The sequence below is a fragment of the Komagataeibacter xylinus genome, from assembly GCF_031081985.1.
GTDB lineage: Bacteria > Pseudomonadota > Alphaproteobacteria > Acetobacterales > Acetobacteraceae > Komagataeibacter > Komagataeibacter xylinus_E.
This window is the reverse complement of sequence record NZ_JARWSK010000004.1, coordinates 344,198-458,292: the sequence shown is the minus strand read 5'-3', so window position 1 is coordinate 458,292 and position 114,095 is coordinate 344,198. Positions and strand designations below refer to the sequence as shown.

108 protein-coding genes, 5 tRNA genes and 2 pseudogenes (2 of these 115 running past the window's edge) are annotated in these 114,095 nt (G+C 63.4%); 29 read left to right on the top strand and 86 right to left on the bottom strand.

What is annotated here, in order from left to right; translation table 11 throughout:
• Together QEG70_RS10350 and QEG70_RS10345 are read right to left on the bottom strand one after the other, a co-directional pair.
• A protein-coding gene (locus tag QEG70_RS10350; protein ID WP_308720564.1) for a lipopolysaccharide biosynthesis protein crosses the window boundary here: on the bottom strand, positions 1-615 show its 5' end (the start). Its footprint begins 753 nt before the window's first position; only the first 615 of its 1,368 coding nucleotides appear in the window; it begins with the start codon at positions 613-615; its stop codon lies beyond the left edge, outside the window.
• Positions 616-784: 169 nt separating this feature from the next.
• A complete protein-coding gene (locus tag QEG70_RS10345; RefSeq protein ID WP_308720563.1) occupies positions 785-2,056 on the bottom strand; it encodes an O-antigen ligase family protein in 1,272 nt (423 codons plus the stop codon).
• A gap of 67 nt (positions 2,057-2,123) precedes the next feature.
• Here QEG70_RS10345 and QEG70_RS10340 point away from each other — a divergent pair, with 67 nt between their 5' ends.
• From QEG70_RS10340 to QEG70_RS10325, 4 genes are all read left to right on the top strand, one after another.
• Positions 2,124-2,339, top strand: coding sequence for a hypothetical protein (locus QEG70_RS10340; RefSeq protein ID WP_308720562.1), 216 nt, complete (start codon positions 2,124-2,126; stop codon positions 2,337-2,339).
• A gap of 186 nt (positions 2,340-2,525) precedes the next feature.
• Positions 2,526-3,503 (top strand): ribonucleotide-diphosphate reductase subunit beta, encoded by a 978-nt coding sequence (locus QEG70_RS10335; RefSeq protein WP_308720561.1) that lies wholly within the window; start codon positions 2,526-2,528, stop codon positions 3,501-3,503.
• A gap of 78 nt (positions 3,504-3,581) precedes the next feature.
• Positions 3,582-3,785 (top strand): TOBE domain-containing protein, encoded by a 204-nt coding sequence (locus QEG70_RS10330; RefSeq protein WP_308720560.1) that lies wholly within the window; start codon positions 3,582-3,584, stop codon positions 3,783-3,785.
• Between the two features lie 76 nt (positions 3,786-3,861).
• Positions 3,862-4,032: a hypothetical protein gene (locus QEG70_RS10325; protein WP_308720559.1), complete on the top strand. Its 171-nt coding sequence runs from the start codon at positions 3,862-3,864 to the stop codon at positions 4,030-4,032.
• A 41-nt stretch (positions 4,033-4,073) separates the two neighbouring features.
• On the opposite strand, the gene QEG70_RS10320 is transcribed toward QEG70_RS10325, so the two are convergent.
• The 3 genes and pseudogenes from QEG70_RS10320 to QEG70_RS10310 all read right to left on the bottom strand — a co-directional run.
• Positions 4,074-4,541 (bottom strand): barstar family protein, encoded by a 468-nt coding sequence (locus tag QEG70_RS10320; RefSeq protein ID WP_308720558.1) that lies wholly within the window; start codon positions 4,539-4,541, stop codon positions 4,074-4,076.
• A gap of 362 nt (positions 4,542-4,903) precedes the next feature.
• Positions 4,904-5,626: a hypothetical protein gene (locus QEG70_RS10315; RefSeq protein WP_308720557.1), complete on the bottom strand. Its 723-nt coding sequence runs from the start codon at positions 5,624-5,626 to the stop codon at positions 4,904-4,906.
• A 79-nt stretch (positions 5,627-5,705) separates the two neighbouring features.
• Positions 5,706-6,193, bottom strand: a pseudogene (locus QEG70_RS10310) (transposase); the annotation flags it as partial.
• Between the two features lie 158 nt (positions 6,194-6,351).
• On the opposite strand from QEG70_RS10310, the gene QEG70_RS10305 reads away from it, so the two are divergent.
• Positions 6,352-6,441: transfer RNA gene (locus tag QEG70_RS10305), tRNA-Ser, on the top strand.
• A 95-nt stretch (positions 6,442-6,536) separates the two neighbouring features.
• Here QEG70_RS10305 and QEG70_RS10300 read toward each other — a convergent pair.
• The 7 genes from QEG70_RS10300 to dnaE form a co-directional block, all read right to left on the bottom strand.
• On the bottom strand, positions 6,537-6,785 hold the full coding sequence (locus QEG70_RS10300) for a transposase (protein WP_308720592.1): 249 nt from the start codon (positions 6,783-6,785) through the stop codon (positions 6,537-6,539).
• Positions 6,786-6,811: 26 nt separating this feature from the next.
• Positions 6,812-11,404, bottom strand: coding sequence for a UDP-forming cellulose synthase catalytic subunit (gene bcsA, locus QEG70_RS10295; RefSeq protein ID WP_308720556.1), 4,593 nt, complete (start codon positions 11,402-11,404; stop codon positions 6,812-6,814).
• A 493-nt stretch (positions 11,405-11,897) separates the two neighbouring features.
• Positions 11,898-13,241: a DEAD/DEAH box helicase gene (locus tag QEG70_RS10290; protein ID WP_061272239.1), complete on the bottom strand. Its 1,344-nt coding sequence runs from the start codon at positions 13,239-13,241 to the stop codon at positions 11,898-11,900.
• A 308-nt stretch (positions 13,242-13,549) separates the two neighbouring features.
• The gene (locus QEG70_RS10285; protein WP_308720555.1) at positions 13,550-14,161 is read right to left on the bottom strand and encodes a nitroreductase family protein; all 612 of its coding nucleotides are present in this window, start codon (positions 14,159-14,161) and stop codon (positions 13,550-13,552) included.
• Between the two features lie 27 nt (positions 14,162-14,188).
• Complete coding sequence (gene metW / locus QEG70_RS10280) at positions 14,189-14,803, bottom strand: methionine biosynthesis protein MetW (protein ID WP_078524387.1); 615 nt, start codon at positions 14,801-14,803, stop codon at positions 14,189-14,191.
• Positions 14,804-14,805: 2 nt separating this feature from the next.
• On the bottom strand, positions 14,806-15,975 hold the full coding sequence (gene metX / locus QEG70_RS10275; RefSeq protein WP_308720554.1) for a homoserine O-acetyltransferase MetX: 1,170 nt from the start codon (positions 15,973-15,975) through the stop codon (positions 14,806-14,808).
• Between the two features lie 158 nt (positions 15,976-16,133).
• Positions 16,134-19,568: a DNA polymerase III subunit alpha gene (gene dnaE, locus QEG70_RS10270; RefSeq protein ID WP_308720553.1), complete on the bottom strand. Its 3,435-nt coding sequence runs from the start codon at positions 19,566-19,568 to the stop codon at positions 16,134-16,136.
• A gap of 138 nt (positions 19,569-19,706) precedes the next feature.
• Here dnaE and QEG70_RS10265 point away from each other — a divergent pair, with 138 nt between their 5' ends.
• The 3 genes from QEG70_RS10265 to QEG70_RS10255 all read left to right on the top strand — a co-directional run bounded on the left by QEG70_RS10265 (position 19,707) and on the right by QEG70_RS10255 (position 20,737).
• Complete coding sequence (locus QEG70_RS10265) at positions 19,707-20,174, top strand: hypothetical protein (RefSeq protein WP_308720552.1); 468 nt, start codon at positions 19,707-19,709, stop codon at positions 20,172-20,174.
• A gap of 45 nt (positions 20,175-20,219) precedes the next feature.
• Entirely contained in the window at positions 20,220-20,378 is a 159-nt protein-coding gene (locus QEG70_RS10260; protein ID WP_308720551.1) for a hypothetical protein, read from the top strand.
• A 101-nt stretch (positions 20,379-20,479) separates the two neighbouring features.
• Complete coding sequence (locus QEG70_RS10255; protein ID WP_308720550.1) at positions 20,480-20,737, top strand: hypothetical protein; 258 nt, start codon at positions 20,480-20,482, stop codon at positions 20,735-20,737.
• 85 nt (positions 20,738-20,822) lie between these two features.
• On the opposite strand, the gene QEG70_RS10250 is transcribed toward QEG70_RS10255, so the two are convergent.
• From QEG70_RS10250 to QEG70_RS10115, 28 genes are all read right to left on the bottom strand, one after another.
• Positions 20,823-21,305, bottom strand: coding sequence for a hypothetical protein (locus tag QEG70_RS10250; RefSeq protein WP_308720549.1), 483 nt, complete (start codon positions 21,303-21,305; stop codon positions 20,823-20,825).
• Between the two features lie 101 nt (positions 21,306-21,406).
• A complete protein-coding gene (locus tag QEG70_RS10245) occupies positions 21,407-22,111 on the bottom strand; it encodes an ABC transporter ATP-binding protein (protein ID WP_308720548.1) in 705 nt (234 codons plus the stop codon).
• Positions 22,104-23,348: a lipoprotein-releasing ABC transporter permease subunit gene (locus QEG70_RS10240; protein ID WP_308720547.1), complete on the bottom strand. Its 1,245-nt coding sequence runs from the start codon at positions 23,346-23,348 to the stop codon at positions 22,104-22,106. The genes QEG70_RS10245 and QEG70_RS10240 overlap by 8 nt, the downstream gene beginning before the upstream one ends.
• Positions 23,349-23,350: 2 nt before the next feature.
• Positions 23,351-24,673, bottom strand: a complete 1,323-nt coding sequence (gene proS / locus QEG70_RS10235) for a proline--tRNA ligase (RefSeq protein WP_308720546.1) — start codon at positions 24,671-24,673, stop codon at positions 23,351-23,353.
• 473 nt (positions 24,674-25,146) lie between these two features.
• The gene (locus tag QEG70_RS10230; protein ID WP_308720545.1) at positions 25,147-26,790 is read right to left on the bottom strand and encodes a ribonuclease J; all 1,644 of its coding nucleotides are present in this window, start codon (positions 26,788-26,790) and stop codon (positions 25,147-25,149) included.
• A 298-nt stretch (positions 26,791-27,088) separates the two neighbouring features.
• Positions 27,089-27,880 (bottom strand): biotin--[acetyl-CoA-carboxylase] ligase, encoded by a 792-nt coding sequence (locus QEG70_RS10225; protein ID WP_308720544.1) that lies wholly within the window; start codon positions 27,878-27,880, stop codon positions 27,089-27,091.
• Between the two features lie 3 nt (positions 27,881-27,883).
• Positions 27,884-29,308 carry an NADH-quinone oxidoreductase subunit NuoN gene (gene nuoN / locus QEG70_RS10220; protein WP_061272211.1) on the bottom strand — a complete coding sequence of 475 codons (1,425 nt, stop codon included), beginning with the start codon at positions 29,306-29,308 and terminating at the stop codon, positions 27,884-27,886.
• 25 nt (positions 29,309-29,333) lie between these two features.
• Positions 29,334-31,271, bottom strand: a complete 1,938-nt coding sequence (gene nuoL, locus QEG70_RS10215; protein WP_308720543.1) for an NADH-quinone oxidoreductase subunit L — start codon at positions 31,269-31,271, stop codon at positions 29,334-29,336.
• 5 nt (positions 31,272-31,276) lie between these two features.
• Complete coding sequence (gene nuoK / locus QEG70_RS10210; protein WP_078524400.1) at positions 31,277-31,600, bottom strand: NADH-quinone oxidoreductase subunit NuoK; 324 nt, start codon at positions 31,598-31,600, stop codon at positions 31,277-31,279.
• Entirely contained in the window at positions 31,593-32,366 is a 774-nt protein-coding gene (locus QEG70_RS10205) for an NADH-quinone oxidoreductase subunit J (RefSeq protein WP_308720542.1), read from the bottom strand. The genes nuoK and QEG70_RS10205 overlap by 8 nt, the downstream gene beginning before the upstream one ends.
• Before the next feature lie 78 nt (positions 32,367-32,444).
• Entirely contained in the window at positions 32,445-32,933 is a 489-nt protein-coding gene (nuoI, locus tag QEG70_RS10200; RefSeq protein ID WP_061272200.1) for an NADH-quinone oxidoreductase subunit NuoI, read from the bottom strand.
• Positions 32,933-33,955: an NADH-quinone oxidoreductase subunit NuoH gene (nuoH, locus tag QEG70_RS10195; RefSeq protein ID WP_061272199.1), complete on the bottom strand. Its 1,023-nt coding sequence runs from the start codon at positions 33,953-33,955 to the stop codon at positions 32,933-32,935. The genes nuoI and nuoH overlap by 1 nt, the downstream gene beginning before the upstream one ends.
• 4 nt (positions 33,956-33,959) lie before the next feature.
• Positions 33,960-36,026 carry an NADH-quinone oxidoreductase subunit NuoG gene (gene nuoG, locus QEG70_RS10190; RefSeq protein ID WP_308720541.1) on the bottom strand — a complete coding sequence of 689 codons (2,067 nt, stop codon included), beginning with the start codon at positions 36,024-36,026 and terminating at the stop codon, positions 33,960-33,962.
• A gap of 5 nt (positions 36,027-36,031) precedes the next feature.
• Positions 36,032-37,357, bottom strand: coding sequence for an NADH-quinone oxidoreductase subunit NuoF (gene nuoF, locus QEG70_RS10185; RefSeq protein WP_308720540.1), 1,326 nt, complete (start codon positions 37,355-37,357; stop codon positions 36,032-36,034).
• A gap of 5 nt (positions 37,358-37,362) precedes the next feature.
• Complete coding sequence (locus QEG70_RS10180; protein ID WP_308720539.1) at positions 37,363-38,013, bottom strand: complex I 24 kDa subunit family protein; 651 nt, start codon at positions 38,011-38,013, stop codon at positions 37,363-37,365.
• Positions 38,014-38,018: 5 nt separating this feature from the next.
• Positions 38,019-39,275, bottom strand: a complete 1,257-nt coding sequence (locus tag QEG70_RS10175; protein ID WP_308720538.1) for an NADH-quinone oxidoreductase subunit D — start codon at positions 39,273-39,275, stop codon at positions 38,019-38,021.
• A 4-nt stretch (positions 39,276-39,279) separates the two neighbouring features.
• Positions 39,280-39,945 carry an NADH-quinone oxidoreductase subunit C gene (locus QEG70_RS10170; RefSeq protein WP_308720537.1) on the bottom strand — a complete coding sequence of 222 codons (666 nt, stop codon included), beginning with the start codon at positions 39,943-39,945 and terminating at the stop codon, positions 39,280-39,282.
• Positions 39,938-40,519 (bottom strand): NuoB/complex I 20 kDa subunit family protein, encoded by a 582-nt coding sequence (locus tag QEG70_RS10165; protein ID WP_061272189.1) that lies wholly within the window; start codon positions 40,517-40,519, stop codon positions 39,938-39,940. Before QEG70_RS10165 ends, QEG70_RS10170 begins: the two co-directional genes overlap by 8 nt.
• Positions 40,520-40,542: 23 nt before the next feature.
• A complete protein-coding gene (locus tag QEG70_RS10160) occupies positions 40,543-40,908 on the bottom strand; it encodes an NADH-quinone oxidoreductase subunit A (protein ID WP_061272187.1) in 366 nt (121 codons plus the stop codon).
• Between the two features lie 290 nt (positions 40,909-41,198).
• A tRNA-Asp gene (locus QEG70_RS10155) sits at positions 41,199-41,275 on the bottom strand.
• Between the two features lie 34 nt (positions 41,276-41,309).
• Positions 41,310-41,384, bottom strand: a tRNA-Val gene (locus tag QEG70_RS10150).
• A gap of 82 nt (positions 41,385-41,466) precedes the next feature.
• Positions 41,467-41,754, bottom strand: a complete 288-nt coding sequence (locus QEG70_RS10145; protein WP_061272185.1) for an HU family DNA-binding protein — start codon at positions 41,752-41,754, stop codon at positions 41,467-41,469.
• Between the two features lie 181 nt (positions 41,755-41,935).
• Positions 41,936-44,431, bottom strand: a complete 2,496-nt coding sequence (gene lon / locus QEG70_RS10140) for an endopeptidase La (protein ID WP_308720536.1) — start codon at positions 44,429-44,431, stop codon at positions 41,936-41,938.
• Positions 44,432-44,591: 160 nt separating this feature from the next.
• Positions 44,592-45,851: an ATP-dependent Clp protease ATP-binding subunit ClpX gene (gene clpX / locus QEG70_RS10135; protein ID WP_061272182.1), complete on the bottom strand. Its 1,260-nt coding sequence runs from the start codon at positions 45,849-45,851 to the stop codon at positions 44,592-44,594.
• Positions 45,852-45,985: 134 nt separating this feature from the next.
• The gene (locus QEG70_RS10130) at positions 45,986-46,621 is read right to left on the bottom strand and encodes an ATP-dependent Clp protease proteolytic subunit (RefSeq protein ID WP_061272180.1); all 636 of its coding nucleotides are present in this window, start codon (positions 46,619-46,621) and stop codon (positions 45,986-45,988) included.
• A gap of 265 nt (positions 46,622-46,886) precedes the next feature.
• Positions 46,887-48,224 carry a trigger factor gene (tig, locus tag QEG70_RS10125; RefSeq protein WP_308720535.1) on the bottom strand — a complete coding sequence of 446 codons (1,338 nt, stop codon included), beginning with the start codon at positions 48,222-48,224 and terminating at the stop codon, positions 46,887-46,889.
• A 97-nt stretch (positions 48,225-48,321) separates the two neighbouring features.
• Positions 48,322-48,406 (bottom strand) — tRNA-Leu (locus QEG70_RS10120).
• 81 nt (positions 48,407-48,487) lie between these two features.
• Positions 48,488-49,951, bottom strand: a complete 1,464-nt coding sequence (locus QEG70_RS10115; RefSeq protein ID WP_308720534.1) for an NAD(P)H-hydrate dehydratase — start codon at positions 49,949-49,951, stop codon at positions 48,488-48,490.
• A gap of 136 nt (positions 49,952-50,087) precedes the next feature.
• On the opposite strand from QEG70_RS10115, the gene QEG70_RS10110 reads away from it, so the two are divergent.
• The 3 genes from QEG70_RS10110 to QEG70_RS10100 all read left to right on the top strand — a co-directional run bounded on the left by QEG70_RS10110 (position 50,088) and on the right by QEG70_RS10100 (position 53,606).
• Positions 50,088-50,540: a CopD family protein gene (locus tag QEG70_RS10110; protein ID WP_308720533.1), complete on the top strand. Its 453-nt coding sequence runs from the start codon at positions 50,088-50,090 to the stop codon at positions 50,538-50,540.
• 214 nt (positions 50,541-50,754) lie between these two features.
• A complete protein-coding gene (locus QEG70_RS10105) occupies positions 50,755-52,320 on the top strand; it encodes a DEAD/DEAH box helicase (protein ID WP_308720532.1) in 1,566 nt (521 codons plus the stop codon).
• A gap of 23 nt (positions 52,321-52,343) precedes the next feature.
• On the top strand, positions 52,344-53,606 hold the full coding sequence (locus QEG70_RS10100) for a class I SAM-dependent RNA methyltransferase (protein ID WP_374762584.1): 1,263 nt from the start codon (positions 52,344-52,346) through the stop codon (positions 53,604-53,606).
• 106 nt (positions 53,607-53,712) lie between these two features.
• Here the strand turns inward: QEG70_RS10100 and QEG70_RS10095 are convergent, their stop codons facing one another.
• The 9 genes from QEG70_RS10095 to QEG70_RS10055 form a co-directional block, all read right to left on the bottom strand.
• Positions 53,713-54,093: a HesB/IscA family protein gene (locus QEG70_RS10095; protein WP_308720530.1), complete on the bottom strand. Its 381-nt coding sequence runs from the start codon at positions 54,091-54,093 to the stop codon at positions 53,713-53,715.
• Positions 54,094-54,113: 20 nt separating this feature from the next.
• Positions 54,114-54,575: an SUF system Fe-S cluster assembly protein gene (locus tag QEG70_RS10090; RefSeq protein WP_374762583.1), complete on the bottom strand. Its 462-nt coding sequence runs from the start codon at positions 54,573-54,575 to the stop codon at positions 54,114-54,116.
• A 7-nt stretch (positions 54,576-54,582) separates the two neighbouring features.
• Positions 54,583-55,011, bottom strand: a complete 429-nt coding sequence (sufU, locus tag QEG70_RS10085; RefSeq protein WP_308720590.1) for a Fe-S cluster assembly sulfur transfer protein SufU — start codon at positions 55,009-55,011, stop codon at positions 54,583-54,585.
• 9 nt (positions 55,012-55,020) lie between these two features.
• Positions 55,021-56,271, bottom strand: coding sequence for an aminotransferase class V-fold PLP-dependent enzyme (locus tag QEG70_RS10080; protein WP_308720529.1), 1,251 nt, complete (start codon positions 56,269-56,271; stop codon positions 55,021-55,023).
• Positions 56,271-57,545, bottom strand: coding sequence for a Fe-S cluster assembly protein SufD (gene sufD, locus QEG70_RS10075; protein ID WP_308720528.1), 1,275 nt, complete (start codon positions 57,543-57,545; stop codon positions 56,271-56,273). Before sufD ends, QEG70_RS10080 begins: the two co-directional genes overlap by 1 nt.
• Positions 57,542-58,315 (bottom strand): Fe-S cluster assembly ATPase SufC, encoded by a 774-nt coding sequence (sufC, locus tag QEG70_RS10070; protein ID WP_061272166.1) that lies wholly within the window; start codon positions 58,313-58,315, stop codon positions 57,542-57,544. Before sufC ends, sufD begins: the two co-directional genes overlap by 4 nt.
• 15 nt (positions 58,316-58,330) lie before the next feature.
• Complete coding sequence (sufB, locus tag QEG70_RS10065) at positions 58,331-59,821, bottom strand: Fe-S cluster assembly protein SufB (RefSeq protein WP_308720527.1); 1,491 nt, start codon at positions 59,819-59,821, stop codon at positions 58,331-58,333.
• A 19-nt stretch (positions 59,822-59,840) separates the two neighbouring features.
• Positions 59,841-60,302 (bottom strand): SUF system Fe-S cluster assembly regulator, encoded by a 462-nt coding sequence (locus QEG70_RS10060; protein WP_308720526.1) that lies wholly within the window; start codon positions 60,300-60,302, stop codon positions 59,841-59,843.
• 121 nt (positions 60,303-60,423) lie between these two features.
• Positions 60,424-61,719 (bottom strand): DUF445 domain-containing protein, encoded by a 1,296-nt coding sequence (locus QEG70_RS10055; protein ID WP_308720525.1) that lies wholly within the window; start codon positions 61,717-61,719, stop codon positions 60,424-60,426.
• 158 nt (positions 61,720-61,877) lie between these two features.
• Here QEG70_RS10055 and QEG70_RS10050 point away from each other — a divergent pair, with 158 nt between their 5' ends.
• Both QEG70_RS10050 and QEG70_RS10045 read left to right on the top strand, forming a co-directional pair.
• Positions 61,878-64,682 carry a phosphoenolpyruvate carboxylase gene (locus tag QEG70_RS10050; protein WP_308720524.1) on the top strand — a complete coding sequence of 935 codons (2,805 nt, stop codon included), beginning with the start codon at positions 61,878-61,880 and terminating at the stop codon, positions 64,680-64,682.
• Positions 64,663-65,529, top strand: a complete 867-nt coding sequence (locus tag QEG70_RS10045) for an MBL fold metallo-hydrolase (RefSeq protein ID WP_308720523.1) — start codon at positions 64,663-64,665, stop codon at positions 65,527-65,529. Before QEG70_RS10050 ends, QEG70_RS10045 begins: the two co-directional genes overlap by 20 nt.
• A gap of 189 nt (positions 65,530-65,718) precedes the next feature.
• Here QEG70_RS10045 and fusA read toward each other — a convergent pair whose 3' ends face one another.
• The 4 genes from fusA to QEG70_RS10025 form a co-directional block, all read right to left on the bottom strand.
• The gene (gene fusA, locus QEG70_RS10040; RefSeq protein WP_159262305.1) at positions 65,719-67,806 is read right to left on the bottom strand and encodes an elongation factor G; all 2,088 of its coding nucleotides are present in this window, start codon (positions 67,804-67,806) and stop codon (positions 65,719-65,721) included.
• 206 nt (positions 67,807-68,012) lie between these two features.
• Positions 68,013-68,312, bottom strand: a complete 300-nt coding sequence (rpmB, locus tag QEG70_RS10035) for a 50S ribosomal protein L28 (RefSeq protein ID WP_061272153.1) — start codon at positions 68,310-68,312, stop codon at positions 68,013-68,015.
• A gap of 179 nt (positions 68,313-68,491) precedes the next feature.
• The gene (locus QEG70_RS10030) at positions 68,492-68,758 is read right to left on the bottom strand and encodes a hypothetical protein (RefSeq protein WP_130730536.1); all 267 of its coding nucleotides are present in this window, start codon (positions 68,756-68,758) and stop codon (positions 68,492-68,494) included.
• 101 nt (positions 68,759-68,859) lie between these two features.
• On the bottom strand, positions 68,860-70,701 hold the full coding sequence (locus tag QEG70_RS10025) for an ABCB family ABC transporter ATP-binding protein/permease (RefSeq protein WP_308720522.1): 1,842 nt from the start codon (positions 70,699-70,701) through the stop codon (positions 68,860-68,862).
• A 111-nt stretch (positions 70,702-70,812) separates the two neighbouring features.
• Between QEG70_RS10025 and QEG70_RS10020 the strand changes: the two genes are divergently transcribed.
• From QEG70_RS10020 to QEG70_RS10010, 3 genes are all read left to right on the top strand, one after another.
• Positions 70,813-71,664, top strand: a complete 852-nt coding sequence (locus tag QEG70_RS10020; RefSeq protein ID WP_308720521.1) for an NUDIX hydrolase — start codon at positions 70,813-70,815, stop codon at positions 71,662-71,664.
• A 25-nt stretch (positions 71,665-71,689) separates the two neighbouring features.
• Positions 71,690-73,774, top strand: coding sequence for a S9 family peptidase (locus QEG70_RS10015; protein ID WP_308720520.1), 2,085 nt, complete (start codon positions 71,690-71,692; stop codon positions 73,772-73,774).
• A gap of 74 nt (positions 73,775-73,848) precedes the next feature.
• Entirely contained in the window at positions 73,849-74,994 is a 1,146-nt protein-coding gene (locus tag QEG70_RS10010) for an AI-2E family transporter (protein WP_308720519.1), read from the top strand.
• 92 nt (positions 74,995-75,086) lie between these two features.
• Here the strand turns inward: QEG70_RS10010 and QEG70_RS10005 are convergent.
• The 7 genes from QEG70_RS10005 to QEG70_RS09975 all read right to left on the bottom strand — a co-directional run bounded on the left by QEG70_RS10005 (position 75,087) and on the right by QEG70_RS09975 (position 79,623).
• A tRNA-Pro gene (locus QEG70_RS10005) sits at positions 75,087-75,160 on the bottom strand.
• Between the two features lie 84 nt (positions 75,161-75,244).
• Complete coding sequence (locus QEG70_RS10000; protein WP_308720518.1) at positions 75,245-75,985, bottom strand: MerR family transcriptional regulator; 741 nt, start codon at positions 75,983-75,985, stop codon at positions 75,245-75,247.
• Entirely contained in the window at positions 75,982-76,305 is a 324-nt protein-coding gene (locus tag QEG70_RS09995; protein WP_308720517.1) for an integration host factor subunit alpha, read from the bottom strand. Before QEG70_RS09995 ends, QEG70_RS10000 begins: the two co-directional genes overlap by 4 nt.
• Positions 76,306-76,404: 99 nt before the next feature.
• Positions 76,405-77,373 (bottom strand): beta-ketoacyl-ACP synthase III, encoded by a 969-nt coding sequence (locus QEG70_RS09990; protein ID WP_308720516.1) that lies wholly within the window; start codon positions 77,371-77,373, stop codon positions 76,405-76,407.
• Between the two features lie 89 nt (positions 77,374-77,462).
• Positions 77,463-78,551, bottom strand: coding sequence for a phosphate acyltransferase PlsX (plsX, locus tag QEG70_RS09985; RefSeq protein WP_308720515.1), 1,089 nt, complete (start codon positions 78,549-78,551; stop codon positions 77,463-77,465).
• A gap of 166 nt (positions 78,552-78,717) precedes the next feature.
• Positions 78,718-78,921 carry a 50S ribosomal protein L32 gene (rpmF, locus tag QEG70_RS09980; RefSeq protein WP_010506434.1) on the bottom strand — a complete coding sequence of 68 codons (204 nt, stop codon included), beginning with the start codon at positions 78,919-78,921 and terminating at the stop codon, positions 78,718-78,720.
• A 171-nt stretch (positions 78,922-79,092) separates the two neighbouring features.
• Positions 79,093-79,623 (bottom strand): YceD family protein, encoded by a 531-nt coding sequence (locus QEG70_RS09975; RefSeq protein WP_308720514.1) that lies wholly within the window; start codon positions 79,621-79,623, stop codon positions 79,093-79,095.
• A gap of 184 nt (positions 79,624-79,807) precedes the next feature.
• Between QEG70_RS09975 and QEG70_RS09970 the strand changes: the two genes are divergently transcribed.
• The gene (locus tag QEG70_RS09970) at positions 79,808-80,377 is read left to right on the top strand and encodes an outer membrane protein assembly factor BamE (protein WP_061272137.1); all 570 of its coding nucleotides are present in this window, start codon (positions 79,808-79,810) and stop codon (positions 80,375-80,377) included.
• Positions 80,378-80,401: 24 nt separating this feature from the next.
• On the opposite strand, the gene QEG70_RS09965 is transcribed toward QEG70_RS09970, so the two are convergent.
• Positions 80,402-81,781: a sensor histidine kinase gene (locus QEG70_RS09965; protein WP_308720513.1), complete on the bottom strand. Its 1,380-nt coding sequence runs from the start codon at positions 81,779-81,781 to the stop codon at positions 80,402-80,404.
• Between the two features lie 89 nt (positions 81,782-81,870).
• Entirely contained in the window at positions 81,871-82,074 is a 204-nt protein-coding gene (gene rpsU / locus QEG70_RS09960) for a 30S ribosomal protein S21 (protein WP_010506446.1), read from the bottom strand.
• 239 nt (positions 82,075-82,313) lie between these two features.
• Between rpsU and def the strand changes: the two genes are divergently transcribed.
• The 4 genes from def to QEG70_RS09940 are packed head-to-tail and all read left to right on the top strand — an operon-like array spanning position 82,314 to position 84,763.
• The gene (def, locus tag QEG70_RS09955) at positions 82,314-82,844 is read left to right on the top strand and encodes a peptide deformylase (RefSeq protein ID WP_308720512.1); all 531 of its coding nucleotides are present in this window, start codon (positions 82,314-82,316) and stop codon (positions 82,842-82,844) included.
• On the top strand, positions 82,841-83,464 hold the full coding sequence (locus QEG70_RS09950; RefSeq protein ID WP_308720511.1) for a COQ9 family protein: 624 nt from the start codon (positions 82,841-82,843) through the stop codon (positions 83,462-83,464). Before def ends, QEG70_RS09950 begins: the two co-directional genes overlap by 4 nt.
• Before the next feature lie 16 nt (positions 83,465-83,480).
• Positions 83,481-84,029: a MarR family winged helix-turn-helix transcriptional regulator gene (locus QEG70_RS09945; RefSeq protein WP_308720510.1), complete on the top strand. Its 549-nt coding sequence runs from the start codon at positions 83,481-83,483 to the stop codon at positions 84,027-84,029.
• The gene (locus tag QEG70_RS09940; protein WP_159262292.1) at positions 84,026-84,763 is read left to right on the top strand and encodes a response regulator; all 738 of its coding nucleotides are present in this window, start codon (positions 84,026-84,028) and stop codon (positions 84,761-84,763) included. Before QEG70_RS09945 ends, QEG70_RS09940 begins: the two co-directional genes overlap by 4 nt.
• Positions 84,764-84,916: 153 nt before the next feature.
• Here QEG70_RS09940 and leuB read toward each other — a convergent pair whose 3' ends face one another.
• From leuB to ispH, 18 genes are all read right to left on the bottom strand, one after another.
• Positions 84,917-86,035 (bottom strand): 3-isopropylmalate dehydrogenase, encoded by a 1,119-nt coding sequence (gene leuB, locus QEG70_RS09935; RefSeq protein ID WP_308720509.1) that lies wholly within the window; start codon positions 86,033-86,035, stop codon positions 84,917-84,919.
• An 81-nt stretch (positions 86,036-86,116) separates the two neighbouring features.
• Positions 86,117-86,740, bottom strand: coding sequence for a 3-isopropylmalate dehydratase small subunit (gene leuD, locus QEG70_RS09930; protein ID WP_308720508.1), 624 nt, complete (start codon positions 86,738-86,740; stop codon positions 86,117-86,119).
• A gap of 2 nt (positions 86,741-86,742) precedes the next feature.
• Positions 86,743-88,146, bottom strand: a complete 1,404-nt coding sequence (gene leuC / locus QEG70_RS09925) for a 3-isopropylmalate dehydratase large subunit (protein WP_308720507.1) — start codon at positions 88,144-88,146, stop codon at positions 86,743-86,745.
• Positions 88,147-88,283: 137 nt separating this feature from the next.
• Complete coding sequence (gene rplS / locus QEG70_RS09920; RefSeq protein WP_130730553.1) at positions 88,284-88,679, bottom strand: 50S ribosomal protein L19; 396 nt, start codon at positions 88,677-88,679, stop codon at positions 88,284-88,286.
• Positions 88,680-88,710: 31 nt separating this feature from the next.
• Positions 88,711-89,457 carry a tRNA (guanosine(37)-N1)-methyltransferase TrmD gene (gene trmD / locus QEG70_RS09915; RefSeq protein ID WP_308720506.1) on the bottom strand — a complete coding sequence of 249 codons (747 nt, stop codon included), beginning with the start codon at positions 89,455-89,457 and terminating at the stop codon, positions 88,711-88,713.
• The gene (gene rimM, locus QEG70_RS09910; RefSeq protein ID WP_308720505.1) at positions 89,454-90,005 is read right to left on the bottom strand and encodes a ribosome maturation factor RimM; all 552 of its coding nucleotides are present in this window, start codon (positions 90,003-90,005) and stop codon (positions 89,454-89,456) included. Before rimM ends, trmD begins: the two co-directional genes overlap by 4 nt.
• A gap of 40 nt (positions 90,006-90,045) precedes the next feature.
• Positions 90,046-90,390: a 30S ribosomal protein S16 gene (gene rpsP / locus QEG70_RS09905; protein ID WP_010506467.1), complete on the bottom strand. Its 345-nt coding sequence runs from the start codon at positions 90,388-90,390 to the stop codon at positions 90,046-90,048.
• 57 nt (positions 90,391-90,447) lie between these two features.
• Positions 90,448-91,842 (bottom strand): signal recognition particle protein, encoded by a 1,395-nt coding sequence (gene ffh / locus QEG70_RS09900; protein WP_308720504.1) that lies wholly within the window; start codon positions 91,840-91,842, stop codon positions 90,448-90,450.
• A gap of 196 nt (positions 91,843-92,038) precedes the next feature.
• Entirely contained in the window at positions 92,039-92,572 is a 534-nt protein-coding gene (locus QEG70_RS09895; protein ID WP_308720503.1) for a Spy/CpxP family protein refolding chaperone, read from the bottom strand.
• A gap of 147 nt (positions 92,573-92,719) precedes the next feature.
• The gene (gene pstB / locus QEG70_RS09890) at positions 92,720-93,505 is read right to left on the bottom strand and encodes a phosphate ABC transporter ATP-binding protein PstB (RefSeq protein WP_308720502.1); all 786 of its coding nucleotides are present in this window, start codon (positions 93,503-93,505) and stop codon (positions 92,720-92,722) included.
• Complete coding sequence (gene pstA, locus QEG70_RS09885) at positions 93,502-94,404, bottom strand: phosphate ABC transporter permease PstA (protein WP_374762587.1); 903 nt, start codon at positions 94,402-94,404, stop codon at positions 93,502-93,504. Before pstA ends, pstB begins: the two co-directional genes overlap by 4 nt.
• Before the next feature lie 7 nt (positions 94,405-94,411).
• Complete coding sequence (pstC, locus tag QEG70_RS09880) at positions 94,412-95,374, bottom strand: phosphate ABC transporter permease subunit PstC (RefSeq protein WP_308720500.1); 963 nt, start codon at positions 95,372-95,374, stop codon at positions 94,412-94,414.
• A gap of 182 nt (positions 95,375-95,556) precedes the next feature.
• Positions 95,557-96,462 carry a nucleoside hydrolase gene (locus QEG70_RS09875; RefSeq protein ID WP_308720499.1) on the bottom strand — a complete coding sequence of 302 codons (906 nt, stop codon included), beginning with the start codon at positions 96,460-96,462 and terminating at the stop codon, positions 95,557-95,559.
• Positions 96,463-96,560: 98 nt separating this feature from the next.
• Complete coding sequence (locus QEG70_RS09870; RefSeq protein ID WP_308720498.1) at positions 96,561-97,340, bottom strand: ABC transporter permease; 780 nt, start codon at positions 97,338-97,340, stop codon at positions 96,561-96,563.
• A gap of 214 nt (positions 97,341-97,554) precedes the next feature.
• A complete protein-coding gene (locus QEG70_RS09865; RefSeq protein ID WP_308720497.1) occupies positions 97,555-98,277 on the bottom strand; it encodes an ABC transporter ATP-binding protein in 723 nt (240 codons plus the stop codon).
• Positions 98,274-98,774, bottom strand: coding sequence for a ribonuclease HI (gene rnhA / locus QEG70_RS09860; protein ID WP_308720496.1), 501 nt, complete (start codon positions 98,772-98,774; stop codon positions 98,274-98,276). The genes QEG70_RS09865 and rnhA overlap by 4 nt, the downstream gene beginning before the upstream one ends.
• Positions 98,771-99,742, bottom strand: coding sequence for a homoserine kinase (locus QEG70_RS09855; RefSeq protein ID WP_308720495.1), 972 nt, complete (start codon positions 99,740-99,742; stop codon positions 98,771-98,773). Before QEG70_RS09855 ends, rnhA begins: the two co-directional genes overlap by 4 nt.
• Before the next feature lie 13 nt (positions 99,743-99,755).
• Complete coding sequence (gene ispH / locus QEG70_RS09850) at positions 99,756-100,754, bottom strand: 4-hydroxy-3-methylbut-2-enyl diphosphate reductase (protein ID WP_308720494.1); 999 nt, start codon at positions 100,752-100,754, stop codon at positions 99,756-99,758.
• 251 nt (positions 100,755-101,005) lie between these two features.
• Between ispH and QEG70_RS09845 the strand changes: the two genes are divergently transcribed.
• From QEG70_RS09845 to QEG70_RS09830, 4 genes are all read left to right on the top strand, one after another.
• A complete protein-coding gene (locus tag QEG70_RS09845; protein WP_308720493.1) occupies positions 101,006-101,584 on the top strand; it encodes a hypothetical protein in 579 nt (192 codons plus the stop codon).
• Between the two features lie 9 nt (positions 101,585-101,593).
• Positions 101,594-103,534: an OPT family oligopeptide transporter gene (locus QEG70_RS09840; RefSeq protein WP_308720492.1), complete on the top strand. Its 1,941-nt coding sequence runs from the start codon at positions 101,594-101,596 to the stop codon at positions 103,532-103,534.
• Between the two features lie 49 nt (positions 103,535-103,583).
• On the top strand, positions 103,584-105,257 hold the full coding sequence (locus QEG70_RS09835; protein ID WP_308720491.1) for a M3 family oligoendopeptidase: 1,674 nt from the start codon (positions 103,584-103,586) through the stop codon (positions 105,255-105,257).
• Between the two features lie 84 nt (positions 105,258-105,341).
• Positions 105,342-105,638 carry a hypothetical protein gene (locus QEG70_RS09830; protein WP_308720490.1) on the top strand — a complete coding sequence of 99 codons (297 nt, stop codon included), beginning with the start codon at positions 105,342-105,344 and terminating at the stop codon, positions 105,636-105,638.
• On the opposite strand, the pseudogene QEG70_RS09825 reads toward QEG70_RS09830, so the two are convergent.
• Positions 105,610-106,563: pseudogene (locus QEG70_RS09825) on the bottom strand (SAM-dependent methyltransferase). The gene QEG70_RS09830 and the pseudogene QEG70_RS09825 overlap by 29 nt on opposite strands.
• Positions 106,560-106,937 (bottom strand): DUF423 domain-containing protein, encoded by a 378-nt coding sequence (locus QEG70_RS09820; protein ID WP_308720489.1) that lies wholly within the window; start codon positions 106,935-106,937, stop codon positions 106,560-106,562. Before QEG70_RS09820 ends, QEG70_RS09825 begins: the two are co-directional and overlap by 4 nt.
• Before the next feature lie 292 nt (positions 106,938-107,229).
• On the opposite strand from QEG70_RS09820, the gene QEG70_RS09815 reads away from it, so the two are divergent.
• Together QEG70_RS09815 and QEG70_RS09810 are read left to right on the top strand one after the other, a co-directional pair.
• Entirely contained in the window at positions 107,230-107,802 is a 573-nt protein-coding gene (locus tag QEG70_RS09815) for a DUF4142 domain-containing protein (protein ID WP_308720488.1), read from the top strand.
• Positions 107,803-107,965: 163 nt separating this feature from the next.
• Positions 107,966-108,538, top strand: a complete 573-nt coding sequence (locus QEG70_RS09810) for a cob(I)yrinic acid a,c-diamide adenosyltransferase (protein ID WP_308720487.1) — start codon at positions 107,966-107,968, stop codon at positions 108,536-108,538.
• 6 nt (positions 108,539-108,544) lie between these two features.
• Here the strand turns inward: QEG70_RS09810 and QEG70_RS09805 are convergent, their stop codons facing one another.
• Positions 108,545-109,120: a gluconokinase gene (locus tag QEG70_RS09805; protein WP_308720486.1), complete on the bottom strand. Its 576-nt coding sequence runs from the start codon at positions 109,118-109,120 to the stop codon at positions 108,545-108,547.
• A gap of 404 nt (positions 109,121-109,524) precedes the next feature.
• On the opposite strand from QEG70_RS09805, the gene QEG70_RS09800 reads away from it, so the two are divergent.
• Positions 109,525-110,175 (top strand): hypothetical protein, encoded by a 651-nt coding sequence (locus tag QEG70_RS09800; RefSeq protein WP_308720485.1) that lies wholly within the window; start codon positions 109,525-109,527, stop codon positions 110,173-110,175.
• 24 nt (positions 110,176-110,199) lie between these two features.
• Positions 110,200-110,682: a hypothetical protein gene (locus tag QEG70_RS09795; protein WP_308720484.1), complete on the top strand. Its 483-nt coding sequence runs from the start codon at positions 110,200-110,202 to the stop codon at positions 110,680-110,682.
• A gap of 123 nt (positions 110,683-110,805) precedes the next feature.
• Here the strand turns inward: QEG70_RS09795 and QEG70_RS09790 are convergent, their stop codons facing one another.
• From QEG70_RS09790 to gluQRS, 3 genes are all read right to left on the bottom strand, one after another.
• Positions 110,806-112,032, bottom strand: coding sequence for a pyridoxal phosphate-dependent aminotransferase (locus QEG70_RS09790; RefSeq protein ID WP_374762582.1), 1,227 nt, complete (start codon positions 112,030-112,032; stop codon positions 110,806-110,808).
• A gap of 13 nt (positions 112,033-112,045) precedes the next feature.
• Positions 112,046-113,248, bottom strand: coding sequence for a pyridoxal phosphate-dependent aminotransferase (locus QEG70_RS09785; protein WP_308720483.1), 1,203 nt, complete (start codon positions 113,246-113,248; stop codon positions 112,046-112,048).
• A 61-nt stretch (positions 113,249-113,309) separates the two neighbouring features.
• Positions 113,310-114,095: the 3' portion of a tRNA glutamyl-Q(34) synthetase GluQRS gene (gluQRS, locus tag QEG70_RS09780; RefSeq protein WP_308720482.1), read on the bottom strand. 93 nt of this gene lie beyond the right edge of the window; the window shows 786 of its 879 coding nt (coding positions 94-879); its start codon lies beyond the right edge, outside the window; the stop codon is at positions 113,310-113,312.

The following is a 114,095-nucleotide window of genomic DNA, read 5'->3' as shown; positions in this document are numbered from 1 at the left end:
GCCCAGAACGGTGCTGGTGGTGAACATGGCCAGTTGCGTCATGCTCCACACCAGCAGGTAATAATCCAGCCCCATATGGTACATGAAGCCCAGCCCCGACCCCACGGTGCGCACCAGCGTGCCCGACAGGTCAACCAGCATGTTCAGCCAGAAGGTATTGCACAGCCGGAACACGCCCGCCGACCAGGAAAAATTCATGAACGCGATGGTGGTCATATACACCATCGCCGCCCCTTGATCAGCCGCAGGCCAGCCCATGGCGGTGCCAAACAGCGCCACGCCCAGCGTGCCCACCAGCCAGCCTACCCCGCCACTGAGGTAGTCGGCCCGCACGCAGAACGCCAGCACGCGCGAGAACTGCGCCCGCCTGCCATTGGTGAAGGGATCGGTGCCATAATGCAGCAGCGGCTGCCATGACTGCAGGTGCGTTGCGGTCGAGATGGCGGTGCCAAACGTGGTGACGAGCATGAGCACGCCAAAGCGCGACAGCCCCAATGCACGCACAGCCCAGGCGATGTAGAGGAAGCTGCATATGGCATTGGTCGCGCGGCCTGCGATCAGGAAGCCCGTATTGCCAAAAATACGCTTGAGCGCATCGCCCGATTCAGTTGCCATGGGTCACCACACGCACAGATACCCGCGCCCGGCGCGAAACCGGACACGTTCCTACAGAACAACAGGGGGAAACGATGGCGCAGGCTCCCTTGATTCAAGAACGGTCGCGGGCCGGAGGGGCATCCGGACCGACCGCGCCGGGCACTCTAGTGCGCCGAGGCTCCGGGGGCTAGTCCCTGCCGCGCATGGATTGCAAATGAGAGGCAGGCGGAACACAGGCCAGCGCCCAGCCGATCGCCATGAACAGCCACCCCGCCGTGGGCTGGGTCAGGAACGAACTCGTTGACTGCAACGGCCACAGTACCACCACGCACGCCACCGCCAGCATCAGCCGTTGCGGATCGCGCGTGGCTGTTGCAGCCCCAAGCCCCCTCCATGCCCGCGCCAGCACGCAGGCGGCAAAGGCTGCAAACAGCACCATGGCCGGCACGCCGCCCATGGTGCCCATGAGCAGGTAGAAATTATGCGGATGCAGGTTGCACCCCACGGCCGCGCCATGCACGCCTTCGCGCACGCCAAGCCAAGGCAGGCCATGAAAATACGCCGGATCGGGGCAGGCATGCCGGAACCCGTCAAACCCCAGCCCGAACCAGGGGTGCCGTTCGATCATCACGCCCGCGCGGATGAACAGCATGCCATACGGGCTATCGGCAAAACCCTGCATATGCGCGACAAAGTTGAGCACCAGCTTATGGTACGCCTGCGGGGCCAGCAGCGGCGACAGGGCCACGGCCCCCGCCCCCAGCACGCCTGTCACCCCCACCACGGCGCGCAGGCGGGGCACCAGTAGGCCACACAGCCCCATGGCCAGCAGCAAGCGCAAAAGCGGCATGCGCTGGGCAATCAGGACCATGGTCACCACCAGCCCCACCAGCAGCGCCCCGGCCATGATCCGCCCCCGCGCGCCCTCGCGCCGCGCGCGGTCAATCGCAAGCGGAAACAGGCCCGGCAGCGCCGTCATGACCAGCGCATGCCCCGCGCGTGGCGCCCATAGCGGGCCGAGCAGCGCGCCATCCGCCCAGCGTCCGTACCCCATGAAATTGCGCCCGCACAGATATTGCTGCCAGCACCCGGCCACCAGCCATATGGCCACGGCCCCATAAGCCCGGACCAGCATCTGGCGCGTGCGGGGATCGGGCAGAACCCAGTGCTGAAGGGCCGCGACAAAGACAAAATACCGCACGAACGCGATCGCCTGCATCACGCCATGCCCGGCAAGGAGGGAGGCCAGCACAATCTGCACCCACAGCAACGCAGCCGCCGCCACCCAGCCCTGCCGCAGCCAGGTCCAGTCGCGCTTCAGCAGGCTGTGGGCCACGAACAGGACGGCCACGGTGGTCATGGCAATTTCCGCAGGGGCAAGGGCATAAAGCAGCAGCAGGGGCATGGGCATGACCAGCCCGGTTGCAATCCTGCGCATCCATTGCTCAACGTGACGCATTCACCCTGCCCATCGTGCCTTGTGTCCGCGCCCGGTGTATCGCACCGGCATGCGGAAACAAAATGGATTGCACGCCCGCCCAAACTTCCGCCTGCCTGCCACGTTCAGCCGGTATTCACCGGAGATCACGATGCGCCTGATCCCCTGCCCCCTCGCCATTCTGCTCCTGCCCCTGCTGCTTGCCGGCTGTTATGGCCCCGAGCCGAGCCACCATAATGATGAGGGCATACAGGGACCGCCCCTGCGCGCCAGCCCCTCGGCCCATGCCGATGAAAGACCATGACCAAAATAAAAAGTTTTTGGGTGCTGCATTTTTTCAAAAAAGCAGCATTCTTCGAAGCTTTTTGAAAAAAGCTTCACCAAAAACTTTTAAAATTTGACAGATGTCTGCTGGCATGGAACGCAACCGCCCTCTAAACCGTAGGCCCAGATAAAATGGCTTCCTGTTTTTGTGGCAAAGGGACGACTCATGAGCAAAGACACACCGAATCTTCTCTCGCCCAGCCCGGTCTACAAGCCTTTCCGCTACCCCTGGGCGTATGAGGCATGGCAGACCCAGCAGCAGTTGCACTGGCTGCCCGAGGAAATTCCGCTGGGCGATGACGTGAAGGACTGGAACAACAACCTGTCCGAAACCGAGCGCTATCTGGTCACCCAGATCTTCCGGCTGTTCACCCAGCAGGATACCGAGGTCGAGAACGCCTATATCGACCTGTACATGCCCCGCTTCAAACCGACCGAAGTGCGCATGATGCTCTCGGCGTTCACCAACATGGAAAGCATCCATCAGGCCGCCTATTCCCACCTGCTCGACACCATCGGCATGCCCGAGACGGAATATGCCGCCTTCCTCGAATATGAGGAAATGGCCGCGAAGCACGAGTTCCTCAAGCGCTTCAACATGAACGACCACTACAACACGGCGCTGTCCATGGCCGTGTTCGCGGGCTTTACCGAAGGGCTTCAGCTTTTCGCCTCGTTCGCCATGCTGCTCAACTTCCCGCGCCATAACCTGATGAAGGGCATGGGCCAGGTCGTGACGTGGTCGGTGCGCGACGAGAGCCTGCACGTTGAATCCGTCACGCGCCTGTTCAAGACCTACATGCAGGAATTCGGCCACCAGATCGACAAGCCCGCCGTGGCTGCCGCCATCCACACCGCCTGCCGCGAGATCGTGACCAACGAGGACCGCTTCATCGACCTCGCCTTCCGCATGGGGCCGGTGCAGGGGCTGAGCGCCGATGAGGTCAAGCAGTATATCCGCTTCATTGCCAACCGCCGCCTGATCGGCCTCGAACTCAGCCCGATCTATGACGTGCCGAGCAATCCGCTGCCGTGGATTGACGAAATGATGAACGCGGTGGAGCACACCAACTTCTTTGAAAACCGCGCCACCGAATACAGCCGGGGTGCGACGCAGGGCACGTGGGATGAAGCCTTCGCCTGACGCGACTGCGGCTGCCATTTGATTGATGCGGCTTATGGGCCTACACCCAGCCGTGACGCCACCAGGGAGACTGACACGATGAAAATCAGCGCACGTAACCAGCTTGCAGGCACGATTACCGGCATTACCAAAGGTGCAACCACGTCGCATGTCACGATTGATGTGGGCGGCAGCACCATTACCGCCTCGATCACGAATGAAGCCGTGGCCGAACTGAACCTTAAGGTTGGTGAAAAGGCGACCGCCATCATCAAGGCATCCGATGTGATGGTGGGCGTCTGACGCCCTTGCATGTTTCCGGGCCATCCGACAGGGTGGCCCGGTTTATTGTGCCTGACCATGCGCGGGAAACGGGCTCATGTCCTATACGCCTGAAGATATTGAACGACTGGCCAGCAAGATCTTTCAGTTACACTACCCGGACCGGCAATGGACCATCGGAACCGATGCCCACGCCGCCACGCTGGAAGAACAGGAACGCTTCCGCACTCTGGCCCATGAACAGTTATCAAACCCGAACCCGTATTAAACTGGTTTGAATGCCTGCGCACTGCCCCTGTTCAGGCCGGATTAAACGGCCCCGATGACAGGAACCGCGCGGGGGAAACAGGATGCGGAAAGTGCCTGAACCTGTAAGATTGAATGAAACGGCATGGCGGGTCGATCCCATGCTTCACCCTTCTTTACGGGCTGGCTCCATTTGCTGCCTACTGCCTCTAATATTTCCAGAAAGCCCTGCAAGGCATTTTCTTGTTCTTTGATCAGTATTTCTTCTGCATTTTGAAAAAAGACGATATATCGGCTTCTGTTTATGAGCCATGACAGGTCTGTCAGGATATCCCTGAGTGCATTGAAATTTTTGCCTGCATAGTCCGGCGCATGGAACTTTTTATAAATTTCATCGTAGAATGCATCAAATGTCTGCATTGATGATCCTGATAAAATGATTGGATCATAGCTATTATAAACATCCACCTGATGGTCTGTTTGAAAAAGCCACGGACCCTCAATATTATTCAATACATCTTTTTCAAACATATTATGTGATATCCAATTATATTAATATAGAAATTATAAATTCAGCATATGCATACTTCAATATTTTACTTCATTATACATGGAAAATAAGGCCGCTTTTAATATAACCAGACCTGTTAATTCTTGATGCATTTTGCTGTCGCTGCGATGAGGATGATGGAGAGAAAGGGCATGACTGTCTTCTCGTATCGGGTTGCGACAGTCCGCCGAAGGCTCCTCAGTGAGGTCTTGCCCTTAGGACGGACTTCTCTCGATCAAAGGCTCCCGGATGGACCATGCAGTGCGTTCTATCATTCAAGATCTAACAGCCCCCGAGTGTGAATATTCCAATTAGGGCCTGTTAGGTTATATCAAAAGCAACTTCAGACCGAAACGTACCCTTTTTCTCGCCATGATTTTTCCATCTGAGGAAGGCACTCTATGATTTTGTCCAGATCATCGGTCTTTTTTGGAAATACAGCCTTGTATTCATCACTTCTATATCGCCTTACAAATTCAAAATCTCCCAGAATACAATGAATTATACATAGCATAACGCCTTGGCTTTGTTCATATTCCCGATAACCGCCAGACGAAGATACCTTGTATTTTGCTGGCAAGAACTCCAACATATTTTTCTCACTTGAGAAATCATAATGCCTCTCAAAAAAAGAAATTCCTTGCATGAGAAATCGCTCAATAACACTTGGAAGTTCAGAAATATCTCTCCAATATGGCTCATCAGGCCCGCCATCGTGTATAAAGCCAACCCTATCCTGAATAAAGCATGGTGTATATTCCGCAAACTCTGGCAACATAGTGAGTTCGCATCTAATTTCTTCAAAAAATACTCCAGATGTATAAATTGGCCGCCCTAATATTTTTTTACACAGAGACATTGTTTTTTTGTTATTTAAATAAACGCTTGGAAAAACAGTAACTTCACCGCGAGAGCCTACGCGACGAAATCCGAGCCCAAGACCTACTATAAGAGTCGTATGTTTCAATGATTTATTTTTGAATTGCTCTGATGAAAATTCCCAATTCTCAAATTTTTTAGCGATCTCTTTACATAACGTAAGAACTTCGCCTTTTAACGTCGCCATTTTTATTCCTCACGGTTTGTAAAATACGAATACCGTAATATGAGGATGCAAGTTCAGTAGTCCTGCTTCTTGCAGGATATTATGCACCTTGTGGAAGTATAACTGCATTCCTGAGCATAAAGCATGCAAACGCAATGACAAGGAGACCTGCGAGTGTTGAAGCGTCACGCTCGTAATCTTTGACGAGTCTGCGGCATCGTGTAACCCATGCGAAAAATCGCTCGACAAGCCATCGGCGCGTTAGCAGGGCAACCTGACGACCTCATGGGCGATCCCCTGGCCCCGTGCTGCCCCGGCTGGTTTCTCGCCGGTATATACCTGATCGACAGAGGCCAGTTCAACGCTCTTGTCCGTCGCATCCTGAATGGCGGCGGCAAGACGTCCCACCTCAACGCAATCATCCCGACTGGCTGGTGTGGCATACAGGGCCGGCAACTGCCCCGGCGTGTCCACGGTCATGTGCAGCTTTGAGCCCTTTTTGCATCTGGCCCCATCATATCCGGCACGGGAACCGCTTTCTGGCGTCGAACGTAATGTCCGGCTGCCGAGAAATGGCTGCCGTTGGCTCCGCCATCCAATCGTTCAAGGTAGGCGCCGACATCTACCGACTGAACTGCATGCTGCCGATCAACACAAAAGACGATACAGATACCCCATGGGTGTAGCAGTTTTTGTGCGGCGCAACCCCTAGACGGCGGCGGAATAGCTGGCTAAACAGACCCTATGGAGAGGTGGCCGAGCGGTTGAAGGCAGCGGTCTTGAAAACCGCCGTGCGTGTGAGCGTACCGTGGGTTCGAATCCCACCCTCTCCGCCATCCTGACTATTCACACCACATCAATCTGTTTCTGGCAGTCAGGCCTTATCATCGGGCACGGCTCTGAAGCCTGATGGCTCTTTTGCGTTCGCGGCCTACTGATACGCATGCAGAATGTCTGTATCAAACATCAGATACTCATTGCCCGGATCGGCAACCAGCATCTCGAAAACTTTTTCCCACACGCCTGCATGGTGCCAGCGGTTAAAGCGGCGATATACCGTCTGCCATTGACCATACCGCTCAGGCAGGTGGCACCAGGACGCGCCACTACGCTTGATCCACAGGCAGCCATTCACGAACTGCCTGGTATCCGCTGCGCCGTACCCCGGATCATTATGAATCTGCCACGCAGACCCAGCCGGGTCTGCTAATGGCCCTCCCCCCGCATGCGGGCTTCTTCATCGGCTTTTTCCTGTTCACGCACCCGGCGCCGCGCCCGCGCGCGCAGCCACATCCATGCGCCCGTGCCCAACATGACCGCCCCCGTTACGCCGCATAGATACATCAACAGCGGATGACGCGAGAGGAACCAGTCCACCCACATCCAGAACGGCAGGTGCCCCACGCTATAGGTGGGCGAGGTGCGGTAGGTCGTGATCTGGCTGCCGTTTTTCAGCACCAGGTCACCCTGTATCTGCGGCAGCACCTTGCTGTCATGCAGACTGGTCACCAGTTCCTCGATCCGGCCGCCATCATCGCCTATCAGCGCCAGAACCGACCGATGTGCCGCATAGGGCGATTCCGCCCCGATCATGAACGCCGCCCCCTTTACGGGGGCATCAAGGTTGGCCGTAACACCATTGCGCAGGCCAGCGCTGTCCCGGTCCTGAAACAGGTACCAGATGCCCTGCAGCCCCATGTTCTGCCCAACGGCCAGATGGCTGTCATCAATATGATAGGCCGAACGCGACAGCAGTGCCGCAGCCCCCCCCATCTGCTGCACCGGTGCAAGCAGGATTACATCGCCCGCAGGTGGTTTCTGCGCGACCTCATCCGTGCTGGCCAGATGCACGCCCGCAACCGGATAGCCCGTCAGCGACCCGAAAAAGCCCATCAGGTCCAGATAAGCGCCAAGCGTATCATGGTCAGGCGAGCGGGGCAGCACCACCGTAGTCTCGCTCAGATCGGCCATGCGCGAGAACGGAAAACCGATTTCGGCAAAATAGGACAGGTTGGGCAGCGTGGTGAAATGCACCCCACGCCGGAAGTCGAGCATGGAATCAGAATCAATCGCCATCTGCACGTCGCCGGGCGTGCGGCGGCAGGCACCAAAGTCCACCGGGCGGGTATTGAAGCTGAACTGAAGGTCATTCTGCCCGAACAGAAGCCAGGGCGGCATGGCGGTGACATGCCCCACGGCACCTGCATGCTGGGTCACCATCCGCTCCGACCAGACCCGCCACAGGCCATTGGGGCGGAGCGAATAGCTCTGGATATAATTATGGTTGAGATGGATATCGAGCCGCGATGAATTGAGGTCCATCACCGCCCCATCCGGCGCACGGAACCAAAGATCCATCAGGAATGGCAACTGGTGCCAGGTATACAGGTCGGGTGGCAGGTGAAAGGGCACATGCAGCGGCGCTCCCACAAAACCTGCGGTCTGCAGGTCGCTTGCGGCAACGAGTTCGCCCAGCCGCACCGGCCGGTCGGTGGGAATGAACGCAGGCGCGTCATATGGCTGGCGCGGGCGCAGGCTGACATCCTGCACCACGATGGATGCAACATCGCCCAGCGTATCGGGCGAGAACACCAGCCTGCGCGCCGCGATCTCGACCTCCTTCGCATTGCGCCCGGTCACGACAAGGATGGTGCCCCATTTGTCGGCGGGGTTGGCGGTTTCCAGCAGGGTTGGCCCTGCGGGCGGGTGGCCCTGGTCATCAACCGGCAGGTTCTCGTCAATCTCGATGGCATTGCCCGTATCCGGCAGGGCGGATGATACGGGAAAGGAAAGCTGGTGCGCGCCTGCCATCCGGCCCAGCCACGAGGCCACCAGCCCCGCCCCGCGCAGCACCTCGGGCGCAGGCGTGGGCGCGGGCAGGACCATGGGCACGCGCATCGCCACCCGCAGAGCGGGGTCAAAGAAAGGCGCGGGCAGACGGGCAAGCGTACGTTCGGGTGCGATGCGGGCCGTGGTGAGGGTAATGGTGGACTGGTCCGATATCTTGGCCCACAGCACATCATTATACAGGTCGTTACAGTCGCGCCGGTATTCACCCGCGAAACGGAAGTTGAGCTTGCTGTCTTCGGTAAAGTAAAGCGGATCTATGGGGAACTCGACCGGCCCGAAACCGGGATGCGTGGGATCGACCCGGATCGTGCCGACATACTGCTCGTTCAGCGTGACGTTGACGGCGGAGGCTTCTGGCAGCAGCGAAGGCGAAATCGCGCCAGACAGGTTCAGCGTTGCATGCGTGACCACCCGGTTGGCCGGCACCACCACGTCAAGCCCCTGCAGCGGGGAGATTCCGGTCAGGCTCAGCGGCCCGTTGACCAGCCCCAGGTCGCGAAAGGTAATAATGCGCGTGACCTCGGTATCGGCTATGCGCCCGGCAGCAGCGGAATCCACCGGCTGCGGCACGGGGGGCAGATCACCGGAATTGCTGTCGCCCCAGGGCGTTGCGGATGATACGCCCGTGCGGTCAAAAACCGTGGGATGCACGGGTTCAGCCGCCATGGCGGGAAAGACCGCCAGCACAAGAGACGCGATCAGCGCACCCGTGGTGCCACGTATGCTGCTGGGATGGGTGGGCGGCACGATCAGGCTCTTCTTTTCCAGCTTTTCTTCCTCTTTCCTGCCTCCGCTTTCCTCCTCTCCCTCGCCATCGCCTGTGGGGCTGATATTCCACAGATATGGCGGCGCAAGCAGCCCCCCGATGCTTTTGATCACCTGGTAGATACTGTTAAGCGGCCGGTCTTCCTTGAAGTCAGCCCAGTTATCCCACGCATTGCTCCGCCCGAATACCATGCTCACAACCTGCCGTTCCTCTTCCAGCGTCTCGATCTTCCATTGCAGGTGCAGCCACGAGCCACGCTGGCCCAGAATGCGGGTGGGCACGGCCACTTCAATGCCATCCTCGGGGTGGGTATAGCGCAATTCGATATCGACGGGCGTTTCAAGCTCGGCGGGCAGGTTGAGCGTAACGCCCGCCCCGCCAAGCGAGATATCGGTGGTATGGGCATGAAAGACATCGCCATTTTCAAAACAGATATCAACCGGCAGCTTGACCCGCACGCGCGGCGCGTGCCGGATCTGCCGGGTCTCGCGCCCCACCGCAATGGAAGCCAGCACCACGATCAGGCTGATGGTGATCCACAGCGTATTGAGCGCGAAGGACTGGAACGCCAGCTTGTCGTGGTAGTCGAACACCATGCCGAACAGGCCGCGCACCATGCCGCCAAACAGGATCAACGCCATGATGACATTGGGGTAAACCGCACTGAAATCAAAATAGCCCCGCGCCAGCAGACCGCCCTTGTCGGTCACGTTGAACTGGCCCTTGTGCGGCTGGAGCAGGGTCACGATGGTGATGCGCACCAGGAACAGCGCAAGCGAGGTCTCGTAAATCTCGCTCCAGAATGAATAGCGCCACCGGCCCTCGATGCGCGAGAGCGTCATGATGGAATGAAAGATATGCGGCAGGGCATAAACCGTAATGCCAAACGGCGAGGCCGCAATGATGTTCTGCCCCAGGAACAGGAACGCCAGCGGCGAGACCAGAAAGGTCACCCTGGGTATGGCGAACAGGAAGTGCGACATGGCCGACAGGTAGCATAATCGCTGCTCCCACCGCAGGCCGCGGCCGAGCATGGGGTTATCAAGCCGCATGATCTGGAGCATGCCGCGCGCCCAGCGCACGCGCTGGCCGATATGCAGGATCAGCCGCTCGGTGGCCAGGCCGCCGGCAAGCGGCTGGCGCAGATAGGCGGTGCCCCACCCCTTGCGCTGCATCTTCAGCGCGGTATGCGCATCCTCCGTCACCGTCTCGGTTGCGAACCCGCCCACGCTGAGCAGCGCCGAGCGGCGGATGGCGGCGCAGGAGCCACAGAAGAAGGTGGCATCCCAGAAATCATTGCCGTCCTGCACCAGGCCATAGAACATGTTGCCCTCTGGCGGCACGTCATAGCCCGCAGCCAGATTGCGCTGGAACGGATCGGGGGAATAGAAGTGATGCGGTGTCTGGAGCAGGGCCAGCTTGGGGTCGGCCACCATCCAGCCAATGGTCTTGAGCAGGAACGAGCGCGTGGGCACATGGTCACAATCGAAAATGACCACGAATTCGCCTTTCGTGATCTTCATCGCATGGTTGAGATTGCCCGCCTTGGCGTGATTGTTCTCGGAGCGGATGATGTAGCCTGCCCCGGATTCCTTGGCGAAGTCATGGAACGCCTTGCGCCGCCCGTCATCGAGAATATAGACGTTGAGCTTGCCCTCGGGCCAGTGCAGGTCCATGGCGCCGAGCACGGTTGAGCGTACCAGTTCCAGATCCTCGTTATAGGAGGGAACGTACACATCGACCATCGGCCAGTCATCAAGATTGTCAGGCAGGCGGTGGGGCCTGCGGTGGAGCGGCCACGACATCTGGAAATAACTCAGGCACAGGGTCGAGAGCGCATACCCCTCCGCCAGCAGGAGTGCGACTGACAGCACGCTCTGGAGCAGGCTGGCAAACTGCACCGTGCTGCCCAGCCGCCAGATCAGGTAGCGGAAGGACACGAACAGCGACAGCATCATGAGAATGCAGGTGATATGGCGCCCCGGCCTGCGGTTGAGCAAAAAGAACAGCCCCACCGTGCCAATGGAAATACAGCCCTGCTGCATGGGCGTGACGCTGACGCCCCCCACCGCGCAGCAGATGAGCGCCCCCCCTGCCATGAGCAGGCAGATCAGCGCCTTCTGCCCGGCAGGCGAGGCCATCAATGCCGCCCCGCCCCACTTCAGCCATAATTCCCTGAACATGATTAACAACCAGATTACCCGAACATAAAGCCCTACAATACGTATATGCATGCCCGGGGGCGCGTCAGCAGAACCCCTGCGGGCAACAGGTTGCCCCCTGCGCTACGGCTGCGCCCTGTTCCCTATAATCGATGGCTCCACAAAAAAAGAATGTGTCTGTTAGGTTTTTCTTAACGAGCCGGAACAGTAAATGAGCATCCCCCATCCCTGCAAGATATTATCTGGCTTTTTCATTTATTTCACAAGCGGATGGCACAGATACGCCGGGCTGTTTATTTTGCCAGTATAAATATTGCAATATGCGGCGGACATGTTTGCATCAGGTATAATTTATCATTTTATTTTATAATATAACAATCATTAATCCAAAATTATACTTTATCCGCCTGCAGCAATCCACGCAAAAAGGCGCCCGACCAGAGGCCAGGCGCCTTTTTTCAATCACACCGGGTGCCGCAGCCCACCTGCGCATGCAGCATGGGCCATGGCCGGGTCAGACCGCGCGGCGGCCACCGCCCCCACCGCCGGAGCGGTTGCCACCGGGGCGACCACCCCGGCCACCACCGGGCGGACGACCGCCACCGGCAGGACGACCGCCGCCACCGGGGCGACCACCACCAGGGCGGCCACCGCCGCCGCCACGGCCCCGACCGCCGCCACCGAGCACGGGCGGGCGCATGGTCGAGTTCTCGGCAGCTTCCGAATGGTACGGATGCTCGGACACCACGGGAATCTTCTTGCCGATATTCTTTTCAATATCACGCAGCCAGGCGCGCTGCTCGGCATCGCACAGCGAGACCGCCCAGCCCTCACGCCCCGCGCGTGCCGTGCGGCCAATGCGGTGCACATAGCTCTCGGGCACGTTGGGCAGGTCGTAGTTGAACACGTGAGTCACGTCATCCACATCGATGCCGCGGGCTGCGATATCGGTCGCCACCAGCACCTTCACATTGCCCGAACGGAAGCCGGACATGGCGCGTTCACGCGCGCCCTGCGACTTGTTGCCGTGAATGGCCTCGGCGGTGATGCCGTGCTCGTTGAGGAAGGTCGCGACCTTGTTGGCCTCGTGCTTCATCAGCGTGAACACCACGGCGCGCTCGACCTTGGGCGAGTCAACGAGCAGCTTCAGCGCCTCGCGCTTGTTGCCGGTATCGACAAACATCACGGCCTGGCGGATGCGGTCCACCGTGCTTGATGGCGGAGTGACCTGCACGGTGGCCGGATCACGCAGCAGGCCATGCGCCAAGTCCGATATGGTCTTGGGCATGGTGGCCGAGAACAGCAGGGTCTGGCGGTCGGTGGGCAGGGCTGCGACAATCTTGCGGATATCGCGCACGAAGCCCATGTCGAGCATGCGGTCGGCTTCATCGAGCACCAGCACTTCAAGGCCGGACAGATCGACATGGCCCTGACCCATCAGGTCAAGCAGGCGACCGGGGGCGGCCACGAGCACGTCCACGCCACGGCGCAGCGCCTCGATCTGGCGGCCCTGCCCCACGCCACCGAACACGACAGCGTGGCTGAAGCGCATGTGGCGGGCATAGGATGCGAAGCTCTCCCCGATCTGGGAGGCCAGCTCACGCGTGGGGGCCAGCACCAGGGCGCGCGCGCCCTTGGGGTGCGCGCGGCCCTTCTCGCGGAAAAGACGGTCAAGGATGGGCAGCGCGAAGGCTGCGGTCTTGCCCGTGCCGGTCTGGGCCAGCCCAAGCAGGTCACGCCCTTCAAGCAGGTAGGGAATGGCGCCGGCCTGGATGGGGGTGGGCGTGGCGTAGCCTTCCTCGTCCAGTGCCCGCAGCAGGGGCTCTGCAAGATGAAGATCGGCAAACGTCGTTGTCATGAATGGCGCCTCCTGGCGCGAAAAAACGGGGCAGCGATCCCCTGGGGGTGCTGCGTGCCCGGGTGGCGAACCGACAGATGAAGCCGAAATCGGCCCCCATGTGCATGGGGACACTCGTTCTGTCGTCGCAAGGATATCATGTAAGGGATAGAAGCCGGTCCAGTCTGCTTATGGTCGTGTCCCCCGCGTCAAGGACACGTGCAATCTAGCCAGCACGGGGAACAGGCGCGGTCCGTTCCCGAGCGTGATGCTCTATCGCGTTGCGGGCACGACCGCAAGCTTTTAATGCGCGTGGCCTGCGCCCGGCTTCAGCGCGGGGGAAAGCGGTCGGTCAGGATGACCTCGCTGTCGGGCAGCTTGCCCACGCGGGGAAGCGCCTCCTGCGTGCCTTTGCCAATGACCACAAACATCGCCACCACATGATTGGGCGGCAGATTGACCAGTTTGCCCACGGCCTCATAATCAAAGCCATCCATCGGGCAGGACTGATAGCCCATGGCGGTGGCGGCGAGCATGAGCGTCTGGGCGGCAAGGCCGCAGCTACGCATGGTCTCGTCCTGCTGCACCCATTCACGGCCTTCGTAATAGCGGGTAATCGTTTCCGCCATCTGCCGCTTCACCGCATCGGGCGCACCATTGAAGTAGCGGGCGGGGTCTTCCTTCCATGCATCACGGTCGGCGCAGAGCACGATCAGCACCGAGGCGTCGGTCACATGCGGCTGGTCCCACGCCACCTTGCGCAGTTCGCGCCGCAGGGCCGGGTCTTTCACCACCACGAAACGGCAATGCTGCACATTGAACGCCGAGGGCGCCATGCGGGCCGCCGCGAGCAGGGTGCGCAGTTCGGCATCGCTGATCCGGTGGTCGGGATCATAGGCGCGGATGGCGCGGCGGGTGCGAATGGCTTCGAGTGTGTCCATGGTCGGGGTCTCCCCATCGTGGCGCATTCAGGGGCGCGGGCCATCCTTGCGCCGCAGCAGGAACAGCGCCTGTTCGCCAAACAGGTTGGCCAGCCGGATCGAGCGCCGCCACGGTGCGCGCTCGCCGTCTTCATCAACGGCCATCCATTGCTGCACACCATACCCCTCATCGCGGCACAGCGTCAAAAAGTCGAGGATGGTGCAGGGGTGGATATTGGGCGTGTCGTACCACGGCCTGCTCCACACGCTGGTCATGGGCATGCGCCCGCGCGTGAGCAGTTGCAGGCGCAGCCGCCAGTGGCCAAAATTGGGGAAGGAGACGATGGCATACCGCCCGATGCGCAGCATCTGGCGCAGCACCTCACGCGGGCGCTCGACGGCCTGGAGCGTGCGCTGCAGCACCACGTAGTCAAAGGCGTTATCGGGGTAATGGGCCAGGTCATGATCCGCATCGCCATGCATGACCGGCAGGCCGTGGGCAACCGAGCGGGTCACCTCCTTCATGTCGATCTCGATGCCGCGCGCATCGCAGCCGCTGTTGCGGAACAGGTAGTCGAGCAATGCGCCATCGCCGCTGCCCACGTCGAGCACGCGGGTGCGGGGGCGGATCATGCCGGCGATGAGTCGCTGGTCAAGGCGCATGGTCAGGCAATCCCGGCATGTTCGGCGGCTCCGCACAGGAAGCCACGGATGGTACGGTCAAAATCCGGCTCATCAAGCAAAAAGGCATCGTGGCCCTTGTCGCTCTCGATCTCGACAAACGACACGTTGGCCGCCACCCGGTTGAGCGCGCGCGCCAGCAGCCGCGATTGCGAGGTGGGGAACAGCCAGTCAGATGAAAACGACACGATGCAAAAGCGCGTGCGCGTGCCCGCAAACGGGTGCGACATGTCGCCATCATGCTCGGCGCCGAGGTCGAAATAATCCATGGCGCGGGTGATGGTGAGGTAGGAGTTGGCGTCAAACCGCCGCACGAAGGTCGAGCCCTGGTGGCGCAGGTAGCTTTCCACCTCGAACATCTCGCCAAACAGCGAGCCCGGCGCCCCTGCCCCGCTTTTACCCGGCTCATGGCGCACGCGGCGGCCGAACTTGCGGGTCAGCGCGGCCTCGGAAAGGTAGGTGATGTGCGCCATCATCCGCGCCACCGCCAGCCCGCGCGCCGGGATCTCGCCGCATTCCCAGTAGCGCCCGCCATGCCATTGCGGGTCAGCGAAGATGGCCTGACGGCTGACCTCGTTGAACGCGATGTTCTGGGCGGAATGGAACGGGCTTGTGGCAATGGGCAGGGCCGCGAACACGCATTCGGGGTAGGTCGCGGCCCATTCGAGCACCTGCATGCCGCCCATCGAGCCGCCAACAACGGCCAGCAGGCGCGTAATGCCCAGGTGCTCGACCAGCAGCTTCTGCGCGCGCACCATGTCGCGGATGGTGATGGGGGGGAAATCGGTGCCCCACGGCTCCTGCGTGCCATCGGGCAGCGTGCGCGGGCTGCGCGGCCCGGTGGTGCCCATGCAGCCGCCCAGCACGTTGCTACAGATGACGAAGAAGCGATCAGTATCAATCGGCAGGCCGGGGCCGACCATACGGCTCCACCAGCCGGGCTTGCCGGTGAGCGGATGCGGGTCGGCCACGTACTGGTCGCCGGTCAGCGCATGACAGACCACGATGGCGTTATCGCGCGCAGGCGAGAGCCTGCCATAGGTGCGGTAGGCCACATCAACAGGGGCGAGATGGAAACCGCAGTCAAGCGGCAGGCCCTCGGCAAAGGTTACGCTCTGGTGCGACAGGCTGGTGGCGGGAATGGCGTTGTCCATTCTGTATCCGGCGTTGCATGAACAGGGATGGTGCGCAAAAGGCAGCCCCTGCGTATGGCACCCCTGCCCTGCCCTTGCAAGGTTCATGCCCTCACGACAAGGCGATGGGCCGCCCCGGAGCATTCTGCATTTATTTATACGTTATCAATAAGTAACATTTAAAACTGCTCTACCTTGCCCACCCCTTCAATGGCCTTGATCATCTGCGCCACGCGCGGGGTCACGCGGTAGCGCTCGGCCAGGGTCAGTTCCACATCCTGCGTTGCAGCGACCGATGGCATCAGGATCACCCGCCCCCGCCCGCTGCCATGGCCGAGCAGCACGTCGCGGATTGGCTCGATCGCCTCGGCCTGGTCGAACCAGATGCGCAGTTCCGCCGCCGCCTCCGCCGCCGCCTGTTCAAGTTCCATCACGTCGGATGCGGTAATGCGCAGCGCCTCGCCTTCCAGCTTGAGGTCAGCCGTGACCACCACGGCATTGCCCGCCACCAGAATTTCGCGCGCGCGCGAGAGCACCTCGGAGAAGAACGTAACCTCGCACCCGCCCGATGCATCTGACAGGCGCACCCATGCCATCTTGTTGCCCGTGCGCGTGGGCCGCTCCTTGCGGTCCACCACGCAGCCCGCGATCTTCACGCGCCCGATCCCGGCCTGAGCGGCCGCCTCCAGCCCCGTGGCCCGGATTGCACCGAGCCTGCGCATGAGCGGGCCGTAGGAATCCAGCGGGTGGCCGGTCAGGTGAAAGCCGATGGCATCGGCCTCCATGTTCAGCCGCTCGAATTCCGGCCAGTCGGCACAGCGCGGCAGGCGCAGCGGCTCTCGCTGGGCGGGTGCCCCACCGCCGCCGCCAAACAGCCCGATCTGCCCGCTTGCCGCCTCCTGCGCGTTGGCCTGCGCCCGGCGCATCACGGTCTCGGCCGCCCCGCAGGCCTGCGCACGGTTGGGCAGGATGGTGTCGAACGCGCCCGCACGGGCCAGGTTTTCAAGCTGCATCTTGTTGACCTGCCTGGGGTCAAGGCGTGCGGCGAGATCCTCAAGGTCGGTAAAGGGTTTGTTGCCGCGCACCGCAACGAGCGACTGCATGGCCCCCAGCCCCACCTTTTTTACGGCCGCCAGCGCGTAGCGGATGCCGTAGGTCTCGCCATCGGGCAGTTTTTCCACCGTAAAATCGGCGCCCGAGGCATTGATGTCAGGCGGAAGGAGCGGAATGCCCAGCCGGTCGGCCTCCTGACGCAGGCCGGCCAGCTTGTCGGTCTTTTCCCGCGCAAGCGACATGCAGGCCGCAATAAAGGCCACGGGGTGGTTCGCCTTCATCCACGCGGTCTGGTACGACACCAGTGCGTAGGCTGCGGCGTGCGATTTATTGAAGCCATAATCGGCAAACTTGGCCATGAGGTCGAACACCTCGGCAGCCTTGTCCTGCTCGATGCCGCGTTTCATCGCCCCTTCGGTAAAGGTCACGCGCTGGCGGTCCATCTCGGCGCGGATCTTCTTGCCCATGGCGCGGCGCAGCAGGTCGGCCCCGCCCAGGCTGTAGCCCGCCATTTTCTGGGCAATCTGCATGACCTGTTCCTGATAGACCATGATGCCGTAGGTCTCTTCAAGGATGTCGCGGATTTCCTCGTGCGGGGGCTCCCATGCCTCGCCATGCTTGCGGCGACAGTAATCGGGGATGTTGGCCATGGGGCCGGGGCGGTACAGGGCCACGGCGGCGATCAGGTCCTCAAGCCGGGTCGGGCGCATCTGCTTGAGCACGTCGCGCATGCCAGCACCTTCAAACTGGAACACGCCCGCCGTATCGCCACGCGCCAGCATGTCATAGGTCAGTTCGTCATCCAGCGGCAGGGCGGACAGGTCAACCTCAATGCCCATGCCATGCAAAAACTGCACCGCGCGTTGCAGGATGGTAAGCGTGGTCAGGCCAAGGAAGTCGAATTTGACCAGCCCCGCCTGCTCCACGAACTTCATGTTATACTGCGTGACCAGCATCTCGCTCTTGGGGTCGCGGTAGAGCGGCACCAGTTCCACAAGCTCGCGGTCACCAATCACAACGCCTGCTGCATGCGTGCTGGCGTGGCGGAACAGGCCCTCGAGCTGCTGGCCAATTTCCAGCAGGCGGCGGATGGCCTCGTCCTCGTCGCGCATTTCCTGCAGGCGCGGCTCGCCCTCGATCGCCTGCTTGAGTGTGACCGGCTGGGCGGGGTTGTTAGGAATGAGTTCGGCCACGCGGTTGACCATGCCGAATGGCAGGCCAAGCACGCGCCCCACGTCGCGCACGGCGGCACGGGCCTGCAATTTACCGAAGGTGATGATCTGGGCCACGCGGTCCGGGCCGTATTCGCTGCGGACGTAGCTGATGACCTCATCACGCCGGTCCTGGCAGAAATCGATATCGAAATCCGGCATCGACACGCGCTCGGGGTTGAGGAAGCGCTCGAACAGCAGGTTGAAGGGAATGGGGTCGATATCGGTAATGGTCAGCGCCCATGCGGCGAGCGAGCCTGCGCCCGAGCCACGCCCCGGCCCTACGGGAATGTCATGCGCCTTGGCCCACTGGATGAAGTCGGCCACGATCATGAAGTAGCCGGGAAATCCCATCTGCGCGATAATATCGAGTTCGAACGCAAGGCGTTCCTCATATTTCGTGCGCGTCTCGTCATCCACGCTCATGCGCGACAGGCGGTTTTTCAGGCCGGTGATGGCCATGTTGCGCAGGGTTTCGTCCTCGGTCTTGCCGGGCTGCACCTTGGGGCACATGGGCAGGAGGGGCTTGCGCGTTTCCACCTGCACTGCGCAGCAGCGCGCGATCTCGAGCGTGTTGTCACAGGCCTCGGGCAGGTCGGCAAAGAGTTCGCGCATGACCTCGGGCGGCTTGAACCAGTGCTCGGGGGTGACGCGCCAGCGCTCGCGCTCGGCCATGGTGCGGCCCTGGGCAATGCATAAAAGCGCGTCATGTGCCTCGTACATGTCGGGCTTAGGGAAGAAGCACTCATTGGTGGCGACAAGCGGCAGGCCCATGCGGTCGGCCATGGCGATCATGCCCGGCTCCACCGCGCGCTCGGCCGCCTGCCCGTGGCGGTGCAGTTCAACCGCCATATGGCTGCCATAGGCCTCATGCAGGCGGTCCATGAATCGGGCGGCTTCTTTCTCCTGCCCTTCGGCCAGCATGTGGAACAGCGGGCCACGGCTGCCGCCGGTGAGCAGGAACAGCCCACCCGCACGTTCGCATAACTGGTCGAGTGTTACGGTTGGCTCGTCCGTCTCGTGCTGCAAAAACCCGGCCGAGGACAGGAACTGCAGGTTGGCCAGCCCCTCCGCGTTGCGGGCCAGCAGCGCCAGTGGCTCGGCGGGCATGCCGGGTTTGTCGCTACGCGAGGGGAGTGCGAGCTGGCAGCCGATGATGGGCTGCACGCCTTTCTTGCCGCAATACTGCGAGAATTCGAGCGCGCCAAACATGTTGCCCGTATCGGTTATGGCAACGGCGGGCATGCGCATGTCATGCGCCAGCGCCACCAGTTCAGGCACGCGGATGGCCCCCTGGCTCAGGGAATAGGCGGAGTGGACGCGCAGATGGACAAAATCGGCATGGGACATGCAGCCATTCTACCCCACTCGGGGCGCGATGTGCACTCCCCGGACACGGCCGTAAGGCAGCAAAGGTGGTGCACGACCAAGGCAGTTGTGGCCATGCGGCAATCCGCTACACAATGCCTTTTGCGGAGAGGTGATATTATGAAAACCGAACTCGTTGATTCCCTGCCCTGTATTGAAAATGTCAATTCAATCATGAATGCAATGGAACCGGGCAGCGCGCAAGACAAGCTGGCCTATATTGTCAGCAATTGCAGCCCTTACACATCACTGGCTTTCTGTGCGCTGCTGTTCCCCTCCATTATCGTGGTGGATGGGTGCTTCCTTCTGGAGTATTATTATACCGAAAGCAATTTTCTGGATGCCCGCAAAAACTATAGGAATGATAAAAGAACAATTGAAGAAAGTATGAACAACACGTTCCTTTACGAAGTGTTTGAATGCTTCAGCGGGGACGTTCCTGATATGGTTTTTGAGGAAATAGGCAAGGTTGTCCGGCTTTCATGGGATATGGTTTTAAGGCAGAAATTTCCTGAGCGGGAATTTGCCGTAAAATATTTCCATGACGAGCAGGATTATGGTCCCGTTATCACATTCTGCCAGAAATAACTCTTTAATATTTCCATTCATGCTCAATACATAAGGAACAGGCACATGAAGATTTGCAAAAATGGTCTTGATGAGAATATTTTGGAATTATTCACCGCTCCTTTCGAAAATCATGATTTTTTCCTGCATGCCACGCATCTTGTCACAGTAGAGCAGGCCCTTGCCACAATCGGCGTGCTAAACCCGGGATTTTTTTTGAAATAGACGGTTATATTTTATGGAAAAATAAAGAAACCATACAATATATAGAAGAAAATATAAAAATAGATGAAGGGAAACCAAGAGAATTCAAGGAAAGGCAGCAGATGGAACATTACCTCAATCTATTTGAAATAGGCAGCCATTTCCAGAAATGGGAAGAATGGCCCCCTTCCCTCACGGATGAAGACGCACGGTATAAAAAAGACATCGAACTGATGGTCATCTTCGCCCACCAGATTGAGAAATACTGGCGCATGGCACTGAACAGGTGTTTTCCTGACAGAAAATTCGAATTTGAAATTTCCGCCGATGGCCTGGAAAATGAACCGGGCGTGTGCCTGACCTTCTGGCAGGCGGAATAGCCTGGCGCGGACCTGCGCACTCTCGTGCCCTGTCATGGTGCTGGCAGGGGCGAAATCAGGGCGGGGCGGGGCGGGCCATGCCCCGTCAGAAAAGCGTTGTAATCCGGTGAATGAAATTCATCATCGAGAGCCTGGCTTTATTCTCGATGGCTTTCTGCTCTTCGCGCTTTTTCTTTTCCTTCATGAATTTTACAATGTGGTTGATATCCAGTCCCGGCTCTTTTGCAAAAGGTGGCGTGCCTTCAAGCCTGAACAGGTTGTGCTGCAGCACATATTCATTTGTGAAAATAAAAAACTGTGCCTGTTCATGCGTTTTCTTCATATGAAGAAACAGGTCATCCACATGCGTGGTGAATGAAAGCGCCGTATGTTGCTGAATGGCCAGGTTGTTATCTTCATACCAGATCGCATGCGCCCGTATGGAACCGTTCCAGTCGATCAGGAAACAGTCATCATAGATGCCCGGCCTGTCCGTATCGTAGCATCTGATCCACTTCAGCGGCAGGTTGTTCTCGTCACGGCCAAACAGTTCGATATGAAGATGTCTGTATCGTTCAAAATAACTCATGCTCTACCCTCAGCTATTTTGATGCCCGGCCCTTGCGCCGTGCACAAGCCTGCCTGCCTGCCTGCCTGCCTGCCTGCCCTATAGGGCCGGGCGCAAACGTGTCACCCTTCCACCGGCACCACCTTTCCATCCCGCAGGGTCACGATGCGGTCCATGCGGCGGGCAAGGTCCATGTTATGGGTCGCGATCAGGGCTGCCACGCCATGCGCCCGCACGGTGACGAGCAGGGCATCGAACACGGCATCGGATGTATTGACATCGAGGTTGCCGGTCGGCTCATCGGCCAGCAGCACATGCGGGCGGTTGGCCAGCGCGCGCGCAATGGCCACGCGCTGCTTCTCCCCGCCCGAAAGCTTGCCCGGCAGGTGGTCCAGCCGGTGTGCCAGCCCGAAATCGGCCAGCAGTTCATCCGCCCGCGCCCGCGCCTGCGCGCGCGCAACACCCGCAATCATCTGCGGGATCATGACATTCTCGCGCGCGGTGAATTCGGCCAGCAGGTGATGGAACTGATAGACAAACCCGATCCGGTCGCGCCGCAGTTCCGTGCGCCCGCCATCTGCCAGCGCGCCCGCATCCTGCCCTGCCAGCAGCACGCAGCCTGCATCGGGTTTTTCCAGCAGGCCCGCCACATGCAGCAAGGTGGACTTGCCGGTGCCCGAGGGGGCCACAAGGGCCACGATCTCGCCACCACGCAGCGTAAGGTCCGCCCCGCTCAGGACTTCGAGCGTTTCCTCACCGCTGATATAGCGGCGCACCACGCCATCAAGATGCAGCGGCGGGGCGGTATTGACGGTGTTGTCATTCATGGCGCAGGGCCTCCACCGGGTCGGTCTTGGCCGCCCGCCATGAGGGGTAGAGTGTGGCCAGCAGCGACAACACAAGCGCCATGGCGATCACCTCGATCACCTGCGACCATACCAGCTTGGCGGGCAGGTGCTCGAGGTAATACACCTCGGCATTGAACAGGTCGGTGCCGGTCATGCGCTGAAGCAGTTGCCGGATCCGCTCGATGTTGAGGCAGAACACGATGCCCAGTCCGGTGCCGACAAACGTGCCCGTCACCCCCACCGAAGCCCCGCACATGAGGAAGATGCGCATGATGGCGCCGCGCGTGGCGCCCAGCGTGCGCAGCACGGCAATATCGGCGCTCTTGTCCTTGACCATCATGATCAGCGAGGAAATGACGTTGAAGGCCGCGACAAGGATGATGAGCGTGAGGATCAGGAACATCACGTTCTGCTCCACCTGCACCGCGCCAAAGAAGGCGTTGTTGCTCTGGGTCCAGTCCATTACGCGCACTTCGCCATCCATCGCCTTTTCAATCGCCGTGCGGATGGGGATGACGTTTTCCGCGTCCTTCGTCATGACCTGCACCTGCGTCACCTGCCCCGGTAGCTGGAAATAGACCTGGGCGGCATGCAGCGGCAGGAACACGTAGCTGGAATTATAGTCGCTCACACCCGCATCAAAAATCGCCACCACGCGGTAGGCGCGCACGCGCGGCATGGTGCCGAATGCGGTGGCTGCCCCCTGTGGCGAGACAAGGGTGAGCCTGCCGCCCACGGTCAGCCCCGCGCGCTCGGCCAGCGTGGTGCCGACAACGATCGTGTCATCGCCACCAAAGTCATCAAGGCTGCCCGCAACAAGGTTGTCACTGACCTCATGCAAGCCCACCAGGTCGGCCCGCGTCATGCCCCGCACAAGGCCACCCGCGTTGTAGCTGCCCGAATTGAGCAGCACCTGCGATTCAACCAGCGGTGCTGCCGAAACTACGCCCGGCACGCCGCGCACGCGGCCTGCCACGGCATCATAATCACTGATGGTGCGGCTCAGGCCATACACGCTCAGGTCGCCATTAAGGCCAAGGATGCGCCCGAGCAGGTCGGCTTTGAACCCGTTCATGACCGACATCACGATAATCAGCGTGGCCACGCCAAGCGCGATCCCGACCAGCGAAAAGATCGCGATGATGGAAACGAACCGCTCCCCCCGCCGGGCCCGCAGGTAGCGCCCGGCGATCATCCGCTCGAAGGGACCGAACATGCTCAGCCCTGCAGTTTCGCGATAAGGGCCAGCGCGCCTTCCAACGTCTCCTCGGTGCGCTCACCGGTGCGGCGGTTCTTGACTTCCACCTTGCCTTCCTTCGCCCCGCGCGGGCCCACGATCAGCTGCCACGGGTGGCCCATCAGGTCGGCATCGGCAAACTTGGCCCCTGCCCGCTCGGCACGATCATCATACAGCAGGGCTCGGGGCGCTGCGCCATAAAGCTGCTCGCACAGCGCATCGCACTGGGCATCACCATTCTTGAGGTTGATGATGACCGCCTTGAAAGGCGCCACGGATTGAGGCCAGATGATGCCGTTTTCATCATGGCTGGCCTCGATGATGGCGGCCACGAGGCGCGAGACGCCAATGCCGTAGGAGCCCATCTCGGGGTAGATCGGCGCGCCATCGGGCCCGCTGACCGCAATATCCATCGACTGGGTGTATTTGCGCCCGAAGTTGAAGATATGCCCCACCTCGATGCCACGCCCCTCGCGCTGGCGGTCGGCGGGCACTTCGGTCCATGCCTTCTCGTCATGCATCTCGTCGGTCGCGGCATAGAACGAGGTCATGCGCGTGAAGAATTTTTCCAGCGAGGCACGGTCATTGGTGTCCACGTCCTCACCCAGCCAGTCCTGATCCTCGAGCGCGCTGTCAAAGAACACGCCGCTCTCGCCCGTGGGGGCAAGGATGAGGAATTCATGGCTCAGCTCGCCGCCAATCGGCCCGGTATCGGCCCGCATGGGGATGGCGCGCACGCCAAGGCGCTGGAAGGTGCGCAGGTAGGCCAGCATCATGCGGCGATAGGTATCCACCGCCGAGGCCGTATCGAGGTCGAAGCTGTAGCCGTCCTTCATGTAGAACTCGCGGCCACGCATCACGCCAAAGCGGGGGCGCACCTCGTCACGGAACTTCCACTGGATCTGGTAGAGAACCTGCGGCAGTTCCTTGTAGGACTTGACCACCTGCCCGAAGATATCGGTAATCATTTCCTCATTGGTCGGGCCGAACAGCATGTCGCGCTCGTGGCGGTCGCGGATGCGCAGCATCTCGGGGCCGTAATCATCATACCGGCCCGAGCGCTTCCACAACTCGGCGGATTGCATGGTGGGCATCAGCACTTCCTGCGCGCCGGCTGCATCCTGCTCCTCGCGCACGATGTTGGCGATGTTCTCCAGCACGCGCAGGCCAGCGGGCAGCCAGGCATAGATGCCAGCCGATGTCTGGCGAATCATGCCCGCGCGCAGCATGAGCCGGTGCGAGGTGATCTGGGCCTCGGCCGGATTTTCCTTGAGGGTCGGCAGAAAACTGCGGGACAGACGCATATCCGTATGAACCTTGACGTATGAGAACCGATAATGCTGCGGACCCTAGACCAATCACAACGCCCGTGGAATGGGGCATGTGCACCCGATGCACGCCCGCATTACACTCAAGCGTGATGCAACCGGCCTGCAGGGCCGTAAACATCCGCGTGAGCAGGCATGGCCACGCGCCTTTTGCGGGCGTATGGTGCCCCCACAAATCGGGTTGCACGAAAGCCGCCGGGTTTAGGGAAAACGTACCAATAAAAAATGGCAGGAAACGGTCCGTCCGTTCCCTGCCATAAATGTTTGCACTGTGCCGCCGGACTTAGGGACTGCCTGAAAAGTCAGCCCGGAAAAACATCCAGAAATCATAAGGAAGTTTTTGGTGAAGCTTTTTTCAAAAAGCTTCAAAGAACACCGCCTTTTTGAAAAAAGGCGGCGCCCAAAAACTTTTGTCATTTTTTATCAATGAGTTGTTTTGAAACAGCTTCTCAGACGCGCAGCAGATGCACATCTACCAGAGGGCGCTTTTGCAGCTTGCGGCCGAGTGCGCGGCGCAGCGCGGTCTTGGCGGCCTCGCGGAAGGTGGCGTCGTTCTCGCGCAGTTCATCGGGAATTTCATCGAGCGCATTGCCGAATTCTTCCGTCACGCGCGCGGTCTCGGGGTCTTCGGCATCAAGCAGGCCGGGGGCGCTCACCTTGGGGTCGCCGATCAGGTAGCCCTCGTCATCGACGGCAAAGCTGCCCAGCACCATGCCGTTGAACAGCATGCGCCGCCGCGCCGACAGCACACCACCATTCATGGGCAGGATGCGGCCGCCATCAAGCACCAGCCGCCCGGTGGGCGCGGTGTCGCCAACTTCCACCCCGTCGCTGCGGATGTCGAGAATATCGCCATCTTCAAGCAGCACCGGCTCGATGTTGAGTTCCTGCGCAATGGCGGCATTGGCGGTCAGGTGACGCCACTCGCCATGCACGGGAATGAGGAAGCGCGGACGCACGAGGTCATACAGCTTGCGCACATCACCGCCCGTGGCATGGCCGGACACATGCACGAGATGATCCTTGTCGGTAATGACATGCACGCCGCGCCGGGTCAGATTGTCCTGCACCTGGATGACGGCCTGCTCGTTACCGGGAATCATGCGGCTGCTGTAGATGACCGTATCCCCCTCGCCAAGCGAGATGTTGGGGTGCGTGTCGGACGCAATGCGCGACAGCGCCGAGCGCGGCTCGCCCTGGCTACCGGTCACGATCAGCATGATCTGGTTGTCAGGCACCGAATTGGCATCCTGCTCGGACAGGAAGTTCGGCACATCGGACAGGTAGCCACATTCCCGCGCTGCAACCTCGAGGTTGCGCAGGCTGCGGCCCACCACGGCCACGCGGCGGCCTGCGGCCTGCGCCGCCTTGGCCAGCGTTTCCACGCGGGCCACGTTGCTGGCAAAGCAGGTGACGGCAATGCGGCCTTCAAGCGATGCGATGAGGCGGATCATCTCGCGCCGCACATCGGCTTCCGATGCGGAAGGCCCTTCGGTGCGCACGTTGGTGCTGTCGCACACCATGGCCAGCACGCCCTCGCGGCCAAGGGCTGCAAAGGTTTCAAGGTCGGTCGGCGGGCCGACCTGCGGGTCGGGGTCGATCTTCCAGTCACCGGTGTGGATGATGATGCCCTGCGGCGTGCGCAGCACCAGCGACTGTGATTCCGGCACCGAATGCGTGACCGAGACAAAACGCAGGTCGAACGGCCCCACGTTGAACGCGCCACCGGGCGCGATCACATGGATGGGCACCTGCTGCACAAGCCCTGCCTCGCCAAGCTTGCGGCGCAGCACGGCTGCGGCAAACGGCGTTACATAGACCGGGCAGCCAAGCTGCGGCCACAGATGGGCGATGGCGCCGAGATGGTCCTCATGCGCATGGGTCACGACCAGACCCGCCAGCGCCTTGCGCCGCTCGGCGATGAATACGGGGTCGGGCAGGATGATCTCGGCCTCGGGCGTGTCGTTGCCGCTGAAGCCGATGCCACAATCCACCGCCAGCCACGTATCGCCCTGGCGGTAGAGGTTGAGGTTCATGCCAATTTCGCCGGTTCCGCCCAGCGGAAGGAAAGAAACGCCTGTCATGTCATTCATTAAAAGGTCCTGTTACAAGATATCATGGGTTGGAAGATGCGTTTGAAGAAAGGGCCCGGAACGCCTGTTCCGTGCCGGTTTGCCTGTCCTGTTGTCAGCCCGATCAGGGCCAAGATCCTGTTCTCTCGCCAGTCGCTGGCAGTGTGCGCGGCCTGAAGCAGGCGGTGGAACCAGCGCATTTCCCGCCCGGAAAATGGCGTTCGACACCGCACCGAAACAAAACGACGCACGATGAATTCCTGCAAGGGATTATCATGTAATCCCCCTGACTTAAATCTCTTTCCGCAATCGGGGCGGATTATTCTTGCCTGCCACCCGCCATCAGCACCTCGCCCGTCACCACCTGCCGGGGGCCTGCGGGGGTGTCGAGCAGCAGGATTCCGTCATCCGCCAGCCCGGCAAACGTGCCACTGAAAGCCTGGTTGCCCGCCACCACACGCAGCCTGGTGCCCGGCGGGTGCGCCCGCGCAAGCCACGCCGCGCGTATAGCGCCAAACCCCTGCGCCGCATGGCATTCCAGCCATGTATCGAGGGCGCGCAAAATGGCGCGCGCCATGTCGGTCGGGCTGACCGCAACGCCACATTCCGCCAGGCAGGCCAGTTCACGGCCTTCTATGCGCGGGGCGGCGGCAAGGTTGGCCCCCATGCCGATCACCTGCCACGGGCCTGCCTCAGCCGCCCCCGTCTCGATGAGGATGCCCGCCATCTTGCGTCCGTGCAGCAGCAGGTCATTGGGCCATTTGAGTTCCAACGCGCCCGGTTCAGGCAGGAAGCCCGCCACGGCATCATATAGCGCAAGCCCTGCAATAAACGGCCACGCCCCCACCGGCACCACCGCCCCCTGCCCCACCAGCATGACCGACAGCGCCAGATTGCCGCCCGGATCACGCCATTCGCGCCCCCGGCTGCCGCGCCCGGCTGTCTGTTCAAGGGCCAGCACCGCAAGCCCGTCCTGCCCGTCGCCTGCCGCCAGCATGTCCTTGCACAGGTCGGATGTGGAGCCGAGCCTGTCATGCACCTGCAACGGCCATGTGCGCCCCCCGCTGCGGGGAATGCTCATGGTGCGGAAAGCTGAGGGGCTATGGGTCATGAACTACCTGAACAATGCAGCAGCCGCCGCCTGTGCCGCCGTAGCAACCGGGCCGAGGGCCACGATGAAGAACACCGTGACCAGCCCCATGCCGACGGACACGAACGAGACCGAAACCGGCGCACGGTCCAGCGCCGGGGCGGCGGCATCGAAAAACATGATCTTGACGATGCGTATATAATAATACGCCCCGATCACGCTACTGATGATACCGATGGCCGCCAGCCCGTAAAGCTGCGCGTTGATCGCGGCATAGAACACCATGAGCTTGCCAAAGAAGCCCGCCAGCGGCGGTGCGCCCGCCATGGAGAACATGAACACCGCCATGGCCAGCGCCATGCCGGGGTCGCTGCGGCCCAGCCCCGCAAGGTCGCTGATGCGGCTGACCGCGCGGCCCTTGCGCCGCATGGCCACGATGCCCGCGAACGCGCCCACGTTCATGAACAGATACGTCACCAGATAGACCAGCGTGCCGCGCGTGCCCTCCGCCGTGCCCGCCGCAAGGCCGATCATGGCGTAGCCCATATGCCCGATGGAGGAATACGCCATGAGCCGCTTGATGTTGCCCTGCGGAATGGCCGCAAGCGCGCCAAACACCATCGACGCCGCCGAGACCACCTCGATCAGCAGTTGCCACTGGTGCGCCATGGAGCCGAACGGCCCCGCCATCACCCGCAGCAGCACGGCGAATGCTGCAATCTTGGGGGCACCCGCCATGTAGGCGGTGACCGAGGTGGGCGCACCCTGGTACACATCGGGCGTCCACATATGGAACGGCACCATGGACAGCTTGAAGCACAGCCCCACCAGCACGAACACGATGCCCACCATAAGCCCCGCCGGCAGCACGGCGCTGCCGCGCACCGCCTGCTGCAACCCGGCATAATCCAGCGTGCCAGCAAAGCCGTAGGCCAGCGAGATGCCATAAAGCAGGATGCCCGAGGCCAGCGAGCCGAGCACGAAGTATTTCAGCCCCGCCTCCGCCGCCGTCACCTGATCACGCGCAAAGGCGCACAGGATGTAGATGGACAGCGAAGAGAGTTCGAGCCCCACGAACAGCGTCATGAGGTTGCCCGATGAGGCCATAATCATGGCGCCAAGGGTCGAGAACAGCACCAGCACGGGAAACTCGAATTTGTCGATTTCCATCTCGCGCGCATAGCCAATACCCAGCACCAGCGAGAGTGCCGCCCCCGCCAGCGCCAGCACCTTCATGAAACGCGCAAAGCCATCATTGATGAAGACATGGCTGTAACCCGTGCCATCGGGCGAGAGCACCACGAGGGCCGCCGTCACCACCAAGGCGAACAGCGTCATCATGGTGCATGAAAAGAAAGCCTGACCGCGCTTTTGCATCACCCCGGCCAGCAGGATGACCAGCCCGGACAGGGCCAGCACGATTTCGGGCAGAGCAAGTGTCCAGTTCATTGGTTTGGCCCTGACATCCTTGGGGTTAGCTGGCGAACAGGATGGTGGTCAGCAGCACCACCAGCCCGATCAGCATGGAAAAGGCATAGACCGCCATCGACCCGGTCTGCACCCGCACGGCCTGGCCTGCGGTGCCTGCGGTCAGCCTGGCCAGCCCTTCGGGTATCGCTTCGACAACGCCTTCGTCAGCGCCCTTCCACAACAGCCGCGCCAGCGCGCGGTAGGGGCGCACGAACACGGCATCGTACACCTCATCAAAGTACCATTTGTTGAGCAGGAACAGGTAAAGCGGGCGCAGGCTGCGCGCCAGCGTGGCCGGAATGCCGGGGCTTGCCATGTAGCACAGATAGGCCACCGCAATGCCCGCAATGGCAGCGAAGGTCGGCACCAGCGCAATCAGGCCCGGGGTCTGCTCAAGGCGCTCCATGATGTCATGCCCCGGCAGGCTGGCAATCGCCTCGCCCCAGAACCCGGCTTGGTTGGCACCCACATAGAACGGCGCCAGCACAACGCCTGCCAGCACGGCGCCGACCGACAGCACCACAAGCGGCACCATCATGGAAGGCGGGCTTTCATGCGCGCCCTCATGCAGGTGCACGTCACGCGGTTTGCCATGAAACACGAGGAAGATCAGCCGCCAGCTATACAGCGCAGTCAGGAACGCGGTGATGCAGCCCATGACCCAGCCATAATGCCCCATGGAGGAACCTGACATCCATGCGGCTTCCAGAATGGCATCTTTCGACCAATACCCCGCAAACGGGAAGATACCGGCCAGTGCGAGGCTGCCGATCCACATGGCGGCGTAGGTATAGGGAATCTTGCGCCACAGCCCGCCCATGCGGAACATGTCCTGCTCGTCATGCACGGCATGGATCACGCAGCCAGCCCCAAGGAACAGAAGCGCCTTGAAGAAGGCATGCGTGGTGAGGTGGAACATCGAGGCCTGATACGCCCCCACGCCAACGGCCACGAACATGTAGCCAAGCTGCGAGCAGGTGGAATAGGCAATGGTGCGCTTGATGTCGGGCTGCACCAGCCCAACGGTTGCGGCAAAGAAACTGGTGGTGCCACCAATCAGGATAATCAGGTCGCGCGTTACGGGTGCGAGTTCCACCAGCGGCGACATGCGCACCATCAGGAACACCCCCGCCGTGACCATGGTGGCCGCGTGGATCAGGGCGGAAACCGGGGTTGGCCCCTCCATCGCATCAGGCAGCCAGGTATGCAGGAACAGTTGCGCCGACTTGCCCATGGCGCCAATGAACAGCAGGGTCGCGATCACCTCCAGCAGCGGATGCGTGCCGAAAAGCTGGAACGTGTCATGCATGTGGTACGGAATGGCGGCAAAGATCGCATCATACGACACGCTGCCCAGCCGGATGTAGATGAGCGAGATGCCGACAAGGAAGAACAGGTCGGCAATGCGGTTGACCACGAACGCCTTGATGGCGGCAGCACATGCCGCAGGGCGGTCATACCAGTAGCCGATCAGCAGGTAGCTCGCGAGCCCCACCCCTTCCCAGCCGAAGAAGAGCTGGAGCAGGTTGTCGGACGTGACCAGCATGAGCATGGCGAAGGTAAACAGCGAGAGATAGGCGAAGAAGCGGCAGACCGCCTGCTTCTCATCCGCCATGTAGCCCACGCTGTACACATGCACCAGCAGCGACACGGTCGTGACCATGGCCACCACGCTGACCGAGAGCATGTCCATGCGTAACTGCCAGTCGGCCGTAAAGCCTGCCGCATGGATCCAGTCGGCAACCGGCACGACAATCGGGTTCACGCCTCCCATCTCGAAGCCCAGCACGCCAATGGCGGACAGCGCCGCGCACAGCATGAGGGCAATGGTGGTGAACCGCGCAGCACTGTCGCCCATCAGGCGGCCAAAGCCACCGGCGATGAGAAACCCGATCAGGGGCGCGAAGACCGCGACTTCAAACAGGAAGGATGCCGCCTGCATGTCCCTTACCCCTTCATCATCGTGATATCGTCGACTTCGATCGAGCCGCGATTACGGAAATACACCGTGACAATGGCCAACCCGATGGCGGATTCCGCCGCCGCGATGGTCAGCACGAACAGGGTCATCACCTGCCCCGACAGGTCGCCGGTCGCAGCCGAGAACGCCACGAAATTGATGTTGGCCGAAAGCAGGATCAGCTCGATCGACATCAGGATGATGATGACGTTCTTGCGGTTGAGAAAAATGCCGAACACGCCAAGCACCAGCAAAATCGCGCCAATGCTGAGGTAGGGTGTCAGGCCAATGGCCTCAATCGGGCTATTCATCGCCCTCTCCTTTCGTGCCAGTCGCAGGCGTCGTCACCACCAGCGCGTTGCCGGCTGCTTCGCGTGCTTCGGCCACGCGCCAGGCCTCGGTGCCATAGGTGCCGGGCACGGCGGCGATGTCGTAGCTCTCATGCGGACGCAGGAAGCCGCCCTGCGCATCAACGCCCGCGCCAAGCGGCACCTGCAGCATTTCAAGTGAATCCGCCACCGTGCGGTCGTGCTGGCGGTCGATGTTCTGCCGCCGTCCTGTAGGCCGCTCGCGCAGGGTGAGCACGATCGCCCCGATCATGGCCACGAGCAGCACCAGCGCGCAGGCCTGGAACAGGAAGATGTAGTGGGTGTAGATCACATCACCCAGCGCCGCCGTGTTGGTGCGCGTGGGTGACGAGGGCACGAGATGCGCGATCTGCCCGATATTGGTTGCCGCGCGCCAGTGCATGAACGCCATGAGCAGTTCAACCAGCAGCACGCCACCCACAACCCCACCAATGGGCGCGTAACGCTGCACGCTTTCACGCATCTGCGTGAAGTTGACATCCAGCATCATGACCACGAACAGGAAAAGGACCGCCACCGCGCCCACATAGACAATGACCAGCGTCATCGCCAGGAACTCGGCCCCTGCAATGAGGAACAGCCCGGCTGCGTTGAAGAAGGCGAGGATCAGGAACAGCACCGAATGCACGGGGTTGCGCGCGCTCACCACCATGGTGGCGGACAGGACCAGAACCGCAGCAAAAACGTAAAAGACAATCTGGGTCATCATGGGTAGGTTTCCTGCCGCATGGATGTTTCCTCCTGCTGGCAAGGCTTTCCCGGCATGGGCCGGGGCGGCCATGCACGTTCAGCGGTACGGGGCATCAAGCTCGAGCCTGCGGGCCAGCACGCTTTCCCAGCGGTCGCCATTGGCCAGCAGCTTGTCCTTGTCGTACATCAGTTCTTCGCGGGTTTCGGTCGCGAACTCATAATTCGGCCCTTCGACAATCGCATCCACCGGGCAGGCTTCCTCGCACAGGCCGCAATAGATGCATTTGGTCATGTCGATGTCGTAGCGCGTGGTGCGGCGCGAGCCGTCATCGCGCGGTTCGGCCTCGATGGTGATCGCCTCGGCGGGGCATGTCGCCTCGCACAGCTTGCACGCAATGCAGCGTTCCTCCCCATTGGGATAGCGGCGCAGCGCATGCTCGCCCCGGAAGCGCGGCGAAAGCACACCTTTTTCGTAGGGGTAGTTGATCGTGGCCTTGGGCTTGAAAAACGCCTTCAGCGTTGCCCCCATGCCTGCCGCAAGCTCGGCGAGCAGCATGGAGCGGGCGGCTTTGGTTAACGCATTCATCAGCCTGCTCCTCCGGGCAGAAGGCCCGTTACCATCAGGAACCCCGCGGTCAGCACCATCCACGCCAGCGAGAACGGCAGGAACACCTTCCAGCCCAGTCGCATCAACTGGTCGTAGCGGTAGCGGGGAAATGTCGCGCGCACCCAGATGAACACGAACAGGCAGAACAGGATCTTGGCGATCAGCCACAAAGGCCCCGGTATCCATGTAAAGGGTGCAATCGCCAGCGGCGGCAGCCAGCCACCCAGGAACAGGATGCTGACCATGCCGGACATGAGGAACATGTTCGCGTATTCACCCAGGAAGAACAGGCCAAAGGCGAGCGCCGAATATTCCACAAAGAAGCCTGCCACCAGTTCGCTCTCGCCCTCGGGCAGGTCAAACGGCGCGCGGTTGGTCTCGGCCAGCGCCGAGATGAAGAACACGATGAACATCGGGAACATGGGCAGGCAGAACCACACATGGCGCTGCGCCAGCACGATGTCGTTGAGGTTGAGGCTGCCCACAGCCAGCAGCACCGACACGATCACCAGCCCGATGGACACCTCATACGACACCATCTGCGCCGCCGAGCGCAGCCCGCCGAGAAAGGCGTATTTGGAGTTCGACGCCCAGCCCGCAATCAGCATGCCGTAGACACCGAGCGACGAGATGGCCAGCAGGTAGAGGATGCCCACATTGATGTTGGCAATGGCCAGCCCGTTGCCGGTGGGAATGACCGCCCACGCGATCATGGCCAGCGAGAAGGTGAGGAAGGGCGCAAACAGGAACAGCATCCGGTTGGCGCCAGACGGGATGACCGTCTCCTTGGTCAGCATCTTGATGGCATCGGCAAAGGCCTGCAGCACGCCGAACGGGCCGTTCACGTTCGGCCCCTTGCGCAACTGCATCGCGGCCATGACCTTGCGCTCGGCCAGCGTAAGGTAGGCCACGCCCAGCAGCAGCGGCACGAGCACCGCAAGGGATTCGAGCACGATCAGCAGAAGCTGGCCAAGCGTGGTGTGAAAGAAGAAATCCGCCATGTCCCTACTCCGCCGCCTCGGTTGCGGGGCGCACGTAAATCCCCGAACAGGTTTCCATGGTCGGGCTTGCGCGGCACACGGCATGGGTCAGGTAATAATCGGCGATGACCGGGTGAAAGGGCGTTGCCGCCACCGTCACGCTGCCGGCCTGGGGAGCGGTCGTATCCGCTGCACCAGGGCGGGCATGCTCCGCCTGCCCGTAGGCCGGGTGTGCCTGTGCCATGCGCGTGCGCAGGGCCTCGATCGTGTCATAGGGCAGCTTGCGGCCCGCCACCTCCGAGAAGGCACGCAGGATGCGCCAGTCCTCACGCGCATCGCCCGGCGGCATGACCGCGCGAAAGGCGCGTTGCACGCGGCCTTCGGTATTGGTGTAGGTGCCCGGCTTTTCGGCATAGAGCACGCCGGGCAGGATCACATCCGCCCGCGCGGCACCGGCATCGCCATGGTGGCCCTGATAGATGACAAACGTGTCCGGCCCGATGTCATGCACCGCGAACTCATCAGCACCCATCAGCCACAGCACGTCCACGCCACCCTTCAGCATGCCCGCCACGTCACGCCCCTGCGGGCCGGGCACGAGGCCAAGGTCAAGGCCCGCCATGCGGCTGGCCGCCGTGTGCAGCACGTTGAAGCCGTGCCAGTCGGGGCGGATGGCGCCCGCCTGCACCGCCAGGTCCCAGCACGCCTTTGCAATGGCCTGCCCGTCGGGGCGGGTCAGTGCGCCGTGGCCCACGATAATCATGGGGTTCTTGGCGTTGGCCAGCACCTCGGCAAAAGGCAGTTCGCCTGCCGCGAGTTTGGCCAGCGTGTCCGGCCCCTCGCCCAGCACGTCTGCCGTGTAGGTCGGATCGGCATTGGGCGCGCCGATCATGGCGATGGAAAATTTGCCGCGTCCCGCATCGACAAACCGCCTGCGGATGCGGGCATTGAGCACCGGGGCTTCCTGCCGGGGGATGGAGCCTACGATCAGCAGCGCATCCGCCTCGTCAATGCCGGCAATACCAGTATTGAAAGTATAGAAGTCACGGCGCGATGTATCGTAACGCGCGCCGTCCTGACGGCAGTCGATATTGGGCGAGCCGAGCATGCCCATCAGGTCTTTCAGCGCCATCAGGCTCTCGGCGTCGCACATGTCACCGGCAATCGCGCCAATGCGGGCACCCGGCACGCCCTTGAGGCGCGTTGCAATGAGCGAGAACGCATCCGCCCAGCTTGCGGGCTGGAGTTTGCCCTCCACCCGCACCCAGGGCCGGTCAAGCCTGCGGCGGCGGAAGCCATCGACCACGAAGCGCCCCTTGTCGGCCAGCCATTCCTCGTTCACTTCATCATTGATGCGCGGCACGATGCGCAGCACCGACGCCCCGCGGGCCTGCATGACGATGTTGGTGCCCACCGCATCGCACACATCAATGGAGTCCGTGCGTTTCAGCTCCCACGGGCGGGCACTGAAGGCGTAGGGCTGCGAGGTCAGCGCGCCAACGGGGCAGATATCAATCAGGTTGCCTGACAGTTCGGATGTCAGCGCCTTCTCGACATAATTGGTGATCTCGAGGTTCTCGCCACGTGATACGCCACCGAGTTCCTGAACACCCGCCACCTCAGTGGAAAAGCGGATGCAGCGCGTGCACTGGATGCAGCGTGTCATCACCGTCTTGACCAGCGGGCCGAGATACTTGTCGGTCACCGCGCGCTTGTTCTCGCGGTAGCGCGAATGATCCGCCCCGTAGCCGAAGGCCTGGTCCTGCAGGTCGCACTCGCCGCCCTGATCGCAGATGGGGCAGTCAAGCGGGTGATTGATGAGCAGGAACTCCATCACCGCCCGGCGGGCGCGGCGCACCACTTCGGTGTCGGTAAATATCTGCATGCCATTGGCGATGGGAAAGCCGCATGAGGCCACCGGCTTGCGCCCGCCGGATACTTCAACAAGGCACATGCGGCAGTTACCCGCGACCGACAGCCGCTCATGGTAGCAAAAGCGCGGTATTTCCTTGCCCGCCGCCTCGCATGCCTGCAGCGCGGAAGAACCGGGGGCTACATCCACCACAATACCGTCAACGGTTACTTTGACCACTGTTCCTACTCCGCCGCTTCAACAAGGCCGGTGGGCACCTGCACCGGTCGGCCGCCGCCATGCGCCGCCTTGTAGGCGTGGATGCGTTCCTCCATCACCGGGCGGAACCGGCGGATCAGCCCCTGTATGGGCCACGCCGCCGCATCGCCCAGCGCGCAGATGGTGTGACCTTCCACCTGGCGGGTGACCTGCTCGAGCATGTCGATTTCCTCGATCTCGGCGCGGCCTTCCACCATGCGTTCCATGATGCGCATCATCCAGCCCGTGCCCTCGCGGCACGGCGTGCACTGGCCACAGCTTTCATGCTTGAAGAATTTCGAGAACCGGGCGATGGCCGCGATGATGTCGGTGGATTTGTCCATCACGATCATGCAGCCCGTGCCAAGGCCGGAGCCTTCGGCACGCAGGCTGTCGTAATCCATCAGCACGCTCTCGCACACATCGCGCGGCAGCATGGGCACCGAGCAGCCACCGGGAATGACGGCCAGCAGGTTGTCCCACCCGCCACGCACGCCACCGCCATGCTTTTCAATGATCTCGCGCATCGGCACGCCCAGCTCTTCTTCAAACACGCACGGCGTGTTGACGTGGCCCGAGATGGCCATGAGCTTGCTGCCCGCGTTATTGGGCCGCCCCAGCCCCGCAAACCATGCCGCCCCGCGCCGCAGGATGGTGGCGGAAACCGCAATGCTCTCCACGTTATTGACCGTGGTGGGGCAGCCATACAGGCCCATGGCGGCGGGGAAAGGTGGCTTCATGCGCGGCTGGCCCTTCTTGCCCTCAAGGCTTTCGAGCAGGGCCGTTTCCTCGCCGCATATATATGCACCCGCGCCGCGATGGATGTAGAAATCGAAATCCCAGCCCGAGCCGCAGGCGTTCCTGCCGATAAGGCCCGCCTCGTACGCCTCGTCAATGGCGTGCTGGAGGTGCATGGCCTCGTTGTAGAACTCGCCACGAATGTAGATATAGGCCGCATGCGCCCCCATGGCGAAGGAGGCGATCAGCGCACTCTCCACCAGCTTGTGCGGATCGTGGCGCAGGATCTCGCGGTCCTTGCAGGTACCGGGTTCGGATTCATCGCCGTTGATGACAAGGTAATGCGGCCGCCCGTCATTCTTGCGCGGCATGAACGACCACTTGACCCCGGTGGGAAAGCCAGCCCCACCCCGCCCGCGCAGGCCGGATGCCTTCATCTCGCCGATGATGGCATCGCGCCCACGGGCGAGAATTTCCGCCGTGCCATCCCAGTCGCCCCGGGCGCGGGCACCGGCCAGCGTCCAGTCACCCTGGCCATACAGGTTGGTGAAGATGCGGTCCTTGTCTTGCAACATGCGCCTTACCCCTGTCCCTGCGGCTTGGCCGCCGTCTCATCCACCAGCACCCTGCGCCCGCCTGCCGGGGCTGAATTGAGGCGGTCGATGGTGGGGCCGGGCGTGGGGCGCTCGCCACGCTTCAGGGCCTCGATCAGCTCAAGCGTGCGCGGGCCGTCGAGATCCTCGTAGTAATCATCATCAACCTGCAAAATCGGCGCATTGGCGCAGGCGCCGAGGCATTCCACCTCCGTCAGGGTAAACAGGCCGTCCGTGCTGGTCTCGCCAAATGCCTTTATGCCCGTGGCCTTCTTGCACGCCGCCGTCACATCATCCGACCCGCGCAGCCAGCACGAGGTGGTAGTGCAGACCTGCAGGTGATAGCGGCCAATCGGCTTCGTGTTGAACATGAGGTAGAAGGTTGCGACCTCATAGACACGGATCGGCGCCATCTCGAGGCGTTCGGCCACCACATCCATGGCGATGCGCGGTATCCACGCGCTGCCGGTCTGGCGGCCCATCTGCTTCTGCACCACGTAAAGCAGCGGCAGCACGCCGCTTGCCTTGCGCTCGGGCGGGTATTTGGCAAGGATGACCGCGATCTGCTGCTCGCTCTCGGCATCGAATGCGAAATGGGTGGGTTCCGCGCCCGTGGGCGCAGTGGGCTGGGTGGACATGTCGGTCACCTGTCAATCTCGCCAAACACCAGGTCGAGCGACCCGATGATGGCCACGGCATCCGCCAGCATGTGGCGGCGCGACATCTCATCAATGGCCTGGAGATGGGAAAAACCCGTGGGCCGGATCTTGCAGCGATACGGGCGGTTGCTGCCATCGGCCACCAGATACACGCCAAACTCACCCTTGGGCGTTTCGGTCACGGTGTAGGTGGCGCCGGGCGGGACGTGATAGCCTTCGGTAAACAGCTTGAAGTGATGGATCAGCGCCTCCATCGAGCGCTTCATCTCGCGCCGGGGCGGTGGTGTGATCTTGTGATCCTGCACCTTCACCGGGCCGGGGCGCATCTGCTCAAGGCACTGGTTGACGATCTTCACGCTCTCACGCATCTCGGCCACGCGCACGAGATAGCGGTCATAACAGTCGCCCTGCCGGCCTACGGGCACGTTGAACTGCACCTTGTCGTAATTATCGTAGGGCTGGCTGCGGCGCAGGTCCCACGGCACGCCGGAGGCGCGCAGGCACGGCCCGCTGAAGCCCCAGGCCAGCGCCTGCTCGGTGGTGAATACGCCAATGCCCACCGTGCGCTGTTTCCAGATGCGGTTGCTGGTCAGCAGGGATTCAAGGTCATCAATCCATTGCGGGAAGGTCTGCGCCCAGTTGGCAATGCGCTCCTCCAGCCCGGCAGGCAGATCGCGTGACACGCCGCCGGGGCGGATGTAGTTGGCATGAAAGCGCGCGCCGGATGCCGCCTCATAGAACTCGATCAGCTTCTCGCGTTCCTCATACCCCCACAGCGCAGGCGTCAACGCGCCACAATCCAGCCCGAAGGAGGTCAGGTTGAGGATATGGTTGAGGATGCGCGTGATCTCGGCAAACATCACCCGGATCCACTTCGCGCGGTCCGGGGCCTCGATGTTGAGCAGCTTTTCCACCGCCAGCGCAAACGCCTGCTCCTCGCACATGGGCGAGACGTAATCGAGCCGGTCGAAATAGGGCAGCGCCTTGGGGTAGGTCTTGTATTCGATCAGCTTTTCCGTGCCACGATGCAGCAGGCCCACATGCGGAATGGCACGGGCCACGACCTCGCCCTCCATCTCCAGCACCAGCCGCAGCACGCCGTGGGCGGAAGGATGCTGGGGGCCGAAGTTCAGCGCGTGGGAATCAATCTCCACCACATGGCGCTTCACCTCGCCATCGGGTTCTTCAGGCAGCAGGCTGTCGGGAATGTCCGTATCGCTACGCAGGGTGACATCGCTCATCGGCTCAGCCCTTTCGCTTGATGTCGTGGCGGTCGGTATGGGCCTTTTCATCGCCCGGCAGGGTCAGGATGCCTTCCCATGGCGATTCAAAGTCGAAATTGCGGAAGTCCTGCACCAGATCGACCGGCTCATAGACCACCTGCCGCCGTTCCTCGTCGTACCGCATCTCGACATAACCGGTCAGCGGGAAGTCCTTGCGCAGCGGATGCCCCTCGAAGCCGTAATCGGTCAGGATGCGGCGCAGGTCCGGCTGGTCGGTGAACAGGATGCCGAACAGGTCATAGGCCTCGCGCTCCCACCATGTGGCGGCGGGCCAGAGCTGGTGCACCGACGGCACGGGATGGGTCTCATCCGTGGTCACGATCACGCGGATGCGGTGGTTATGGGTGACTGACAGCAGGTTATAGACCACCTCGAACCGCTCGGCGCGATCAGGAAAGTCCACGCCACATATGTCCATCACCTGCTGGCAGGCATAAAGCGGGTCGTCGCGCAGCATGGCCATGAGGGGGAGCAGGCGGTCGCGCGTGGTGCGCACCACCAGTTCGCCCTTTTCGATGCCAGCGCAGATGATACCCGGCACGGTGGTGGAAAGCCGGAAGCTGATCGCCCCAAGGCTGCCCGTGACCCCACGCGGCTGGCTTGCGGGAAGGTTTGGTGCATCAGCCACGGCGGATTGTCCCCGTCCTGCGGATTTTTTTCTGCAGCTGCAGGATGCCGTAGATCAGCGCCTCCGCCGTGGGCGGGCAGCCGGGTACGTACACATCCACTGGCACGATCCGGTCGCACCCGCGCACGACGGAGTAGGAATAATGGTAATACCCGCCCCCGTTTGCGCATGACCCCATGGAGATGACCCAGCGCGGCTCGGCCATCTGGTCGTACACCCGGCGCAGGGCCGGGGCCATCTTGTTGGTCAGCGTGCCCGCCACGATCATCACATCTGACTGGCGCGGCGAGCCACGCGGGATGATGCCCATGCGGTCAAGGTCGTAGCGCGGCATGTAGGCGTGGATCATTTCCACCGCGCAGCAGGCCAGCCCGAACGACATGGGCCACAGGCTGCCCGTGCGCCCCCAGTTGACCAGCTTGTCGAGACTGGCGACGACAAAGCCCTTTTCCGTCATTTCACCGGTGATGCCCTTTATCACCGCATCCTGCTCCGGCCCGGGGGGCAGCATCTCGCGGTTCCAGGCAATGCTGTCAGCGGGCCGGCCTGGCCCTGATGTATCGTCGTTGCCCATTGGGGCGCCTCCCCTTGTCATGCTCAATCCCAGTCCAGGGCGCCCTTGCTCCATTCGTAAATGAAGCCGACGACCAGAACGCCGAGGAAACCCATCATGGACGCGAAGCCGAACCAGCCGATGCGCGACAGGCTGAGCGCCCAGGGAAAGAGGAAAGCGACCTCAAGGTCGAAAATGATGAACAGGATCGCCACCAGATAGAACCGCACGTCAAAACGGCGGCGGGCATTGTCAAATGCCTCGAAACCACATTCATAGGCCGACGTTTTCTCGGCATAGGGTTTCTGGTGGCCGAAAAGCAGCGAACTGCCCAGCATGGCCCCCGCGATCACCACAGCAATGCACCCGAATATCAGTACGGGTAAATAATCAGCGATAACGGAATGCATCTTCCGTGTTCCCAACCTGTTAATACGCCGCCCGGTGTCTTTATCGACTTATATGTGGCTGAACGGATGCTAGACCCAACATGGTGGAGGGAACAGTTACTTAACCGTGTGCAGTCATGAACATTACCGTGAAGATGAATACAGTAACGCTTCCGTTAACACCGTCTTTCACGACTATAATGGCACGATTTATTGTTCTCATTTTTCCGTGTGGAAAAACGGGCATAAAAAAACGCCAGTGCGATGCATCTGGCGTGCTGCGGAACATGATGATGGGCTGTGCGCCATAATGGCGCGAGTGACGGGGCTCGAACCCGCGACCTCCGGCGTGACAGGCCGGCGCTCTAACCAACTGAGCTACACCCGCATGGGGCACGTTCCTGTGCGGAAACAGGAAAACATGGTGGGCGATGACGGGATCGAACCGCCGACCCTCTCGGTGTAAACGAGATGCTCTACCGCTAAGCTAATCGCCCGCGCCCCTAGTAAGGGATTACAAAAAAGGGGGCAACCCGGAAAATGGATTGCCCCCTCTTTTTTTCCTGAAAACAGGCGGTCTTACTTGCTGACCGCTTCCTTCAGGTTCTTGCCCGGCTTGAAACGCACGGACGTGGATTCCGGAATGTCCAGCGGTTCACCCGTGCGGGGGTTGCGGCCCTTGGCGGCCTTGCGGGTCGCCGTGACAAACGTGCCGAAACCGACCAGACGGACTTCCTGATTGTTTGCCAGCGCCTTTTCGATCGCACCGAAAACCGCATCAACCACTTCGCCAGCCTTGGCTTTGGCCAGATCGGCTTCCTCGGCTACCGCAGCAACCAGTTCCTGCTTGTTAAGTGGCTTCTCCATTTTACGCCTTTCTTTGTACTGTGCGCTTACGCAATCGTTCAAACATCGCGCCGCATTTCTGCTCGCACTATGCCGCTGTTTTTTCTCACGTCAACCAACAGAATTCGGGGAATGACAGAGAAAACCGTCATTCCCCTCCATCATGACAATTTTGCGACCACGCACCCCTGCCCTACGGCGCTCAATGCGTCAATGCAGGTGTTGCAGTCCCTTCGGTGGAGGAGGCCGCCACCGGCTCCGTCCACTCGATCGGCTCGGGCTTTTCCACCAGTGCCTGGCCAATCACTTCATCCACATGCGAGACCGGCAGGATGGTCAGCGCCTCGGTCACCACCGTAGGGATATCCACCAGGTCCTTCTCGTTATCCTTGGGGATGAAGATGGTGCGCAGCCCCGCGCGGTGGGCGGCCAGCAGCTTCTCCTTCAGGCCGCCAATCGGCAGCACACGGCCACGCAGCGTGATCTCGCCGGTCATGCCCACGTCGCGCCGCACGGGGATGCCCGTCATCACGCTCACAATCGAGGTGGCCATGGCGATACCGGCCGAAGGACCATCCTTGGGCGTAGCGCCCTCAGGCACATGCACGTGCAGGTCGCGCTTTTCAAACAGGTCGGGGGCGATGCCAAAGGTCACCGCACGGCTACGCACGTAGGACAGGGCTGCCGCGACGCTTTCCTTCATCACGTCGCCGAGCTTGCCGGTCAGCTTGACGTTGCCCTTGCCGGGCACCATCACGCTTTCGATGGTCAGGATTTCTCCGCCCACTTCCGTCCAGGCCAGCCCGGTCACGACTCCGACCATGTCTTCCGACTCGGTCTCGCCATGGCGGAATCGCTTCACCCCTGCGTATTTTTCAAGGTTTTCGGCCGTGATCGCCACGGTCTTGGCCTTGCCAGTCACGATCTCGGTCACGGCCTTGCGGGCCAGTGTCGCGATTTCGCGCTCAAGGTTACGCACGCCCGCCTCACGCGTGTAGCTGCGAATCAGCTCGCGCAGGGCATCATCCGACACCGTCCACTCGCCCGGCTTGAGGTTGTTGGCCTCCGTCTGCTTGCCCAGCAGGTGACGCTTGGCAATCTCGACCTTCTCATCCTCCGTATAGCCAGACAGGCGGATGATCTCCATGCGGTCCAGCAGCGGCTGGGGCATGTTCAGGCTGTTGGCGGTGGTGATGAACATCACATCCGACAGGTCATAATCGACCTCGAGATAGTGATCGCCAAAGGTCGAATTCTGCTCGGGGTCCAGCACTTCCAGCAGGGCGGAAGACGGATCACCGCGCCAGTCAGCGCCGAGCTTGTCGATCTCATCAAGCAGGAAGAGCGGATTCGACGTCTTGGCCTTCTTCATGCCCTGGATGATCTTGCCCGGCATGGAGCCGATATAGGTGCGGCGGTGGCCCCGGATCTCGGCCTCATCACGCATGCCACCGAGCGACATGCGCACGTACTGCCGCCCCGTCGCCTTGGCGATGGACTTGGCGAGCGAGGTCTTGCCCACGCCCGGCGGCCCCACGAGGCACAGGATCGGACCCTTGAGCTTCTGGGCGCGACTCTGCACGGCCAGATACTCGATGATGCGTTCCTTGACCTTCTCCAGCCCGTAATGGTCGGTGTCGAGCACCTTCTGGGCCTCGGACAGGTCATGGCGGACCTTCGAGCGCTTCTTCCACGGAATGCCCAGAATCCAGTCGAGATAGTTGCGCACCACCGTCGACTCGGCGGACATCGGGCTCATGCTCCGCAGCTTTTTCAGCTCGGCCAGGGCCTTTTCGCGCGCTTCCTTGCTCAGCTTGGTCTTGGCGATCTTTTCCTCAAGCTCGGCGGTCTCGTCCTTGCCGTCCTCGCCTTCGCCCAGCTCCTTCTGGATCGCTTTGAGCTGCTCGTTGAGGTAGTACTCGCGCTGGGTCTTTTCCATCTGCCGCTTCACGCGGTTGCGGATGCGCTTTTCCACCTGAAGCACGCCGATCTCGGCTTCCATATGCGCGAAAACCCGCTCCAGGCGCGCATTCACGTCCTGGATTTCGAGGATTTCCTGCTTTTCGGGAATCTTCAGGTTCAGATGGCTGGCAATGGTGTCAGCAAGCTTCGACAGGTCATCAATCTGGTTGAGCGAGACCAGCACCTCGGGTGCGATCTTCTTGTTCAGCTTGATGTACTGCTCGAACTGGCCGATCAGCGTGCGGCCAATGGCCTCGGCTTCCTTGCCATCGGTTTCCTGCTCGGGCACGTCCTCGATCTCGGCCTCGAAATGACCATCGACCTCGTGCAGCGCGGTGATGTGGGCGCGCCTGCCGCCCTCGACAAGCACCTTGACCGTGCCATCGGGCAGCTTGAGAAGCTGCAGGATGGTCGAGACCGTGCCGTAGCGATAGATATCCTCGGGCGTGGGGTCATCCTGCGCCGCGTTCTTCTGGGCCACGAGCAGGATCTGCTTGTCGCTGCGCGTCACCGCCTCAAGCGCGCGGACGGATTTCTCACGCCCCACGAACAGCGGCACGATCATGTGCGGGAAGACGACGATATCGCGCAGGGGCAGCACGGCAATCGTGTCACGCGTCATGTCATCTTCAGCTTCCTCCACGCCACGCGTGGCGGCGACGGGGGTGCTGGTGGTGTTGGTATCGGTGGTTTCCGTGCCTTCGGGCACGGGAGTCAGTCTGTCAGTTTCAGACATATTGTTTTTTTGACCTCCTGATGGACGATCCCGGATGGGCACCCAAGCATGTGGCCTGCCCATCCGTTGCGCCGCATATGCGACAACCTCACATCAATGTTGTCACGACGCGCCGCCACCACAAGTGGTGCCGGCAATTCGGCGTAAAGCGGCCAGACCGTCAGGCGGACTGTTCGGCCGGCTGGTTCTTGCCATACACATAGACGGGCTGCGCCTTGCCCTCGGCCACTTCCTTGTTGACCACCACTTCCTCGACATTCTTCAGGCCGGGCAGGTCGAACATGGTCGACAGCAGGATGCTCTCCAGGATCGCACGCAGGCCACGGGCCCCCGTGCGCCGCGCAATCGCGCGCTGGGCCACCTGCCGCAGCGCATCCTCGGTGAAGGTGAGCTGCACGTCTTCCATCTGGAACAGGCGGGCATACTGCTTGACGAGCGCGTTCTTGGGCTTGGTCAGGATCTCGATCAGGGCGGCCTCATCAAGATCCTCGAGCGTGGCGACCACGGGCAGGCGGCCGATGAACTCGGGGATCAGGCCGAATTTCAGCAGATCCTCTGGTTCCACCTCGCGCAGCACGGCCCCCATGCGCCGCTCGTCGGGCGACTGCACATCGGCACCGAAGCCAATGCCCGAACCCTTGCCGCGCGCGCTGATGATCTTGTCGAGCCCCGCGAACGCACCACCACAGATGAACAGCATGTTGGTGGTATCAACCTGCAGGAATTCCTGCTGCGGGTGTTTGCGCCCGCCCTGCGGCGGCACGGAAGCAACCGTGCCTTCCATGATCTTGAGCAGGGCCTGCTGCACGCCCTCGCCGCTCACGTCGCGGGTGATGGAGGGGTTGTCCGACTTGCGCGATATCTTGTCGATCTCGTCAATATAGACAATGCCACGCTGGGCCTTCTCCACATTGTAGTCGGCCGCCTGCAAAAGCTTGAGAATGATGTTCTCCACATCCTCACCCACATAGCCCGCTTCGGTCAGGGTGGTGGCGTCGGCCATGGTGAAGGGCACGTCAAGGATGCGGGCGAGCGTCTGGGCCAGCAGGGTCTTGCCCGTGCCGGTGGGGCCGATGAGCATGATGTTGGATTTTGCAATCTCGACATCATTGTTCTTCTGGGCATGGGCAAGGCGCTTGTAGTGGTTATGCACCGCCACCGACAGCACCTTCTTCGCATGGCTCTGCCCGATGACGTAATCATCGAGAATCTTGGAGATTTCACGCGGCGTAGGCACCCCGTCGCGCGACTTGACCAGATGCGTCTTGTGCTCCTCACGGATGATATCCATGCACAATTCGACGCATTCATCGCAAATGAACACGGTGGGACCGGCGATCAGTTTGCGGACCTCATGCTGCGACTTGCCGCAGAACGAGCAGTAAAGCGTATTTTTGGAATCGCCGGACTTGTTATTCATAACCGCTCCTATTCCCGCTCGGGGGAACTTCTCCATACCTTGCGACCGGGCGATAGACGCTGCCCGGACCGCCGCAGGCAACCCTTCCCCACCGGGGCCGGGAGCGCGCCTGCGAACGCGCCCCCTGATGCAGATTACTCTGCAGGTTTTGATGCAACGTTACGACGGACCACTTCATCCACAATGCCGAATGCCTGCGCCTCTTCGGCGGACATGTAGCTGTCGCGCTCCAGCTTCTGCTCGATCTCCTCGAGCGTGCGGCCGGTGTGCTCCTTGTAGATCTCGTTCAGGCGCTGGCGGATGGTCAGGATTTCCTGCGCCTGGATCTCGATATCGCTGGCCTGGCCCTGTGCCCCGCCCGAAGGCTGGTGCACCATGACGCGTGAATTGGGCAGCGCGAATCGCCGCCCCTTCTCGCCACCTGCCAGCAGCAGCGACCCCATCGAGGCCGCCTGCCCGATGCACACCGTGCTGACGGGGCAGCGGATGTACTGCATGGTGTCGTAGATGGCGAGCCCCGCCGACACCACGCCGCCGGGGCTGTTGATGTAGAACGAGATTTCCTTGCTGGGGTTCACGCTTTCCAGATAAAGCAGCTGCGCGGAAACCAGCGCCGAGACCTGGTCATAGACCGGCCCGGTGAGAAAGATGATCCGTTCCTGCAGAAGGCGGGAATAGATGTCGAATGCCCGTTCCCCACGGGAGGTCTGTTCGACCACCATCGGTACCAGAGCGTTATTGAAGATCTCTACGGGATCCCGATCCCTCATAGCCATATTCCCGATCCTGAAAAGCAAGGGCCCGTTCCACGTTACGCGCCCGGTGCAGGAGGCACGGACAGCGCAGGCGCAGCCGGACCCTTCCCGGTTACTTATGACAAAATAGAGACAAACACGCCAGATACCACCCCATCCCTGTCATTTTGCCAGAAACGGGCCGCACAATCCGCGCGTGCTCCCCTGTTCTACAAACACATACGGCGCGCGGAAGTCCCCTTCCGCGCGCCGCAGGCGTTACCTATGCCGCCAGAGCGGATCAGACGTCAGCTTCCGGCATTTCGGCCAGTTCTTCCGGCGTCACGACCTTATCCTCGACCTTGGCCAGCTCGACGATGTAGTCGATGACCTTGTTCTCGAAGATCGGGCCACGCAGGCCATCGACCGCCTGCGGGTTTTTGCTGAAATATTCGAACACGGCCTGTTCCTGGCCCGGATAGCGCGCGGCTTCGGCCCGGACGGCGTGAACGATTTCTTCCTGCGTCACGGTGATGTTGTTCACACGACCGATTTCGGCAAGCAGCAGGCCAAGCTTCACGCGGCGCTCGGCAATCTTGCGATAGTCGGCGCGCAGGGTGTCCTCGTCCTTGTCCTTGTCTTCCTCATCGAGGCGGCCGGCCTTGCGGTCTTCCTCGATGCGGGCCCAGATCTGACTGAACTCGGCATCCACCATGCCCGGAGGCGCCTGGAAGTCGGTCTTTTCAGCCAGCTTGTCGAGCAGCTCGCGCTTGAGGCGCAGGCGGGAAAGCTGGTCGTATTCCTGCGTCACCTGCTGCGTGATCAGCTCGCGCACCTGCTCAAGCCCCTCGAAGCCGAGCTTCTTGGCCAGCTCGTCGTCGATCTTGGCTTCGACCGGGCGCTTGAGTTCCTTCACCTTGATGTCGAAGGTGGCTTCCTTGCCCGCAAGGTGCTCCGCGCCGTAATCAGCGGGGAACGTGACGGTGATCACTTTTTCTTCACCGACCTTCATGCCCACGATCTGCTCGGCAAAACCGGGGATGAAGCCAGCGCCGCCGAGTTCGACGTTCACATCGTCAGCGGAGCCGCCTTCAAAGGCCGTGCCGTCAACCTTACCCACGAAGTCCACGCTCACCACGTCGCCATCGGCGGCGGGGCGATCTTCCTCGACCTTCTCGAACTCGCGCTGGCGGCTCGCGATTTCCTTGAGCGCCTTGTCCACCGTCTCGGCATTCACCTCGGACTTGAGGCGCACGAGCGACAGGGTGGACAGGTCGGGAATGGTGATCTCGGGCAGGAGCTCGAACTCGACCGTGAACTTCAGGTCTTCCTTGCTGCCCGGCTCGCTGCCGGAAACGAGGTCAACCTTCGGCTGCATGGCAGGACGCAGGCCGCGCTCGTCAAGCAGGGTGCGCGTTGCCTCGCTCACCGCCTGCTCCAGCACCTCACCCTGCACGGATTCGCCAAAGCGCTGCTGCAGGATGCTCATCGGCACCTTGCCCGGGCGGAAACCCGGCAGCTTCATGGACTGTCCAACTTCTTTCAGGCGCGCGGTGCGCTTGCTCTCGATTTCTGCTGCGGGCACCGTAACGGTGAAACCGCGCTTCAGGCCATCGGAAAGCGTTTCAGTAACCTGCATCTGCCAGGCCATCCTCTCGGTCAGAACGTGTCAAAGAACGCAAGAAGCCGGTTGGGGCCACCACGTCTGCTCGCATAACGCGACTTGCCGGGATCATTGGTACGGGCGGAGGGACTTGAACCCCCACGGCTTGCGCCACCAGAACCTAAATCTGGCGTGTCTACCAATTCCACCACGCCCGCACAGTGCCCAGCCTGTAAGCGCACGGCTTTAGCGCACCACAGGCCATGGGGCAAGATGCGAAGGGAAAAGGATTGGGCTTTTCAGCCGAAAACTTTTTTCGCCAGCCCCTCCGCGCGGTGGCGGGCCGTGCCGATATGGCGGTCGAAATCCTCGGCCAGCGGCCATTGCCCCGCGTGCAGCGCCGCATCGCCATGCAGCCAGACCCCGGCGCATGCCGCCGCCCATGCGGGCATGCCGGCGGCGAGCATGGCGGCGATGATGCCGGTCAGCGTATCGCCCGAACCCGCCGTGCCCAGCATGGGGGTGGCATGTTCGTTGATCGCCACCCGGCCATCAGGCGATGCGATGATGGTATCCGGCCCCTTGAGCACCGTCACGGCACCCGTCTCGCAGGCGGCCTTGCGTGCAGCCTCCACCCGGTCGGCACCCGGCTTGCCGAACACGCGCGAGAACTCGCCGATATGCGGCGTGATGATGGCTGCCCCCTTCAGCCGCTCCGGGTGGCCTGCCGCCATGCTGAAGGCCCCGGCATCGGCAATCACCGCACGCCCTGCACCCACCAGGACTGGAAAGACCGCCGCCACTTCCGCTACCGAAAGGCCGGGGCCGCACACCCACACATGGCGGCGCCTGTCTTCCAGCAGAGTTTCCAGCGGGTCGGAATCCACGATCAGGCCCGCGGGCGCGGTCATGCGGTAAACCTCCGCGCTGTCACCCACGGCCAGCCGCACCAGCCCCGCCCCCGCCGCCCGCGCGCCCGCGGCGAAAAGACGGGCCGCGCCCGGCATCTCGCGCCCGCCGCATATGCTGACAACGCCCCGGCTGTATTTATAGGAGTTCACCGTACATGGCGGCGTGCGCCACAGGCCGGGCTCATTGCGCCAGGTGCGAATCGCAACATCGCCAATCGCGGATTCGGGAATGCCGATATCGGCCAGCACCATGCGCCCGCACAGCGTGCGGCCGGGCAGCAGCAGGTGGCCGGGCTTGAGGCGGCAGAAGGTCACGGTCATCTCCGCCTGCGCCGCGCCACCACGCACCGCACCCGTCGCGCCATCCACACCGCTGGGCATATCGATGGCCACGATGCGCCGCGCAGCCCCGAGCACGGCCACCACGTCGGCTGCCACATCGCGGCTCAGCCCCGCGCCGAACACCGCATCGACCACCAGGTCGAAGGCGGCAGCGCTTTCAGGCGTAAACGGCACCATTGGCCCGCGCCACAGGGCAGCGGCGGCCGCCTCATCCCCGCCGGGGCGCGGGGTGGCGAGGCGCGCCACCGAAACCGGCCAGCCCTGCTCGGCCAGCCTGCGGGCAGCCACGTACCCATCGCCGCCATTATTGCCCGGCCCGCACAGCACCAGCACCCGGCACGGGCGCATGTGCTGGCGTATGGCGCGCGCCACCGCGCGGCCCGCGTTTTCCATCAATGTTGACACCGGCACGCTACGGGCGGCGGCGGCGTCGATCCGGCCCATCTGCGCTGGCGTGGGCAGCACGAGGCGCGTGGCTTCGGGGGGTTGCATCTGTTCGTTCGCGGGCATGTTCTTTTCCCTTTCCCGGCAATTGGCTGCCGCACTGGCCTTGCACATGATACAGGAATGAGGAAACAAGCATCCCGTATCCTGCTTTATGGCAGGTGAGCGTTTTCCTTATTCCTTACCCCTGCAAGGAGGCTTCATGTCCCTTTCCATTGTCTGGAGCCTTGTGCTCGCACTCCACATTACAGGCATGGCGGCCTGGGTTGGCGGCATGATGTATGCGGCCTTCGTGCTCAAGCCCAGCCTGAACCTGCTCGATGCAACGCAGCGCGCCTCGGTGCACCTGCAGACGCTGAACCGCTTCTTCCGCATCGTGTGGCACACCATGCCCATGGTGCTGGTGAGTGGCTGGCTCATGATCTGGCACGAGGGCGGGTTCGCCTCACTGCCGTGGCAGATCAACCTCATGCAACTGCTTGGGCTGATCATGGCGGGCATCTTCGCGCGCATCTATTTCGGCCCCTACCAGAAGGCCCGCCGCGCCCTGCGCCCGCAGCCGGGGCAGTTCGACTCGATCCGCTCGCTGGTTCTGCTCAACACCGGCATCGGCATCCTGACCATCATCACCGCCTGCCTGGCCCATCCTTTCTGACAAATATGGGGCGCGACCTCACGCCCCCTTGATTTCCATTGCAAATCTCGATAGGCACAGGGAATGTGGCACTTTGAGGGGTTTCTCCCCGTCGCGTGTCACACTCCCCTTCCCTGCATTGCTGCAGGTACATCAGGGACGGCAGCCTGATACAGCGCGACACGGTGGCAATCGGACGGGGCCATATTCATCTGCTGATACGTTCGAGAGTAATTTGAGCGCCAAAAAAACGTCCCCCGCCCCGACCCGTTCCGCAAAGAAGGCGGCAGCCCCGGCCCCCGCCACCAGCACGGATGCCGCCCTGCCGCCTGACGCGCCAGAACAGGCCCCCCCGGCGCAGGAAGAGGCGCTGCCCCTGTTTTCGGAACTCGGCCTGTCCGAACCCATCCAGCGCGCCATTGATGAAATGGGATACCGTCATCCCACCCCCATCCAGGCGCAGGCCATCCCCTATGTGCTGATGGGCCGCGACGTACTTGGCGTGGCCCAGACCGGCACGGGCAAGACGGCCTCGTTCACGCTGCCCATGCTCGAGATCCTTCAGGGTTCACGCGCCCGGGCACGCATGCCGCGTTCGCTGATCCTCGAGCCCACGCGCGAGCTGGCGCTGCAGGTGGCCGAGAATTTCGTCAATTACGGCAAGCACCTCAAGCTGACCCATGCGCTGCTGATTGGCGGCGAGAGCATGGCCGAGCAGAAGGAAGTGCTCAATCGCGGCGTGGACGTGCTGATTGCAACGCCGGGCCGCCTGATCGACCTGTTCGAGCGCGGCGGCCTGCTGCTGACCCAGACCAAGCTGCTGGTGATCGACGAGGCCGACCGCATGCTCGACATGGGGTTCATCCCCGATATCGAGAAGATCGTGGGCATGCTCTCGCCGCTGCGCCAGACGCTGTTCTTCTCGGCCACCATGGCGCCTGAAATCCGCCGCTTGGCCGATGCGTTCCTCAGCAACCCCAAGGAGATCACGGTCAGCCGCCCCTCCTCCGTGGCGTCCACCATCGAGACCGGGCTTGCCATTGTCGATGCAGCGGACAAGCGCCGCGCGCTGCGCAAGCTCCTGCGTGAGGCGGACATGCAGAACGCCATCGTGTTCTGCAACCGCAAGCGCGATGTGGATGTGCTGTGCAAATCCCTTATCAAGCACGGCTTTTCAGCCGGTGCGCTGCATGGCGACCTGCCGCAGTCGGTGCGGTTCTCCACCCTTGAGGCGTTCAAGTCGGGCGCGCTGAAAATCCTCGTCTGCTCCGACATTGCAGCCCGCGGGATCGACATTGGCGGCCTGTCGCATGTGTTCAACTTCGACCTGCCGTTCCATGCCGAGGACTACGTGCATCGAATCGGCCGTACCGGCCGTGCCGGTCGCACCGGCCACGCCTACAGCCTCGCAACCCCTGACGAAGAGGGGCTGGCCCAGGCTATCGAGAAACTGACGGGCAAACCCATACCCCGAATTGAGGTCAAAGGCGTGGATAACCTGGAATGGTCGGATGAGCCGCGCCCTGCGGGCGGTCGTCGCAAATCCCGCACGGAAGGCGGCTCGCGCCGCAAGAGCAACGCGGCCACCCCTGCCCCCGCACCGGCGGCACCGGTTGAGGAAGCGCCACCTGCGCCCAAGCCTTCGCGCAGCCGCACTGCGTCCGCCACGGGTGCGGGTCGCCGCGACCAGGGCCTGCTTCCGGCGGCGCCTGACCATGCCGTTACCGGGTTTGGCGATGATATGCCCGCCTTCATGCAGTTGCCACGCCGGGAAAAGCCCGTCGTCCCGGCTGACGAATAAACAGGGCCAGCATGGAACAGGACATGGCCGGCGCCACCCGGGTGGTGGCGCTTGGCAATGACGGGGATGGTATAGCCGAGACCCCGGCAGGCCGGATATTCGTACCCGGCGCCGTTCCGGGGGATGACGTGGTGCTCGGCGCCATCCACGGCACCCACGCAGCCCTTGAGCGCATCATCACACCAGGCCCTGACCGGGTCACGCCACCCTGCGCCCTGTTTGGCCAGTGCGGTGGCTGCCGCGTGCAACAGATGGCATTGCCTGCCCTGCTGGCATGGAAAGCCGAGCGCGTAGTTGAAGCACTGCACCGCGCGGGCTTTGATACCATCCCCACGCCTGCCACCGTGCAGGTTGCCCCGCAGGGGCGGCGGCGCGTCGACCTGGCCTTCCGCCGTGAAGGCAGGCACATCGTGCTCGGACTGCATCGCCGTCGGGGTGATGTGGTGGACATGACCGCCTGCACCCTGCTTGACCCCACCCTGTTCGCCCTGCTCGCCCCGCTGCGCGAGATGCTGCATTCGCTGCCTGGCGTGCATGCGGGTGGCGACCTGCAGATCAACCTGCTCGATAGCGGGCCGGACCTGCTGATTACGATGGATGGCAGGCCGGATGCCAATGACCGGCGCATTCTGGCCCAGTTCAGCAAGGCGCATGGCATACCGCGCATCTCGCTGGGCGGCACGCCACCTGAAACACTGGCGCTGAACGGGCCGGTCTTTCATCATTTTGATGGCGTGCGCGTAACACCGCCGCCCGGTGCCTTCCTCCAGCCTGCCCGCGCTGGCGAGGATGCCATCAGGCAAGCCGTGCTGGCGGCACTCCCCACCAAGGGGCTGAAGGCTGGCATCATCGAGCTTTATGCAGGGTGTGGCACGCTGTCCTTCGCGCTCGCCACCCATGCCAAGGTACTGGCCTATGAGGGAGACCGGGCGGCGCTCGCCTGCCTCAAGCAGGCCAGTGGCGGCACCCGCGTGCTGCCCGCGCTGCGTGACCTGAACCGCCAGCCAATCATGGCGGCTGAACTGGCCAAGGCCGCAGCCGTGGTGCTTGATCCGCCCCATGCGGGCGCAGGTGCGCAGATGGCACAGATCGTGGCGGGCAAGCCGCGCCATGTCATTTATGTCAGTTGCAACCCGGCGGCCCTGCAGCGTGACCTGGCCCCGCTGCAGCAGTTGGGCTACCGGCTGGAGCATCTGACGGTGATCGACCAGTTCCTGTGGTCAACCGAGGTCGAGGCCGTGTGCGTACTCAAGCTGCCGGGCACGGGCAAAAATCACCGGCGCTAGAACAGACAAAAGTTTTTGGTGAAGCTTTTTTCAAAAAGCTTAAAAAAAATGCCGCCTTTTTGAAAAAAGGCGGCACCCAGAAACGTCTGTCTCGTATCTTCATACCTTAGACGTGGAAGCTTTCCCCGCAGCCGCAGCGGCCCTTTTCATTGGGGTTGGTGAAGGTAAAGCCGGATTCAAGCTGCTTGACCTCGTAATCCATCACCGAGCCGATCAGGAACAGCGTGGCCTTGCGGTCCACCAGCAGGGTCACGCCCTTGTCCACCACCACTTCATCACCGGGGCCAGCCTTTTCCACAAAGCTCATGTCATAGGCGTGGCCCGAACAGCCCTTGGTTGAAACCGCGATGCGCAGCAGATGGCCCGCGTTCCTGGTCTGGTAGAGTTTTTCCAGCCGTGCGGCGGCCCGGTCCGTCAGCGTCATGAGCGGTGGCAGGGCGCGGCGGGCGGGGGCTTTTGCGGGCGTGGCAGTCTGGTGTTCGGTCATGGCACAGTCCCCTTGAGGGTTCAGAACATGTTCAGGGCAAGGCGGGCGTCTTCGCTCATGCGCGACATGTCCCATGGCGGCTCCCACACGATCTCGACCGTGGCGGAGGTTACCGTCTCGATCTTTTCCACGGCTTCCTTCACCTGCACGGGCAGTTCCTGCGCGCTGGGGCAGTTGGGAGCCGTTAGCGTCATCTCGACCTTGACCGATCCATCCTCATGCAGATCGATGGCGTAAATCAGGCCAAGTTCGTAAATATTGACTGGAATTTCGGGGTCATACACCGTGGCGATCGCCTCGATCACCGAGTCCTCATCGGGCATGGCTCCCTTGCCGGGGGAGGCAGCGGGCTGCTCGCCATCCGGGGTCCAGGCCGATACGGGGGCCGCTTTCGTGGCAGGCGCATCGCTGGCCTCAAGGGAAAAATGTCCGGTCTCTTCCGCCATGCCCATGGCAGGCTCTACCTGATTTTTCTCGTCCATGAGACTTTCACCCGTTTTTATCATCATTGAGCATATCAATCAGTGCCGACCATGGCAGCAGGGCGCAGCGCCTGCGCGAACGGTGCTGGTGCAGGGGCGCAAAGGCCGCAAGCTCACCCAGATCCGCTGGTGCCGTGCCGGTTTCAACCGCCTCGACCAGTTCCGCGTGCAGCCTACCCACATGCGCGCGGTCCTGGCCCGTTACCCGCCCGGCCATGAGGTCGGCGGAGGCAGCGCAGATGGCGCAGCCCCGCGTTTCATGCCGGATCGCCTCGATCCGCCCCTGCCCGTCCAGCACCGCATGCAACTGCACCCGGTCGCCACACAGCGGGTTGGCCCCCTGCCCGTTCAGCGTGGCCGCAGGGAGTGGCCCGGCATACTGCGGTGCCTTGGCCCGCTCCAGCACCACGGTGCGGTACAGATCATCCTGCGCCATCATCTGCCATCAGACAAAAAAGCCACGAATCTGTTCCAGCGTTGCGGCCAGAAAGTCGATTTCCTCCGGCGTGGTGTAGATGCCGAAGCTCGCCCGCGCCGTGGCCGTCACACCCAGCCTGCGCATGAGCGGCTCGGCGCAGTGATGGCCCGCCCGCACGGCAATGCCGTTACGGTCAAGCAGGGTGGCGATATCATGCGGATGGACATCCTTCATGGTGAAAGAGATCACCCCGCCGCGCTGCGGCGCCATGCCAATCACCTTCAGCCCGTTGACATTGCCCAGCGCCTTCAGGGCATAGGCCGTCAGCGCATCTTCATGGGCGCCAATCGCGTCAAACCCGATGGACTCGATATAGGCAAGGGCCGCGCCCAATCCAATGGTCTCGATGATGGCAGGCGTGCCCGCCTCGAATTTATGCGGCACATTCGCCCAGGTCGAGCGCTCGAACGACACGGTGGAGATCATGTCGCCCCCACCAAGGAAAGGCGGCATTGCCTCCAGCAGCTCACGCCGCGCCCACAGCACGCCAATGCCGGTGGGGCCATACAGCTTGTGCCCGGTCACGACATAGAAATCGGCACCGAGTTCCTGCACGTTTACCCGGCGGTGCACGGCAAGCTGGCTGCCATCAAGCAGCACCTTCGCCCCCGCCGCATGCGCCATGTCGATAATGGCGCGGGCATCGGTAATGGTGCCCAGCACGTTCGACATATGGGTGATCGCCACCAGCGCCACCCGGCCATCGGCCAGGTTGCGCTCCAGCGCTTCCATGTCCAGCGCCCCGTCATCGGTGATGGGGATGATGCGCAGTTCAATGCCCATGCGGTCGCGCAGCATCTGCCATGGCACGAGATTGGCGTGGTGTTCCATCTCGGACACCAGTACCACCTGCCCCGGCTTCAGCAGCCCGCCATAGGAATGGGCCACGAGGTTGATGGCCTCGGTGCTGTTGCGGGTGAAGACGATTTCTTCCCGCGCAGCGGCTCCCAGAAAGCGTGCCACCTGGTCGCGCACGGCCTCATACGCCTCGGTGGTCCGCTCGCTCATCCAGTACAGGCCACGATGGATGTTGGCGTACTGGGTGCGCATGGTGTCGGCCATGCAGTCGATCACCTGCCGGGGCTTCTGGGCCGAGGCGGCGCTGTCAAGGAACACCAGATCCTTGCCATGCACCTTCTGGCTCAGGATGGGGAAGTCGGCGCGGACATGACGCAGGCTGCCTGCGGCATCCGTGGGCGTGATGACGCTCTGGTCCATCAGGCGACCTCCCGCTTCCACCAGGCTTCGACCGCAAGGTTCAGACTGTCCTTGAGCCGCGCATCATCAATCTGGTCCACCACGTCATGCAGGAAGGCACGGATCAGGATGGATCGTGCCGCCTCATTCGGGATGCCACGGCTGCGCAGGTAGAAAAGCTGGTCATCATCAAGCGCGCCCACGGTAGCGCCATGGCTGCACTTGACGTCATCGGCGTAGATTTCGAGTTCGGGCTTGGCGTCGATCTCGGCGGTGTCCGACAGCAGCAGGGCCTGGTTCATCTGGTAGCCATCGGTCTTCTGGGCAATCCGCTCGACATGGATCTTGCCCTGAAACACGCCGCGCGCATGGTCGGCCAGCACGTTCTTCACCGTCTGGCGCGAAATGCAGTCCGGGGCCGCGTGGGTGATCACGCTGGTCAGGTCGCCATGCTGGTGGTCCGCCAGAAGCTGCGCACCATTGACATGCACGCTGGCCCCCGCCGCATTCAGCCCCGCATGCACCTCATGGCGCGACAGGCTGGCGCCAAGCGTGAGCGTAAAGCTGTCATACACGCCACGGCTGGCAACGCGGGCATGGCTGACCGCAAGGTGCAGCGCCTTTTTGCCCTCCGCCTGGATGCGGGCGTGCGACAGGTAGCCGCCTTCTTCCACCGTGATGTCATAAAGCGGGTTATGCAGGTAATAGCCCCGCCCCACAGCCGCATCGAGCATGGCGAGCCTGCCGCCCTCTTCCACCACAATGCGGTGCTGCGGGTGGAAGGATACCGGCGCATCCTCGCCAGCAAGGCCAATGCTGACCAGCAGCAGGCAGCCCGCATCAACCCCGGCAGGCACGACCAGCGCCAGCCCGTCATCGGCCAGCACGGTGTTGAGCGCGGTAGTCACGTCGCCTGCCGGGTCGATTCCATCACGCAGTTCGCGCGCCGGGTCAAAGGCTGCAACCTTCACCCCATCGGGCAGGCGCGAACGCCCGGCATCGAAACGGCCATTGACGAACACGGCGCGACTGGCCCCGGCCCCAAGGCCCGAGATGGTCTCGACCTCGGCCAGCAGCGTATCAACCGCGCCGGCATCGACATCACGCCTTGCCTCGGCAAACGGCACATCGGCCAGCGCGCGCAGCGAGGTGTATTTCCATGCCTCCACCCCCGCGCGCGGCAGGCCCACCGTGCGCAGGTAATCGGCGGCCTTTTGCCGCGTGGCATGCCCCTTTACGTCACCCCGGTCGAGAAAGGCTGAGGGACTGATCCCGACCGGTGCAATGGCGTTCACGCCGCCTCCGAGAGGAACTGGGCGTAGCCCTGCGCCTCAAGCTGCTTGGCCAGTTCCGGGCCGCCGCTGTGAATGATGCGCCCCTTGGCCATGACGTGAATGCGGTCAGGCACGATATAGTCAAGCAGGCGCTGGTGATGGGTGATGACCAGCGCCGAGAAATCGGGCGAGCGCAGCGAGTTCACACCCTCGGCCACGATGCGCAGGGCATCGATGTCCAGCCCGCTATCGGTCTCGTCAAGGATGGCGAAGGATGGCTGGAGCATGCGCATCTGCAGCACCTCGTTGCGCTTCTTCTCACCACCTGAAAAGCCGACATTCACGTTGCGCTTGAGCATCTCGTCAGACATGGACAGATGCTTGGTCTCCTTGCGCACGGCCTTGAGGAAGGCCACGGCATCAAGCTCGTCCATGCCGCGCGCGCGGCGCACGGCGTTGACGGCGGTGCGCAGGAAGTTGGCGTTGTTGACACCCGGCAGTTCCACCGGCGTCTGGAACGCAAGGAACAGGCCAAGGGCCGCACGCTCTTCGGGCTCGAGTGCGAGGAGGTCCTGCCCCTTGAAGGTGGCCGAGCCGCCCGTCACCTCATAATCCTCGCGCCCGGCCAGCACGTAGGACAGGGTGGACTTGCCCGAGCCATTCGGCCCCATGATGGCATGGACCTCGCCTGCCGGAATCTCGAGATCGACCCCGCGCAGGATTTCCTTGTGGGCTTCCCCATCATCGATGCGGGCGCACAGGCCATTGATGCTTACGAATTGCTTGCTCACGTCTTTGAATCCCTGTTAGCCCACGCTGCCTTCTAGGCTGATCTGCAGAAGCTTCTGGGCTTCCACGGCGAATTCCATCGGCAGTTCCTTCAGAACGTCCTTGCAGAACCCGTTGACGATCAGTCCCACCGCATCTTCTTCCGACAGGCCGCGCTGGCGGCAGTAGAAGAGCTGGTCTTCCGATATCTTGGAGGTTGTCGCCTCATGCTCCACGCGCGCGGACATGTTGCGGTTCTCGATATAGGGCACGGTATGCGCCCCGCACCGGTCACCGATCAGCAGGCTGTCGCACTGGGTGAAGTTGCGGCTACCCGAGGCCTTGGGCATCATCCGCACCAGCCCGCGATAGGTGCTGTCCGACTGGCCCGCGCTGATGGTCTTGGCGATGATGGTCGAGCGCGTATTGCGCCCGATATGGATCATCTTGGTGCCGGTATCGGCCTGCTGATGGTTGTTGGTCACCGCCACCGAGTAGAACTCGCCCACCGAGCCCTCGCCCTGCAGGATGCATGACGGATACTTCCACGTAATGGCAGAACCGGTTTCAACCTGCGTCCATGAAATCTTGGAGCGCGCGCCCCGGCACGCCCCGCGCTTGGTCACGAAGTTGTAGATGCCGCCCTTGCCGTTCTCATCACCGGGGTACCAGTTCTGCACGGTGGAATACTTGATCGAGGCATCTTCCATCGCCACGAGTTCGACCACGGCGGCATGGAGCTGGTTCTCGTCACGCATCGGCGCGGTGCAGCCTTCAAGGTAGGAGACGGAAGCTCCGTCCTCCACAATGATCAGCGTGCGCTCGAACTGCCCGGTGTTGCGGGCATTGATGCGGAAATAGGTCGAGAGTTCCATCGGGCAGCGCACGCCCTTGGGCACGAACACGAAGGAGCCATCGGTAAACACGGCGGCGTTCAGCGCGGCGTAGAAATTATCCGTCACCGGCACGACCGAGCCGAGATATTTGCGCACGAGTTCGGGGTGCTCCTGCACCGCCTCCGAAATCGGGCAGAAGATCACGCCCGCTTCCTGCAAGGTCTTGCGGAAGGTGGTGGCGACGGACACGCTGTCAAACACCGCATCGACTGCTACCGGCGGGCGGGCTTCCTCGCCCTCGGGCAGCTCCACGCCAGCCAGCATCGCCTGCTCGTGCAGCGGGATACCCAGCTTCTCGTAAGTGCGCAGCAGCTCGGGATCGACTTCCTCAAGCGACTTGGGGCCCGGCTTCTTGCGGGGGGCGGCGTAGTAATGCACGTCCTGATAGTCGATGGGCGGATAATGGACCTTGGCCCAGGTCGGCTCGCGCATTTCCAGCCACGACCGGTAAGCCTTCAGCCGCCATTCCAGCAGCCATTCCGGCTCGTTCTTGCGGCTGGAGATGAGGCGGATCGTGTCCTCGTTCAGGCCCTTGGGGGCGATATCCATCTCGATATCGGTCTCGAACCCCCATTTATAGGTGTTCTGGCCCAGGGTTTCGACCGTCTTGCGGGTTTCGGCTACTGCCGGCATGTGTCTTTCCTCCCCTGTATCAGGCCGTGGCCTCGGGCCTGTCGGGCACGGGCGGCACGTGCAGGCCGCCCAGTCTGTCGGTTACTGTATGGTTCTTCATATCGGCCAGCGTAATGGCTGAAAGCGCATGGCGGATGGCGGCATTGACCATATCCCACTGCCCGCCCAGCCCGCAGGTGGCGCGCGCGTCGCAATCGCCGCCATCAACGCAGGTGGTGAGCGATATGGGGCCATCAATGGCCTGGATCACGGCCGCGATCGAAATCTCCTCAAGTGGCTGGGCCAGCCTGTAGCCGCCGCGCGCGCCGCGTTGCGAGGTCACGATGCCCTGGGTCGCCAGAATCTTGAGCACCTTCGCCACCGTGGGTTCGGGAATGCCGGTCGAACGCGACAGGACAGGCGAGGTGGTGACCTCGCTTTTCTGCCCCAGCCGGACCAGAGCCACCACGGCGTAATCGGTCAGTTTCGACAGTTTCAGCATTCCGCTCTCCCGTACGTCCTGAGCCTGCATCCATAATTGGACCAGAACAGTACTGTTTCCTGAAGTTTCAGATGGGCTACCAGCCGGGCGCCGTCAAGTCCAATCGTAAAGCGGCGATGCCCTAACCGATCCCGGTTCCGAATATCAGCTGCAATAACACGGACAGGCCACACCCCGCCAGAAAACCGACCAGCGTGCCGTTAAGGCGGATATACTGTAGATCCTTGCCCACGCGCAGTTCCAGCCGGTCACTCAGGCTTTCGGCATCCCAGCCGTTTACGACCGAGTAAATAAAACGCGACATGCGATCCCGCAGGAAGGGCAGGCTGCTCACGATCATGTTGCGCGCGGCGTCTTCCACGCGCTTGCGCATGGCGGCATCATTGTACATCTGGTCGGCCAGGCGCTGCAGGGCGTCGCGCACCAGCGTTGCCACCCAACTGGTCTCGCCCTTGCGCATGTCCTCCTCAATCACGCCACGCAGGCGGTGCCACACATCGCTGCTCCAGCCGCGCACGCTGTCATGCGTCAGCACGCCCCTCACGGCATCCGTAATCTCACCGCGCCGCACGGGGTCGAGTTCGATCCGGTCGATCTCGGTGCGCACCCAGGTGGTAAAGCCTTCACGCAGCTCGGAGTTCTGCGGGTCGATGCGGTCGAGTTCCTGGCTCGCGGCCAGCAGCACCTTGGTGGCGATCGAGCCGCCAATGGCCCAGCCCAGCACGCGGCCGCCCTGCTCGCGCACGCGGTCCTCGATCATCATGCGCAGGGCGGGTTCCTTGGCCTTGATCCCTTCCTTGAGCCTTGCAAGCAGGAAGGACAGCACCTCCTGATGGCAGTCGCCCTCCACCATCGCGCGCAGGCTGCGGGTCACGATGGGGGCGATCTCCTCGCCGCCCAGCAGGGTGGGCAGCAGGCTGGCTATGGCGGAACTCGCCCGGCCATCCTCCAGCCGGTCGAGCACGTGGGGCACGGAGCCGAGCACGGCGCGGTTGACCATCTCCGCCGTTTCCGGCTCCTGCAGGATATTGCCAATGAGCGACGGCAGGTCGATGCGGCTGAAGGCGGCACCCACTTCCTTTTCCGTAAACACGTTGTTCGAGACGAAACGTCCGAGCGCCTGCGCCAGCCGCTCCTTCTGGGCAGGCAGGATGGCGGTGTGCGGAATCGGCAGCCCCATCGGCCTGCGGAACAGGGCGGTCACGGCAAACCAGTCCGCAAGGCCACCCACCACGCCCGCCTTGGTGCCCGAGCGCAGTATCTCGAGCCAGGGGCGCTCGGCCAGCCAGCCCATCTGTGGCAGGGCGTAGCCTGCCACCGTCAGCCCCGCCATGGCGGCCAGCAGGCCGGTTGCGGACCGCTTGTGGCGCAGCAGGATACGCCGCGCGTCATGGTCCGTTTGTGGAATACCATTCATGAAGCCACTGATACCATTGTCTCTGCCCCAGCCCAAGCAACACTCGATATAACGCCTCAAATAGACATGAATAAGCCATGCGGGACATTGCAGCCCGCCGCCGAACATGGGATTTGGGGGAGAAGAACCATGACGACCTTTCATGACAGGACGACCCGATGACCGAAGCCGCCGCGCGGAATGTGTCCAACCTGCTCGCGCAGGCCACGCAACTGATCGCAAGCCACGATGAGACCGCATCGGGCAGTCCCGTCATGGCGCTTGCCCGCCAGATTGGCCGGCAGATGGCCAGCGGCGCCCTGCCGATGGACGCGCTGGAAGACATCGTGCGCCTGCTGCGCGACCGCGCCTTCGCCGGTCGCGCCCGCCATATCGCCACCTATCTCGACGGGCCGGATGAACAGGCCGTGACAGCGCGCATGCACACCGTCGCCCGCCACATCGTGCAGCCCGACCCCACCGACAGCCCGGTGCCCATCGCGCGTTTCCGCGCCGCCATCGAGCGCAGCCGCTTTGCCGCCGTGTTTACTGCGCACCCCACCTTCGCGCTGGCCAACCCGGTCTATGAGGCGCTGGCCGCGCTGGCCTCGACCAACCCCGCCGAGGCCCCGGAACACGTTCCCGCCTTCCTCACGCACCGCCGCGTGGGGCCGCCCACGCTCGATGAGGAGTTTACCCTCGCCACCCAGGCCATACTGCGCGGGCGCAACGCGCTTGACCGGCTCAACACGGCCCTGCTGACAGAGGCGCGCACCCACTGGCCGCAGCAATGGTCCACTCTGGTGCCGCGCCCCATCATCATGACCAGTTGGGTGGGCTACGACACCGATGGCCGCACCGATATTGGCTGGTGGGACACGCTGCGCCTGCGCCTGCGCATGAAGCAGCTGCAACTGAGCCGCCTGCAGGCCCAGCTTGAGCCCATCACCTCCTGCGCCAATGACCTGCCCGCCCGCGTGGCCACCGCCCTTGAGGCCGTGGCCGCCCAGATCGCCGCCTGCCCCACCGGCCCCGAGCCTGAAGGCGTATCGCGCTTTGCCGATGTGCTGATCAACCGCAGCACGGAGGCCCTGACCAGCAGCAACGACCTGGGCGCGACCTTCAGCGAGGCCATCGACGCCGCCACGCCCGAGGACAAGATGGCGCTGGTGGTGGCCCGGGCGGGCTTCATGGCGCACGGGCTTTCCGCCGCGCACACGCATACGCGCCTCAACGCGACACAGTTGCACAACATTGCCCGCCAGCGCCTGAACATTACCGACAACCCCGACATTCCCGCCCAGCGCCGCGCGCTGATCAGCCGCATGAACGAGGCGCTGGACACGGTGGAGCCGGTCGAGATCGATTTCGGCTCGCTGCTGATGGAGCAGGCCAGCGCGGGCCGGCTGATGATGACCGTGCGCCAGATCCTGCGCCATATCGACCGCACCAGCCCCATCCGCTTCCTCATTGCCGAGACCGAGACCGGCTACACCCTGCTCACCGCGCTGTGGCTGGCGCGGCTGTATGGCGTGGAGGACATGATCGAGATCTCGCCCCTGTTCGAGACGCAGGACGCGCTGGAAAATGGCGAGCAGATCATCGAGGAGGCCCTGCGCTCGCCGCACTGGCGCGCCTACCTGCAGCGCACGCGCAAGCTGAGCCTGCAGTTCGGCTTCTCCGATTCCGGGCGGTATGTGGGGCAACTGGCCGCGACCTACCTGATCGAGCGGCTGCGCATCAAGGTCTGTGACCTTCTGCGCAAGTGGGATCTCGCCTTTGTCGAGGTGATCCTGTTCGACACGCATGGCGAGAGCATTGGCCGCGGTGCCCACCCCTACCGGCTGGCCGACCGCTTTGACTACCTCTCCCCGCCGCATGCCCGCGCCCGCTACACCCGCGCAGGCATCCAACTGCGTGAAGAAACCGCCTTCCAGGGCGGGGATGGCTACCTGTTGTTCGGCACCCAGACCCTGGCCGATGCCACGGTCAGCATCATTGCCGAGCACGCCTTCGCCACCAGCGTGCTCGACCGCGACCCGGTTTATGACGAGCCGGATTTCTCGGCCGATTTCTTCTCCACCATCGCCAATGGCATGACCGGGCTGGTGGAAGACCCCGGCTATGCCGCCCTGCTTGGCGCGTTTGGCCCCTCGCTGATCGACAAGACCGGCTCGCGCCCCTCGGCGCGGCAGAGCGATGCCGCCTCCACGGTCACGCGCATCAAGCACTCCAGCCAGCTCCGCGCCATTCCCAACAACGCCATCCTGCAGCAGCTTGCGTGGTGCGCAAACACGTTGCAGGGGCTGGGCACGGCGGCGGCCCGCCACCCTGAAACCTTCGAGAAATATCTGGCCGAGAGTCCGCGCTTTCGCCGCGCGATGGATTTCGCAGCCCACGGCCTGGCCCATTCCGACCACGGGGTACTGCGCGGCGTGATCCGCCTGCTTGACCCCGACATGTGGCTTGAACGCGCCACCGCCCAGCGCGACGCGGGCGCGCAGGAGGCCTGCCTGACCCTGATGCACGGGCTGGAACAGCTTGATTTCTGGGCCAGCACACAGGCCATGTTCCGCCGCATCCAGTCCGACCACCTCGCCCTGCGCCGCGCCTGGCCCGAAGCCCCTCGCATGCAGCCTGATGAACTGCTGCTGCACGCCATTCGCATCGCGCTGATCGAACAGATCTGGATGCTTTCCACCCGCGTGCCCTACTTCTCGCCCCGGCATGCCTTCTCGCGCGATATGATGACGCTGAAGGTGCTGTGCCTTGAAGTGCCCGCCGTGCTCAAGGAACTGGAGCAGATATTCCCCTACCGCTCCGATGGCAGCTTCGACCTTGATTTCCACGAGCCGCATGGCCCCCGGCAGGAAGGCACCTACAGCCGCGAATACACCGAAGTGTTCGAGCCGATGCAGCGCCTGTTCCAGATGGTGCGCGAAATCAGCACCGGCGTGATGCACCATGTTGGCGCTTTTGGCTAACCCTGCCCCGCGCAACGGGTGGCGGGTCAGTGAACCGCCACCGCCTTATGAGGTGCCGCTGCCCCATACACCCGCCATAAGGCGGGTGGTGGCGAACAATCCCGGCCCCATGACCGGCAATGGCACCAATAGCTGGCTGGTGGAGCATGATGGTGGCTGCGTGGTGATCGACCCCGGCAGCGCCACGCCCGCACATCTCGATGCCCTCGTGGCGGCGGCGGGCAAGCGGCCCCTGACCCACATCATCCTGACCCATACCCATCATGACCACCTTGATGGCGCCCGCCCGCTCGGGCAGCGCCTGGGCATTCCTGTGTGCGGATTCCATGCCAGCGAAGACCCGGACTTCACGCCCGATATCGGCCTGCGCGATGGCGACCGGCTTGCGGGCCTGCGCGTGCTGTACACACCGGGCCACGCCAGCGACCATATCTGCCTTGAAACGGCGGATGGCATCATCTTTACCGGCGACCATATCATGGGCTGGTCCACCACCATGATCCCGCCCGCGCCCTATGGCTCGGTGCGGCAGTTCCTGCGCAGCATGGACTATGTACGCACCCGCAACGCCCGCCTGCTGCTGCCTGCGCATGGCCCCGCCATAACCCGGGTGGAAGCCTGCATTGACGGGCTGGTCGCGCACCGCGTGGCGCGCGAGGACAGCATCATGGCGCTATTGCCGACGCGCCCGAGCACGCTTGATGAAATTGTGGACAGCCTGTACCACAACCTGCGCCCCGGACTGCGCCGCGCGGCACGGCTGAACCTGCACGCACACCTTGAAAAGCTGCTCGAAGACGGGAAGGTCCAGTTGCACGGCGACCAATGGGCAAAGACAATTGCCTGACAGACAGCCATAAAACTTCCAGACGCCACCGTTTTTCAAACAGGTGGCGTTTTTTTAAGCTTTTCGAAAAAGGCTTCACCAAAGCCTTCTGCCTGTTGGGGGGCAGTTTGCGTGGGCCGCTGCCCGATACAAAAAAAACCGGCCCCTTTCGGGAGCCGGTTTCTTCTTGATGCTCTCTTTCGAGAAGGATCAGGCGGACTGCGCCATGATCTCTTCCGCAACGTTGCGGGGCACCGGATCGTAGTGGTGGAACTGCATGGTGAAGGACGCACGGCCCTTGGTCATGGAGCGCAGGTGCGAGATGTAGCCGAACATTTCCTTCAGCGGCACGGAAGCGCGGACCATAACGGTGGACCCTGCGGTTTCCTGGCTCTGGATCATGCCACGGCGACGGTTCAGGTCACCCACCACGTCGCCCACGTGATCGTTGGGCGTGGTCACTTCCACGTCCATGATCGGCTCGAGAATGACCGGACCGGCCTTCTTCATGCCTTCACGGAAGCAGGCCTTTGCCGCGATTTCGAACGCCAGCGCCGAGGAGTCGACATCATGGTACTTACCGTCGAGCAGCGTGAACTTGAAGTCCACCGTGGGGAAGCCCGCGAGCACGCCGGTCGTGGCCTGGGCCTGGATGCCCTTGTCCACCGCCGGGATGTATTCCTTGGGCACCGTGCCGCCAACGACCTTGTTCTCGAAGGAGATGCCTTCGTTACGCTCGACCGGCGCGAACTCGATCTTCACTTCCGCGAACTGGCCCGAACCACCCGACTGCTTCTTGTGGGTGTAGGTCTCGGTGTGCGGCTTGGTGATCGTTTCACGATACGCCACCTGCGGCGCGCCGATGTTCGCGTCCACGCCATATTCGCGGCGCAGGCGGTCGATGATGATGTCGAGATGCAGCTCGCCCATGCCGGACAGGATGGTCTGGCCGGTTTCCTGGTCGGTCTTCAGGCGCAGGGAGGGATCTTCGCCAGACAGCTTCTGCAGCGCCAGCGTCATCTTTTCCACGCCGTCCTTCGTCTTCGGCTCGACCGAGATGTCGATGACCGGGATCGGGAAGGTCATGCGCTCGAGCACGACGGGGTCGGTCGGGTCGGCAAGCGTGTCACCGGTCTGGCTGTCCTTGAGGCCCACGAAGGCGGCAATGTCGCCCGCGTGCACTTCAGACAGTTCCTCGCGCTTGTCGGCATGCATCTGGTAGATGCGGCCGATACGCTCCTTGTGGCCCTTGGTCGTGTTCAGCACCGTATCGCCGGTCTTGAGCACGCCACGGTAAACACGCACGAAGGTCAGCGTGCCGTATTTGTCGTTGATGATCTTGAAGGCGAGGCCAGCAAACTTGCCATCGGGGTCAACCGGGATGATCGGCAGCTTGTTCTCGTCAACTTCCTCGTCTTCCGGCGGGGCGATGCGGATGCCTTCCACGTCGTTCGGCGCGGGCAGGAAGTCGATCACGGCGTCGAGCAGGGGCTGCACGCCCTTGTTCTTGAAGGCGGTGCCGCACAGCACGGGGCGGAAGTCACCGGCGATGGTGCCCTTCTTGATGCAGCGCTTGAGCGTTGCAACGTCCACGTCGCCCTTGTCGAAGTATTCTTCCATCGCGGCGTCATCGACGGACAGCGCGGTGTCGAGCAGGTTCTGGCGGGCCTCTTCGGCCTTTTCCTTCAGGTCAGCGGGGATTTCCTCGTAGTGGAACTTCGCGCCGAGCTCGCCGCCTTCCCACACGATGGCGCGCATCTCGATCAGGTCGACCACGCCAACGAAGTTCTCTTCCGCGCCGATGGGCAGCTGCAGCGGAATCGCCACGATGTCGAGCTTTTCCTTCAGCGTGTCGAACGCGTTGTAGAAGTTCGCACCCGTGCGGTCGAGCTTGTTGATGAAGATGATGCGCGGCACGTTGTAGCGGTCAGCCAGACGCCAGTTGGTCTCGGACTGCGGCTGCACGCCGGCAACGCCTTCGATGATGAAGATCGCGCCATCGAGCACGCGCAGCGAGCGGTTGACTTCGATGTTGAAGTCAATGTGGCCCGGGGTGTCGATGATGTTGATGCGGTGGCCTTCCCACTCACACGTCACGGCAGCTGAGGTGATCGTGATGCCACGCTCACGCTCCTGCGCCATGTAGTCGGTGGTGGTGTTGCCTTCGTGCACCTCACCGATCTTATGGGACACACCGGTGTAGTACAGGATACGCTCGGTGGTGGTGGTCTTGCCGGCATCGATGTGCGCGGTAATACCGATATTGCGAATCAGGGACAGATCAGACTTGGCGGACACGGGGGAACCTCCACAAGACAACACGGGCGCGAAGGGAAACCGTTCCCTTTCGCGCCTGCCAGAACCGTAAGCTGCTTCCGCCCTCAGTCTTTTTCAACCTGGACGACGCAGACCGGCATAGCGGAACAATGCGCCAGACTTCAGTCAGGCTTTTTGACAACACCAGACCGCCTGTCCGCGTTTGCGGGCAGGCGGCGTGAGGCATGTCAGGCCACGGCGGCCTTCTTTTCCTGAACGCGCAGGATGCGGCGCTTCACCGTCATGGCTTCCGGCGTCAGCTTGCGGTTCGGGGTGGACAGCAGGAACGAGTCCAGCCCGCCATTGTGCTCGACCGTGCGCAGCCCGTTGGTGGTCATGCGCAGGGGAACGGCCGTGCCGAGAATATCGGACAGCAGCGAGGTTTCCTGCAGGTTGGGCAGGAAACGGCGGCGGGACTTGTTGTTGGCGTGGCTGACGTTGTTGCCCGTCAGCACGCCCTTGCCTGTGATCTGGCAGCGGCGAGACATTTTATCATCCTCGGATATAACTTTGGCCGAGGCATAAATGCCCGGCAAGGATCGTCTAGATTAGGCGCGGCTTATCGCCAAACCACCGCCATCCGTCAAGACGCATAAGCATGATTCGGCATATTTTGTATGCGAAAGGGCGCAAACGACCCCGTTCTGGCCCTTTCGCGGCCCTTTGTTCAGGCTGCCCCGCCTTCATGGTCGGGGTGCAGTTCACCCGCCTGCACGCTGTGCAGCGCGTTTTCAAGCAGGCCCTGCATCGCCTCGCGCCCCATGGTGCGCGACAGCAGGCCCAGCGAGCCCCCCAGCAGGGCGGAGGCAATGGCCATGGGCGGCAGGTTCTCGCCCAGCATGTATTCGATGGCCTTGTCCACCACCGCGCCGCAATGGCTCAGTTCGGGGGGGATGGCGTCGCCTTCGGGCGGCGTGTTGGTCTTGTCCGTCATGTCACGGCTCCTTTTCGCGTTATCCCTGATATGTACCGCCTTGCCGCCCCTGACCAGTGCGGGGCGGGCATGAAAGGGGTCACAAGCCCGCGTGAGCGGCCTCACCCACGCTCGGCATCCTCCTCCGCCTGGGCGGCCCACATGCCCGCGTACAGGCTGCCGCGCTCAAGCAGGGCGCGATGCGTGCCGCGCTCGAGGATCTGGCCGTGACCCATCACAAGGATTTCATCCACGTCCACGATGGTGGAGAGCCGGTGGGCGATGATGAGCGTGGTGCGGTTGGCGGCCACAGCCCGCAGCGCGGTCTGGATTTCGTGCTCGGTGCCGGTGTCGAGCGCACTCGTCGCCTCGTCAAGCAGCAGCACGCGCGGGTTCTTGAGGATGGTGCGCGCAATGGCCACGCGCTGCTTCTCGCCACCCGAGAGCTTGAGTCCCCGCTCGCCCACCCTTGTTGCGTAGCCTTCGGGCAGGCTCATGATGAAGTCATGGATGCAGGCAAGCCTTGCCGCCTGTTCCACCTCCGCCTGCGTGGCGCCAAGCCTGCCATAGGCGATGTTGTAGCCGATGGTGTCGTTGAACAGGATGGTATCCTGCGGCACCACGCCAATGGCCCCGCGCAGGGCGGCCTGCGTGTAGTCGCGTATGTCGTGACCATCGACCACGATGCGGCCTGCCGTGACATCGTAAAAGCGGAACAGCAGGCGGCTGATGGTGGACTTGCCCGCCCCTGTCGGCCCCACGATGGCCACCCGGTGGCCTGCCGGCACATGAAAGCTGATGCCACGCAAAATCTCGCGGTCGGGGCGGTAGCTGAAATGCACGTCCTCGAAGCGGATATCGGCGGCCGGTGCCTCGTCCAGCCGTGCGGGCAGGCTTAAGGCTCGGACGGAATCGGTAATGTCGGCGCGTTCATCCATCAGGCCGAACATGTGCTCAAGGTCGACAAGTGAATTGCGCAGCGAGGTATACACGCTGCCCAGGAAGTTGAGCGGCAGGTAAAGTTGCATGAGGTAGGTGTTGACCAGCACGAAGTGCCCCACCGTCATGCGGCCTGCCTCCACATCGCGCCCGGCCATGAGCATGACCGCGATCAGGGCCACGGCAATGATCGCCGCCTGCCCGAAATTGAGCCCGTTGAGCGAGATCTGGGTGCGGATGGCCGCCTGCTCGTAACGGACCTGGGCGTCCTCGTAGCGTTTGCGCTCGTGCTCCTCGTTACCGAAATATTTGACGGTCTCGTAGTTGAGCAGGCTGTCGAGCGCCTTCCAGCTTGCCTCGCTGTTGATCTCGTTCATCTGGCGGCGCAGGCCGATGCGCCATGAGGTGAACTTGATGGTGAACACCACATAGGCCGCCACCGCCGCCAGCATCACTACGGCATAACGCCAGTCGAACAGGCGCCAGATGACGATGATGACCATCAGCGCCTCGATCAGCGTGGGCGCCACGTTGAACACGCCCACACGCAGCAGCGTCTCGATGGCTTCCGTGCCGCGCGCGATCGCCCGCGTCACCCCGCCCGACTGGCGGTTGAGGTGAAAGCGCAGCGAAAGCTGGTGCATGTGCGTAAAGCTCTGCATGGCGGCAACCCGGCTGATGCGGTAGCGCAGTGGCGCGAACAGCGCATCACGCAACTCGCCCAGTCCGGCGGCGGCCATGCGCAGCAGGCCATAGCCCACGATCAGCAGGAGCGGCATCATGGCAACGCTCCCCGCATGCGGCTGGAGCGCATCAATCACGCGGCTATAGGCATAGGGCACGCCAATGGTGGCCACCTTGGCCGCAACCAGCAGCATGCACACCCCCACTACGCGCAGGCGGGTGCGCGGGTCATGGCGGGGCCACAGATAGGGTAACAGGCCGCGCAGGGTGGCGGCGGCGGAGCGCTCCGGCCTGTCGGGCCGGGCCGGGGAAGAAACAGCCATAGCACCCGCATGGGGCATACCCTGCCTGTTTTGCAACCCATATTCCCACCCCGGCGCGGCGCAGGCCGGCATTGTCAGGCCGGGGGGCAGCCGTTATGCCACCCTCAACCCGAAGGACAGGGATGAAACATGTCACGCAGCCTTGAAGGTTTCTTTCGTCATATCGCCGCCTGCAACACGGCGGTGCTGCCCGGCGGGCGGCTGGAGTTCCGGCTGGGCACCGCCCCCGCGGGCTGGGTGCAGCCCGCCCTGCTGCCGGTGCTGCTCGAACACGGCATGACCCATGCGGGCAACACGGTCACCCTGCCCGACCCCACCCGGCTCGAAGCCATTGGCGAGGCCATGGCGCAGGCAGGCGTGTACCGCTCGCACCATGAACTGTTCGATGTCTGGACCGACATGGCCCTGCCCCCCGTGGCCCGCATCGACCGGGGCGCGCTGCCGCTGTTTGGCCTGATGGCAGCGGGCGTGCACCTCAATGGCCTCGTGCGCCTGCCCCACGGCCTGCATCTGTGGATCGCGCGGCGCTCCATGACCAAGCGGCTCGATCCCGGCAAGCTCGACCACCTCGTGGCGGGTGGCATACCGGCGGGCCATACGGCGGCCGAAGCCCTGTTCAAGGAAGCGGCGGAGGAAGCCAGCCTGCCCGCCGAACTGGTGCGGCGCGCCCGCCCCACCGCCGATATCCGCTACGCGCTCGACCGGCCCGAGGGGCTGCGCCGCGACGTGCTGCACTGCTTTGAACTCGAACTGCCGCCCGACTTCGTGCCCACCCCCGCCGATGGGGAGGTGGAGGAATTCCGCCTGATCCCGATCGAGGAAGCCTATACGCTGGTGCGTGACACGGATGCGTTCAAGTTCAACGTCAACCTCGTGCTGATCGACCTGTTCCTGCGCACGGGCCTGATTGACGCCACCAGCCCCGAAGGCCAGCGCCTGCGCGAAGGTCTGACCGGCTGGCACGCGCCCCGCCCCGCCTGACCCCCTGCACCCCGAGGACCATGCGATGACCACGCCCCCCATTGCCCGCCAGATCCCCCACACGATTACGCAGCTTGGCCGCACCCGGCACGATGAATATGCGTGGATGAAGGATGATAACTGGCAGGAGGTGCTGCGCGACCCCACGCTGCTACGCCCTGACATTGCCGAGCACCTGCGGGCGGAAAATGCCTATACGCAGTCCGTCCTGTCCGGCACGGATGCATTGCAGGCCACGCTGGTGGCCGAGATGAAGGGCCGCATGCAGGCGGATGATACCTATCCGCCCACCCCGCATGGCCCCTACAGCTACCAGACCAGCTACACCGCAGGCGCGCAGTACCCGGTCTATAAACGCTACCCCACCGCCACGCCCACGGCAGAGGAAGTGCTGCTCGACGTGAATGAAGCAGCCAAGGGGCACGAATATTACGCCGTGGCCGCCGCCGCCCACAGCCCCGACCACAGCCTGTTCGCCCATGCGGAGGACACGCAGGGCTCGGAAATCTACCGCATCCACATCCGCAGGCTGAGCGGTGACGGCGCGCCGCTGCCCCCGGTCGAGAACTGTAGCGGGGCGTTCGTGTTCTCGCCCGACAGCGCCTTCGTGTTCTGGGTCTGGCGCGACAGCCATGGCCGCCCGGCCCGCGTCTATCGCCGCCGCATTGGCGAGGACCACGACACGCTGGTGTATGAGGAAGCCGATCCCGGCTTTTTCGTGGGCGTGGAGACCACGCGCTCGGGCGGGTGGATCATCATCTCCAGCGGCAATCATGATACCTCCGAATCCTGGCTCATCCCCGGCCATGACCCGCAGGCCGCGCCACGCTGCGCAAGCCCGCGCGAGACGGGCCTCATGTACGGGCTGTACCATCAGGGCACGGATTTCATCATCCTGACCAATGCCGATGGCGCGTATGACTTCAAGCTCATGACCACGCCCGACACGGCACCCGCGCGCGCCAACTGGCGCGACCTCGTGCCCCATGAGCCGGGCCGCTACATTACGGAGTGCATGGTCTGGTCGGGCCACCTGGCCTGGCGCGAGCGGCGCGATGCCAATACGCGCATCATCATCCGCAGCGTGGATGGCACGACTGAGGCCCTCGAGCCCGATGAGGCCGCCTATGACCTGACGCTGGTGGGCGGGTATGAATACGACACCACCGAACTGCGTTACATCTACCAGTCCCCCACCACCCCGCGCACATGGCATGCGCGCGACATGGTGAGCGGGGCCGAGACCCTGCTCAAGCAGCAGGAAGTGCCCTCGGGCCATGACCCGGCGCAGTACCGCTGCTGGCGGCTCATGGCCCAGGCACCCGATGGCGAGCAGGTGCCGGTAACCGTGCTGGGCCGCCATGACACGCCCATTGATGGCTCCGCCCCGCTGCTGCTCTATGGCTACGGCGCCTATGGCCATGCCATCGACCCGGTGTTTTCCACCCGCACGCTCAGCCTTGTCGATCGCGGCTGGTTCTACGCCATCGCCCATGTGCGCGGCGGCTCGGAAAAGGGCTGGAACTGGTTCCTTGGCGGGCGCGGGCGCAACAAGCCCAACACCTTCAGCGATTTCATCGCCTGCGCCCAAACCCTGGTGGCCGAGGGCTTTGGGGCAGCAGGCCGCATCGTGGCCGATGGACGTTCCGCTGGTGGAATGGTAATGGGGGCTATTGCCAACATGCGGCCCGACCTGTTTGCGGGCATCGTGGCCGTGGTGCCGTTTGTGGATGAACTCAACACCATGTCTGACGCGTCGCTGCCGCTGACGCCGCCGGAATGGCCCGAATGGGGCAACCCCCTGGAAGATGCGGCAGCCTATGACCTGATTGCCAGCTATGCCGCCTATGAGCAGATCGCCCCGCGCGCCTACCCCGCCATACTGGCCATGGGCGGCCTGACCGACCCGCGCGTGACCTACTGGGAGCCCGCCAAATGGGTGGCCCGCCTGCGCGCCAATAACCGCGCGCCTCGTCCCATCATGCTGCGCACCAACATGGAGGCCGGGCACCGGGGAGCCACGGGGCGCTTTGACTCCCTTAAGGAAGCCGCCCTGATTCACGCCTTTGCCCTGTGGGCGATTGAAACCGCACCGGCCCGGCAGGATTAAAGTCTTTCCGCACACGGGCGCGTTAGCATAAGTAGCCCCTTACAGCAGAGCCCGCATATCCCAGAGGAACAAGAATGACGGATCCCCACAACGCGGATCAGGATGGCTTTCCCGCCCCCATGACAGGGCGCGAGGTCGATCCCTCCACGATGCGAACCTTCCGTTCATTCCGCGAGACCCAGCGCACGCAACGCATCGCGCGCGCGGTGCTGGCGCTGTTTTTCGTGCTGCTGGGGCTTTATACGGTGCGCGGCTTCCTGCCCTCGCTGATATGGGGCTGCGTGTTCGCCATTGCCTCCTGGCCGCTTTACGCGCGTGCGCGGCGGCGATGGAACGGGCGGGCGCATAGAACACTGCTGCCGCTGCTGTTTACACTGGCCATCGCCTTCATCTTCATCGGGCCGCTCGCACTGTTCGGGCTGGAGGCGGGGCGCGAGGCGGAAGGCATGCTGCGCTTCCTCAACGAAGCCCGCCATTCGGGCATTCCCGTGCCGGACTGGATCAGCAACCTGCCCTATGGCCAGGGGGCGATTACCGCGTGGTGGAACGAGCACCTGAAGAACCCGGCGGATGTGTCCGCCCTGCTTGGCACGATGAATATCGGGCAGAGCGTCAAGGTCACGCAGCAGCTTGGCTCGCAGGTGCTGCACCGGGTGCTGCTGTTCGCCTTTGCCATCCTCACGCTGTTTTTCCTGCTCAAGGATGGCGATTCCGTCATTCGCCAGTCGCTCAACGTCTCGCGCCGCGCCTTTGGCAAGCGCGGCGAGCGGATTGCCCTGCAGATGATCGCCTCGGTGCATGGCTCGGTATCGGGGCTGGTGCTCGTGGGCATTGGCGAAGGCATGCTGATGGCCGTGGCCTATCTGGTTGCCGGTGCGCCACACCCCTTCCTGTTCGGGGTGGTGACGGCCATCGCGGCCATGATCCCGTTCTGCGCCTTCATCGCCATCAGCGCCGTCGCCCTCATGCTGCTCATCAAGACCGGCGCGCTGTTCGGCGCCATGGCCATCATCGTGCTGGGCCTGGCCGTGATCTTCCTGGCCGACCACCTCGTGCGCCCGGCCCTGATTGGCGGCTCGACGCAACTCCCCTTCCTGTGGGTGCTGGCGGGCATACTGGGCGGGGCTGAAAGCTGGAGCCTGCTCGGGCTGTTCATGGGGCCTGCCATCATGGCGGTGCTGCACATGCTGTGGCTGAACTGGAGCCGGGCCCGCTACTGAGCCGGGCTTCTGGTTTCCGGGCGCCAGATACAAAAAAAGCACCCTTTTCAGGATGCCTTGCTTGCTTGGTGTTCTTATCGCAGACAGGGATATCGGGCAGGCGGGATTCGAACCCACGACCCCCAGTCCCCCAGACTGATGCGCTACCAGGCTGCGCTACTGCCCGCCTGTCTGCGATGCGCAGGGTGTAGCAGCCGATGGGGGGGACTGCAACCCATGTAATGAACCAAACCGAAAAAAAATGCCCGGCTCAGACCGGCACCATCTGCCGCAGGGCCTGCAACTCGACCAGCACGCCGCGCAGGCTGTCGCGCAGCACCGTATTTTCCGCCTGCAGGCGCTCAAGTTCGATCATGACAATCTGCTCAAGGGGCAACTGCTCCGGCTCGTCAGCAGGCGCCTGTGCTGCCGTCTCCGCCACGCTTTCGGGTTCCGGGGCTGCATTCGCGTCGGTTGTAGCAGCTTCCACCGCCGGAGGGGCTTCTTCAGGCTCAGGCGGGGCAACTGCTAGCGGCGCTTCGCAGGCCACCACGGTTTCCATCACGTCCTCGATTACCGTCACCTGCACCGCATCCGTCTCGGGGGTTGCGGGCGGGGCGGCTTCCTCCGCTGCATCCTGCGCCACAGGGGGCTGCGGTACAGGTGATGGGGCGATTGGGGACTGGGGCACGACTGGCGCGGCGGGCGTGGTTACGGCCTCGCCTTCTGACCGGGGTGCGGCAAGCACCTCGCGGGCAAGTTCGACCTGCGCCTGCGCCACTGACAGCTTGCGCACGTAAAGCAGGTCGGCAATCGCGCGCAGCACGGTTATGTCCTGCGGGCGGTAGTAGCGCCGCCCTACCGGCCCGCGCACGGGCTGAAGCTGCGGAAAGCTGGCCTCCCACATGCGCATGACATGCTGTGCAAGCCCAAGCTCGCGCGCGACCTCATAGATCGGCAGGCAGTCCCTGCCCGGCTCGACCGTGCTGCCTGGAGAGTGCTCCGTGGTCATTCATCGTCTCCTTCCGGCGGGGTCTGCCCGGCGGACTGTCCGTTGACATGGGCACGAAGCAACTGACTGGGGCGAAACACCAGAACGGAGCGTGGCAGAATCGGCACTTCCACGCCGGTTTTGGGGTTACGGCCCGTGCGCTGCCCCTTTTGCCGGACAGAAAACGTGCCAAACCCGCTTATTTTGAGGGTATCGCCAGCCTCAAGGGTCCGTGCCATCCGCTCAAGGATATCTTCCAGAATATCGGCGGATTCATGGCGGGACAGGCCGACCTGATCGTATATGTGTTCTGCCAGTGTGGCGCGCGTGACGGTGCTCATGCGTAAACGTTATGCATGCGCGTGCGTATCGTCAATTGAATGTCGCAGGGCTGCGGGCGGTTTGTTTCGCGTCCGTTTCAATGTGGTACCGAAACGACATTACAGCCGTGCCAGCGCCGAACCCCATGTCAGGCCACCACCCAGCGCTTCCATCAGCACAAGATCGCCCCTGTTGATGCGCCCGTCCCGCACTGCCTCGTTCAGGGCCAGCGGAATGGAGGCGGCAGAGGTATTGGCATGCCGGTCCACCGTCACCACCACGCGCTCGGGCGGCAGGGCGAGCTTGCGGGCCACGCCATCGATAATGCGCAGATTGGCCTGGTGCGGCACCAGCCAGTTCACATCCGCATGGGTCAGGCCATTGGCGGCCAGCACTTCATCCACCGAGGATGACAGCTTGCCCACCGCATGGCGGAACACCTCGCGCCCGTTCATGCGCAGGTGGGCGGGTTTGTCGTGCTGGCCCGTCGCGCCATCAACAAAAAGCAGGTCGCCATAACGGCCATCGGAATGGAGATGGGTGGACAGGATGCCCGCCTCCCCCGCCTCGTCCGTGCTGGTCAGGTAAACCGCCCCTGCCCCATCGCCGAACAGCACATAGGTGCCCCGGTCCGATTTATCGAGAATGCGGGAATAGACTTCGCTGCCAATGACCAGCGCCGAGCGCGCCTGCCCGCTGCGGATGAGCGAATCGGCCATGGACAGCGCATAGATGAAGCCCGAGCATGCAGCGGCAAGGTCAAAGCCAAAGCCGCCGGTCATGCCCAGTTCGGCCTGCACCCGCACGGCGGTGGAGGGGAAGGCCTGGTCGGGCGTGCTGGTCGCGACAATGACGGCATCGACATCATCAGGTCTGGCGCCAGCATAATCCAGCGCCTGCCGGGCGGCCTGTGCGGCCATGGAAACGGCGGTGTCGCCCTCGCCCGCCATGTGGCGCTGGGCGATTCCCGTGCGGGCGCGAATCCATTCATCCGATGTATCGAGCCAGGTGGCCAGTTCATCGTTGGTAACGATCCGCTCGGGCAGGTAACCGCCAAAACCGGACAGAAGCGAGCGTTTCGCCGTCATGCCTGTTTTTCCACCACTATCATTTCATATGCACGGGTGGGCGCAGGCAGGTGCTCCCTGCTGACCCCACGCCGGCTGTTATTGCCGCATCAGGATGCAGGGACCGTCTGCGACGGGTCGGACGCCTTGACGGCGGTGAGGCTTTCCATGTGCGCGAGGCGCTCGCGGATGCTGTCGGTAAAGCTGTGGGTAACCATGTCCACCGCCACGTCAACCGCCGCGGCAAAGCCTTCGGCGTCCGTGCCGCCATGCGACTTGACCACAACCCCGTTCAGCCCCACGAACACCGCGCCATTGTAGCGGCGCGGATCGAGCCATTCCTTCATCCGCTCAAGCCCGGGGCGTACCAGCAGATAGCCGATCCGGCCCAGCAGGCTCGAGGTGAAGACCTGCCGCAGCAGCGTGAACGCCATTTTCAGCGCGCCCTCGCCCGTTTTCAGGGCGACATTGCCGGTAAAGCCATCGGTCACCACCACGTCGGTCGTGCCTGCGGTAATGTCGTGACCTTCCACAAAGCCATGGAACTGGCGGGCGAGCGAGCTGTTGCGCAGCACGTCAGCCGCCTGGCGCAGGCGCTCGTCGCCCTTGAGTTCCTCGGAGCCGACATTGAGCAGCCCGATGGTGGGCGCGGGCAGGCCGAGCACCGCCTTGGCGAAGGCCTCGCCCATGATGGCGAACTCGACAAGGTTGCGCCAGTCGCACGCGACGTTGGCGCCAAGGTCGAGCATGACCACATCGCCCCGCGTGGTGGGGCTGATGGCGGCCATGGCCGGGCGGGTAATGCCGGGAAGGGTTTTGACCACGATCTTGGCCAGCGCCAGCATGGCCCCGCTGTTGCCAGCGGAAACAACGCCCTGCGCCTCGCCCTGCGCTACGGCATCCATGGCCAGCCGCATGGAGGAATCGCGCACGCGCAGGGCTGCGGTGGGCTTCATGTCCATGGGAATGGCCGAACTGGCCGGACGGATCGTGCAGATAGCGGCCGCGCGCGGATGGCGGGCCAGAAGGCCGGACAACGTCGCCTCATCACCAACCAGAAGAATCCTGGCTGAAGGATGTCGGTCTGCCGCAATCGCCAGTCCGGCCACTACAACTTCCGGACCACCATCCCCGCCCATGCCGTCAATGGCAAGGGTGTAAGGCCCAGTCTCGGAAAAGGAGGAACCTGTCTCGCTCATGCTCGTCTTGTGCCGGGTAAGAAAGGAACGCGCAAGATCGGGGAATACACTTTGGAAAGATCATATTCCCCGCGCGACCCGGACAGGACGGCCCGAGGCCAGCCCGCCGGCACGACCAAACAGGGCCGCGCCGTTACCGGGTAATAACGCCTGTGGCGTCGTGTTATCAGGCGCGGACCGCCGTCTTCAGCGCCTTGCCGGCGGAAGCGACTTCGCGGCCATCATAGTGCCCGCAGTGGCTGCAGACATGATGCGGGCGCTTGAGTTCGCCACAGTTGGAGCATTCCGCATGCGCCGGAACACTCAGCGCAGCGTGGCTGCGACGCATGCCACGACGGGACGGCGAGGTTTTTCTCTTGGGTACAGCCATGGGCCCGGGCCCCTCCGATCTGGATCACAACTGGCAGGCACACCCTCGTGGCGTTACACCGGTCAGTTATCAATAATTGAGGGGGGCGCTCTAGCAGACCATTTGCACTTGCACAAGGGATTATGTGCGCGACTCATGGCGAGACACCCCCGCTCGCGCCCCTCCTTTGCGTCAGTTCTGCTTTTTTTTCAACTCGGCCAGAGCGGAAAAAGGCTGCCTGCGCGTGGTTTCTTCCACAACTCCCTCGTCCGTGCCCGCAAATTCGGCCGGAATGGCGCAGCCGGGCTTGTGCGGATAGGGATCGAGCGCGAGCGAAACTTCTTCCGCCGCGAGTTCGCCAAGGTCGATGGTATCGCGCTCATAGGGCACTTCATCGATCGAAAACGGATCGACCTCGTCGTCCTCCCGAAAACGCGCGGCAGGGATGCAGCGCACGGTAAACGATTCTGCCATCACATCCTCGAACGGCTCGAGGCTGACCACGCATTCCTGCGTAACGTGCGCAGTCAGCCAGCCCTCGGCCAGCACCTCCCCGTCCGGCCCCGGCTTGAGCCGGTAGCGGCATGACAGGTTGCGCAGGCCGGGAATGCCAAAACGGCGGGCGAGCGCGTTGCATTCGGCGTCCTTCGCCTCGATCACCGTTTCCATGCCCTGGACCGGGATGCGGCCCACGGCCAGCGGGCGGGAAAATTCTGCATCCATCTCGTTAACTCCTGCACATGTGACCACGGGGTGCGCCCGTGTTGCGATGATGGTAAAAATATGGGGCTGGCGGGGTGTTTTTCCACCACCAGGGCGATCTGTGATTGACTTCATTTACCCGATGGGGCACCGGAAAGACGAACCGCATATGCGCCCTGCCCTATTTCAGGATATTTTCCCGACCATGAGGTCACCCAAGGATAACCAGCCCCGCTCCCGTTCATTACGCGTGTTTTCGTGCGCTGTCATCGGGGCGGGGATTGCGCTGTCCGGATGTAGTGTTTTCAAGCCAAGCACCATGCAGCGCGGCTCGCTGGTCGAGGCGGATGACTACAACAAGCTCAAGGTCGGCGAGACCTCACGCTCGGACGTGATGGACGCGCTCGGCTCGCCCACCGGCCATGCCACGTTTGATGACAATACATGGCTCTACGTTTCCATGAAGCAGGTGCTGGCCCCCATCAGCTTCCCTCAGGTGGAAAAGCAGGAAGTGGTGGTGCTGACCTTCGACCAGGAAGGCGTGCTGCGCAACCTGCGCACGCTGCACAAGGATGACGCCCGCTACGTGACCATGATGCCGGGCAAGACCCCCACGCCGGGCACCAAGATCAACATCATGCAGCAGATCCTGGGCAATGTGGGCCGCTACAACCCGCTCAGCCAGATGAGCAGCACCTATGGCGGCAGCACCGGCCCCATGAACAGCATGAACGGTGGCCCCGGCCATGGTGGCTCCGGCAACAGCCTGCCCTGATGCCCCGGCCAGCCTGGCCCATGCTCAGGCTGGCAGTTCTATCGTGACCCGCGCGCCACCAAGCGGCCCGGCCTCCAGCCCGATATGGCCGCCATGGGCGTGAATGATGTCACGCGCAATGGCCAGGCCAAGCCCCGTGCCCCCTTCCTTGCCACTCTCGAAGGCGCGGAAGACGCTCTCGCGCCGGGCTTCCTCCACCCCGCAGCCGTTATCATCGACATACAGGAACACCTGCTTGCGCCCGCGCTCGGCTGAAAGCACGATGCGGGTGGCGTGATGCCGCGCGTTTTCCACCACGTTGTTCAGCACGCGCCGCAGGGCGTTGCTGCGGCCGATGATGCTCAGCTCCGGCGGGGTAACGAACCCGATGCTGGCCTGCGCGCCCACCCGGCGCAGGGCGGCAACGCTTTCCTCGAACAGGTCCTCCACCCGGATGACCGAAGGCGTTTCAGCCCCTTCGCCGCGCGCAAACGACAGATACCCCTCGATCATGTGCTCCATCTCCACGATATCACCGATCATGTCGGTAATATCGGGCTGGAGGTCCTCGGCCCGGACCATGCCGGTGCGCGGGAACATGGCCAGTGAAAGCCGCAGGCGGGTGAGCGGCGTGCGCAGGTCATGCGAGACGCCGGCCAGCACGGTGGTGCGCTGCTCCACAAAGCGGTTGATACGGTCGCGCATGCGGTTGAAGGCGATGGCGGCCTTGCGGATTTCCTGCGCGCCTTCGGGCACGATGGGCACCGTATCGCGCCCCAGCCCGAACACTTCCGCCGCCCGCGCCAGCCGGCGGATGGCACGCACCTGATTGCGCATGAACAGCGCCGCGATCAGGAACAGCAGCAGCGCGCTGCCCGAGGCCCACGCCACGAACAGCCACACCGGCGCCACATCCAGCCGCTTGCGCAGGGCAATGACCTGCAGCACGCCGATGGGCGTCTGCACCAGGATCACGACCCGGCGGTGGGCTTTTTTCCAGTCAACAAAGGTGGGCCAGCGCACGCTGGCCTGCAGGTCACGCGCCAGGTCCTCGTCAATGGGGCCGAGCACGTGGTTCGAGCCGCGCCTTTCCAGGCTCTCCCCCTCATGCAGGGTCATGACCAGCCCTGCCCTGCGGCCCGCATCCTCCAGTATCCACTTGCGATCGGTGGCGGACGGATAGCGTTCGAGCATGTCCAGCGTCATGGAGATGGTGGTGGCCATGTCGCCTGACAGGCGGCGCGAGACGATCTGCAGGTAGTTGCCATAAAACAGTTCAAGCGAGATGGCCTGCGTGGCCAGCAGCGGGATGAACCCGATCAGCAGCATCCGCCCCAGCAGCGAGCGCGGCAGGATGCGCCGCGCCACCCGCCCCCGCCACCGCCGCCAGCCGGTCGTGGCTTCAGATACGGAGTCCGTGCCCATGGCTTTCCCTCTCCAGACACAAAAAAACCGGCTTCCTTGCAGAAGCCGGTTTTTTGTGGGTCATAACCCGTATTCCGATACGCGAAGGATCAGAAGCCTTCACGCTCGAGGCGCTTGCGCTCCATCTTGCGGGCGCGGCGCACGGCCTCGGCTGCCTCGCGCGCCTTGCGCTCGGACGGCTTTTCATAGTGGCGACGCAGCTTCATTTCGCGGAAGATACCTTCACGCTGCATTTTTTTCTTGAGGGCCTTGAGGGCCTGATCAACATTGTTGTCACGAACGAGAACCTGCACTGGGTCGTCAACTCCTGATCTGCCATCCGGTATGGATGATCCATGAAACTGAAACTTGGGGAACGTCCGCCCGAGGCCATTCCCTTCGTGCGATTCCCAAACGGGCCGCACCTATATCACACTCGCGCTGCGCAACACAAATCATTCCCGCATGTCGGGGCGCATGAATTTTGGTGCTGCGCTTTGCGCGCCAACGCTGTCATATACATGTTCCCTAAAACAGGAAGGCCTTTCGCTGCATGACGCTGCTCAAGATCGCCCGCATGGGCCATCCGGTGCTGCTGCAACCAACGCAGCCGGTGGCCGATACGCAGGCCCCCGCCATTCGCGCGCTGGTGGCCGACATGATCGAGACAATGCTGGATGCGGGGGGCGCAGGACTCGCAGCCCCACAGGTGCATCACGGCCTTGCGCTGTTCGTCTATCATGTGCCGCTGGCGCGCAGCACAGGCGAGGATGACCCGCCACGCCCGCCTTCCGCCCTGATCAACCCCGTGCTGGAGCCGGTGGGCGACGAGATGGTGGACCGGCTGGAGGGCTGCCTGTCCATTCCCGGCCTGCGGGGCTGGGTGCCGCGCCATGCCCGCGTGGCCTATAGCGGGCTGGATGCGCACGGGCACGCGGTACAGGGCGTTGCATCGGGCTTTCTGGCCAATGTACTGCAGCACGAATACGACCACCTGAACGGAATCCTCTACCCCATGCGCATGACCAACCTTGGCCGCATGGGCTTTGACAGCGAAATGGCCCGTTATGGAGAGCGCCCATGAACCCTTCTGCCCTGGTCGCGCGCGCGGCATCGTGCCTGCATCCGCCCGCCATGCAGCACTCACCACAAGGTGATGCGCTGCTCCGTCATTTCCTGGCCGATTCGCGTGCTGGCACCCATGCCTGGACCCCCGATCTGCTGCGGCAATGCGCCGGGCCGGATTCGGACCTGCTCTTTCCCGGTGGCATGGCGGAACTGGCCGCGGCCTGCTTCGACCTGATGGACCGCGACATGCTGGGCCATGCCCACACCTTCCGCAGCCGCAAGATCAGCCGCCGGGTGCGCGCGGCCATCCTGTTCCGGCTCGAACGCGCCGCCCCCCATCGCGCGGCCATAAAACAGGCGCTGGCGGTGCTGCTGGTGCCCACCCATGCCCGCAGCCTGGCCCATGTGCTCGGCCGCAGCGTCAATGCGATATGGGAGGCGGCGGGCGATTCCTCCACCGGCTTTACCTACATGACCAAGCGGCTGAGCCTGAGCGGGGTCTATGTTGCCACCCTGCTGTTCTGGCTCACGCGCGGGGGCAACCCGGCCTCGGTGGAGGAATTCCTTGACCGCAGGCTGGCCGAGATCGGGCGCATCACCCGCCTGCGCAACCGGCTGACCGGCCGCATCGCCTGACACGCACCCGCCTGCCATGACCACTCCGCCCCGGCCCCCTGCCGCGCGCCCGGTCCCCATGGCGGGCGCGGGCGTGGAACTCCTGTTCCTGCGTGATGAGGACATGCGCCAGGCGCAGGAACTGCTCCTGCTGGCCTGCCGCGCCTTTGGCAACGTGATTGACCCGGCCCTGCAGGAATACGGCCTGGGCCACGCCCATTACCGCATCATGCAGACCGTGGCGCTGCAGCCGGGCATTGCCGTGGGCGCGCTGCTTGATGTGCTGGGCATTACCAAGCAGAGCATGAGCCGCACGCTGGGCGAACTGGTGGCCCATGGCCTGCTGCGCCACGAAACCACGCCACAGGACCGCAGGCGGCGCTGCCTGTACCTGAGCGCGCGTGGAGCGGAGATTGAAAACCGGCTCTTTTCGCTGCAACGTGAAGTGCTGCTACGGGTATATCGCAACGCGGGGGGCCGGGCGGTTGATGGTTTTCGCCGCGTCATGCGCGGCCTGATAGACGAATCGGCCATGCCCGGCGTATCCACCGATGCCCTTCACCCTCCTGACCGGAGTTCTTCATGATCCAGACGGCCTGCGATTCCGCCCTCCCCCGCGACAGCATGATCATGGATGCCCATGTCGTCGTGGTGGATGATGATCCGCGCCTGCGCCGCCTGCTGCACCGTTACCTCAGCGAACAGGGCTTTCGGGTCAGCGCCGCGTGCTCGGCGCAGGAGGCGCGGCAGGTGCTCGGCTTCATGCAGCCCGATGCGCTGGTGCTCGACATTACCATGCCGGGGGAAAACGGGCTGGAACTGACCCGCGAACTACGGCGCGACAACCTGAACTTTCCCATCCTGCTGCTCACGGCACGGGGCGAGCCGGAAGACCGGATCATCGGCCTCGAAGCCGGGGCCGATGACTATCTGGCCAAGCCGTTCGAGCCGCGTGAACTGCTGCTGCGGCTCAAGGCGCATCTGCGCCGCTTCGTGCCGCCTGCGCCAAGCAGCAACCTGCGCATCGTGCGGCTGGGCGAGCTGGAGTTCGACCCCGTGCGGGGACTGTTATCGAATGCGGAGGGAATCGTGCACCTGACGGGCGGCGAATCGGCGCTGCTCTCGGTGCTGGCCCGCCATCCCAACGAGATCCTCTCGCGCACCGCCATCGCCACCACGCTGGACATGGAGGAAATTGGCGAACGCGCGGTGGATGTGCAGGTCACGCGCCTGCGCCGCCGTATCGAGCCCGACCCCAAGGAGCCACGCTTTTTGCAGACCGTGCGCGGCAAGGGCTACGTGCTCAAGCCGGGACTGTAAAAAAGATAAAAGTTTTTGGTGAAGCTTTTTTCAAAAAGCTTCAAAGAACGCCGCTTTTTTGAAAAAAGGCGGCACCCAAAAACTTTTATTCGTTATCTTAAATAAAAAGCCCGGCATGAACATCATGCCGGGCTTTCCTGTCAGGGGCGCGGATCAGCCCGCCTTGTTCAGCCGCGCGAGTTCTTCCACCACGGCGGTGCCCATGCCTGCAGTATTCACTTCCGTCTTGCCCGCACTCATGATGTCGGGCGTGCGCAGGCCACGGTCGAGCACGTTCGAGACAGCCTGTTCGATCAGGGCTGCATCGTCCTGCATGTCGAACGAGTAGCGCAGCAGCATGGCAAACGAGAGGATCTGTGCCAGCGGGTTGGCCTTGCCCTGCCCCGCAATGTCGGGCGCGCTGCCATGGATCGGCTCATACAGCGCGGGCATGCGGCCATCCTCGCCCTTGGCGCCCAGCGTGGCCGAAGGGAGCATGCCAAGGCTGCCGGTCAGCATCGAAGCCAGGTCGGACAGCAGGTCGCCAAACAGGTTGCCTGTCACGATCACATCAAACTGGCGCGGGTTGCGCACAAGCTGCATGGCGCAGTTATCGGCCAGCATGTGGGTCAACTGCACATCAGGGTATTCGCGCGCATGCAGGTCGGTCACGACCTCTTTCCACAACAGGCCGCTTTCCATCACGTTGCATTTCTCGACCGAGCACACGCGGTTGTCGCGCTTGCGGGCCAGTTCAAACGCCACGCGGGCCACGCGCTCGATTTCCGGCGTGGTGTAAACCTCGGTGTTGATGCCCCGACGCGTGCCATCGGCCAGGGTCTCGATGCCGCGCGGGTTGCCAAAATAGATGCCGCCCACCGTCTCGCGCACGATCATGATGTCGAGGCCGCGCACCACGTCGGGCTTGAGGGTGCTGGCATCGGCCAGCGAGTCGAACACCTTGGCCGGGCGCAGGTTGGCGAACAGGCCAAGTTCCTGCCGCAGCTTGAGAATCGCGATCTCGGGCCGGCGGTCAAACCCGGCCGATGCCCATTTCGGGTCACCCACCGAGCCGAACAGCACGGCATCCGCCGCGCGCGCCGCATCGATCACCTCCTGCGTAATCGGCTGGCCATGCACCGCAAGCGACGCGCCGCCAACAAGGTCATCGCTCACATCGAAGCGGATGCCACGCGCCTGCGCCATCCAGTCCATGATGCGGCGGACCTCGTTCATGATCTCGGGGCCAATGCCATCGCCAGGCAGGATCAGGAGCTTCTTGGGTGCGGACATGACGTTTTCCATCCGGTTTCAATCGGTTTGTTAAATGCTTTTTGCCGTGCGGCTGCGGGCGGCAGGAACCGCCCTGCCCGCTCAATCGAGCACGATGCGCGGAATCCACGGCTGGGCCTTGGCGCGGCGTTCCTCGAAGGTGGTGATTTCCTTCTCGTGCTGCAGCGTCTGGCCAATATCGTCCAGCCCTTCAAGCAGCAGCTTCTTGCGCAGCGGATCGACAGTGAACGGCACCTCGGTGCCATCGGGCCGCACCACCACCTGCCGGGGCAGGTCGATGGTCAGCCGCGCGTTACCACCCATGCGGGCATCTTCCATCAACTGCGTGCAGACATCATGCGGCAGCACGATGGGCAAAATGCCGTTCTTGAAGCAGTTGTTATGGAAAATATCGGCAAATGACGGCGCAATCACGCAGCGGATGCCAAAATCCAGTAGCGCCCAAGGCGCATGCTCGCGTGAGGAGCCGCAGCCCAGATTGTCATACGTAATCAGGATCTCCGCCTTGCGGTAAGGCTCCTGATTCAGCACGAAATCCGGGTTCTCCGATCCGTCCGCGCGGTAGCGCATGCTGTCAAACGCGTGCACGCCCAACCCGGTGCGCTTTGTGGTCTTGAGAAAGCGCGCGGGGATGATCTTGTCGGTGTCGATGTTTTCTTCAGGCAGCGGGGCCGCCACGGCCGACAGAACAGTGAATTTATCCATTTTCAGATCAGCTCCCGCACATCGGTCAGGCATCCGGTCACGGCAGCAGCAGCCGCCATGGCGGGCGAGAGCAGGTGCGTGCGCCCGCCGGGGCCCTGCCTGCCCTCAAAATTACGATTGGACGTGGAGGCACAGCGCTGCCCCGGCGTCAGCCGGTCGGGGTTCATGCCCAGGCACATGGAGCACCCGGCCTCGCGCCACTCAAAACCAGCTTCAAGAAAAACCTTGTCCAGCCCTTCCTCTTCTGCCTGCGCCTTCACGATGCCCGATCCGGGCACGATCATCGCCCGCACGCCCTCAGCCACCTTGCGGCCTGCCGCAATGGCGGCGGCGGCACGCAGGTCCTCGATGCGGCTGTTGGTGCACGAGCCGATAAACACGACATCAACCGGCGTGCCCGCAATTTTCTGGCCCGCTTCAAGCCCCATATAGTCAAGCATGCGCTGCATCTGGGCACGCTTGCCGGGATCGGCCTCGGCTGCCGGGTCGGGCACGGTGCCGGTAACGGGGATGACCGTCTCGGGGCTGGTGCCCCAGGTCAGCACGGGGGTGATGTCCTCGGCGCGCAGCTCGACCACACGGTCGTAATGCGCCCCTTCATCCGCAGCCAGCGTCTTCCAGTAGGCCACGGCCTCGTCAAACGCTTCGCCTTTTGGCGCAAACGGGCGGCCGCGCACGTATTCGAACGTGGTCTCGTCAGGGGCCACCAGCCCCGCGCGGGCACCGGCCTCGATCGACATATTGCAGATCGTCATGCGGCCCGCCATGTCGAGTTCGCGGATGGCCGAGCCCGCGAATTCGATCACATGCCCCGTGCCACCCGCCGTACCGATATGCCCGATGATGGCGAGCATGATGTCCTTGGCGGTGACACCGGGGCCAACCTGCCCCTCGACCACGACCTTCATGTTCTTGGCGGGCTTTTGCAGGATGGTCTGGGTGGCCATCACATGCTCGACCTCGGACGTGCCGATGCCGAATGCCAGCGCCCCCATCGCGCCATGGGTGGAGGTATGGCTGTCGCCGCACACGATGGTCATGCCCGGCAGCGAGATGCCCTGCTCGGGGCCGACCACATGCACGATGCCCTGCCGCGCCGAGAGCAGCGGGAAATACGGCACGCCGAATTCCTTCACGTTGCGCTCGAGCGTTTCGATCTGGTTGCGGCTTTCCGCCTCCTCGATGGGCTGGGTGCGGTCGGATGTGGGCACGTTATGGTCCACCACCGCAATTGTTGCATCCGGGTGGCGCAGGCGGCGGCCGCTCAGGCGCAGGCCCTCAAACGCCTGCGGGCTCGTGACTTCATGCACGAGATGGCGATCGATGTAGAGGATGGCCGTCTTGTCCGGAAGGGTTTCGACCACATGGCTGTCCCATATCTTGTCGAACAATGTGCGCGGGGCCATCTTGCTTATCCTCTCCCGGACGGAAACAGGCCGCCATCACGCGCAGGCAACGCACGCGACAGGCAGCCGGAAAATCTTGCATGAAACGGTTCGCCCGTTTCCACCATGCGGCAGGAAACGGGCGAAGGGTCGGCGTATTACTCGGCTGCTGCGGTCGCGGCGGGTGCGGCCACTTCGCGCTTGCGCTCGGCAATACGGGCGGACTTGCCGCGACGGCCACGCAGGTAATACAGCTTCGCGCGGCGCACAACGCCACGGCGCACCACGGCGATCTCGGCAATGGTGGGGGAGTACAGCGGGAACACGCGCTCCACGCCTTCACCGTTGGAAATCTTGCGCACGGTGAAGTTGCTGTTCAGGCCCTTGTTGGAGCGGGCAATGACCACGCCTTCGTAGTTCTGCACGCGCTTGCGGGTGCCTTCAACCACTTCCACACCAACGCGCACGGTGTCGCCGGGCGCGAATTCGGGCACCGCGCGGATGGCGGTAAGGCGGGCGATCTCTTCCGCCTCGTATTTCTGGATAACGTTCATGATCCGGTCCTCGTTCGATAGGATTTCATGTTCAGTTCAGCCGGTCCACATCGGCACGGGGGCCTGTAGTCCGGGGAGTGTCTTGACCCGTGCGGGCCTGGTAGGCCGCCCACAGGTCCGGCCGACGCGCCTGCGTCACCGTCTCGGATGCCGCGTGCCGCCATTTGGCGATCGCGGCATGATGACCGGACAGCAGGACCTCGGGCACGTCGCGCCCGTCCCATTGCGCCGGCTTGGTATAAAGCGGATATTCAAGCAGGCCGTCGGCAAAGCTTTCCTCAACCGCGCTCTCGCCCGATCCCATCACGCCCGGCAGCAGCCGCACGCAGGCATCAAGCAGCACCGTTGCCGCCACTTCCCCGCCCGAGAGGATATAATCCCCGATCGAGACCTGTTCGGCGCCAGAGGCTTCGAGCACGCGCTCATCCACCCCTTCGTAGCGGCCACACAGCACCACAACGCCCGGCCCCGCCGCGTAACGGCGGATATCGGCCTGCGCCAGCGGGCGACCACGCGGCGTGGGATACACCAGCGGGCGACCGGCGCGGTCGATATCGGCAATGGCCGCAGCCACCACGTCAGGCCGCATGACCATGCCCGCGCCGCCGCCAAACGGCGTGTCATCCACCACCCGGTGCCGCCCCAGCCCGTATTCACGCATGTCGCGCGCATCCAGTGACCAGATGCCACGCTCGAGCGCGCGCCCGGCCAGTGACTGCCCCAAGGTTCCGGGGAACATGGCGGGGAACAGCGTCAGCGCCGTTGCCTGCCACGTCATGGCGCATCATCCGCGCTGGCCGTGCCGGGGAAGCATTCGACCGGAACCTCGATCTCGTCGGGCAGGCAGACCTCAATCCAGCCTGCGCGCACATTCACCACCGGCACGCAGCCTTCGGTGAACGGCAGCAGGATGTTGCCCCCTGCCCCATCGATTTCAAGGCTGGTGCCTGCACCATAGTCATGCACGGCCATCACGCGCCCGATCACCCGCCCGCTGCCCTGCTCGCGCGCTTCCAGCCCGACCAGATCGGCGAAGTAGAATTCGTCCGCATCGGGTTCGGGCAGGCTGGTGCGCGGCACGTACAGCTTGCGGTTGACCATCTGCTGGGCGGCCTCACGGCTGTCAATGGCATTGCCTGCCGCATCGTGCAGCCGGGCAATGCCATTGCCATGCCATGTCAGCCGCCACGGGCGGCCCAGATCATCGACCAGCCCGTCATAGGTGGCCAGATCTTCCGCCACGGCGGTGTAGCTGTGCACATGCACAAGCCCCCGCACGCCATGCGGACGACCCACCACACCCATCAGGACCTGATCGCGGTTCATGGGATGACTGCCTGCCTTTCCTGCCTGTCTATCGCGTCAGTTACGCTGCGGCTGCTTCGGCAGCGGCGGCGGCACGCTCCTGCGCGCGCTTCTTGGGCGCGGACTTCTTGGGCTGCTCGTTCCAGGTCGGCTTCGGTGCCAGGCCAGCGTTGCCAAGGAAGCGGGCCACGCGGTCGGTCGGCAGCGCGCCGTTGGACAGCCAGTGCGTGATGCGCTCGGCAACCAGGCGCACGCGGTCAGCGTGGTCGGACGGCAGCATCGGGTTGTACGAACCCACGCGCTCAATGAAGCGGCCATCACGCGGGGAGCGGCTGTCAGCCACGACAATGTGGTAGTAGGGGCGCTTCTTGGCACCTGCGCGGGCGAGACGGATCTTGAGGCTCATTTAAGATTTCTCCAGACAGTAGAAAGACAAAAAGAAAAACGGGAACGACGCTCAGGCTCAGCCGAAAGGTGGCCGCCCGCCGCCGCCCGGGGGGCGACCCCCGTTTGGCATGAGTGCGGACAGACCCTGACGCATCAGTCCCTTCACGCCCAACTTGCTGAACCGCTTCATCATGGAGGCCATGGCGTCATACTGCTTGAGCAGACGGTTGATCTCCTGCACGGTCGTACCTGACCCGGCGGCGATGCGCTTCTTGCGCGAGGCCTTGATGATGGAGGGCGTGCGCCGCTCCTTGCTGGTCATGGATGAAATGATGGCCTGATGGCGCTTGAGCACGGAGGTATCAAGCTCCTTGTCGCCCAGCGCGTCCTTCAGCTTGCCCATGCCCGGCAGCATGCCCAGAATGCCGGAAATGGACCCCATCTTGTTGATCTGGCGGATCTGGGCTGCGTAGTCATCCAGATCGAACTTGCCCTGCATCATCTTGAGGGCAAGCTTCTCGCTTTCCTCATGATCGAGGGTATCGGCCGCCTTTTCCACCAGGCCCGCGATGTCGCCAAGGCCGAGGATACGGCCGGCAACACGCTCGGGGTGGAATTCCTCAAGGGCATCGAGCTTCTCGCCCGAGCCGGTCAGCTTGATCGGCGCACCCGTGATCGCACGCATGGACAGGGCGGCACCGCCACGGGCATCGCCATCCATGCGGGTCATGACCACGCCGGTCACACCCACCGCCTCGTTGAACGCCTTGGCGGTGTTGACCGCGTCCTGCCCGGTCATGGCATCGACGACGAGCAGCGTCTCCGCCGGGTCGGTCGCGGCACGGATGGCGCGGACCTCGTCCATCAGCGCTTCATCAATGGACAGGCGGCCTGCGGTATCGAGGATGACGATGTCATACCCCTCGCGGCGACCCGTATCCATGGCGCGCTCGGCAATCTGTACCGGCGTCTGGCCTGCGATGATGGGCAGCGAGGTCACACCCGCGCGCTCGGCCAGCTGGGCAAGCTGCAACTGGGCGGCGGGGCGCTGGGTATCAAGGCTCGCGAGCAGCACCTTCTTGCGCTCGCGCTGGGCGAGGCGACGGGCGATCTTGCCCGATGTGGTGGTCTTGCCCGAGCCCTGCAGGCCGACCATCAGGATCGGCACCGGCGGGGCGGCATTCAGGTTGAGGGGAACCGCGCCAGCACCGCCAAGGGCATCGATCAGCGCATCATTGACGATCTTGGCAACGGCCTGGCCGGGCGAGATGCTGTCGAGCACCTCATGGCCTACCGCGCGTTCACGCACCTTGTTGACGAAATCCTTGACGACAGGCAGCGCCACGTCGGCATCCAGCATGGCCAGACGCACTTCGCGCATTGCTTCCGTAACATCTGCTTCCGACAGGGCCCCGCGCTTGGCAAGACCATCGAACACACCGGAAAGCTTGCCTGACAGCGTCTCGAACAACGTATTTCCCCAAAAGTAGACGCGCCACTGCGCGAACCCTCGCGAAGTGACGTGCCTGATTAGTCCGGCGGATGTATCGCGCCCTGCCCCCGCGTGTCAAGCATTGCGGAGACTCCGCAACAAAAAACGGCTGCCGGGCACGGGGCCGGGCAGCCGCTCTTTTCCTCCATGCCTGCGCGGGGCAGGCAGGCGGGTCTTACTTCTTGCCGTCTTCGGGCGGCTGCGGGGGCGCGGTCAGCGCGCGCAGCTGCTCGTGCAGGCTGTCGATCTTGTCCTGCGTCGCACGGATCTGGTTGAGCTGGTCAGCCGTCAGGATATCGTGGATGCGGATGGCCGTCTGCAGGCGGGCGGCTTCATGGCGCTGGTGGATGGCCGTGATCTGCTGCTGCAGGCCAACGATCTGGGATTCATCAACCTTGCCCGGTGCCACGAGCAGGGCCTGGATCTGCTTGTGCAGCCCATGCTCCTGCTCCATGTCGGCATGGAAATCGGGGTGGCTGTCCTTCAGGATCGCCTGCAGCTTCTTGTGCTGGGCCGAGGTCAGCTGCACGTTGCCAAGGAACGGCATGCCATAGGCACCGCCACCCGGGCCGCCCATCGGGCCAGCCATCATGCCACAGCCACCCGGCGGCGGCGGCGGGCCGTGGTGATGCTTTGCAAAAGCCTGACCGGAAAGGCCGGTTGCCATACCGCCGACGATCGTGGCAGCGAGAATCAGTTTCTTCATCATGGGAACCAAGTCTACTCCTGTTATAACCTGCTTCATACCCTGCATGCAGCCTGCGGCTGATACAAGGCCTGTAAACGCAACGCTACATCACCCCATCCGGTTCAACAGGGGCAAACTTGCTACAAAATGTAAGGCCAGGGCGCGCGGCTAGCCAAAACGCCCTGTAATATAATCCTGCGTGCGCTTTTCACGGGGCGTGGTGAACATGCGGTCGGCACTATCCACCTCCACCACCTCGCCCATGTAGAAGAACGCCACCTGGTCGGCGCAGCGCGCCGCCTGCTGCAGGTTGTGGGTGACGATGGCGATGGTGAAATCGGCCTTCAGCTCATCAAGCAGCTCCTCAATGCGCGCGGTCGAGACCGGGTCGAGCGCGCTGGTCGGCTCATCGAGCAGCACCACCTCGGGGCGGGTGGCGATGGTGCGCGCAATGCACAGGCGCTGCTGCTGCCCGCCCGAAAGGGCTGCCGCCGAATCGCGCAGCCGGTCGCGCACCTCGGGCCACAGGGCCACGCGCCTGAGCACGTCTTCCACCCGCGCCTCCATCGCCGCGCGGTCGAGCCGTTCATGCAGCCGCACGCCAAAGGCGATGTTGTCATAGATCGACATGGGGAAGGGCGTGGGCTTCTGGAACACCATGCCCACGCGCGAGCGCAGCACGTTGAGGTTCACCTTCGGGCCGATGATGTTGCAGCCATCAAAGATCACCTCCCCCGTGGCGCGCTGGCCGGGATAGAGGTCATACATGCGGTTGAGCACGCGCAGCAGCGTGGACTTGCCGCAGCCCGAAGGCCCGATCATGCCCGTCACCTGCCCTTGCGGGAAGTCGATCGATATATCCTTGAGCGCATGGTGCGCACCGTAATAGAAATCGAGGTTCCGCACCGAGATCGCTGCGGGCACGGCATCATTGTGCGCGACTGTCATGTTCATTTCCTGTTACGTCCCAGCCCCAGCCGCACGGTTATGTTGATCATCAGGATGCCCGTTGTAATCAGCAGCGCGCCGGTCCAGGCCAGCGCGGTCCAGTCCGCATAGGCCGCACCCGCATACTGGTAGATGGTGACCGGCAGGCTGGCCATGGGTTTGCCGGGGGCTATCGACCAGTTCATGTTGCCCAGCGAGGTGAACAAAAGCGGCGCCGTCTCGCCCGATACGCGGGCCAGCGCCAGCAGGATGCCCGTCGCCACCCCCTCGCGCGCGGCGCGCAGGCACACGAACAGGATCATCCGCCACCGGGGCGCGCCCAGCGCAATCGCCGCCTCGCGCATGGCCAGCGGCACGAGGCGCAGCATGTCCTCGGTGGTGCGCACCACTACGGGCACCACCAGCATGGACAGTGCCAGCGCCCCGGCAATGCCCGAAAAATGCCCGCTCGGCACCACCACGATCATGTAGATGAACAGCCCCACCAGAATGGACGGGGCCGAAAGCAGCAGGTCCGACACGAAGCGGACAAAATTGATCAGCTTCCCGTCAGTGGCCGTGAACTCGGCAAGGTAGATGCCCACCAGAAGCCCCACGGGCGCCCCGATCAGCACGGCCAGCCCGGTCTGGATCAGGCTGCCCACGATGGCGTTGGCCAGCCCCCCCGCCTGCCCCGGCGGCAGGGTCACGTGCACGAACGTGACCCAGCGCAGCCCCCCCACCCCGTTGCGCACCAGCACGAACAGGATGGAAAACAGCATGAGCAGCACCAGCACGGTCGCCGCCCAGCACAGGGCGGTGGCCACGCGGTCCACCATCCGGCGGCGGATGTCGGACACGCCGTTGCCCTGCCAGCGCGCGCCGGCACACGGGGCCGCCTGCGCGGCGGGGGTGGTCGTATGCATAGTCATGTCAGCGGCCCGCCGCTTTGGTGCGCAGCAGCAGCCGCGAACAGACCAGCGTGCCAAGGGAGATCAGCATGAGCAGGAACCCGGCTGCCATGAGGGAGGAAAATTTGAGGCTGCCCACCGCACTCTCGGGGAATTCGAGGGCGATGAGCGAGGCGATGGTGTTGCCCGGCGAGAACAGCGACCAGCCGATATGATTGGCGTTGCCGATCACGAAGGTGATGGCCATCGTCTCGCCCAGCGCGCGGCCCAGCCCCAGCATCACGCCGCCCACCACCGAGGAACGCGACCACGGCAGGATGATGCGGCGCACTACCTCCCATCGCGTCATGCCCAGCCCGTAGGCGCTTTCCTTCAGCACGGCGGGGATGGACAGGAACACATCGCGCATCACGGCGCAGATGAACGGCGTGATCATGACCGCGAGGATCATGCCGCCGGTGAGGAAGCCGGTGCCATAGGGCGCGCCACGGAACAGCGTGCCGAGGCCCGGCACCCGGCCCAGCGTGTGGCTGGCCAGCGGCTCGACATAATGCGCCATGAACGGCACCAACACTGCAAAGCCCCACATGCCAAAAATGATGGACGGCACGGCGGCCAGAAGCTGGATGAGCGTGCCGATAATGCCCGCGATACGCGCCGAGGCGATCTCGGTCAGCCATACGGCAATGCCGAAGGCCAGCGGCACGGCCAGCACGATGGCCAGCAGCGCGGTGATGACCGTGCCGAACATGGGCGCGGCCGCCCCGAAATGCTGGGTGACGGGATTCCACGCCTTGTCGAACACGAAGCCCGGCCCGAATCTGGCAAACGCGCCGCGCGCGCCCCAGGCCATGACGGCAACCATGCCGCCCAGCCCCAGCAGGATCAGGGCTGCGCTACAGCGGACAATGGCGGCGAATACGGCATCCCCGTTTCCCTTTGCCGCCCCGGTCAGGGCCGAAGGGGATGTTGCAGACCGCTCCATACAGAAGACCTCCGTGCCGCCACACGCATCAAAGTTCTCAACATTCGCGCCCGCAGGCACACCGGAATGCCGGGACCAATACTGGACCGGAAGGCAGTTCTGCAACCGTCATGAGCGCCCGAGGGCGAAGTTTGCGCCACATCGTTGTATTTTTGTGCAATTCCGGCGGCATATGGCCCGCGTCATTTCACCGCGGCCCGCAGCAGGTCACGCAGCACGCCACGCGCCGCATCAACCGACATCCGCTCGAGCACCAGCGCATTGGGTTGCCCGCCTGCATGCTGGGGAAGCTGGATTACGGTCATGCCACGGGTGAAGGTGCCCCGGCATTCCACCGCCACATGCGCCAGATGGCCGCTGAACAGGGCGGGTGCGACCAGCGCCAGCAGGGGCGTGGCGGCTGCCAGCGCCAGATCCACCCCGTTGCCGCCGCCACGGCCCATGCGGGCAGCCACCAGATCAGCATGCACCCGGCCCGCGACCGAGGCCGGATCGTGGCCCATGGCGGCGAGCGGCTCCATCCACACCGCATCGGCCACGAAGCGGGTGGTGCAATCAAGCGGCACGAGCGTGACCGGCACGTCCATCCCCAGCACGACGGACGCGGCCTCGGGGTCGGCTGCGATATTGCGCTCGGCCACCGTTGTCACATTGCCCGGCACATGAAAGGCGCCGCCTGCCATGACCACGCCATGCAGATGCCCCGCCACATCGGGCGCCTGCACCAGGGCAAGGGCCAGCGTGCTCAGCGGGCCGCTACAGCACACGCTCACGCTATCGGGCGGGCAGGCGCGTATGGCCTGCACCAGATGGGCAGCCCCCAGCCCGTCATTGCCTGCGGGCAGGCTGCGCCCTGCGCCATAAGGCGGCACCATCGGGCCGGGTGCGCCAGCGTAGACGCCCACATCCGCCAGGCCGTGCTGGTCGAGCATGTCGCGCGCATGGGCCATGGCAACCCCGACCTCCGTGGCCTCACCGCTGAACAGCACGCCCGCCAGGCGCACATGCGTAGGCAACTGCAGGGCCGCCAGCAAGGTTGCCGCTGCCTGCGCGCCGGGTGTCAGATCAAGAATGATGGGGCGTGTCATGGGCATCCTGTCCTGCTGGGTTGCGCGGTGTGTCGGTGGTGGCCTGTTACAACAGTTCAGTCAACCATGGCCTGCCGGGTGGGGTAAAAAGCCGTTATTTAATCAATGTCCGCATGGGCTGGCCGCCAGTACAGTGCCCGCGCCACAAGCCTGTCCACCCCCCACCACAGCAGCACAGTCATCGCGGCCAGCACCGCGAGGGCTGCAAACATGAGGTCGGTCTGGAAGCGGGTGTTCGCCGTCTGCATGAGAAAGCCGAGGCCGGAGGACGCCCCCACCCACTCCCCCACCACCGCCCCGATGGGCGCGATGGCCGTGGCCATGCGCACGCCGGTGGCAAAGGCGGGCATGGCGGCGGGCAGGCGTATATGCACCAGCACGCGCCAGCGCGTGGCCCCCATGGTGCGGGCCAGGTCCATCCACCCCGCCTCGGTCTGGCGCAGGCCATCGCCAAGCGCTGATGTGACGGGAAAGAAGATGACCAGCACCGCCATCACCACCTTGGATGCCATGCCGAATCCGAACCACAGCACCAGTAGCGGCGCGAGCGCGAAAACCGGCACGGCCTGGCTGAGCAGCACCATCGGCATGACCCATCGCCGCAGCGGCGCCCACAGCGCCATACCGATGGCAAGCGCGCTGCCGGCTCCGATGCCGATGCCAAGGCCGAGCAGCGTTTCCTCCAGCGTGGTCACGGCCGCCGGTTCAAGCTGGGCACGGCCCGACCACAGGGCGCGGGCCACCGCATCGGGCGCGGGCAGCATGTAGGGCGGCACATGCCCCCACCGTGCCAGCGCCCCCCACAGGGCCACCAGCCCGGCACAGGTCACCACCGGGCGCAGCACCGCCATGACACGATGGGAAGCCGGGCGGGTCATGATCCCTTCCCCCTCCGCCAGCATGACGGCGCGGGCAGCACCGATGCATCAGAGACCGGACACCGGACCTGCATGGCATGGGGAGAGATGAATCCTGTCATTACCCGTGCTCCCCCTACCGAAGAGAAAATACGCCGTCTCATGACGCTCTCCCCCGCAGCCGATGAAAAGTGCAAACGGACCACCATCATGGCGCGGGAATAGGCGAGACGTGTCATTGCATCATCCGCCGCAGCAGGCTGGCCTGCGCGGACAGCACCGCCGGGGCATCGACCGGGCGCGGCGTGGCGCCCGCGGGCACGTCCAGATGCGCAAGGGTGGCGGGGTTGCCTGCCATGAGCAGCATGGCGTTGGCCAGGCGGCAGGCCTCGAGCGGGTCATGGGTGATCAGCACCACGGTGCGCCCGGCCAGCATGCGCCCGGCCAGATCCTGCATGCGCGCGCGCGTGATGCTGTCGAGCGCGGAAAAGGGTTCATCCATCAGCACCACGGGGCGATCTTCATACAGCACCCGCGCGAGGGCCGCGCGCTGGCGCATGCCACCCGACAGGGCGGCAGGCAGCACGCCCGCCTGGTCGGCCAGCCCCACACAGTCCAGCAGATGGCGCGCGCGTTCCAGATCAGGCCGCTCGCCACGCAGGCGCGCGCCCAGTGTCACGTTATCAAGCACGCTGGCCCAGGGCAGCAGCAGGTCCTGCTGGCCCATCCATGCCACCCTGCCCGCAAGGGGCAGGCCATCATCAGCCACGATGCGCCCGTAATCCGGCACGGCCAGTCCACCGATCATGCGCAGCAGCGAGGTCTTGCCCACCCCGCTTGCGCCAAGCAGCACGGTCATGTGCCCGGCGGCCAGAAGCAGGTCCAGCCCGCGAAACAGCGGGGCGTTGCCATAGTCCAGCCCGACGCCTTCAAGCCGGATGCCGGGGGGCGGCGTCATTTTTTACGTTTGGGGTAGGCGATGCCCAGCGCGTCACGCGCGGCGGTGGCCATCTGGTCCACGCGCTCGTTATTCACATCACCCGAATGGCCGCGCACCCATTTCCATTCGATCTCGTGCCTTGCGCTGATATCGAGCAGCCGCCGCCACAGGTCCATGTTGGCCACCGGGTCGCCCGCGGCATTGCGCCACTTGCGCCGCACCCAACCGGTGCTCCAGCGGGTAATGCCATTGCGCACGTATTCGCTATCGGTATGCAGCACCACGCGGCAGGGGCGCTTGAGGGCCTCGAGCGCCTCGGCAGCGGCGGTGAGTTCCATGCGGTTGTTGGTGGTCTCCGCCTCGCCGCCCGAGAGTTCACGCTCCTGCCCGCGAAAGCACAGAAGCGCCCCCCAGCCACCGGGGCCGGGATTGGGTTTGCAGCCGCCATCGGTCCAGATTTCAACCAGATCGGTCGTAGGCTGCACCACGTCGGCCGGAGATGTGTCTTCGCTCATGCAGGGAATTCCTGACCCAGATGGGCGGCAAAGAATTCCATGCGCGCCAGATAATCAAGCGGGTTCTTGCGCGTGACCAGCGCATCGGGCGGTGTGTTGATCCAGTCATACAGCCGGGTGAGCGTAAAGCGGATGGCCGCCCCCGTGGCCAGCGTGGTCAGGGCCGCGTCTTCCGCCTCTTCCAGCGGGCGCACATGGCGGTAGGCCGCAATCATGGCCGCTGCCCGCGCGGGCACGAAGCGGTGGTCGGCATCGAAACACCAGGCATTGATGGTAATGGCCAGATCGTAGGCATACCAGTCGGTGCAGGCGAAATAGAAATCGATGATGCCTGAAAGCGCGCCGTCACGGAAAAACACGTTATCGGGGAACAGGTCGGCATGGATCTGCCCACGCGGCAGGGTCGGGTTGTTGCCCACCCCCGGCCATGCGGGCAGCACGCGGGCCAGAACCGCATCCACGTCACGTACCAGACCGGGCCGCAGTTCATCACCGCGCGCCCGGCAGGCATCAAGCAGCCCGGTCCATGCCTGCGGCCCCATGGAGTTGGGGCGCTCGGCAACAAACCCCTCGCCCAGCAGGTGCAGCCGCGCCATGGCGGTGCCCACCTGCGCGCACATATCCACATCCACCGCCACGGCCCCCTTGCCGGGCAGGAAGGTGGTGATGGCAGCGGGCCTGCCGCACAGTTCACGCAGCGTGCGGCCCTCGCGGTCGGCCACGGGCAGCGGGCAGGACAGCCCACGCGCGGCCAGATACTGCATCAGCCCGAGGAACCATGGCAGTTCCTCAGGGTTCACCCGGCGCTCGTACAGCGTCAGGATAAAGGTGGCCTCGGTGGTCTTCAGCAGGAAATTGCTGTTCTCCACCCCTTCCGCAATGCCGTGGCAGGCGATGGGCCTGCCGATGTCATAGCCTTCGAGAAACGCAGCCAGCGCATCGTCCGGCACTTCGGTATAGACTGCCATGTGACGGTACGGATCAGCCCAGCGGTGCCGGCAGGCGGAAGGCCACGTTTTCTTCCTTCACGGTGATTTCCTCGATCTCGAGCGTGAAGCGCTTGGCCAGGGCCGCCACCATTTCCTGCACCAGCGATTCCGGGGCGGAGGCGCCAGCGGTAATGCCCAGCGTGGACACGCCATCAAGCGCCGACCAGTCCAGCGCGTTCAGGCGCGGCACCAGCAGGGCGCGCGGCGCGCCCGAGCGCTCGGCCACCTCGCGCAGGCGCTGCGAGTTCGACGAGTTGGGCGAGCCGATCACGATCACCAGGTCACAGCCCGGCGCGATGGCCTTGACCGCTTCCTGCCGGTTGGTGGTGGCGTAGCAGATATCCTCGCGGCGCGGGCCTTCGATCAGCGGGAAGCGCTCGCGCAGGATGTCCACGATCTCCGCCGTATCATCAACCGAGAGCGTGGTCTGGGTGATGAAGGCAAGGCGTGAGGGGTCGGCCGGCTGGACGGTGCGGGCTTCTTCGGCATCGTTGATGAGGGTGACGGCGCCCACGGGCAACTGGCCCATGGTGCCCACGACCTCCGGGTGGCCAGCGTGGCCGATCATCAGGATATGGCGGCTTTCCGGCCCGCCATCGGCGAAATGGCGCTCGGCCTCGCGGTGCACTTTCGAGACCAGCGGGCAGGTGGCATCGAGGTAAAGCAGGTTGCGGCGCATGGCCTCGGCCGGCACGGTCTTGGGCACGCCATGGGCCGAGAACACGACCTGGCCATCGGCGGGCACTTCATCGAGTTCCTCGACAAAGATCGCGCCCTGCGCCTCGAGCGCCTCGACCACGGTGCGGTTATGCACGATCTCGTGGCGGACATAGACCGGCGCGCCGTAGCGGCGGATCGCTTCCTCCACCACGCGGATGGCACGATCGACACCCGCGCAGAAGCCGCGGGGGCCTGCGAGCAGCACCTTGAGCACGCGGGGCGGGGCATCGGCGGCGATATTATCGGGCGTATGAATCATCTGGTCGGGCATGGTGTTCCCCAAACATCCGGCGGGCGGTATAGGATACGGGCCGCGATCTGCTACAGTTGCGGCGCCGGCATCCCGAGCGATGGACCCGGCCCTACGCAAACCACGGCAATGGCGCAAGCCATTTTCCCGTTCATCCTAACGTATTCTGCCATGCCTGTCCTCCCCCCTCGCTCCGCCGCCTGCATATCCCGCCCCACGCCATGCCCGCGCCGTGGGGCTTCATCCACACCTGACCTAGCCGGAACGCCCGCATGATCCCTGCCCCTGTGTCGCCGCGCCTGTGGCGCAATGCCCTGAAAATCTGCACGGTCGCGGGCCTGTCCCTGCTGGGCGCGTGCGAGGGCGAATCCGATTCGATCGATTTTGCCCCGGCCTGCCCGGTGGTGGAAATTCCGGGCGAGGCAGCGGATTACTACCAGTACACCGGCAATGACCACGACGTGACCCACCTCGTGGCCCGTGCCAGCCTCACACGCGTGGTTGGCTCGTGCGAAGATGGCCAGCACCGCACCGTAATGACCAACATGAAGATTGGCCTGCATGTCGAGCGTGGCCCGGCCTCGAACGTCAATTTCGTCAACATCCCGTATTTCGTGGCGGTGGTGTTCAATGGCGAGATCAAGAGCAAGAAGGAATTCGTAGCCCATGTCTCGTTTGATGACGGGCGCATGCAGGACCTGACCCACACCCGCAACATTCCCATCACGCTGCCGGTGTCGCGCCATATCCACAGTGACCAGTACCATATCGAGATCGGCTTCCAGCTCACCAAGGCGCAGCTTGACTTCAACCGCGCCCATCTTGTCATGCCCACCTTCCACAAGATGTAAGGCCGCCCCGTGCCCGACCGCGCAGCAGACACGAAGGAACTGACCTGGCGCGGCGTGGTGATCGGCGCGCTGATCACGGTCGTCTTCACCGCGTCCAATATCTATCTGGGCCTGCGGGTGGGGCTGACGGTGGCGACCTCCATCCCCGCCGCCGTCATTTCCATGGCGGTGCTGCGCCTGCTCGGCGGCGGCACCATCCTCGAGAACAACCTCGTCCAGACCCAGGCCTCGGCGGCGGGCACGCTGTCGTGCGTATTTGCCAGCCTGCCCGCGCTGGTCATGGCCGGGTTCTGGCAACGCTTTCCCTTTGTGCAGACAGCCGTACTCACGGCAGCGGGCGGCATGACGGGGGTGCTGTTCACCATCCCGCTGCGCCGGGTCATGCTCGCCGACCCGACCCTGCCCTTCCCCGAAGGGGTGGCCGCAGCCGAGATCCTGCGCGCGGGCCACCATGGCGAAAGCCCCGGCGGCCTGCGCGCGCTGCTGCGCGGCGGCATCCTTGCAAGCATCTTCACCTTCGCCTCGGCGGGGCTGCGGCTGCTGGGCGACGGGATCACGACATCGCTTACCTGCGGGCTTTCGGCCTTCCGGTTCTCGCTCGGTTTTTCGCCAGCGCTGCTGGGCGCCGGTTACCTCGTGGGGCTGGAAGGCGGACTGGCCATGCTGCTGGGCGCGCTGCTGACGTGGGAGATCGCCATTCCCGTCATGGCGCACCTTGTGCCGCACCCTTCGGGCCTGCCAGCGGATGATTTCGCCACGCAGATATGGAAGGACAAGGCGCGTTTCATCGGCGTGGGGCTGATTGGCGTTGCCGCCATCTGGACCGTGCTGCGCATGGGCCGCCCGCTGCTGGGCAGCCTGCGCGGGCTGCTGGTGCGCCCGCCCGCAACGGCAGGGGCACCCGCACGCACCGATACCGACCTCTCGCCGCGGGCCATGCTGGCTATAGCCGGGCTGGTGGTCGTGACGATTGGCGGCATGTTCGTAACTTTCGCCGCCCCCGCCGGGCTGACATCGGCGCTGGTGGCAGCCCTTGCCGGGCTTGCGTGCTGCCTTGGGCTGGGGCTGTTTGTGGCGGCGGCGTGCGGCTACATGGCGGGGCTGGTAGGGTCATCCTCCTCGCCGCTGTCGGGCGTTATCATCCTTGCCGCGATGTGCCTGGCCTGCGTGTTCGTGGCGCTGCGGGCGGTGGGGCTGTTTGCAGGAGCACAGGGGCAGCATTTCACCATCGGGTTCTGCCTGTATGCGCTGACCGCCATCACCGCCTCCGCCGCCATTGCCAATGACAACCTGCAGGACCTGAAAACCGGCCGCATGGTGAATGCCACGCCATGGCGACAGGAAATCGCGCTGCTGATCGGCTGCGTGACCGGGGCGCTGGTGATTCCGCCGGTGCTCAACGTGCTGTACCAGACCTATGGCTTCGTGGGCGCCATGCCGCATGCGGGCATGGACCCGACCCGGGCGCTGGCCGCCCCGCAGCCTGCGCTGCTGCTCATGATTACATCGGGCATTTTCCTCCATCAGCTTGACTGGAGCATGCTGGGGCTGGGAGTTGCCGCGGGCTGCGGGCTGATTGCGCTCGATGCCGCCCTGCGCCGCAGCGGGCGCGGCGCGCTGCCGCCGCTGGCCGTGGGCATTGGCATCTACCTGCCCATGAGCATTTCCATGACGCTGGCCGTGGGTGCGCTGCTCGGCCATGTCATGACCCGGCTGACCAAGGGGGCTGGCGGCCATCAGGGCACCATGGTCGCCTCGGGCCTGATCGTGGGCGAGAGCCTGACCGGGGTGGTGCTGGCCTGCCTGTCGGCTGCAAGCGGGCGTGACGCGCCGCTCTCGCTGCGGCCCATGGCCATGGGCGACACGCTGCCCGAACTGGCGGGGCTTGTGGCCTTTGCCGCGTTATGCCTGTGGTTTGCCCGCGCGCAACAAGGCAACGCAGACCAATAACCCGAGGGGGGCATGGACGCAGGCCCGCTTTCCGTGGCACCCTGCCTGCATGTCCCGCCCTTTTGACAGCCTCGCCTTTCCCCGCCCCGCGCGTGATGCGCTGGCCCTGCGCTTCGGGCAGGTCTCGACCCTGCTTGACCAGGGCCGCGTGGCCGATGCCGCTGGCCTGTTCGATACGATCCGCCGCGATTATGAAAGCTGGTCCGCCCTGGTTGACCTGCGCTTCGCACAGGACACCACCAGCGCGGACGCCAAGGCCGACCGTGACTACGCCGATGGGCTTGGCCCGTATGTGACCGCGCATGAAGTCACCCTCAAGCGCAGGCTGCTCGAATACCCCGACCCCACGGCGGTGGCCCAGGTGGTGACACCCCACACGCTGGAACTGTGGCGCACCGACATCACCACCTTCGACCCCCGCATTGCCGATGCACTGGAGGAAGAAGCCCGCCTGAGCGGTGAATACACAGCCCTGCTGGCCAGCGCACGGGTGGAGATTGACGGACGGCAGGTCAACCTGTCCGGCCTCGCCCCCTATGCCGAAAGCACCGATCGGACCGTGCGCCAGCAGGCCGAAGAACTGCGCTGGGCGTTCTTTGCCAAAAACGCGCCCCGGCTCGACACCCTGTTTGATGACATGGTGCACCTGCGCGATGGCATGGCGCGCACGCTGGGTTATGACAACTACATTCCACTGGCCTACCGCCGCATGCGCCGCGTGGATTACGGGCCTGCCGATGTGGCGCGCTTTCGCGAGGACGTGCGCACCCATGTCGTGCCGCTGGTGCATGACATCGTGCAAAAACGCGCCACCACCATGGGGTGGGATGTGCTGTATTCATGGGATGAACCGCTGATCGACCCGCTGGGCAACCCCCGCCCCGCAGGCGGCCATGACGCGCTGATGGCGCGCGCGCAGACCATGTTCGACCGCATGGGCGGCGATCTCGGCCCCTTCTTTGCCCAGATGCGCGAGAACGGCTATCTCGACCTCATCAACCGGCCAGGCAAGGCGGGGGGCGGGTTCTGCACGTCCTTCCCGACGGTGGGCATGCCGTTCATCTTCGCCAACTTCAATGGCACGCAGCACGACATCAACGTGTTCACGCACGAGATGGGCCATGCCTACCAGAACTGGAAAAGCCGCAAGCTGCCCGCCATCGACCTGCTATGGCCGACCATGGACGCCGCCGAGATCAACTCGATGGCGCTGGAATTCCTCACCTGGCCGCATATCGACCTGATGGTCGAGCCCGGACAGGGCGAGCGCTACCGGCGCATGCACCTCATCTCGTCGCTCGCCTTCCTGCCTTACGGCGTGTGTGTCGATCACTTCCAGCACGAGGTCTATGCCCGCCCCGACATGACCCCCGCCGAGCGCCATGCCGTATGGCGCACGCTTGAGCAGCGCTACCTGCCCTGGCGCGATTATGGCGGCCTGCCCCACCCCACCATGGGCGGGCGGTGGCAGGCGCAGGGGCATATCTACCGCTCGCCGTTCTATTACATTGATTACGCGCTCGCCCTATGCTGCGCCATGCAGTTCTGGATCCGCAGCCGCGATGACATGCCGGGCGCACTGAAGGCCTATGTGGACCTGTGCACGCAGGGTGGGGCGCAACCCTTTACCCGGCTCGTGCGTTCGGCCGGGCTTCAGTCCCCCTTCAAGCCCGGCACGCTGGCCGATGTGGTGCGCACCGCGCGCGCCCTGCTCGATGACTGAAAACGGAAGGCCGTTTTTGGGTGACGCTTTTTGAACAAGGCTTCACCCAAAACTTTTGTCTCTTATCCATATTCCGGGGAATGCATGCCCACCACCACGCCTACGGTTGCCCGCACCGTGTACAAGACGCTGGCCGTGCTTGGGCTGACAGTGCTGTTCATGCTCAGCCTGCGCCTGAGCACCACCGTGGCCGGTCTGGTCGACCGCATTGCGAGCACCGATCTGTGGCTGTCCGTCTACCGCCTTGCGGGCGCCACGGATGAGACCGAGCAGGAACGGCTGATCGTGATGGCGGTGGCCCTTGTGTGCTGCGTACTGGCCATCGGCGTGGTAGAGATTGCCGACCGGCTGCTCATGCGCCGCGCTGCCAGAAAAAGGTGAGTTCATGCTTGTTGTGCCACAGATGCAGCACGCGCCCGCCGGGAATGGCAGCAAAGACCTCTGCCGTGTCGTGGTCGGTCTCGCCCTGGAATTTGATGGTCATGACAATCCGCGCAGCCCTGCCTGAAGCAATCCAGCGCTGCGCCAGTGCGAGCAGCCGCGTGGGATAGGCGATGATGTCGGAGAACAGCCAGTCCACGGGTTCGCAAGTGGCGGGGTCCAGCCCGAAGGCGCTTTCATAGCGGCACGTCACATTGGGCAGGGCGGCAATACTCTCGGCCAGCGGCGCACGGTCAATGGCCGTGACCTGCGCGCCGTGGCTGGCCGCAACCCATGTCCACCCACCGGGGCAGGCCCCGAGGTCGATGCAGGTCTCGCCTGCCACCGGCCAGCGGCCAAGGCGGAACAGTGCCTCCCATAATTTGAGATAGGCGCGTGAAGGCGGCTCCGTACGGTTCTCGACAAAAGCCACCTCGCCATTGATGAACGGCGCAGACTTGGTGGGCGAGAGCAGAAGCTGGCCTGGCGCCAGCAGCGTCCAGCCACCCAGATGGGCATCAGGCGGCATGGCGGGAAAAACCACGGGTTTGGGCCGCACCGGCGGCAGGGCATCGGTAATCAGGGCGCTGCGGCGGTGGAGTATGGGCGCGTAACCCGCCCAGTTGCGTTGCAGGCCGCGCATGATCCGCGCCGCCCCCTTGATGGAGGGCACCGCGTGCAATGCGGGCGCATCCCATATGTCAATCGCTCACAGGCTGGTCACCGGCAGTGCTGCTGACAGCGCCAGCCGCCCGTGCCAGCACAGTGCTCCCGCCCCCTTGCGCGTCAGTTCCTGTTCCAGAACCTCCTCAAATCCGGGGGCGGCCAGATAGGCGCTGCGCACGGGCCAGGCGGGCTGCGTATATGTTTCGGGCTGGGCATTCATGCGCGCATGACCCCCACCGCCAGCAAAAGCCACGCCCCCATGAGGATACTGCCCCCCGTTGGCGCCACCGGGCCGGGATGGATGCCCCAGAACGCCGTCAGCGCCACGCCCACGCTGAACAGGATGGTGCCCACCGCCATGAGGCAGCCGGAAAGGGAAATGAGCGCGCGGCACCCCTGCTGGATCATCAGCACTGCGATGCCGATCATGGCCAACGCGTGCCACATCTGCATCTGTATGGCCTGCCGGGCCATGTCACGCCCGCCCTCGGCAAAGAAACGGTCAGGCAGATGGGCGGTGAGCGCCCCGCCCATGACGGCGGAAAAGGCGGCCAGCGCCGCGAAACACAACAGAAACCGGACAACAGTAGGCATTCAGCATATCCGCAAACAGGGTGACGACCCGCACACGACGCGGGCGGGCACACCCTACTCCCGCCGTGGGCGCATCGTATAGGCCAGCCCGGCATGAAGGGCGACCGGCAAGCCAGCGGGCCGGATCAGGACGGTAGGAAAGTTTTCCTCTGCTCTGCCCTGCCCTGTCGCCTTCATCTGCCGCAGGGCCCGGTATTGTGGCCTGCCGGCTTTGTATGGCGGGCCAAAACTGATAAACCGTGGGGGCGTTCAGTAAAACCGCCTGAATTTTACACGTTGGGAAGATGAAAGCATGAAAAATTACGCCGTCTGGTTTCTTTGCGCGTCTGTCAGCCTTCTTCCCGCAGCGGGCCTTGCGGCGGCCCGTCCTGCCACGCCGCCCGCAGCCCCCCCTGCGGCAGCCCCCGCGCCGAGCCTGCCGCCGCTGACGGAATCCGATTCCACCTTTTCTGAAAACGTGTCGGCCCTGAACGCATTCGAGATCAACATCTCCAAAATGGCCACGACGGAGGCCAAGCGGCGCAAGGTGCAGGAATTCGCTACGCGCTCGGTCAAGCTGCACACCGCCAACGAGACTGCCCTCTCCGCCATCGCCCTCAAGCACGGGCTGACCCTGCACAAGGAGATGAGCCCGGACGAGGAGGAAGTGGCAGCCCAGCTCAAAACCGAAACCGGGGCCAAATTCGAGCGCGATTACCTCGACCTTCAGGCCCAGGCCGCAAGCGATGCGCTGGCCATGTTCCAGAACGAGGCGGAATCCGCCTCCGACCCTGAACTCAAGACCTATGCCTCCACCACGGCAGACACGTTGCAGACCCTGCTCAACGATTCCCTGAAGCTGGGTGCGGCCAAGCCTTCACGCTAAAAAGCGCTGCCATTACTGATAAAAATTTTTGGATACTGCCTTTTTCAAGCAGATGGCGTTTTTTGAAGCTTTTTGAAAAAAGCTTCACCAAAAACTTTTGGTTTTTATAAGAATATTTATTGAAAATTTTTTATTACTTTCCTCATGACAGATGGATCAATCCATGAGCATTCGCATCGACCGGGTCGTGACCCGTGGCGGCGACACCGGACAGACCGCGCTGGGCAATGGCACGCGCGTTGCCAAGGACTCGGTGCGTATCGAGGCCCTTGGCGCCCTTGATGAAGCCAATGCCGTGATCGGGCTGCTGCGCGCGAGCCTGCCCGCAGGCCGGAACGCCCGTTTCATTGCCTGGCTGCAGGGGCTTCTGTTCGATATTGGCGGCGTGGTGTGCATGCCCGGCCAGCCGCCCCGCCCGCTCGCACAGGGTGCGGTGGCGGTCAGGGCCATGGAAGATGAGGTGGAGCACCTGCGCGCGCATATCCCGCCGCTGACCAGCTTTGTCCTGCCCGGCGGCACGATGGCCGCAGCCCACGCCCATCTCGCGCGCACCGTGGTGCGCCGGGCGGAACGACGGCTGGCCACGCTGGCGCGGAGCGAAGACATTGGCGCTGCCATTCCCGCCTGCATGAACCGCCTGTCCGATTACCTGTTCGTGCTGGGGCGTCACCTCAATGAGAACGGAGCTGGTGACCTGACATGGACCCCGGCCTCCCCGCCACCCACGGCAGGCTGAGGGCGCTCAGCCCGGCAGGCGGTCGAGATGCAGGCAGGCCTGCTCGGCCAGATGGGCCTGCGTGGCTTTGACATCGAGCGCCATGACCATCTCATGGTGCATGTCGGGCTCTTCCAGGGTTGCGAACTGGCTGTCGAGCATGCCAACCGGCATGAAATGCCCGGTGCGCTGGCGCAGGCGCGGGGCAATGTCTTCCTTGCTGCCCTTGAGATAGACAAAGCATACCGCATCATGGCCATTGCTGATCCGCTCGCGATAGGCCCGCCGCAGCGATGAACAGGTCACGATGCCGCACTGCCCCTGCTCGTGCCAGGCCTGGATCTCGGCGGCAATGCGGTCGAGCCAGGGGGCACGATCGGCGTCGGTCAGGGGAATGCCATTGCTCATGCGCGCGATATTGGCGGGCGGATGCAGGTCATCACCCTCAATGACAGGCCAGCCCATGCGCGCGGCCATAAGCTGGGCCACGGTGCTCTTGCCACACCCTGACACCCCCATCACCACCAGCACACGCGGGCGCGCCGCCTGCATGAGCCTGCGCGAGAGAGAAACCGCAACGGCATTTCGCCCATTGTCACACATATTGTATCCTGCCGGATATTACAGAAAAGACGTTATCGCGCCTTATCTGGCCCAACCGGCCCTCAAAACGCAAGTGACCGCCAGAATGCGGGCGCACCGATACAGTGAATTTCATTATGAAATCTATCGTCTTTTTGCTTAAAACTGAAAAAATATTGTCTATTTATATTCTTATTTCCGTTTGATTTATTTGAATTTTGTTAAAAATATTATGGCATAATAATTATGTCATCACATTATTATATTTATCTTCATACCTCTTGCACAGCTTGCCCAAAAAGCGTTATATGCTCGATCAATCACTTAAAAACAGACACCATCGGCATCCCGGTCAGAGGAATAATTTCCTAAATATGGCCCTTCCAACATCTCGCATGGTGCATTGAGTTATCGAGAGTTCTGCTGTGTCACCTTATAACGATTTTCTTTCCTTTTCGAAGGAAGAAGACCAGAGCCCCCAACGCGAAGAAGTCAATGAAACCGCCTTCCGCCAGGCGCTTGAGCGCCTTGGCAAGGGCAAGCCGCGCGGCCCCGCTGCACCCAAGGCCGCGCAGGCCAAGGCGCGCCCCGTGCGCCAGGCAGATCCCACCCAGCGCCGCCGCAAATTCGTGCAGGATGGCGATGTGCGTGTCGAACATCATTCACTGACCACCGGTCGCGCCTCGCCGCGCGTGCTGCATGCCCAGCCTGAAGACCGGGGCGAGGCGGAGCAACTGCGCCACAAGATCCAGTTCGAGCAGAAACTGCGCGAGGAGGCTGAACTCCGCCTGTCGGAAGCGCAGGCGCAGATCCACTCCCTGACCACCCGCATCGGCCATGCCGATGTCATCGCCGCCGAGCACAAGACAAAACTCGCCGAACGTGATGCCGAAATACTGAGCCTGCGCGCCGAAATCTATGCCGCACGCGAGGAGGCCGACCGCCTGCGCGAGGAAGCCAGCCGACACAAGGCACGCAACCGCGTGGCGGAAAATCGGGCCGTGCCGGTCAGCCCCCCCCAGGCCGGCAATGACGAGGCTGACCCCAATGAACCCGAACCCGTGAAATGGTGGTGACGCCAGCCGCAGGCCGCGGTGCCCATGGAACCCGATGAGCCGCCGCGCAACCCGGCAGCCCGGCAGAGACAGGTCGGCCTGATCATTGTCGCCACCTGCACCAGCATGAGCCTTGCCATTCTGGTGCTGTTGCCGCTGGTCAGCGGATTGATCAACCTGCTGCGCGACATACTTGGCGTGCTGATCCTGCCCTTCTCCTTCATGTTCGGGCTAGGGGGCGACACGCAGGAACAGTCGCCCGCGCTGCTGCGCCTGCTGTCGGATATGGGATTGCAGACCCAACTGCACCCGCTCCGCCTTGGCGGCGCTGCGGTGCTGGAACTTGTGGCGGTCTTTCTGTTTGTCATTGCCGAGCGCCTTGGCGGGCGCACCGGCTACGTGGGGGCGTGCGCTGCCTCGGCGGGGGCGATCGTGCTGTCTGGCCTGCCGCTGGCCACCCCGCTCCTGCCCGCCATCCTGACCGAAGGGGTTTTCCTGCTCAGCCCGCCCTCGCCCGATCCTGACTGAAAACAGCAAGATATCGCGCAAACCGTCCAGAAATCATAAGGACGCTTTCGGTAAAGCTTTTTTCAAGAAGCTTCAAAGAACGCCGCCTTGAAAAAAGGCGGCATCAGTGCGCCTTGATGCCCTTCAGGACAGCCCATCCACAAACCGCGCAAGGCGCGTGCAGCATTCCGCGAGAATGTCGTCGCTCGTGGCATAGGACAGCCGCAGGTAAGGCCCCTGCCCGAAGGCCGAGCCATGCACCACGGCCACATGCTGCTCGGCCAAAAGGGCTATGGCAAAATCCTCGTCCGTGTTGAGCATGCGCCCCCCAGCACTCCTGCGGCCAATACAGCCCGCAATGCCGGGATAGGCATAAAACGCCCCATGCGGCATGGCGCAGGTCAGGCCGGGAATGGCACGCAGGGTTGACACCACCATCTCGCGCCGGCGGGCATAGACCGCGCACATCTGCGCAATAATGTCGGGCGGCCCGTCAAGGGCAGCGGCGGCAGCAGCCTGGCTGATGGTGCAGATGCCCGAGGTAGCACTACCCTGTATGGCTGTCATGGCGCGGATGAGCGGCGTGGGGCCACCGACGTAACCCACCCGCCAGCCGGTCATGGCATAGGCTTTTGATACGCCGTTCAGGGTCAGGATACGGCCCTTGAGGTCCGGCGCGACGGCGGCAAGCGAGGCATGGCGCTGCCCGTCATAGAGCAGGTGCTCGTATATCTCGTCACTGAGCACATGCACATGCGGGTGGCGGCGCAGCACTTCCGCCACAGCCGCAAGATCGGCCTCCCCCATGATGCCGCCCGTGGGGTTGTTGGGGAAGTTGAGCACCAGCCATTTGGTGCGCGGCGTGATCGCGGCCTCCAGCGCTGCGGGCCTGAGGCGGAAATCATCGGCCTCATGGCAGTCGGCATAGACCGGCGTGCCGCCAAACATCTCGACAATCAGCGGGTAGCTGACCCAGTACGGGCGCGGAATGACCACTTCATCGCCCGGCTGCACGGTGGCCATGAACGCATTGAAGATGACCTGCTTGCCCCCGTTCGAGACCATGATCTCGCCCGGCGCGTAGTCCAGCGCGTTCTCGCGCGCAAATTTGCGCGCAATCGCCGCCTTGAGCGCAGGCGTGCCATCAACGGGGGGGTATTTGGTCTGCCCGTCCAGCGCCGCGCGGTGCGCCGCCTCGATCACGGCGGGCGGCGTTGCGAAGTCAGGCTCGCCCAATGCGAGCGAGAGCACTTTCTCCCCCTTCGCGCGCAGTTCACGCGCGCGCTGCGCCATGGCGATGGTGGCGGGCACGCTCAGGCGCCCCATCCACTGCGCGAACAGCGGATGGGCCAGTCCTTCATTCCTGTTCATGGCTGCCCGTTCCTTAACGCAGGGCTGCGCAGAAACGCTGGATGCGCAGGCACGCCTCCTTCAGGCTGGCCGTGTCGGTGGCGTAGGAGATGCGGAAATGCCCGGCAAACATGAACGCGCTGCCATGCACGGCGGCAACGCCTTCCTCATCAAGCAGGGCCGTGACGAAGGCTTCATCGGTATCGATCAGCGTGCCGCCCGCGCTGGTCTTGCCCAGGCAGCCGACGAGTGAGGGAAACACGTAGAACGCGCCCTCGGGCACCGGGCAATGCAGGCCCTTCGCCTCGTTGAGCATGCCCACCACGAGGTCGCGCCGCGCCTGATAGGTGCTGACCATGGTGCCGATGAAGTCCTGCGGGCCGGTCAGTGCTTCCACCGCCGCGGCCTGGCTGACCGAACCGGGGCCGGAGGTGGACTGGCCCTGCAGCTTGTTCATCGCCCGCGTCATCTGCACGGGGGCTGCGGAATAGCCAATGCGCCAGCCGGTCATGGCATAGGCCTTGGACACGCCGTTCATGGTGACGGTACGATCGCGCAGGCGGGGCTCGACCTCGACAACGGTGGGGGCGCGGAAGCCGTCATAGACCAGCTTGTTGTAGATGTCGTCGGTCAGGATCCACACATCGGGGTGGCGCAGCAGCACGTCGCACAGGCCACGCATCTCCTCGAAGGAATAGGCCGCCCCGGTGGGGTTGTTGGGCGAGTTGAGCAGCAGCCACTTGGTGCGCGGCGTGATCGCGGCCTCGAGTTCAGCGGGCTGGAGCTTGAAGCCGTTCTCCACGCTGCACGGCACGATGACGGGCGTGCCCTCGGCCAGTGCCACGATATCGGGATACGACACCCAGCACGGCGCGGGAATGATGGCCTCATCGCCCGGATTGATGGTGGCGACCATGGCGTTATAGATGATCTGCTTGCCGCCATTGGCAACGATCACTTCATCCCAGGTGTAGTCAAGCCCGCTATCGGCGCGGAAGCGTGCGGCAATGGCGCGGCGCAGGGCGGGCGTGCCCGCCACATCGGTATATTTGGTCTCGCCCGCCTCGATGGCGCGGATGGCGGCTTTCTTGATGCTGTCCGGCGTATCGAAATCCGGCTCGCCAGCGGAAAGGCTGATGATGTCCTTCCCCGCCGCCTTGAGTTCACGCGCCTTGGTTGAAATGGCAATCGTCTGGCTCGGGCTGATCCGGGCCAGCCGGGCGGCGGTAAGATCCATGGTATCAAGATCCATCAACAGTGAAAGGACACATCCGGCACGCGACCGGGGCGGCCGTAGCCTAGAGCGAACCCGTGCCCGAGGAAACAGCAGATATGTGATGCCCGCCCCCGGCTGCCTCCATCACCTGTTGCGGCGTCAGGCCCGCGGCCCGCATGGCACGGATGGAGGGCGCGCCATCGCGCTTGGCCAGCCGCCTGCCCCCGGCATCGCACAGCAGCGCATGGTGGCTGTAGCGCGGCGCAGGCCAGCCCATGATGTGCTGCAACAGACGGTGCAGCCCGGTTGCAGGCCGCAGGTCCGCCCCGCGCGTGACAAGGGTGATGCCCTGCAGCGCATCATCATGGGTGACACATAAATGATAAGAGGCGGGCACATCGCGCCGCGCCAGCACCACATCGCCAAACGCTGCCGCATTGGCGGGCTGCGGGCCTTCGCCCAGTTCATGCCATGTCAGCGTATTGGCGCCGGGCCATTGCAGGGCGCGCGCCATGTCCAGCCGCAGGGCGTGGGGGGTGCCTGCTGCAAGCCTTGCCGCCCGCAAACCCGGGTCCATGTGGCGGCAGGTGCCGGGATAGACCAGTGCGCCATCGGGCGCGTGATGGGGCGCGCCCGCGGCCTCGGCAATATCGCGCCGGGTGCAGAAACACGGGTAGAGCAGGCCGTGCGCGGCGAGATGGTCGAGCACGGCGCGATAATCGGCCATATGCGCCGACTGGCAACGCACCGGCTGCGGCCAGGACAGGCCGAGCCAGGCGAGATCGGCATACAGGTCGGCAGTGAATTGGGGGCGGCAGCGCGTGGTGTCGATATCCTCCACCCGCAGGATGAAGCGCCCGCCCGACTC

Excerpts from the sequence above, each read along its gene's own strand:
- QEG70_RS10345 (WP_308720563.1), bottom strand. The coding sequence starts at position 2,056 with ATGCGTCACGTTGAGCAATGGATGCGCAGGATTGCAACCGGGCTGGTC.
- QEG70_RS10335 (WP_308720561.1), top strand. The coding sequence starts at position 2,526 with ATGAGCAAAGACACACCGAATCTTCTCTCGCCCAGCCCGGTCTACAAG.
- QEG70_RS10330 (WP_308720560.1), top strand. The coding sequence starts at position 3,582 with ATGAAAATCAGCGCACGTAACCAGCTTGCAGGCACGATTACCGGCATT.
- QEG70_RS10325 (WP_308720559.1), top strand. The coding sequence starts at position 3,862 with ATGTCCTATACGCCTGAAGATATTGAACGACTGGCCAGCAAGATCTTT.
- QEG70_RS10320 (WP_308720558.1), bottom strand. The coding sequence starts at position 4,541 with ATGTTTGAAAAAGATGTATTGAATAATATTGAGGGTCCGTGGCTTTTT.
- QEG70_RS10315 (WP_308720557.1), bottom strand. The coding sequence starts at position 5,626 with ATGGCGACGTTAAAAGGCGAAGTTCTTACGTTATGTAAAGAGATCGCT.
- bcsA (WP_308720556.1), bottom strand. The coding sequence starts at position 11,404 with ATGTTCAGGGAATTATGGCTGAAGTGGGGCGGGGCGGCATTGATGGCC.
- QEG70_RS10290 (WP_061272239.1), bottom strand. The coding sequence starts at position 13,241 with ATGACAACGACGTTTGCCGATCTTCATCTTGCAGAGCCCCTGCTGCGG.
- QEG70_RS10285 (WP_308720555.1), bottom strand. The coding sequence starts at position 14,161 with ATGGACACACTCGAAGCCATTCGCACCCGCCGCGCCATCCGCGCCTAT.
- metW (WP_078524387.1), bottom strand. The coding sequence starts at position 14,803 with ATGCGCCTTGACCAGCGACTCATCGCCGGCATGATCCGCCCCCGCACC.
- metX (WP_308720554.1), bottom strand. The coding sequence starts at position 15,975 with ATGGACAACGCCATTCCCGCCACCAGCCTGTCGCACCAGAGCGTAACC.
- dnaE (WP_308720553.1), bottom strand. The coding sequence starts at position 19,568 with ATGTCCCATGCCGATTTTGTCCATCTGCGCGTCCACTCCGCCTATTCC.
- QEG70_RS10265 (WP_308720552.1), top strand. The coding sequence starts at position 19,707 with ATGAAAACCGAACTCGTTGATTCCCTGCCCTGTATTGAAAATGTCAAT.
- QEG70_RS10260 (WP_308720551.1), top strand. The coding sequence starts at position 20,220 with ATGAAGATTTGCAAAAATGGTCTTGATGAGAATATTTTGGAATTATTC.
- QEG70_RS10255 (WP_308720550.1), top strand. The coding sequence starts at position 20,480 with ATGGAACATTACCTCAATCTATTTGAAATAGGCAGCCATTTCCAGAAA.
- QEG70_RS10250 (WP_308720549.1), bottom strand. The coding sequence starts at position 21,305 with ATGAGTTATTTTGAACGATACAGACATCTTCATATCGAACTGTTTGGC.
- QEG70_RS10245 (WP_308720548.1), bottom strand. The coding sequence starts at position 22,111 with ATGAATGACAACACCGTCAATACCGCCCCGCCGCTGCATCTTGATGGC.
- QEG70_RS10240 (WP_308720547.1), bottom strand. The coding sequence starts at position 23,348 with ATGTTCGGTCCCTTCGAGCGGATGATCGCCGGGCGCTACCTGCGGGCC.
- proS (WP_308720546.1), bottom strand. The coding sequence starts at position 24,673 with ATGCGTCTGTCCCGCAGTTTTCTGCCGACCCTCAAGGAAAATCCGGCC.
- QEG70_RS10230 (WP_308720545.1), bottom strand. The coding sequence starts at position 26,790 with ATGAATGACATGACAGGCGTTTCTTTCCTTCCGCTGGGCGGAACCGGC.
- QEG70_RS10225 (WP_308720544.1), bottom strand. The coding sequence starts at position 27,880 with ATGACCCATAGCCCCTCAGCTTTCCGCACCATGAGCATTCCCCGCAGC.
- nuoN (WP_061272211.1), bottom strand. The coding sequence starts at position 29,308 with ATGAACTGGACACTTGCTCTGCCCGAAATCGTGCTGGCCCTGTCCGGG.
- nuoL (WP_308720543.1), bottom strand. The coding sequence starts at position 31,271 with ATGCAGGCGGCATCCTTCCTGTTTGAAGTCGCGGTCTTCGCGCCCCTG.
- nuoK (WP_078524400.1), bottom strand. The coding sequence starts at position 31,600 with ATGAATAGCCCGATTGAGGCCATTGGCCTGACACCCTACCTCAGCATT.
- QEG70_RS10205 (WP_308720542.1), bottom strand. The coding sequence starts at position 32,366 with ATGATGACCCAGATTGTCTTTTACGTTTTTGCTGCGGTTCTGGTCCTG.
- nuoI (WP_061272200.1), bottom strand. The coding sequence starts at position 32,933 with ATGAATGCGTTAACCAAAGCCGCCCGCTCCATGCTGCTCGCCGAGCTT.
- nuoH (WP_061272199.1), bottom strand. The coding sequence starts at position 33,955 with ATGGCGGATTTCTTCTTTCACACCACGCTTGGCCAGCTTCTGCTGATC.
- nuoF (WP_308720540.1), bottom strand. The coding sequence starts at position 37,357 with ATGTTGCAAGACAAGGACCGCATCTTCACCAACCTGTATGGCCAGGGT.
- QEG70_RS10180 (WP_308720539.1), bottom strand. The coding sequence starts at position 38,013 with ATGTCCACCCAGCCCACTGCGCCCACGGGCGCGGAACCCACCCATTTC.
- QEG70_RS10175 (WP_308720538.1), bottom strand. The coding sequence starts at position 39,275 with ATGAGCGATGTCACCCTGCGTAGCGATACGGACATTCCCGACAGCCTG.
- QEG70_RS10165 (WP_061272189.1), bottom strand. The coding sequence starts at position 40,519 with ATGGGCAACGACGATACATCAGGGCCAGGCCGGCCCGCTGACAGCATT.
- QEG70_RS10160 (WP_061272187.1), bottom strand. The coding sequence starts at position 40,908 with ATGCATTCCGTTATCGCTGATTATTTACCCGTACTGATATTCGGGTGC.
- QEG70_RS10145 (WP_061272185.1), bottom strand. The coding sequence starts at position 41,754 with ATGGAGAAGCCACTTAACAAGCAGGAACTGGTTGCTGCGGTAGCCGAG.
- lon (WP_308720536.1), bottom strand. The coding sequence starts at position 44,431 with ATGTCTGAAACTGACAGACTGACTCCCGTGCCCGAAGGCACGGAAACC.
- clpX (WP_061272182.1), bottom strand. The coding sequence starts at position 45,851 with ATGAATAACAAGTCCGGCGATTCCAAAAATACGCTTTACTGCTCGTTC.
- QEG70_RS10130 (WP_061272180.1), bottom strand. The coding sequence starts at position 46,621 with ATGAGGGATCGGGATCCCGTAGAGATCTTCAATAACGCTCTGGTACCG.
- tig (WP_308720535.1), bottom strand. The coding sequence starts at position 48,224 with ATGCAGGTTACTGAAACGCTTTCCGATGGCCTGAAGCGCGGTTTCACC.
- QEG70_RS10115 (WP_308720534.1), bottom strand. The coding sequence starts at position 49,951 with ATGCCCGCGAACGAACAGATGCAACCCCCCGAAGCCACGCGCCTCGTG.
- QEG70_RS10110 (WP_308720533.1), top strand. The coding sequence starts at position 50,088 with ATGTCCCTTTCCATTGTCTGGAGCCTTGTGCTCGCACTCCACATTACA.
- QEG70_RS10100 (WP_374762584.1), top strand. The coding sequence starts at position 52,344 with ATGGCCGGCGCCACCCGGGTGGTGGCGCTTGGCAATGACGGGGATGGT.
- QEG70_RS10095 (WP_308720530.1), bottom strand. The coding sequence starts at position 54,093 with ATGACCGAACACCAGACTGCCACGCCCGCAAAAGCCCCCGCCCGCCGC.
- QEG70_RS10090 (WP_374762583.1), bottom strand. The coding sequence starts at position 54,575 with ATGGACGAGAAAAATCAGGTAGAGCCTGCCATGGGCATGGCGGAAGAG.
- sufU (WP_308720590.1), bottom strand. The coding sequence starts at position 55,011 with ATGGCGCAGGATGATCTGTACCGCACCGTGGTGCTGGAGCGGGCCAAG.
- QEG70_RS10080 (WP_308720529.1), bottom strand. The coding sequence starts at position 56,271 with ATGGACCAGAGCGTCATCACGCCCACGGATGCCGCAGGCAGCCTGCGT.
- sufB (WP_308720527.1), bottom strand. The coding sequence starts at position 59,821 with ATGCCGGCAGTAGCCGAAACCCGCAAGACGGTCGAAACCCTGGGCCAG.
- QEG70_RS10060 (WP_308720526.1), bottom strand. The coding sequence starts at position 60,302 with ATGCTGAAACTGTCGAAACTGACCGATTACGCCGTGGTGGCTCTGGTC.
- QEG70_RS10055 (WP_308720525.1), bottom strand. The coding sequence starts at position 61,719 with ATGAATGGTATTCCACAAACGGACCATGACGCGCGGCGTATCCTGCTG.
- QEG70_RS10050 (WP_308720524.1), top strand. The coding sequence starts at position 61,878 with ATGACCGAAGCCGCCGCGCGGAATGTGTCCAACCTGCTCGCGCAGGCC.
- QEG70_RS10045 (WP_308720523.1), top strand. The coding sequence starts at position 64,663 with ATGTTGGCGCTTTTGGCTAACCCTGCCCCGCGCAACGGGTGGCGGGTC.
- rpmB (WP_061272153.1), bottom strand. The coding sequence starts at position 68,312 with ATGTCTCGCCGCTGCCAGATCACAGGCAAGGGCGTGCTGACGGGCAAC.
- QEG70_RS10030 (WP_130730536.1), bottom strand. The coding sequence starts at position 68,758 with ATGACGGACAAGACCAACACGCCGCCCGAAGGCGACGCCATCCCCCCC.
- QEG70_RS10025 (WP_308720522.1), bottom strand. The coding sequence starts at position 70,701 with ATGCCCCATGCGGGTGCTATGGCTGTTTCTTCCCCGGCCCGGCCCGAC.
- QEG70_RS10020 (WP_308720521.1), top strand. The coding sequence starts at position 70,813 with ATGTCACGCAGCCTTGAAGGTTTCTTTCGTCATATCGCCGCCTGCAAC.
- QEG70_RS10015 (WP_308720520.1), top strand. The coding sequence starts at position 71,690 with ATGACCACGCCCCCCATTGCCCGCCAGATCCCCCACACGATTACGCAG.
- QEG70_RS10010 (WP_308720519.1), top strand. The coding sequence starts at position 73,849 with ATGACGGATCCCCACAACGCGGATCAGGATGGCTTTCCCGCCCCCATG.
- QEG70_RS10000 (WP_308720518.1), bottom strand. The coding sequence starts at position 75,985 with ATGACCACGGAGCACTCTCCAGGCAGCACGGTCGAGCCGGGCAGGGAC.
- QEG70_RS09995 (WP_308720517.1), bottom strand. The coding sequence starts at position 76,305 with ATGAGCACCGTCACGCGCGCCACACTGGCAGAACACATATACGATCAG.
- QEG70_RS09990 (WP_308720516.1), bottom strand. The coding sequence starts at position 77,373 with ATGACGGCGAAACGCTCGCTTCTGTCCGGTTTTGGCGGTTACCTGCCC.
- plsX (WP_308720515.1), bottom strand. The coding sequence starts at position 78,551 with ATGAGCGAGACAGGTTCCTCCTTTTCCGAGACTGGGCCTTACACCCTT.
- rpmF (WP_010506434.1), bottom strand. The coding sequence starts at position 78,921 with ATGGCTGTACCCAAGAGAAAAACCTCGCCGTCCCGTCGTGGCATGCGT.
- QEG70_RS09975 (WP_308720514.1), bottom strand. The coding sequence starts at position 79,623 with ATGGATGCAGAATTTTCCCGCCCGCTGGCCGTGGGCCGCATCCCGGTC.
- QEG70_RS09970 (WP_061272137.1), top strand. The coding sequence starts at position 79,808 with ATGAGGTCACCCAAGGATAACCAGCCCCGCTCCCGTTCATTACGCGTG.
- QEG70_RS09965 (WP_308720513.1), bottom strand. The coding sequence starts at position 81,781 with ATGGGCACGGACTCCGTATCTGAAGCCACGACCGGCTGGCGGCGGTGG.
- def (WP_308720512.1), top strand. The coding sequence starts at position 82,314 with ATGACGCTGCTCAAGATCGCCCGCATGGGCCATCCGGTGCTGCTGCAA.
- QEG70_RS09950 (WP_308720511.1), top strand. The coding sequence starts at position 82,841 with ATGAACCCTTCTGCCCTGGTCGCGCGCGCGGCATCGTGCCTGCATCCG.
- QEG70_RS09945 (WP_308720510.1), top strand. The coding sequence starts at position 83,481 with ATGACCACTCCGCCCCGGCCCCCTGCCGCGCGCCCGGTCCCCATGGCG.
- QEG70_RS09940 (WP_159262292.1), top strand. The coding sequence starts at position 84,026 with ATGATCCAGACGGCCTGCGATTCCGCCCTCCCCCGCGACAGCATGATC.
- leuB (WP_308720509.1), bottom strand. The coding sequence starts at position 86,035 with ATGTCCGCACCCAAGAAGCTCCTGATCCTGCCTGGCGATGGCATTGGC.
- leuD (WP_308720508.1), bottom strand. The coding sequence starts at position 86,740 with ATGGATAAATTCACTGTTCTGTCGGCCGTGGCGGCCCCGCTGCCTGAA.
- leuC (WP_308720507.1), bottom strand. The coding sequence starts at position 88,146 with ATGGCCCCGCGCACATTGTTCGACAAGATATGGGACAGCCATGTGGTC.
- rplS (WP_130730553.1), bottom strand. The coding sequence starts at position 88,679 with ATGAACGTTATCCAGAAATACGAGGCGGAAGAGATCGCCCGCCTTACC.
- trmD (WP_308720506.1), bottom strand. The coding sequence starts at position 89,457 with ATGACGTGGCAGGCAACGGCGCTGACGCTGTTCCCCGCCATGTTCCCC.
- rimM (WP_308720505.1), bottom strand. The coding sequence starts at position 90,005 with ATGAACCGCGATCAGGTCCTGATGGGTGTGGTGGGTCGTCCGCATGGC.
- rpsP (WP_010506467.1), bottom strand. The coding sequence starts at position 90,390 with ATGAGCCTCAAGATCCGTCTCGCCCGCGCAGGTGCCAAGAAGCGCCCC.
- QEG70_RS09895 (WP_308720503.1), bottom strand. The coding sequence starts at position 92,572 with ATGATGAAGAAACTGATTCTCGCTGCCACGATCGTCGGCGGTATGGCA.
- pstB (WP_308720502.1), bottom strand. The coding sequence starts at position 93,505 with ATGAACATGACAGTCGCGCACAATGATGCCGTGCCCGCAGCGATCTCG.
- pstA (WP_374762587.1), bottom strand. The coding sequence starts at position 94,404 with ATGCATACGACCACCCCCGCCGCGCAGGCGGCCCCGTGTGCCGGCGCG.
- pstC (WP_308720500.1), bottom strand. The coding sequence starts at position 95,374 with ATGGAGCGGTCTGCAACATCCCCTTCGGCCCTGACCGGGGCGGCAAAG.
- QEG70_RS09875 (WP_308720499.1), bottom strand. The coding sequence starts at position 96,462 with ATGACACGCCCCATCATTCTTGATCTGACACCCGGCGCGCAGGCAGCG.
- QEG70_RS09870 (WP_308720498.1), bottom strand. The coding sequence starts at position 97,340 with ATGACCCGCCCGGCTTCCCATCGTGTCATGGCGGTGCTGCGCCCGGTG.
- QEG70_RS09865 (WP_308720497.1), bottom strand. The coding sequence starts at position 98,277 with ATGACGCCGCCCCCCGGCATCCGGCTTGAAGGCGTCGGGCTGGACTAT.
- rnhA (WP_308720496.1), bottom strand. The coding sequence starts at position 98,774 with ATGAGCGAAGACACATCTCCGGCCGACGTGGTGCAGCCTACGACCGAT.
- QEG70_RS09855 (WP_308720495.1), bottom strand. The coding sequence starts at position 99,742 with ATGGCAGTCTATACCGAAGTGCCGGACGATGCGCTGGCTGCGTTTCTC.
- ispH (WP_308720494.1), bottom strand. The coding sequence starts at position 100,754 with ATGCCCGACCAGATGATTCATACGCCCGATAATATCGCCGCCGATGCC.
- QEG70_RS09845 (WP_308720493.1), top strand. The coding sequence starts at position 101,006 with ATGATCCCTGCCCCTGTGTCGCCGCGCCTGTGGCGCAATGCCCTGAAA.
- QEG70_RS09835 (WP_308720491.1), top strand. The coding sequence starts at position 103,584 with ATGTCCCGCCCTTTTGACAGCCTCGCCTTTCCCCGCCCCGCGCGTGAT.
- QEG70_RS09830 (WP_308720490.1), top strand. The coding sequence starts at position 105,342 with ATGCCCACCACCACGCCTACGGTTGCCCGCACCGTGTACAAGACGCTG.
- QEG70_RS09820 (WP_308720489.1), bottom strand. The coding sequence starts at position 106,937 with ATGCCTACTGTTGTCCGGTTTCTGTTGTGTTTCGCGGCGCTGGCCGCC.
- QEG70_RS09815 (WP_308720488.1), top strand. The coding sequence starts at position 107,230 with ATGAAAAATTACGCCGTCTGGTTTCTTTGCGCGTCTGTCAGCCTTCTT.
- QEG70_RS09810 (WP_308720487.1), top strand. The coding sequence starts at position 107,966 with ATGAGCATTCGCATCGACCGGGTCGTGACCCGTGGCGGCGACACCGGA.
- QEG70_RS09805 (WP_308720486.1), bottom strand. The coding sequence starts at position 109,120 with ATGTGTGACAATGGGCGAAATGCCGTTGCGGTTTCTCTCTCGCGCAGG.
- QEG70_RS09795 (WP_308720484.1), top strand. The coding sequence starts at position 110,200 with ATGGAACCCGATGAGCCGCCGCGCAACCCGGCAGCCCGGCAGAGACAG.
- QEG70_RS09790 (WP_374762582.1), bottom strand. The coding sequence starts at position 112,032 with ATGAACAGGAATGAAGGACTGGCCCATCCGCTGTTCGCGCAGTGGATG.
- QEG70_RS09785 (WP_308720483.1), bottom strand. The coding sequence starts at position 113,248 with ATGGATCTTACCGCCGCCCGGCTGGCCCGGATCAGCCCGAGCCAGACG.